81 protein-coding genes and 6 pseudogenes (1 of these 87 only partly in view) are annotated in these 111,609 nt (G+C 70.1%); 54 read left to right on the forward strand and 33 right to left on the reverse strand.

The features are described from left to right. From ACYVLQ_RS30270 to ACYVLQ_RS30290, 5 genes are all read left to right on the forward strand, one after another. Positions 1-622, forward strand: partial view of a UvrD-helicase domain-containing protein gene (locus tag ACYVLQ_RS30270; RefSeq protein ID WP_460700947.1) — the final stretch only. Its footprint begins 3,173 nt before the window's first position; the window shows 622 of its 3,795 coding nt (coding positions 3,174-3,795); its start codon lies off the left edge, out of view; its stop codon occupies positions 620-622. Then, positions 619-2,502 carry an exodeoxyribonuclease V subunit alpha gene (gene recD, locus ACYVLQ_RS30275; RefSeq protein WP_460700948.1) on the forward strand — a complete coding sequence of 628 codons (1,884 nt, stop codon included), beginning with the start codon at positions 619-621 and terminating at the stop codon, positions 2,500-2,502. The genes ACYVLQ_RS30270 and recD overlap by 4 nt, the downstream gene beginning before the upstream one ends. Before the next feature lie 121 nt (positions 2,503-2,623). Further along, a complete protein-coding gene (locus ACYVLQ_RS30280; protein WP_460700949.1) occupies positions 2,624-4,126 on the forward strand; it encodes a flavin-containing monooxygenase in 1,503 nt (500 codons plus the stop codon). A gap of 195 nt (positions 4,127-4,321) precedes the next feature. Next, a complete protein-coding gene (locus ACYVLQ_RS30285; RefSeq protein ID WP_460700950.1) occupies positions 4,322-5,575 on the forward strand; it encodes a cytochrome P450 in 1,254 nt (417 codons plus the stop codon). A gap of 10 nt (positions 5,576-5,585) precedes the next feature. Then, positions 5,586-6,809 carry a cytochrome P450 family protein gene (locus ACYVLQ_RS30290; RefSeq protein ID WP_460700951.1) on the forward strand — a complete coding sequence of 408 codons (1,224 nt, stop codon included), beginning with the start codon at positions 5,586-5,588 and terminating at the stop codon, positions 6,807-6,809. A 9-nt stretch (positions 6,810-6,818) separates the two neighbouring features. On the opposite strand, the gene ACYVLQ_RS30295 is transcribed toward ACYVLQ_RS30290, so the two are convergent. Further along, on the reverse strand, positions 6,819-7,508 hold the full coding sequence (locus tag ACYVLQ_RS30295; RefSeq protein WP_460700952.1) for a TetR/AcrR family transcriptional regulator: 690 nt from the start codon (positions 7,506-7,508) through the stop codon (positions 6,819-6,821). 129 nt (positions 7,509-7,637) lie between these two features. Between ACYVLQ_RS30295 and ACYVLQ_RS30300 the strand changes: the two genes are divergently transcribed. Then, positions 7,638-8,471, forward strand: a complete 834-nt coding sequence (locus tag ACYVLQ_RS30300; protein WP_460701029.1) for an SDR family NAD(P)-dependent oxidoreductase — start codon at positions 7,638-7,640, stop codon at positions 8,469-8,471. Between the two features lie 79 nt (positions 8,472-8,550). Here ACYVLQ_RS30300 and ACYVLQ_RS30305 read toward each other — a convergent pair whose 3' ends face one another. From ACYVLQ_RS30305 to mptB, 3 genes are read right to left on the reverse strand one after another with little or no spacing between them, the layout of a single operon-like run. Then, entirely contained in the window at positions 8,551-9,381 is an 831-nt protein-coding gene (locus ACYVLQ_RS30305; RefSeq protein ID WP_460700953.1) for an ABC transporter permease, read from the reverse strand. After that, positions 9,378-10,307 carry an ABC transporter ATP-binding protein gene (locus tag ACYVLQ_RS30310; protein ID WP_460701030.1) on the reverse strand — a complete coding sequence of 310 codons (930 nt, stop codon included), beginning with the start codon at positions 10,305-10,307 and terminating at the stop codon, positions 9,378-9,380. The genes ACYVLQ_RS30305 and ACYVLQ_RS30310 overlap by 4 nt, the downstream gene beginning before the upstream one ends. Continuing rightward, positions 10,301-12,040 (reverse strand): polyprenol phosphomannose-dependent alpha 1,6 mannosyltransferase MptB, encoded by a 1,740-nt coding sequence (gene mptB / locus ACYVLQ_RS30315; RefSeq protein WP_460700954.1) that lies wholly within the window; start codon positions 12,038-12,040, stop codon positions 10,301-10,303. Before mptB ends, ACYVLQ_RS30310 begins: the two co-directional genes overlap by 7 nt. 375 nt (positions 12,041-12,415) lie before the next feature. Between mptB and ACYVLQ_RS30320 the strand changes: the two genes are divergently transcribed. From ACYVLQ_RS30320 to ACYVLQ_RS30375, 12 genes and pseudogenes are all read left to right on the forward strand, one after another. Then, positions 12,416-13,282, forward strand: coding sequence for a helix-turn-helix transcriptional regulator (locus tag ACYVLQ_RS30320; RefSeq protein WP_460700955.1), 867 nt, complete (start codon positions 12,416-12,418; stop codon positions 13,280-13,282). Next, complete coding sequence (gene sufB, locus ACYVLQ_RS30325) at positions 13,279-14,715, forward strand: Fe-S cluster assembly protein SufB (RefSeq protein WP_460700956.1); 1,437 nt, start codon at positions 13,279-13,281, stop codon at positions 14,713-14,715. Before ACYVLQ_RS30320 ends, sufB begins: the two co-directional genes overlap by 4 nt. After that, a complete protein-coding gene (gene sufD / locus ACYVLQ_RS30330) occupies positions 14,715-15,917 on the forward strand; it encodes a Fe-S cluster assembly protein SufD (RefSeq protein ID WP_460700957.1) in 1,203 nt (400 codons plus the stop codon). Before sufB ends, sufD begins: the two co-directional genes overlap by 1 nt. Before the next feature lie 73 nt (positions 15,918-15,990). Continuing rightward, positions 15,991-16,800 (forward strand): Fe-S cluster assembly ATPase SufC, encoded by an 810-nt coding sequence (sufC, locus tag ACYVLQ_RS30335; RefSeq protein WP_460700958.1) that lies wholly within the window; start codon positions 15,991-15,993, stop codon positions 16,798-16,800. Position 16,801: 1 nt separating this feature from the next. Further along, positions 16,802-18,064, forward strand: coding sequence for a cysteine desulfurase (locus tag ACYVLQ_RS30340; RefSeq protein ID WP_460700959.1), 1,263 nt, complete (start codon positions 16,802-16,804; stop codon positions 18,062-18,064). 3 nt (positions 18,065-18,067) lie between these two features. Beyond that, positions 18,068-18,550, forward strand: coding sequence for a Fe-S cluster assembly sulfur transfer protein SufU (gene sufU, locus ACYVLQ_RS30345; protein WP_460700960.1), 483 nt, complete (start codon positions 18,068-18,070; stop codon positions 18,548-18,550). Further along, entirely contained in the window at positions 18,543-18,899 is a 357-nt protein-coding gene (locus ACYVLQ_RS30350) for a metal-sulfur cluster assembly factor (RefSeq protein ID WP_460700961.1), read from the forward strand. The genes sufU and ACYVLQ_RS30350 overlap by 8 nt, the downstream gene beginning before the upstream one ends. A gap of 59 nt (positions 18,900-18,958) precedes the next feature. Further along, positions 18,959-19,321: a hypothetical protein gene (locus ACYVLQ_RS30355; RefSeq protein ID WP_460700962.1), complete on the forward strand. Its 363-nt coding sequence runs from the start codon at positions 18,959-18,961 to the stop codon at positions 19,319-19,321. A gap of 188 nt (positions 19,322-19,509) precedes the next feature. Next, a complete protein-coding gene (warA, locus tag ACYVLQ_RS30360) occupies positions 19,510-20,103 on the forward strand; it encodes a 16S rRNA (adenine(1408)-N(1))-methyltransferase WarA (RefSeq protein WP_460701031.1) in 594 nt (197 codons plus the stop codon). 220 nt (positions 20,104-20,323) lie between these two features. Beyond that, on the forward strand, positions 20,324-20,605 hold the full coding sequence (locus ACYVLQ_RS30365) for a hypothetical protein (RefSeq protein ID WP_460700963.1): 282 nt from the start codon (positions 20,324-20,326) through the stop codon (positions 20,603-20,605). Positions 20,606-20,664: 59 nt separating this feature from the next. Next, positions 20,665-21,600 (forward strand): phosphotransferase family protein, encoded by a 936-nt coding sequence (locus tag ACYVLQ_RS30370; protein WP_460701032.1) that lies wholly within the window; start codon positions 20,665-20,667, stop codon positions 21,598-21,600. A 22-nt stretch (positions 21,601-21,622) separates the two neighbouring features. Next, positions 21,623-22,546: pseudogene (locus ACYVLQ_RS30375) on the forward strand (acyl-CoA dehydrogenase); the annotation flags it as partial. 1 nt (position 22,547) lies between these two features. On the opposite strand, the pseudogene ACYVLQ_RS30380 reads toward ACYVLQ_RS30375, so the two are convergent. From ACYVLQ_RS30380 to ku, 6 genes and pseudogenes are all read right to left on the reverse strand, one after another. Then, positions 22,548-22,810, reverse strand: a pseudogene (locus ACYVLQ_RS30380) (ABC transporter permease); the annotation flags it as partial. Between the two features lie 99 nt (positions 22,811-22,909). Next, on the reverse strand, positions 22,910-23,098 hold the full coding sequence (locus ACYVLQ_RS30385; protein WP_460701036.1) for a hypothetical protein: 189 nt from the start codon (positions 23,096-23,098) through the stop codon (positions 22,910-22,912). 133 nt (positions 23,099-23,231) lie between these two features. Next, a pseudogene (locus ACYVLQ_RS30390) lies at positions 23,232-23,753 on the reverse strand (MetQ/NlpA family ABC transporter substrate-binding protein); the annotation flags it as partial. An 89-nt stretch (positions 23,754-23,842) separates the two neighbouring features. After that, positions 23,843-24,324, reverse strand: a pseudogene (locus ACYVLQ_RS30395) (hypothetical protein). A gap of 57 nt (positions 24,325-24,381) precedes the next feature. Beyond that, positions 24,382-24,912, reverse strand: a complete 531-nt coding sequence (locus tag ACYVLQ_RS30400; RefSeq protein ID WP_460700964.1) for a GNAT family N-acetyltransferase — start codon at positions 24,910-24,912, stop codon at positions 24,382-24,384. 43 nt (positions 24,913-24,955) lie between these two features. Further along, a complete protein-coding gene (gene ku, locus ACYVLQ_RS30405) occupies positions 24,956-25,873 on the reverse strand; it encodes a non-homologous end joining protein Ku (RefSeq protein WP_460700965.1) in 918 nt (305 codons plus the stop codon). Between the two features lie 215 nt (positions 25,874-26,088). On the opposite strand from ku, the gene ACYVLQ_RS30410 reads away from it, so the two are divergent. Next, entirely contained in the window at positions 26,089-49,032 is a 22,944-nt protein-coding gene (locus ACYVLQ_RS30410; RefSeq protein WP_460700966.1) for a non-ribosomal peptide synthetase, read from the forward strand. Then, positions 49,029-49,250 (forward strand): zf-HC2 domain-containing protein, encoded by a 222-nt coding sequence (locus tag ACYVLQ_RS30415; protein WP_460700967.1) that lies wholly within the window; start codon positions 49,029-49,031, stop codon positions 49,248-49,250. The genes ACYVLQ_RS30410 and ACYVLQ_RS30415 overlap by 4 nt, the downstream gene beginning before the upstream one ends. 26 nt (positions 49,251-49,276) lie before the next feature. Here the strand turns inward: ACYVLQ_RS30415 and ACYVLQ_RS30420 are convergent, their stop codons facing one another. Then, positions 49,277-49,663 (reverse strand): zf-HC2 domain-containing protein, encoded by a 387-nt coding sequence (locus tag ACYVLQ_RS30420; RefSeq protein WP_460700968.1) that lies wholly within the window; start codon positions 49,661-49,663, stop codon positions 49,277-49,279. Continuing rightward, positions 49,660-50,265 carry an ECF RNA polymerase sigma factor SigK gene (gene sigK / locus ACYVLQ_RS30425; protein ID WP_460700969.1) on the reverse strand — a complete coding sequence of 202 codons (606 nt, stop codon included), beginning with the start codon at positions 50,263-50,265 and terminating at the stop codon, positions 49,660-49,662. The genes ACYVLQ_RS30420 and sigK overlap by 4 nt, the downstream gene beginning before the upstream one ends. 408 nt (positions 50,266-50,673) lie before the next feature. Here sigK and ACYVLQ_RS30430 point away from each other — a divergent pair, with 408 nt between their 5' ends. Further along, the gene (locus tag ACYVLQ_RS30430) at positions 50,674-51,411 is read left to right on the forward strand and encodes a PP2C family protein-serine/threonine phosphatase (RefSeq protein WP_460700970.1); all 738 of its coding nucleotides are present in this window, start codon (positions 50,674-50,676) and stop codon (positions 51,409-51,411) included. A gap of 365 nt (positions 51,412-51,776) precedes the next feature. Here the strand turns inward: ACYVLQ_RS30430 and ACYVLQ_RS30435 are convergent, their stop codons facing one another. Next, the gene (locus tag ACYVLQ_RS30435) at positions 51,777-52,868 is read right to left on the reverse strand and encodes a lycopene cyclase family protein (protein WP_460700971.1); all 1,092 of its coding nucleotides are present in this window, start codon (positions 52,866-52,868) and stop codon (positions 51,777-51,779) included. A 16-nt stretch (positions 52,869-52,884) separates the two neighbouring features. Then, the gene (locus tag ACYVLQ_RS30440) at positions 52,885-53,649 is read right to left on the reverse strand and encodes an SDR family oxidoreductase (protein ID WP_460700972.1); all 765 of its coding nucleotides are present in this window, start codon (positions 53,647-53,649) and stop codon (positions 52,885-52,887) included. Positions 53,650-53,806: 157 nt separating this feature from the next. On the opposite strand from ACYVLQ_RS30440, the gene ACYVLQ_RS30445 reads away from it, so the two are divergent. Both ACYVLQ_RS30445 and ACYVLQ_RS30450 read left to right on the forward strand, forming a co-directional pair. Then, on the forward strand, positions 53,807-55,438 hold the full coding sequence (locus tag ACYVLQ_RS30445; protein ID WP_460700973.1) for an ABC-F family ATP-binding cassette domain-containing protein: 1,632 nt from the start codon (positions 53,807-53,809) through the stop codon (positions 55,436-55,438). A 161-nt stretch (positions 55,439-55,599) separates the two neighbouring features. Continuing rightward, positions 55,600-55,839, forward strand: coding sequence for a helix-turn-helix domain-containing protein (locus ACYVLQ_RS30450; RefSeq protein ID WP_460700974.1), 240 nt, complete (start codon positions 55,600-55,602; stop codon positions 55,837-55,839). A 284-nt stretch (positions 55,840-56,123) separates the two neighbouring features. Here ACYVLQ_RS30450 and ACYVLQ_RS30455 read toward each other — a convergent pair whose 3' ends face one another. The 5 genes from ACYVLQ_RS30455 to ACYVLQ_RS30475 form a co-directional block, all read right to left on the reverse strand. After that, positions 56,124-57,089: a hypothetical protein gene (locus ACYVLQ_RS30455; RefSeq protein ID WP_460700975.1), complete on the reverse strand. Its 966-nt coding sequence runs from the start codon at positions 57,087-57,089 to the stop codon at positions 56,124-56,126. A gap of 12 nt (positions 57,090-57,101) precedes the next feature. Then, positions 57,102-57,569 carry a hypothetical protein gene (locus ACYVLQ_RS30460; RefSeq protein WP_460700976.1) on the reverse strand — a complete coding sequence of 156 codons (468 nt, stop codon included), beginning with the start codon at positions 57,567-57,569 and terminating at the stop codon, positions 57,102-57,104. A gap of 198 nt (positions 57,570-57,767) precedes the next feature. Continuing rightward, on the reverse strand, positions 57,768-58,172 hold the full coding sequence (locus ACYVLQ_RS30465; protein ID WP_460700977.1) for an acyl-CoA thioesterase: 405 nt from the start codon (positions 58,170-58,172) through the stop codon (positions 57,768-57,770). A gap of 274 nt (positions 58,173-58,446) precedes the next feature. After that, positions 58,447-59,013 carry a TetR/AcrR family transcriptional regulator gene (locus ACYVLQ_RS30470; RefSeq protein WP_460700978.1) on the reverse strand — a complete coding sequence of 189 codons (567 nt, stop codon included), beginning with the start codon at positions 59,011-59,013 and terminating at the stop codon, positions 58,447-58,449. Positions 59,014-59,116: 103 nt separating this feature from the next. Next, positions 59,117-61,930: an aconitate hydratase gene (locus ACYVLQ_RS30475; protein WP_460700979.1), complete on the reverse strand. Its 2,814-nt coding sequence runs from the start codon at positions 61,928-61,930 to the stop codon at positions 59,117-59,119. Between the two features lie 300 nt (positions 61,931-62,230). Here ACYVLQ_RS30475 and ACYVLQ_RS30480 point away from each other — a divergent pair, with 300 nt between their 5' ends. The 8 genes from ACYVLQ_RS30480 (at position 62,231) to ACYVLQ_RS30515 (ending at position 70,635) form a co-directional block, all read left to right on the forward strand. Then, on the forward strand, positions 62,231-62,755 hold the full coding sequence (locus ACYVLQ_RS30480; protein ID WP_460700980.1) for an Rv1476 family membrane protein: 525 nt from the start codon (positions 62,231-62,233) through the stop codon (positions 62,753-62,755). A 305-nt stretch (positions 62,756-63,060) separates the two neighbouring features. Next, positions 63,061-64,497: an NlpC/P60 family protein gene (locus tag ACYVLQ_RS30485; RefSeq protein WP_460700981.1), complete on the forward strand. Its 1,437-nt coding sequence runs from the start codon at positions 63,061-63,063 to the stop codon at positions 64,495-64,497. A gap of 213 nt (positions 64,498-64,710) precedes the next feature. Beyond that, a complete protein-coding gene (locus ACYVLQ_RS30490; protein WP_460700982.1) occupies positions 64,711-65,880 on the forward strand; it encodes an AAA family ATPase in 1,170 nt (389 codons plus the stop codon). A 32-nt stretch (positions 65,881-65,912) separates the two neighbouring features. Next, entirely contained in the window at positions 65,913-66,887 is a 975-nt protein-coding gene (locus tag ACYVLQ_RS30495) for a DUF58 domain-containing protein (RefSeq protein ID WP_460700983.1), read from the forward strand. Continuing rightward, a complete protein-coding gene (locus tag ACYVLQ_RS30500) occupies positions 66,884-67,888 on the forward strand; it encodes a VWA domain-containing protein (protein ID WP_460700984.1) in 1,005 nt (334 codons plus the stop codon). Before ACYVLQ_RS30495 ends, ACYVLQ_RS30500 begins: the two co-directional genes overlap by 4 nt. Positions 67,889-67,945: 57 nt before the next feature. Further along, positions 67,946-68,665 (forward strand): 3-oxoacyl-ACP reductase FabG1, encoded by a 720-nt coding sequence (gene fabG1 / locus ACYVLQ_RS30505; protein ID WP_460700985.1) that lies wholly within the window; start codon positions 67,946-67,948, stop codon positions 68,663-68,665. 49 nt (positions 68,666-68,714) lie between these two features. Beyond that, positions 68,715-69,581 carry an NADH-dependent enoyl-ACP reductase InhA gene (inhA, locus tag ACYVLQ_RS30510; RefSeq protein WP_460700986.1) on the forward strand — a complete coding sequence of 289 codons (867 nt, stop codon included), beginning with the start codon at positions 68,715-68,717 and terminating at the stop codon, positions 69,579-69,581. 7 nt (positions 69,582-69,588) lie between these two features. After that, the gene (locus ACYVLQ_RS30515) at positions 69,589-70,635 is read left to right on the forward strand and encodes a ferrochelatase (RefSeq protein ID WP_460700987.1); all 1,047 of its coding nucleotides are present in this window, start codon (positions 69,589-69,591) and stop codon (positions 70,633-70,635) included. Between the two features lie 41 nt (positions 70,636-70,676). Here the strand turns inward: ACYVLQ_RS30515 and ACYVLQ_RS30520 are convergent, their stop codons facing one another. Then, positions 70,677-71,528, reverse strand: coding sequence for an alpha/beta fold hydrolase (locus ACYVLQ_RS30520; protein ID WP_460700988.1), 852 nt, complete (start codon positions 71,526-71,528; stop codon positions 70,677-70,679). A 278-nt stretch (positions 71,529-71,806) separates the two neighbouring features. On the opposite strand from ACYVLQ_RS30520, the pseudogene ACYVLQ_RS30525 reads away from it, so the two are divergent. The 3 genes and pseudogenes from ACYVLQ_RS30525 to ACYVLQ_RS30535 all read left to right on the forward strand — a co-directional run bounded on the left by ACYVLQ_RS30525 (position 71,807) and on the right by ACYVLQ_RS30535 (position 77,260). Further along, positions 71,807-72,302, forward strand: a pseudogene (locus ACYVLQ_RS30525) (pyridoxamine 5'-phosphate oxidase family protein). Positions 72,303-72,421: 119 nt separating this feature from the next. Beyond that, complete coding sequence (locus ACYVLQ_RS30530) at positions 72,422-72,841, forward strand: response regulator (protein ID WP_460700989.1); 420 nt, start codon at positions 72,422-72,424, stop codon at positions 72,839-72,841. Positions 72,842-72,886: 45 nt separating this feature from the next. Then, a complete protein-coding gene (locus ACYVLQ_RS30535) occupies positions 72,887-77,260 on the forward strand; it encodes a HAMP domain-containing protein (protein WP_460700990.1) in 4,374 nt (1,457 codons plus the stop codon). Positions 77,261-77,269: 9 nt separating this feature from the next. On the opposite strand, the gene ACYVLQ_RS30540 is transcribed toward ACYVLQ_RS30535, so the two are convergent. Beyond that, complete coding sequence (locus ACYVLQ_RS30540; RefSeq protein WP_460700991.1) at positions 77,270-78,082, reverse strand: hypothetical protein; 813 nt, start codon at positions 78,080-78,082, stop codon at positions 77,270-77,272. Positions 78,083-78,167: 85 nt separating this feature from the next. Between ACYVLQ_RS30540 and ACYVLQ_RS30545 the strand changes: the two genes are divergently transcribed. Both ACYVLQ_RS30545 and ACYVLQ_RS30550 read left to right on the forward strand, forming a co-directional pair. After that, positions 78,168-78,893: a helix-turn-helix transcriptional regulator gene (locus ACYVLQ_RS30545; RefSeq protein ID WP_460700992.1), complete on the forward strand. Its 726-nt coding sequence runs from the start codon at positions 78,168-78,170 to the stop codon at positions 78,891-78,893. 74 nt (positions 78,894-78,967) lie between these two features. Further along, the gene (locus tag ACYVLQ_RS30550; RefSeq protein WP_460700993.1) at positions 78,968-79,330 is read left to right on the forward strand and encodes a VOC family protein; all 363 of its coding nucleotides are present in this window, start codon (positions 78,968-78,970) and stop codon (positions 79,328-79,330) included. Positions 79,331-79,339: 9 nt separating this feature from the next. On the opposite strand, the gene ACYVLQ_RS30555 is transcribed toward ACYVLQ_RS30550, so the two are convergent. Next, positions 79,340-80,167: a DUF3097 domain-containing protein gene (locus ACYVLQ_RS30555; protein ID WP_460700994.1), complete on the reverse strand. Its 828-nt coding sequence runs from the start codon at positions 80,165-80,167 to the stop codon at positions 79,340-79,342. A gap of 234 nt (positions 80,168-80,401) precedes the next feature. On the opposite strand from ACYVLQ_RS30555, the gene ACYVLQ_RS30560 reads away from it, so the two are divergent. The 7 genes from ACYVLQ_RS30560 (at position 80,402) to crcB (ACYVLQ_RS30590) (ending at position 88,514) form a co-directional block, all read left to right on the forward strand. Next, positions 80,402-80,833, forward strand: coding sequence for an NfeD family protein (locus tag ACYVLQ_RS30560; RefSeq protein WP_460700995.1), 432 nt, complete (start codon positions 80,402-80,404; stop codon positions 80,831-80,833). Continuing rightward, positions 80,833-82,086 (forward strand): SPFH domain-containing protein, encoded by a 1,254-nt coding sequence (locus tag ACYVLQ_RS30565; protein ID WP_460700996.1) that lies wholly within the window; start codon positions 80,833-80,835, stop codon positions 82,084-82,086. Before ACYVLQ_RS30560 ends, ACYVLQ_RS30565 begins: the two co-directional genes overlap by 1 nt. Before the next feature lie 96 nt (positions 82,087-82,182). Then, complete coding sequence (locus ACYVLQ_RS30570; RefSeq protein WP_460700997.1) at positions 82,183-83,535, forward strand: ABC transporter substrate-binding protein; 1,353 nt, start codon at positions 82,183-82,185, stop codon at positions 83,533-83,535. Beyond that, on the forward strand, positions 83,532-85,691 hold the full coding sequence (locus ACYVLQ_RS30575) for an ABC transporter permease family protein (RefSeq protein WP_460700998.1): 2,160 nt from the start codon (positions 83,532-83,534) through the stop codon (positions 85,689-85,691). Before ACYVLQ_RS30570 ends, ACYVLQ_RS30575 begins: the two co-directional genes overlap by 4 nt. Beyond that, positions 85,688-87,466 (forward strand): tetratricopeptide repeat protein, encoded by a 1,779-nt coding sequence (locus tag ACYVLQ_RS30580; protein WP_460700999.1) that lies wholly within the window; start codon positions 85,688-85,690, stop codon positions 87,464-87,466. The genes ACYVLQ_RS30575 and ACYVLQ_RS30580 overlap by 4 nt, the downstream gene beginning before the upstream one ends. Positions 87,467-87,654: 188 nt before the next feature. Next, a complete protein-coding gene (crcB, locus tag ACYVLQ_RS30585) occupies positions 87,655-88,155 on the forward strand; it encodes a fluoride efflux transporter CrcB (RefSeq protein WP_460701000.1) in 501 nt (166 codons plus the stop codon). Continuing rightward, the gene (gene crcB, locus ACYVLQ_RS30590) at positions 88,152-88,514 is read left to right on the forward strand and encodes a fluoride efflux transporter CrcB (RefSeq protein WP_460701001.1); all 363 of its coding nucleotides are present in this window, start codon (positions 88,152-88,154) and stop codon (positions 88,512-88,514) included. Before crcB (ACYVLQ_RS30585) ends, crcB (ACYVLQ_RS30590) begins: the two co-directional genes overlap by 4 nt. On the opposite strand, the gene ACYVLQ_RS30595 is transcribed toward crcB (ACYVLQ_RS30590), so the two are convergent. Next, the gene (locus ACYVLQ_RS30595; RefSeq protein WP_460701002.1) at positions 88,496-88,798 is read right to left on the reverse strand and encodes a hypothetical protein; all 303 of its coding nucleotides are present in this window, start codon (positions 88,796-88,798) and stop codon (positions 88,496-88,498) included. The two genes, crcB (ACYVLQ_RS30590) and ACYVLQ_RS30595, sit on opposite strands and share 19 nt — an antisense overlap. 1,236 nt (positions 88,799-90,034) lie before the next feature. Here ACYVLQ_RS30595 and ACYVLQ_RS30600 point away from each other — a divergent pair. Then, on the forward strand, positions 90,035-90,370 hold the full coding sequence (locus ACYVLQ_RS30600; protein WP_460701003.1) for a transglycosylase family protein: 336 nt from the start codon (positions 90,035-90,037) through the stop codon (positions 90,368-90,370). A gap of 152 nt (positions 90,371-90,522) precedes the next feature. On the opposite strand, the gene ACYVLQ_RS30605 is transcribed toward ACYVLQ_RS30600, so the two are convergent. Beyond that, complete coding sequence (locus ACYVLQ_RS30605) at positions 90,523-91,251, reverse strand: SDR family NAD(P)-dependent oxidoreductase (protein WP_460701004.1); 729 nt, start codon at positions 91,249-91,251, stop codon at positions 90,523-90,525. 76 nt (positions 91,252-91,327) lie between these two features. On the opposite strand from ACYVLQ_RS30605, the gene ACYVLQ_RS30610 reads away from it, so the two are divergent. Beyond that, positions 91,328-91,870: a MarR family winged helix-turn-helix transcriptional regulator gene (locus tag ACYVLQ_RS30610; protein ID WP_460701005.1), complete on the forward strand. Its 543-nt coding sequence runs from the start codon at positions 91,328-91,330 to the stop codon at positions 91,868-91,870. Between the two features lie 112 nt (positions 91,871-91,982). Here the strand turns inward: ACYVLQ_RS30610 and ACYVLQ_RS30615 are convergent, their stop codons facing one another. Together ACYVLQ_RS30615 and ACYVLQ_RS30620 are read right to left on the reverse strand one after the other, a co-directional pair. Continuing rightward, positions 91,983-92,834, reverse strand: a complete 852-nt coding sequence (locus tag ACYVLQ_RS30615) for an SDR family oxidoreductase (RefSeq protein ID WP_460701006.1) — start codon at positions 92,832-92,834, stop codon at positions 91,983-91,985. Positions 92,835-92,913: 79 nt separating this feature from the next. Then, positions 92,914-93,594 (reverse strand): TVP38/TMEM64 family protein, encoded by a 681-nt coding sequence (locus ACYVLQ_RS30620; RefSeq protein ID WP_460701033.1) that lies wholly within the window; start codon positions 93,592-93,594, stop codon positions 92,914-92,916. A 328-nt stretch (positions 93,595-93,922) separates the two neighbouring features. Here ACYVLQ_RS30620 and ACYVLQ_RS30625 point away from each other — a divergent pair, with 328 nt between their 5' ends. The 4 genes from ACYVLQ_RS30625 to ACYVLQ_RS30640 all read left to right on the forward strand — a co-directional run bounded on the left by ACYVLQ_RS30625 (position 93,923) and on the right by ACYVLQ_RS30640 (position 101,078). Next, the gene (locus ACYVLQ_RS30625) at positions 93,923-95,794 is read left to right on the forward strand and encodes a methylmalonyl-CoA mutase family protein (RefSeq protein ID WP_460701007.1); all 1,872 of its coding nucleotides are present in this window, start codon (positions 93,923-93,925) and stop codon (positions 95,792-95,794) included. Continuing rightward, on the forward strand, positions 95,795-98,056 hold the full coding sequence (scpA, locus tag ACYVLQ_RS30630; protein WP_460701008.1) for a methylmalonyl-CoA mutase: 2,262 nt from the start codon (positions 95,795-95,797) through the stop codon (positions 98,054-98,056). Continuing rightward, positions 98,053-99,132 (forward strand): methylmalonyl Co-A mutase-associated GTPase MeaB, encoded by a 1,080-nt coding sequence (meaB, locus tag ACYVLQ_RS30635; protein WP_460701009.1) that lies wholly within the window; start codon positions 98,053-98,055, stop codon positions 99,130-99,132. Before scpA ends, meaB begins: the two co-directional genes overlap by 4 nt. Before the next feature lie 374 nt (positions 99,133-99,506). Further along, positions 99,507-101,078 carry an adenylate/guanylate cyclase domain-containing protein gene (locus ACYVLQ_RS30640; RefSeq protein WP_460701010.1) on the forward strand — a complete coding sequence of 524 codons (1,572 nt, stop codon included), beginning with the start codon at positions 99,507-99,509 and terminating at the stop codon, positions 101,076-101,078. On the opposite strand, the gene ACYVLQ_RS30645 is transcribed toward ACYVLQ_RS30640, so the two are convergent. Continuing rightward, positions 101,075-101,209: a hypothetical protein gene (locus ACYVLQ_RS30645; protein WP_460701011.1), complete on the reverse strand. Its 135-nt coding sequence runs from the start codon at positions 101,207-101,209 to the stop codon at positions 101,075-101,077. The genes ACYVLQ_RS30640 and ACYVLQ_RS30645 overlap by 4 nt on opposite strands. Before the next feature lie 38 nt (positions 101,210-101,247). Continuing rightward, positions 101,248-101,427, reverse strand: coding sequence for a hypothetical protein (locus ACYVLQ_RS30650; RefSeq protein WP_460701012.1), 180 nt, complete (start codon positions 101,425-101,427; stop codon positions 101,248-101,250). Positions 101,428-102,061: 634 nt separating this feature from the next. Here ACYVLQ_RS30650 and ACYVLQ_RS30655 point away from each other — a divergent pair. Then, entirely contained in the window at positions 102,062-102,544 is a 483-nt protein-coding gene (locus ACYVLQ_RS30655) for an ADP-ribosyltransferase (RefSeq protein ID WP_460701034.1), read from the forward strand. Between the two features lie 92 nt (positions 102,545-102,636). On the opposite strand, the pseudogene ACYVLQ_RS30660 reads toward ACYVLQ_RS30655, so the two are convergent. The 3 genes and pseudogenes from ACYVLQ_RS30660 to ACYVLQ_RS30670 form a co-directional block, all read right to left on the reverse strand. Further along, positions 102,637-103,326 (reverse strand): annotated as a pseudogene (locus ACYVLQ_RS30660) (amidohydrolase family protein); the annotation flags it as partial. A gap of 65 nt (positions 103,327-103,391) precedes the next feature. Continuing rightward, positions 103,392-104,459: a nucleoside hydrolase gene (locus tag ACYVLQ_RS30665; protein ID WP_460701013.1), complete on the reverse strand. Its 1,068-nt coding sequence runs from the start codon at positions 104,457-104,459 to the stop codon at positions 103,392-103,394. 53 nt (positions 104,460-104,512) lie between these two features. Continuing rightward, positions 104,513-105,727, reverse strand: coding sequence for an FAD-dependent monooxygenase (locus ACYVLQ_RS30670; RefSeq protein ID WP_460701014.1), 1,215 nt, complete (start codon positions 105,725-105,727; stop codon positions 104,513-104,515). 102 nt (positions 105,728-105,829) lie between these two features. Between ACYVLQ_RS30670 and ACYVLQ_RS30675 the strand changes: the two genes are divergently transcribed. Then, positions 105,830-106,402: a TetR/AcrR family transcriptional regulator gene (locus tag ACYVLQ_RS30675; protein ID WP_460701015.1), complete on the forward strand. Its 573-nt coding sequence runs from the start codon at positions 105,830-105,832 to the stop codon at positions 106,400-106,402. A gap of 68 nt (positions 106,403-106,470) precedes the next feature. Then, positions 106,471-107,226 carry a thioesterase II family protein gene (locus ACYVLQ_RS30680; RefSeq protein WP_460701016.1) on the forward strand — a complete coding sequence of 252 codons (756 nt, stop codon included), beginning with the start codon at positions 106,471-106,473 and terminating at the stop codon, positions 107,224-107,226. Positions 107,227-107,229: 3 nt separating this feature from the next. Here the strand turns inward: ACYVLQ_RS30680 and ACYVLQ_RS30685 are convergent, their stop codons facing one another. Beyond that, positions 107,230-107,613 (reverse strand): DUF2784 domain-containing protein, encoded by a 384-nt coding sequence (locus tag ACYVLQ_RS30685; protein ID WP_460701017.1) that lies wholly within the window; start codon positions 107,611-107,613, stop codon positions 107,230-107,232. Positions 107,614-108,015: 402 nt separating this feature from the next. Further along, the gene (locus tag ACYVLQ_RS30690) at positions 108,016-109,479 is read right to left on the reverse strand and encodes an SDR family NAD(P)-dependent oxidoreductase (RefSeq protein WP_460701018.1); all 1,464 of its coding nucleotides are present in this window, start codon (positions 109,477-109,479) and stop codon (positions 108,016-108,018) included. 281 nt (positions 109,480-109,760) lie between these two features. Between ACYVLQ_RS30690 and ACYVLQ_RS30695 the strand changes: the two genes are divergently transcribed. Both ACYVLQ_RS30695 and ACYVLQ_RS30700 read left to right on the forward strand, forming a co-directional pair. Next, positions 109,761-110,906: an acyl-CoA dehydrogenase family protein gene (locus ACYVLQ_RS30695; protein ID WP_460701035.1), complete on the forward strand. Its 1,146-nt coding sequence runs from the start codon at positions 109,761-109,763 to the stop codon at positions 110,904-110,906. 16 nt (positions 110,907-110,922) lie between these two features. Beyond that, on the forward strand, positions 110,923-111,549 hold the full coding sequence (locus ACYVLQ_RS30700) for a TetR/AcrR family transcriptional regulator (protein WP_460701019.1): 627 nt from the start codon (positions 110,923-110,925) through the stop codon (positions 111,547-111,549). The last annotated feature ends 60 nt before the right edge of the window (positions 111,550-111,609 follow it).

Below are 111,609 nucleotides of genomic sequence, written 5' to 3' on the forward strand. Positions count from 1 at the left end.
GGTAATGCACACACCGCTCAGAGGGGGCAGCCTCGCCGCGATACCCAGCCGCGACCGGCTCAACGAGATGGACTTCGAACTGCCCCTGGCCGGAGGCGACACGCCACGGGCCGGGCGGGTCACGCTGCGGGCCGTCGCGGCGCTGCTGCGCAGGCACCTGGCGGCCGACGACCCGTTCGCCGCCTACCCCGACCAGCTCGACACCATCGACGACAGCGTGTTGCGGGGCTACCTCACCGGCAGTATCGACGCCGTGCTGCGGGTGCCCGGCCCGCGATTCGTCGTGGTCGACTACAAGACCAATCGCCTGGGCACCGAGGACCTCACCGTCGCCCATTACACCCGAGACCGCATGGCCGCCGAGATGATGCGCTCGCACTACCCGCTGCAGGCCATCCTGTATTCGGCCGCCCTGCACCGATTCCTGCGCTGGCGCCTGCCCGATTACGCGCCCGACCGGCACCTCGGCGGCATCAGCTACCTGTTCGTGCGCGGCATGATCGGCCCCGAAACCCCGCCCGGCTGCGGCGTATTCGACTGGGATCCGCCCGTCGCGCTGGTGGCGGAGCTGTCGGACCTGCTCGCCGGTCGCCTGCCGGCAGCCGCGGGGGAGGGCCGGTGACCGCTATCCAACGGGCACAGCGGGCCACCGGACTGCTGCGGACGTTCAACGCCGCGGGCGTGCTGTCCGCCGCCGACGTACACGTCGCGCTGCGCCTGGGCAGGCTGGGACGGGAGGAGTCCGAGCCGGTGCTGCTGGCCGCCGCGCTGGCGGTGCGGGCGGTGCGGTCCGGATCGGTCTGCCTCGAGCTGCGGCGCATGCACGAAATCGGCGTGGACGGTGAGGGATTCGACGCCGACGGCGATCCCGACGCGATCGATCCGGCGACGCTGCCGTGGCCGGACGGGGACGCGGTCCTCGCGGCGCTACGGGCCAGCCCGCTGGTGACCGGGAGCCCGGCCGGTCCGCTGCGGCCGCTGCGGCTGATCGAACCCGAGGGCGCCGGGCCGCTGCTGTACCTGGACCGGTACTACCGGCAGGAGCAGACGATCCGTCACGCGCTCACCGAGCGCGCCGCATCGCACCCGCTCGTCGACCCGGAAACCGTTCGGCGGCAACTGGATCGGCTGTTCCCGAAGACCGCGGGCTCCGGTGATCCGCTGGACCGCCAGCGGGTGGCGGCGGCGCTGGCCGCCACCCACTGGACCACCGTGGTGGCCGGTGGCCCGGGCACCGGCAAGACCCACACCATCGCCCGCATCCTGGCGCTGCTGGTAGCGCATCAACGAGTGGTGCCGAATGCGCCCGCGCTGCGGATCGCGCTCGCGGCGCCCACCGGCAAGGCGGCCGCGCGCCTGCAGGAATCGGTGCGCGAGCAGGCGGGCGAGCTGGCGCTGCCGGAGCTGACGGCCGCCACCCTGCACCGGCTGCTGGGCTGGCAGCGCGGCGGCGTCACCCGCTTCCGCCACCACGAATTCAACCGCCTCCCGTACGACATCATCGTCGTCGACGAGACATCCATGGTGTCGCTGACGATGATGAGCCGCCTGCTGCCCGCGGTCCGGCCCGACGCGCGGCTGGTCCTGGTCGGGGATCCGGACCAGCTCGCCTCGGTGGACGCGGGCGCCGTCCTGGCCGACCTCGTCGCGGGGCCCGTCGCGGCACAGCCCAATCCGGTCCTCGACGAAGTGCTGGGCACCGGTGGCGGCCCGGCTCGCGCGGACGCGCTGAGCGCCCGCGAACAGGACAGGTTGCGCGGCGGCATCATTCGCCTCACGCGCGGCCGTCGCTTCGGCGGCCGGATCGCCGAACTGGCGCTCGCGGTGCGCGCGGGTGATGCCGATACCGCCCTCGCGCTGCTGGCCGACGGGGGTGACGAGCTGTCGCTGCGACCGACCGAGGAGACGACGGCGGTCCGCGGCGACGTCGTGCGGGCCGCCCGGGAAACGACGGCGGCCGCGGAGCGGGGCGCGGCCGGTGCGGCACTGGCCGCGATGGAATCGCACCGGCTGCTGTGCGCGCACCGGCAGGGCCAGTTCGGCGTCGAGCGCTGGGATCGGCTGGCCGCGGGCTGGGTCGCCGCCGCGGGCATCGGCGCCGAACCCGGTGCGGGCCACTGGTTCCCGGGGCAGCCGCTGCTGGTCACCGCCAACGATCACGAGGCCCGCATCTACAACGGCGACACGGGCGTGATCGTCCGCGACACCGACGGTTCGCTGCGCGCGGCGCTGCAGCGCGGAACCGAGCCGTACCTGGTGCACCCGACGCAGTTCCCGGGCGTCACCACCGTTTACGCCATGACCATTCACCGCAGCCAGGGTAGCCAGTACGGCACCGTCTCGGTGGTGCTGCCGGGCCCCGAATCCACGCTGCTCACCCGGGAACTGCTCTACACGGCCATCACCCGCGCCCGCCACCACGTCCGCGTCATCGGGACGGAGGAGGCCATTCGCGCTGGCATCGACCGCCGCGTGCTGCGGGCGAGCGGGCTGCGCGCGTGAGCGCCGATGCGGAGAACATGCTCCGCATTCTCCGGCCCCGGGCCGATTCGGAAACGTATCCTTCGTGGATACGCTGGAGTAGATGCAGGTGCGGGATCCGTCCATCGAAGGATGCGTGGCCATGACCAGTACGTCCGAGCACGTCGACGTGCTCATCGTCGGCGCCGGACTGTCCGGGATCGGCGCCGCTCACCATCTGCAGCGGGCGTTTCCGCGGCGGACCTACACGATCCTGGAGGCGCGCGACGCCATCGGCGGCACCTGGGATCTGTTCCGGTATCCGGGCATCCGCTCGGATTCGGACATGTTCACCCTCGGATACCGGTTCCGTCCCTGGCTGGGCGACAAGGCGATCGCCGACGGCGAGTCGATCCTGACCTACGTCCGGGAGACGGCGGCCGAGGGCGGCATCGACCGGCACATCCGGTTCGGGCACCGCGTGCGGCGCGCCGACTGGTCGTCCGCGGAACAGCGGTGGACGGTCACCGCGCAGCGGTCGGACACCGGCGACACGGTCACGCTCACGGCGAACTTCCTGTTCTGCTGCTCCGGCTACTACCGCTACGACCAGGGCTATACACCGCGGTTCCCGGGCCTCGACCGGTTCGGCGGCACGGTCGTGCACCCGCAACAGTGGCCCGAGGATCTCGACGTGGACGGCAAGCGGGTCGTCCTCATCGGGTCGGGCGCCACCGCGGTGACGCTCGGCCCTGCCCTGACCAAGCTGGGTGCGCAGGTCAGCATGCTGCAGCGCTCGCCCAGCTATATCCTCTCCGCCCCGGCGCGCGACGACTTCGCCGAGCGCATGCGCAAGCTGCTGCCCGCCAAGGCCGCCTACTCGCTGGCCCGCGCCAAGAACATCGCCTTCAGCACCGCGATCTACCAACTGTCGCAACGCTATCCGGAACGCATGCGGAACTGGATCCGGGGCCTGCAGCAGCGCTGGCTGCCCGAGGGCTACGACATCGACACCCACTTCACTCCGAGCTACGACCCGTGGGACCAGCGCCTGTGCCTGGTGCCCAACGGCGATCTGTTCCGGGCCATCCGCAAGGGCCGTCTGGACATGGTGACCGATCGGATCGACACGTTCACCGAGACCGGCCTGCGCCTGGCGTCCGGCGCCGAGCTGGACGCCGACATCGTGGTCACCGCGACGGGTCTGGACCTGCTGATCTTCGGCGGCGTGCGGATGACGGTGGACGGGGCGGCGGTGGAGCTGCCGAAGACCATGGCCTACAAGGCGATGATGCTGTCTGACGTGCCGAACTTCGCCTATATCATCGGCTACACCAACGCCTCGTGGACACTGAAGGCGGACCTGGTGTGCGAGTACGTCGTTCGCCTGCTGCGGTACCTGGACGCGCACGGCTACGCCAGCGCCACCCCGGTCCGGGACCCGTCGATCGGCACGGCGGCGTTCATGGCCGGGTTCACCCCCGGCTATGTACTGCGCGCGGCCGACCGGCTCCCGGCGGCGGGGGACCGCAGGCCGTGGCGGCTGTATATGAACTACCTGCGCGACATCCCCACATTCCGGTTCGGCCGGATCGCGGACGGCACACTGAAATTCGCTCGGGCACCCCGGGCCGATCGGGTGCTCACCTCCTCCCGCAATCCATAGCAGCTCAACATATTTCGTGGTTAGCGGCCCTGTCGGATGCGAGTTCCGCAGGGCCGCTGGGCATTCCGCAGAGAATTCAGAACCCTGCTGCTAATCTGGGACGGCCGCCCGGTTCTTTCGGTGGCTAAGGATCTACTTCCCGGTCGACGATCGGCGAAGCCTGTTGTGCTGCAATGGTTGTGAGGTGAATTTCCTGTGTCGTCCGGCCCGCAGATAGTCACGACCGGATTCTGTCCGGTCCAGGGGTCTCCCATCGATTCCGACGGTCCCCGCACCCTGCTGGACACACCGGAATTCGCCGCCGACCCGCACGGCTTCTACCGATCCATGCGCAAGCAGTTCGGCTCGATGGCGCCCATCGAGCTGGCGCCGGGCGTCCCGGCCACACTGGTGGTCGGCTACCGCACCGCGCTGCGCATCCTCAACGATCCGGAGCACTTCCCCGCCGATCCGCGCAGCTGGCAGGACACGGTCCCGGAGGACTGCCCGGTGCGGCCGATGATGCAGTGGTACCCCAACGCCCTGCGCAACTCCGGGTCCACGCACGCGCGCTACCGGCAGGCCTACGTGTCGGCGATCGACGGCATCGACCTGCACGCGCTGCACGCGACGGTGGAGTCGATCGCGGTCCCGCTGATCAACACCTTCTGCGAGTCCGGTTCGGCGGATCTGTTGACGCAGTACGCGTTTCCGCTGGTGTTCGAGTCGCTGAACCGGATGGTCGGCTGCTCGGCCGATATAGGGCAGCGGGTCGCCAATGGCATGGCCGCGCTGTTCGACACGGTGAACGCGGCCTGGGGCATGCAGCACCTGTCCGAGGCGCTGATGGAGCTGATCGCGATGCGGCGCGCCGAACCCGGCGACGACGTCACCTCGCGCCTGGCCCACCACTCCGCCGAGCTCACCGACGAGGAGATGCTCTACCAGCTGATCAGCTTCTACGGCGCGGGCATCGAGCCGATGCAGAACCTGATCAGCAACACCCTGCTGCTGATGCTGACCGACGACCGGTTCGGCGGCGGCATGCTCGGCGGCAGCATGTCCACCCGCGACGCGCTGGACGAGGTGCTGTATACCGACCCGCCGATGGCCAACTTCTCCATCACCTATCCGCGCCAGCCCATCCTGATCGACAACGTCTGGCTACCCGCGCACCAGCCCGTCGTGATCAGCCTGGCCGGGTGCAACAACGATCCCGCGATCGCGGGCGGCGACCGCACGGGCAACCGTTCCCACCTGGCGTGGAGCGCCGGTCCGCACGCGTGCCCGGCCCGGTCGGTGGCGTACCTGGTCGCCCAGGACGCGATCGATCAGCTGCTCGACGCCCTGCCCGAACTGCGGTTGGCCGGATCCAAGAGCGATATCACCTGGCGGCCCGGCCCGTTCCACCGGGCGATGGCCGCGCTGCCGGTGACCTTCCCGGCCTCCCCTCCGTTGCATCTGGCGTAAGGAGCATCCGATGGCGCATGATCCGATTGTTCTGGACCTGACGGGAGCCGACATCCAGGGCGAGTCGGCCCGGATCCGCGAGCAGGGGCCGGTGGCCCAGGTGATCCTGCCCGGCGGCGTGCCCGCCTGGTCGGCCACCGATCAGGCGGTGCTGCGGAGCCTGCTGACCGATCCCCGGGTCTCCAAGGATCCGCGTCAACACTGGGCGGCGTTCATCAACGGCGAGATCACCGAGGCGTGGCCGCTGCTGCCGTGGGTGGCGGTGGACAACATGTTCACGGCCTACGGTCCCGAGCACCGGCGGCTGCGAAAGCTGGTGTCCCCGGCCTTCACCCACCGCCGGACCACGGCGCTGCGTCCCCGGATCGAGGAGATCACCGCGAGCCTGCTCGACGACCTGGCGGCCGCGCCGGCCGGTGCGCCGGTGGACCTGCGCGCCGGATACGCGTACCCGGTGCCGATCCGCACGATCACCGAATTGATGGGCGTGCCGGAGCACCTCGGCCCGCCGATGCACAAGTGCGTGGACGGATTCTTCGACACCTCGTTCACGCCCGAGCAGGCGCAGGCCAACTACGTCGAGATGTTCGGTCTGGTCAGCGAATTGGTGGCCTACCGCCGCGAACGGCCCGGCGACGACATCACCAGCGTCCTGATCACCACCAAGGACGACGACGGGTCGAGGCTGACCGAGAAGGAGATGGTCGACACCCTGATGCTGGTGATCAACGCCGGGCACGAGACCACGGTCAACCTGCTCGACCAGGCGATATTCGCGCTGCTGACGCATCCGGAACAGCGCGCCGACGTGGTGTCCGGCAAGGCGCCGTGGTCGGATCTGGTGGAGGAGACGCTGCGCTACCAGGCGCCGGTCGCGCATCTGCCGCTGCGCTACGCGGTCGAGGACATCGACGTCGGGGGCGGCCACCGCATTCCGAAGGGCGACGCCATCCTCGCGTCCTACGCCGGCGCCAGCCGGGACCCGAAGGTGCACGGCGACACCACCGATCGCTTCGACGTGCATCGCGCGACCAAGGACCAGCACGTGGCCTTCGGCTACGGCGCGCACCACTGCCTCGGCGCGCCGCTCGCGCGACTGGAGGCGACTGTCGCGCTCCCGGCGCTGTTCGAGCGGTTCCCGAACGTCCGATTCGCCACGGAGCCTTCGGAACTGGCGCCGGTGGCCAGCTTCATCTCCAACGGCCACGCGTCGCTTCCGGTGTATCTGGACTAGCGGGGAGTTCTACTCGAAGATTCCCGGCAGTTCCAGGGCCTGCCGGACGTCGTCGCGGCGGCCCAGGGTGACCACGACGCTGCGGATCATGGTCAGCCGCGCCGCGGCCACCTCCCCGGGCGCCGGTTCCCCGCCGGGACCGGCCGCGGCCGAGACCCGGTACACGACGAACTCGCACACCTGCAGGGCCGTGTCGAGGTCCAGCGGGCTGGGCAGCGGGCGCTCGAGCGCGCCGAACTTCGCGCGGACCAGGGCGCGAATATCGTCGAAGGCCTTCTCCCGGTAGGTCGACACGGGCGAGGTCGGATCGTGCAGCTCGGCGAAAACCGGCCGCAGCATCGGGCCGTGCCCGCGCGCCCAGTCCAGATACGCGTCGATGATCCCGATGCCGAGCTGGACCGGCTCGTCGGAGCGTTCCAGCGCGGCGCGGATACCGCCGACCAGACCCTCGTTGGAGGCGGTCAGCACCACGTGCAGCGGCGCCTCGGCATTGGCGAAATAGCGGTAGAAGGTGGGCCGGGAGATGCCCGCCCGCTCCAGGATGCGCGCGACGCTCAGGCCGCGCGAGCCGTGCTCGGTGAACACCGCGGCGGTCGCTACCACGATGCGCGCCCGCGCCTCGTCGGCCTGTTCCCGGGTCTGCGGCGGCCGCCCGCGGCGGGCGCCGCTGTGAGATGCGGCCACGGTGTCACGCGGCACTTGTGACTCCTCCCTGCTCGACGGTGCCGGTCTCGACAGCACGCGCGTGGATCATATTAATCTAACATCAGTGTTAAGCTAACACTGATGTTCAAATAATTCATGGGACGCGTCATGACAGGGGTAGTGATGGGTATGGACACGGTAGCCGGGAAGCAGGTGCTGATCACCGGCGCCGCGATGGGGCTGGGCAAGTCCTTCGCCGAACGGGCGGTGCGGGAGCGGGCCGCCGATGTGGTGCTGTGGGACGTCAACGAGACGGCGCTGAAGGAAACCGCCGAGGAACTCGCGGCACTGGGCGGCAGCCGGGTGCACCGCCATGTGGTGGACGTGTCGGACTCGGCGGCCATCGCCGAAACCGCGGCGACGGTGCGCGAGGAGATCGGCGATATCGACGTGCTCGTCAACAACGCGGGGATCGTCCGCGGCAACGGCTACTTCTGGGAGACCGGAAACCGTTCCGACATCGACAAGACGGTGGCGATCAATTCCCTCGCGCCCATGTACATCACGCTGGAGTTCCTGCCCGCGATGGTGTCGCGGAAGACGCCGGCCCGGGTGCTGACCATCGCCTCCTCGGCCGCGCTGGTGGCCAATCCGCGCATGAGCGTCTACGCCGGATCCAAGTGGGCGACGCTGGGCTGGTCGGATTCGGTGCGCCTGGAACTCGAGCAGTCCGGCAACGACCACGTCAAGGTCACGACCTTCTGCCCGACCTACATCAACACCGGAATGTTCGACGGCGCCAAGGGTTTCTGGTTCACCCCGATCATCGAACAGGATGCCGCCGTCGATACCGCGTGGACGGAGATGAAGAGGGGTTCGCCGCTGGTCGTCATGCCCTGGACCTCCCGGTTCAACCGCGCCATCTCCGGCCTGCTGCCGCTGAAGGTGCGCGACTTCTACCTGAACGCGGTCGGTGTGTACCACTCCATGGACGAATTCACCGGGCGCAAGGGGTAGTTCGCGGCACGCGAGGCCGGGGCCCAGGACGCCGCCACCCGCCCGGGCACGTTCATCGGCCCGCTGCGGGCGTCCTGACCTACTCGAAGCGGAACCAGCGCACGGCCAGCGCGCCGGTGACGACGCCCCACACCGCCAGGACGATCAGCCCGTACCAGTCGACGCTGAGGTGCATGGCCTGTTCGAGGGCCTCGGCGAGGGCGCCGGAGGGGATGAGCCGAGCGAGGATGCTCAGCCAGCCCGGGATGTCGTCGGCGGCGAACACCAAGCTGGAGGTGCCCAGCATGACGAACCACAGGATATTGCCGAGGGCGAGCACGATCTCGGCCTTCAGCGTGCCGCCGAGCAGCAGGCCCATGGCGGCGAAAGTGGCTGTGCCCAGGGCGATCACGAGCGCGCCGAAGGCCAGCCCGCCGAGTGAGGGCCGCCAGCCCAGCGCAAATCCGATGGCGCCCAGCAGGATCGACTGCATGACGACCACGATCAGCACCGCGGCGCACTTCCCGCCCACGATGCCCCAGCGCGGTAACGCGGTGGCGCCCAGGCGTTTCAACGCGCCGTAGCGCCGATCGAACCCGACCGCGATGGCCTGCCCGGTGAACGCGGTGGACATGATCGCCACCATCATCACCGCCGGAACGACCCGGTTCACCCGATCGTCGCCGAGGCTGCCCAGCGGCAGCAGCGTCAATCCGATCAGCAGCGTGAGCGGGATGAACATGGTCAGCAACAGCTGTTCCCCGTTGCGCAGCAGCAGGACCAGCTCCATCCGCGTCTGCGCGGCCAGCATCGGGGCGCGGGGCGCGGGGCGCGGGGCCGGGGAAAACGTGCCCGCCGGAAACCGGTCAGCGGCCTCGGTCGTCACTACGGTCCTCCGATCGTGCGGTGGGCGCCTGCGCGAGTGGCTCATCCGCGTAGCTCGCGGCCGGTGAGTTCGAGGAAGACGTCCTCGAGGCGGCGCTGATCGATGCGGATGTCGGTGGGGAGCACGTCGATCCGTGCGCACCAGGCCGTGACGGTGGCCAGCACCTGCGGGGTGATGTCGCCGCGCAGCAGGTAGGAGCCGGGGGAGGTCTCGCAGGGGGAGAAGCCTTCCGGCAGTGCGTCCCGCAGCAGGCCGAGCCGGAGTTTCGGCGGGGCCGTGAAACGCAGCTGCCCCTCGGCGCCGGTGGAGGTGACCTCGGCGGGCGTTCCGGCGGCCACGATACGCCCGTGGTCGATGATGATCAGGCGGTCGGCGAGCTGCTCGGCCTCGTCCATCATATGCGTGGTCAGCAGTACGCCGACGCCGTCGCGGCGCAGCGCGTCGATCAGCTCCCACACCAGATGCCGTGCCTGGGCGTCCATGCCGGCGGTCGGCTCATCGAGGAACACCATCTCCGGGCGCCCCACGAGCGCGCATGCCAGCGCGAGGCGCTGCTGCTGCCCGCCGGACAGCCGCCGGTACGGGGTGCGGCGCGCGTCCTGCAGGCCGAGGGTGTTCAGCAGCCAGTCGGGATCGAGCGGCTCGGCCGAGTACGAGGCGACCAGATCGAGCATCTCGCCCGCCCGCGACCCCGGATAGGCGCCGCCGCCCTGCAGCATGACGCCGATGCGCGGCCGCAGCCGATCCGACTCGGCGATCGGATCGAGGCCCAGTACCCGCACCGAACCCGCATCGGGGACGATGAAGCCCTCGCACATCTCGACGGTGGTGGTCTTCCCCGCGCCGTTGGGGCCGAGCAGGGCCAGCACCTCCGCCCGCCGCACCTCGAACCCGATCCCGTCCACGGCGGTGGTGTCGCCGAAGCGTTTCACGACGCCGTCCAGCTGAACGGCAGTTTGCGACGTCACGATGAGACACCGTAAGCGGCGGGCGGCTGTGACCGAGCAGACACCCCCGCCGGGTTCCGCCAGGGCAGCACGTTCCGGGTGAGCACGATGAATCCCACGGCCACGATCACGACCGCGACCGCGGCCTCGATGATCTGGAAGACGCCGAAGTCCGCGCCGCGCGGCATCAGCATCACGCTCACCACCGCCGAGAACACCACGGCCGGAACGCGGAAGGCCGAGGTGGTCGCCCAGGCGGCCAGCGGCACGATCGCCCACAGCAGATACCACGGCTGCACCACCGGGAACAGCAGCACGATCGCCGCCAGCGAAACACCCAGGGCCCCAACGGAATGCAGCCGCCCGATCCAGGTCGCCACCAGCATGCGCAGGGTGATGAACCCCGCCACCGCCGCCGCGATCGGCCGGGTGATGCTGAGCAGGGCGGTGGTGTGATCGCCCAGGCCGAGCAGCACGCCGCCGAATCCGGTGACGATGCCCAGCGCCGTCGGCAGCGACATCCAGCTGCGGACCGCGTTGGCGGTGCCGAGGGTGTGGGTCCAGCCGAACCCGAGCCCGCTGGCGTAGGCCACGAAGACGGTTGTCACGACGGCGATGACGCCCAGCACGAGCGCGGCGCCGATGATCGGCCGCAGCCCGCGCCCCCAGCGCCGGGCCAGCGCCATGCCCACGAATCCGAGCGCGATGATCGAGGTGAACTTGACCGTCGACGACAGCGCGATCACGACGGCGCCGAAGATCAGCAGCGTCCATGCCCGCCGGTCGAACCGCGTCGTGATGCCCAGCCATCGCAGGAGCCGGGTGGGCCCGATGTCGATCGAGGCCCGGCTCCCGCGCGAGATCGCCCGCAGGCAGAATTCCATGCCCGCGAGCATCAGGCCGAGCATCAGGCCGTCGTTGTGCACGCCGCCCACGAGATGGAACAGCACCAGCGGATTGGCGGCTCCGAGCCACAGCGCGCTCACCGGCGCCACGCCGCACCGCCGCGACAGCCGCGGCAGCGCCCACACGATGAGCGCGACGCCCGCCAGCGCCAGCAGGCGGTGCGCCCAGACGCCGACGATGATGTTGTCGCCGGTCAGATGCGCTATGCCGCGCCCGATCCACAGGAACAGGGGGCCGTACGGGGCCGGGGTATCGCGCCAGATGTTGGGGACGTTGTAGGTGAGGACGTTGTGCAGCCCGAGCCCGGTCGCCGGGCCCACCTCGTACGGGTCGAGCCCGCGCGCGGCGATCTCGCTCTGCGCCAGATACGAGTACACGTCGTTGGAGAACAGCGGCGGCGCCACCGACAGCGGGAGGATCCACAGCAGCAGCGTCCGGTCCAGCTGCGAGCGGCTGAGCCGGTGCCGCGGCGAGCGGCCCAGCCCGCCGACCGCGAACCGCCCGAGCAGCAGCCAGGCCAGCACCACCAGCACCGTGCCGATCATGCACAGCGCCAGCGACGAGGTCTGCCAGCGGGCGAACACCCCGATCACCCGCACGCCCGACACCGGGTTCTGCACCACCGGCTGCGCGGCCACCCCGAGCGCGCTGATCGCCATCAGCACCGATCCGGTGGCGCCCAGCAGCCGAATCCGCTTGAACTGCACCGTTTCCCGCGGATCGAGTCCGGGCACCTCGGTCTCGACGGTGTGCAGCACCGCGATGGTGTGGTCGGCGGCCGGGACGTCCAGGCCCAGGGCCCGGCGCCCCAGCTCGATGATCCTGCGCCGCGCGTCCTCCAATGCCACCACGAGCACTGAGCCTAGTTCGCGGGCGCGCCGACGCGGGACGCCTCCCCGGTGGTGGCGCCGATTGCTTGCCGGCGGCCGTTTCGTTATCAAACCTCGTTATGCGCCGTGAACTGTGGGGTTTGTCGCAGTCGGCGCGATCGCGGCGGAGGGCCGGGGCCCGGCGAATACCGGGGCAAACATCGATCGCGGCGGCTCGGGGCCGGAATGTCCTGCGGCGGAGGGTCGTTCACGGCGTCGGCCGCCCTGCTCGGGGGCCGGGCGATCGGCCCGCCGCACACCGGCAATCGCCAGGTGACGGCGCGATCGGCATTCGCGGCAGGTCAACTCAGGTGACCCTTACTAGAATGCGGGAAGGAATTCCGTCACACTGATGTTGTGAAAACCGTGGGTTTGCGGACGGAAGCAGGCACCGGGCGCCGCAAGGGCGCCCGGAACACTGCCGTGCCCGCGGCGCCCGCGGGTGACGGGCACACCCGGGAGGCCGTCGTCCAGCTGCTGTTGGAGGAGGGTCCGATCACCGCGACCGCCATCGGCAAGCGGCTGGGACTGAGCCCGGCCGGAGTGCGGCGGCACCTGGACGCGCTGATCGAATCCGGGGAGGCCCGCGCGACCCGCTCGGCGCCGTGGCAGCAGCAGGGCCGCGGCCGTCCCGCCAAGCAGTATCAGCTCACCGCCGCGGGCCGGGGCCGCCTGGGTCACGCCTACGACGATCTCGCCGGTGCGGCCATGCGCCAGCTGCGCGAGCTCGGCGGGGATTCCGCGATCGCCGCCTTCGCCCGCCAGCGGGTCGGCACGATCGTCGCGGGAATCGACAGACTGGCCCGGCACACGCCGGAATCCACCGCCGCGAAGGCCGAGGAGATCGCCGAGGCGTTCACCGAGGCGGGCTTCGCGGCATCCACCCGGAAGGTCGGTGCGGGCGTGCAGATCTGCCAGCACCACTGCCCGGTGGCCCACGTGGCCGAGGAGTTCCCGGAACTGTGCGCCGCCGAGCTGGAGGCGTTCCGCGAGCTGCTGGGCACCCATGTGCAGCGGCTGGCGACCATCGCCAACGGCGACTGCGCCTGCACCACGCACGTGCCGCTGTTCGTCCTGCCCAATGATCCCGGCGAAAAGCATGCCGGGAATGTGGCCGGGCATGCCGGGAATGTGGCCGGGAAGACAAATTCAACGAACGCCCCTCGAACCGTTGCACAGCCCGCAACGGCGAATACGAACGACTCCGGAAGGAGTGCCGAATGACGACCACCGCCGACCAGGTGCAGCCGCTGACCCAGGAGGAGACCATCGCGTCCCTGGGCAAGTACGGTTACGGCTGGGCCGACTCGGATGTCGCGGGCGCCAGCGCCCGGCGCGGCCTGTCCGAGGACGTCGTGCGCGACATCTCGGCCAAGAAGAACGAGCCCGACTGGATGCTCGACACCCGCCTGAAGGCGCTGCGCATCTTCGACCGCAAGCCGATGCCGGGCTGGGGTTCCAACCTCGACGGTATCGACTTCGACAACATCAAGTACTTCGTGCGCTCGACCGAGAAGCAGGCCGCCACCTGGGACGACCTGCCGGAGGACATCAAGAGCACCTACGACAAGCTGGGCATCCCGGAGGCGGAGAAGCAGCGGCTGGTCTCGGGCGTCGCCGCGCAGTACGAGAGCGAGGTCGTCTACCACCAGATCCGCGAGGATCTGGAGGCCCAGGGCGTCATCTTCCTCGACACCGATACGGCGCTGCGTGAGCACCCGGAGATCTTCCAGCAGTACTTCGGCACGGTGATCCCGGCGGGCGACAACAAGTTCTCCGCGCTGAACACCGCGGTGTGGTCGGGCGGTTCGTTCATCTACGTCCCGCCGGGCGTGCACGTCGACATCCCGCTGCAGGCCTACTTCCGGATCAACACCGAGAACATGGGCCAGTTCGAGCGCACGCTGATCATCGTCGACGAGGGCGCCTATGTGCACTACGTCGAGGGGTGCACCGCGCCGATCTACAAGTCCGACTCGCTGCACTCCGCGGTCGTGGAGATCATCGTGAAGAAGGGCGGCCGCTGCCGCTACACCACCATCCAGAACTGGTCGAACAACGTCTACAACCTGGTCACCAAGCGGGCCAAGGCGGAGGCGGGCGCGACCATGGAGTGGGTCGACGGCAATATCGGCTCCAAGGTCACCATGAAGTACCCGGCGGTCTGGATGACCGGCGAGCACGCCAAGGGCGAGGTGCTGTCGGTGGCGTTCGCCGGGGTCGGCCAGCACCAGGACACCGGTGCGAAGATGCTGCACCTGGCGCCGCACACCTCCTCGACCATCATCAGCAAGTCGGTGGCGCGCGGCGGCGGCCGGGCCTCCTACCGCGGCCTGGTCCAGGTCAACAAGGGCGCGCACGGCTCCCGATCGACCGTGAAATGCGATGCGCTGCTGGTGGATACGATCAGCCGCTCCGACACCTACCCGTACGTCGACATCCGCGAGGACGACGTGACCATGGGCCACGAGGCCACGGTCTCCAAGGTGTCGGAGGATCAGCTGTTCTACCTGATGAGCCGCGGCCTGACCGAGGACGAGGCGATGGCGATGGTGGTGCGCGGCTTCGTCGAGCCGATCGCTAAGGAACTCCCGATGGAGTACGCGCTGGAGCTGAACCGCCTGATCGAACTGCAGATGGAAGGAGCCGTCGGCTGATGCCGGTCGAGAATGTCGCCCCCTCGGCGGAGCCGAATGTCGTGGCAGCCGGGGAAGCGAAATCCCCGGCGCTCAACAAGGGCGAGGTGTTCACGTCGTTCGACGTGAACGCCTTCGAGGTGCCCTCGGCCAAGGACGAGGCCTGGCGGTTCACCCCGCTGCGCCGGTTGCGCGGGCTGCACGACGGCGGCGCGGTGCGCGACGGCGAGACGACCGTCGAGGTCACGCCCGCCGCCGGGGTGACCGTGGAGACGGTGGACCGCGCCGACTCCCGGCTCGGTGCGGGCGGTGTGCCCGCCGATCGCGTTGCCGCCCAGGCCTATTCCGGTTTCGAGCGGGCGACCGTCGTGACGGTCGGCGCGGAGGCCGAGGTGGCCGAGCCGATCACGGTCACCGTCACCGGCCCGGGTGCGGGCAAGACGGCCTACGGTCACCTTCAGGTGCGCCTCGGCAACTTCGCCGTCGCCACCGTCGTCATCGACCAGCGCGGCAGCGGAACCTACGCGGAGAACGTGGAATTCGTGCTCGGCGACAGCGCCAAGCTGACGGTCGTCGCGGTGCAGGACTGGGCCGACGACGTGGTGCACGCCACCGCCCACCACGCCAAGCTCGGCCGCGATGCCACGCTGCGGCACACCAACGTCACCCTGGGCGGCGATCTGGTGCGCCTGACCGCGACCGTGCGCTACGACGGCCCGGGCGGCGACGCCGAACTGCTCGGCCTGTATTTCGCCGACGACGGCCAGCACTTCGAGCAGCGGCTGCTGGTCGACCACGCCGTGCCGAACTGCAAGTCGAACGTGCTGTACAAGGGTGCGCTGCAGGGCGATCCGCGGTCGTCGAAGGGTGACGCCCGCACGGTGTGGGTGGGCGACGTGCTGATCCGCGCGGCGGCCGAGGGCACCGACACCTTCGAGGTGAACCGCAACCTGGTGCTCACCGACGGCGCCCGCGCCGACTCGGTGCCGAACCTGGAGATCGAGACCGGCGAGATCGTGGGCGCCGGACACGCCTCGGCCACCGGGCGCTTCGACGACGAGCAGCTGTTCTACCTGCGTGCCCGCGGTATCCCGGAGGAGGCCGCGCGGCGCTTGGTCGTGCGCGGATTCTTCCACGAGATCATCCAGAAGATCGCGGTTCCCGAGGTCCGGGAGCGGCTCGAGGCGGCCGTCGAGGCCGAACTCGCCGCCGTCGGCGCCTAGCCCTGTTCGTCGTCCCGGGTCGCCGCCCCGCCATCCCGGCGAACGCCGGGACCAGACTCAGACAAGGAATTACATGACCACCCTCGAAATCAAGGATCTGCACGTCGAGATCACCACGCCCGAAGAGGAGACCAAGGAGATCCTCAAGGGCGTGAACCTGACCGTGAAATCCGGTGAGACGCACGCCATCATGGGCCCCAACGGCTCCGGCAAGTCGACGCTGTCCTACGCCATCGCCGGGCATCCGAAGTACACGGTGACCCAGGGCTCGATCACCCTGGACGGCGAGGACGTGCTGGAGATGTCGGTCGACGAGCGCGCCCGCGCGGGCTTGTTCCTGGCCATGCAGTACCCGGTCGAGGTCCCGGGCGTCTCGATGTCGAACTTCCTGCGCACCGCCGCCACCGCGGTCCGGGGTGAGGCCCCGAAGCTGCGGCACTGGGTCAAGGAGGTCAAGCAGTCGATGTCCGAGCTGGAGATCGACCCGGCCTTCGCCGACCGCTCGGTCAACGAGGGCTTCTCCGGCGGTGAGAAGAAGCGCCACGAGATCCTGCAGCTGGGTCTGCTCAAGCCGAAGATCGCCATCCTCGACGAGACCGACTCGGGTCTGGACGTGGACGCGCTGCGCATCGTCTCCGAAGGCGTCAACGCCTACTCCGAGCGCGAGAACGGCGGCGTCCTGCTGATCACCCACTACACCCGCATCCTGCGTTACATCCAGCCGCAGTTCGTGCACGTGTTCGTGGGCGGCCGCATCGTCGCCGAGGGCGGGCCCGAACTCGCCGAGGAACTCGACGCGAACGGCTACGTGCGCTTCACTCAGGGCTCACCCACCCCGTCGGCTCCGCCGACCGTCCCCCATGCCGCTACCGCTGGAGCCTGATATGACCGCTACGGTGTCCACATCGCACACCCTCGACGTGGCCCGCGTGCGGGCCGATTTCCCGATCCTGAACCGCACGGTCCGGGACGGAAAACCGTTGGTGTATCTGGACTCCGGCGCGACCTCGCAGCGCCCCCTGTCGGTGCTCGACGCGGAACGCGACTTCCTGACGACCCACAACTCGGCGGTGCACCGCGGTGCGCACCAGCTGTCGGAGGAGGCGACCGACGCCTACGAGGCGGCGCGCGCCGATGTCGGCCGCTTCGTCGGCGTGGACGCGGACGAGATCGTGTTCACCAAGAACGCGACCGAATCGCTGAACCTGGTGACCTTCTCCTTCGCCGACGACCGGTTCCCCTACCACGTCGGCCCGGGCGACGAGATCGTGATCACCGAGCTGGAGCATCACGCGAATCTCGTTCCGTGGCAGGAACTCGCGCGCCGCACCGGTGCGACGCTGAAGTGGTACGGCATCACCGACGACGGCCGCATCGACCTCGATTCGCTCGAACTGTCGCGCGCCACTAAGGTCGTCGCGTTCACCCACCAGTCCAACGTGACCGGTGCGATCACCGATGTCGCCGGAATGGTCCGCCGCGCAAAGGAAGTCGGCGCGCTCACGGTGCTCGACGCCTGCCAGTCGGTGCCGCACATGCCGGTGGACTTCCGCGAACTCGGCGTCGATTTCGCCGCGTTCTCCGGGCACAAGATGTTCGGCCCCTCGGGCGTCGGCGTGCTCTACGGCCGCCGCGCGCTGCTGGCGGAGACCCCGCCGTTTATCACCGGCGGGTCCATGATCGAGACGGTCACCATGGAGGGCACCACCTACGCTCCGCCGCCGCAGCGGTTCGAGGCCGGTGTGCCGATGACCTCGCAGGTGATCGGGCTGGCCGCGGCGGTGCGGTACCTGGAGGGGCTGGGCATGGAAGCCGTTGCGGCGCACGAGCACGCGCTCGTGGGCGCGGCGCTGGCGGGTCTGGGCGCCATCGACGGCGTACGGATCGTCGGCCCGGTCGAGAACGTCGGCCGCGGCGGCGCGGTGTCGTTCGTGGTCGACGGCATCCACGCGCACGACGTCGGCCAGATCCTGGACGACGAGGGCGTCGCGATCCGCGTCGGCCACCACTGCGCGTGGCCGCTGATGCGCCGCCTCGGCATTCCGGCCACCGCGCGGGCCACGTTCGCGGCCTACAACACCCTCGACGAGGTGGCCGCGCTGGTCGCCGCCGTGCGGAAGGCTCAGCAGTTCTTTGGAGTTGCATAAGACATGCGCATGGAGCAGATGTACCAGGAAGTGATCCTGGACCACTACAAACACCCGCACCGCCGCGGGCTGCGGGAGCCGTTCGGTGCCGAGGTGCACCACGTCAACCCGACCTGCGGCGACGAGGTCACCCTGCGCGTCCACATCGACGACAACGGTGACGTCGCCGACGTGTCCTACGACGGCCAGGGCTGCTCGATCAGCCAGGCCGCCACCTCGATCCTGACCGACCAGGTCATCGGCATGCCGGTGCAGCAGGCGCTGAAGGTCGTGGACGCCTACAACGAGATGATCTCCAGCCGTGGCACCGTCGAGGGCGACGAGGACGTGCTCGGCGACGGGATCGCGCTGGCGGGTGTGTCGAAGTATCCGGCGCGCGTGAAATGCGCGCTGCTGGGCTGGATGGCGTTCAAGGACGCCGTGGTCCGGATAACCTCAGCAGAGGAGGCCAAGCGCGTGATGGGAAACGGTGAACGTCATGAGTGAGACACCCGCAGACGAGCGGCAGCTCTCCGCCGAGGAGATGGAGCAGCTCGAGAATCTCGAAGAGGCGATGCGCGACGTCGTCGACCCGGAGCTGGGGATCAACGTCGTCGATCTCGGCCTGGTCTACGGCATGCGGCTGGAGGAGGACACCGCGATCCTCGACATGACGCTGACGTCGGCGGCCTGCCCGCTCACCGATGTGATCGAGGACCAGTCCCGCAATGCCCTGGTGCGCAGCGGCTTGGTCGAGGATATGAAGATCAACTGGGTCTGGATGCCGCCGTGGGGCCCGGACAAGATCACCGAGGACGGGCGGGAACAGCTGCGCGCCCTCGGGTTCACGGTCTGATACGTCCGGTGTGATCGCTCGCCGCGGGCTGCGCCGGGTCGTACCGTAGGCTCGCGGCGATGAGCGCTCCGGGACGTATCAGTTGGATAGGGCCGTTGGTCGGCGGGATCGCCGCCGTGGTGACCGCGCCGCTGGCCGCGGCGGTGGTGGCGAGCCTCTACCGGTTCCCCGTCCCGTTCGGCGATTATGCGCGCGGGTTGTCGGAGGCCGGTAACGCGGCGCTGGCCAGTGTCTTCTATCTGATAGTCGGCGGGGTGATGGTGCTGGCGATCGGGGGCGCGGTCGCCGGATGGCTGGTACAGCGCGCCGCCGGGACCGATTCGGCGCGGGTGGGCTGGGCCTGCGCGGGCGCCGGATTCGCCGTCGCCCTGCTGGGCGCGCTGCTGCTGGCGACACTCGAATTCTTCGTCGGGCCTTGGTGATCGGCGCCCGAGAGTTCACTCGTGGGCGTCTGCGGCCGCCGGTGGCGGACCGGGCTGAGCCGCCGCGCGGCCGGTCGATCCTGCGGAAAATGGCGTGCGCCTATCGGCGGCGGGCGGATAGCCTCCGGGGTATGCGAATCGTGTGTGGAAAGAAGATCCGGGACGTGGACATCGGCTAAGCCGGGTGTCTGGTCGCTCGATACCGGTCCGTGCGAGTCGATCTGGGCACCGGTGACGGACGTGCGGTGCTCTCCGCCGCGGCCGTCGATGCGCAGCGCCTCGTGATCGGCGTGGATGCGAACGCGGCCGGAATGGCGGAGGCGGCGCGCCGGGCGCTGCGGACGCGCGGTGGAATCCCCAACGTCCTGTTCGTCGCGGCGGCCGTGGAGAGTCTGCCGCCGGAACTCGACGGTATCGCCGACGAGGTGACGGTGAACTTTCCGTGGGGCACCCTGCTGCGGGGCCTGCTGACCGGCGATGCGGCGGTTCTCGGCGGGCTGTCGCGAATCATGAAACCCGGTGCGGCACTGGACATCCTGCTGTCGGTCACCGCCCGCGACGGCCTGCCCGGCCTGCCCGCGATCGAGGACGCCGCCACCGTGGCGGATCTGCTCGCTCCGTACACGGCCCACGGACTGGTCGTCACCGGGGTCCGCCCCCTCGAGCCTGCCGACGTCGCCGCCGCCGGTTCCAGCTGGGGCAAGCGTCTCGGCGCGGGTGGTCGCCGTCCCGCCTGGCGAATCGCGGTTCGCCGGGCCGACTACCCCGCCCGGGCGGGGTAGTCGGCGGTGCGCGTGGCCGGACGGAGTCAGAACGGTCGGTGCGGTCGTCCTGCCCGTTCAGGGTTCACGGGTACGGGTGGGTCGTTCCGGCACGCTTGGCCGGAATCCACTCCCCGCGATAGGGGTGCGGCCGCGGGAATGTCGTTCCGGGGGTGCGAAACCCGACGGACGATGTTGCAATTCGTGCCATGCTGAAGTTCTGGTGCGAGGAGGGCCGCTGATGCAGTACCGACCGTCGTCGACCGAACTGTTGGAGGCGCTGGCCGAGCTGCTGCAGGATGTGCTGCTACCGGAGCTGCCGGAGAATCTGCAGCATCGGGCGCGGGTGGGCGCGAATCTGGCGCGGATGCTGGGCCGGGAACTCGAGCTGGCGACGCCGTCCGCCGCTCCGGCGGCGGAGCCGTCGGCCGCTGACGAATCGGAACTGGCGCGATGGGTGGCGGTCGTGCGGGCGGATCTGGCCGTCGCCAAACCTGGATACGATGCGTGGGAGGGGGAGTGAACGGCAATATCGGACCCGGACTGAGCCGCTTCCTGGCGACGGAACTCGGTGGGGCCGTGATGGTTTCGAATGTACGGCAGGTGTCGGCGGGCGCGCGGCGGCGCACCGTGGTCTTCGACGCGCAGCGTCAGGGCCGGTCGGTGCGGCTGGTCGCCACCATCGTCCCCGCCGCCATCGAGCAGATTCCGGTGGAGGTCGAGGCGGCGGTGCGCGAACTGGCTCGCAAGCACGGCGTTCCGGCGCCGCCCGTGGTCGCCACCTGCACCGAGGACGGCTACCTGGGCGCGCCGTTCCTGATCTCCGAACATGTCGACGGCGAGACCGCACCGCGCAAGGTGCTGCGGCTGGTGCACGCTGCGGGCATCGGGGAGCGGGTCGCCTACCAGCTGGGTCTGGCCATGGCACACCTGCACATCGTGGATCCCGGCGCGGCGCCGGACCGGCTGCCGGGCGATGCCGAAAGCGACCCGGCGGCAACGGAATTGGCCGAGGCCGAGCGGGGCGTGCGGGCGCTGCTGGCCGACCGGCCGGTGTTCGCCGCCGCCCTGCGCTGGCTGGAGCGCCGCACGCCGCCGCCACCGGAGCGAAAGGCGCTGCTGCACACCGATATGCGCAACGGCAACCTGATCGTCGACGGCGACGGCCTGCGCGCGGTGCTGGACTGGGAAGGCGCGCGGCGCTTCGGCGACCCGATGCGCGATGCGGCCTGGGCGGCGCTGCGCATGTGGCGGTTCCGCGCCGACGCCGCCGAATTCGGCGGATTCGGCGGGCGCGAACCGTTCGTGCGCGGCTACGAGCTGGGCGGCGGCCGGTTCGATCCGGACCGGTTCCGGTGGTGGAAGGTGCTGTGCACGCTGGGCTGGGGCGTGGGCCTGGCCCAGCAGGCCGCCGCCTATCTGGACGGGACGGTCCGCGATATCGTCATGGCGGCCAGCGGGCGCCGCATCCCGGCGATCGAGTGGGATCTGCTCATGCAGATCAAGCCGGAACGCTAGGGCGGCAATGGATTTCGAGCGCGAGATCGCGATCGTCGCCAACACCGTGGGGCTGCTGCTGATGCTGGACTACGGCTCCGCGGCCCAGCGGGCGGACTGGGTCGACGGCCTGGCGTCGGGGACGCGGTTCTTCGCCTTCGGCATCACCGAACCCGAGCACGGCTCGGACGCCACCCACATGGCGACCGCGGCCGTCCGCGACGGCGACGACTGGATCATCAACGGGGAGAAGACCTGGAACAGCGGCATCCACGCCGCCGACGCGGATCTGATCTTCGCGCGCACGGCGGGCGAGCCGGGGGACGCCGCGGGTATCACCGCGTTCCTGGTTCCCACCACCACACCGGGATTCCGGGTCGAGGAATATCTGTGGACCTTCAACATGCCGACCGACCACGGCCGGGTCTCTCTGCGCGATGTCCGAGTGCCCGGCGCGGCGATACTCGGCGAGGAGGGCCGCGGCCTCGCGGTGGTCCAGCACTTCTTCAACGAGAACCGCATCCGTCAGGCCGCGTCCAGTCTCGGTGCGGCGCAGTACTGCATCGATCGGTCCGTCGCGTACGCGAAGCAGCGCAAGCCCTTCGGCAAGACCCTCGCCGAGAATCAGGCCGTTCAGTTCCCGCTGGTGGAGCTGCACACCCAGTGCGAGATGCTGCGCGCGCTGATCCACAAGACGGCCTGGACGATGGACCGCCACGGCACTTTCGCCGCCTCCGAACAGGTCTCGATGTGTAACTACTGGGCGAACCGGCTCTGCTGCGAGGCCGCCGACCGCGCCATGCAGGTGCACGGCGGCCTCGGCTACTCCCGCCACCTGCCCTTCGAGCACATCTATCGCCACCATCGCCGCTACCGGATCACCGAGGGCGCCGAGGAGATTCAGATGCGGCGCGTGGCCGGTTACCTGTTCGGGTTCCTGGCCGCGCGGGCACCGAAGGGCGTATAGCTCAGCGGCGCAACACCTTCCGGGCCAGCAGGTTCCCTGCGAACTGCCACCCTGCACGCCCGCGATGATGACGAGCGTCGCAACGAGGGTGACCCGCCAGTCGAAGCGCTGGTAGCCGTAGACCGAGGCGAAGTCGCCGAGTTCGCCGTCCACCGTTCCCGCCATCGCGGACATGTCGACGATCGCGATCACTACAAAGGTGTAGCCGAGGACCAGGGGGCCCAAGGCTTCCGGGATGAGCAGCGTGACGATGATCCGCAGCGGCGATGGTGAGCTCGATGTCGTCGAGGGCGGTGTCGCTCCGCCTTCCGGTCTCGAAAACCTCGGTGACCGAACGGAATTCGACGGCCGGTGCTGTCTCGCTCACCGCTGCGCTCGGATGCCGTCCTGCACGCGCCGCAGGATCTGTTGGACCTCGGAACCGTCGCGCCGCACCTCGACCGCGGTGCCCTCGGGGACCTCGGCGTGCGCCTGCCGCACCTCCGTGTCGTGCCACAGGTCGACCACGGTCTGGTACGCCTGTTTGTCCTTGTCCCCGGCGCGCGATACCACCACGTTGATGTAGGGCTCGGCGACGGCGTCTTTCGGATCGTCCTCGAACAGAACCGAATTGGGGTCGACGCCGGAAGGTATTGTTGATGATCGAACCGTCCACCGAATCGAGGGACAGTGCCGTCTGGGCGGCGTCGACGGTAGTGACCTGCACCTTCGAGGTGTTCTTGTCCACGTCGGCCGGAGTCGGCTGTGGCACGCCGGGGGACAGATTGATCAGTCCGGCCTTCTGCAGCACGTTCAGCGCCCGCGTCTGATCGGTCGGGTCGTTGGGAATGGCGATCTCGCCGCCCTGCGGGATTTCGGAAACCTGCTTGTGCTTCTTCGAATACAGGCCCAGCGGCACGATGTATGTGGCGCCGACTGGGGTGAGGTCGTCGTTGTTGACGACGTTGTACTGGCCCAGGAATTGCAGATGCTGGAAGAGGTTCACATCCCAGGACGAATCCCGGTCGGTGGTGCCGATCCGGACCACATTGTTGGAGGACGAATTCGTCGCGATATGCCCGGCAATCCAAGCGGTGCCGGGCGGACGACGGCAACGGTTGCGATGAGCGGAACTCTCGCTGCGCGCCGGCCCCGCGGATACGTTGCCGACAATGCGACTTCTGCGCCGTTTTCTGGCGATTCCCGTGCTGTTCACCGTGGCCGCCACCGCGGTGTCCTTCGGCGCGGAACAGCGTCCGGACGTGGTGCGGATAGGGTCTCATTGTTTTCCGGCACACTTGTGGTCGGATTCGAACGTCAGTGCGTAGGCAGGCGTTCGGTGGACCCCTCCGCAAGAGCGTTGCGCACGTTGGCGATTCCGGTTCGTACCCCCGCGCCGTAGGCGTCGTCGGCCAGCGCGTTCGCGCTCCGTCCGGCGGCCTCGAGATGGCGGCGCGCGGTGTCGAAGGCGCCCAGGCGACGGTAGTTGTCGGCCAGGTTGAGGTGGGCGACGGGTAGAAGCCCTGGACGCTCAGCGAGGCGTGCTCGCGGCGGGTGCGCTCGTCGGTGAGTGCGTCGGCGGCGTCCAAGGCGCGGACGTCCCAGGTCAGCGAGTCTGCGGCGTGGTCGAACAGGTCGGCCAGGTAGTGCGCGAGGGTGCAGCGATGCAGCGGGTCGCCATCGGCGCCGATGTGCTCCCACAGGGCTGTCAGCTGGTCTCGGGCGGTGGCTGAATCTCCTTGCCGCCCAAGGACTACCGCCTCGGTGATCGCCGCCATAGTCGCGTCCGCTGATGTCATGGCGCCCACCCTATGCGGCGGCACCGACAACTTCGGCCCACCTCACGCTTCCGGCCGTCAGCGCCGCAGCCGCCCCGTGCGGGCCAGGGTGCGCTTGGTGGCGGGGGACAGGCCGGGCGCCGCGGCGTCCGGCTCGGGTTCGTCCGGATTGGGTCGGACGAACAGCGTGACGACGGTGGTGTCGGTGAAGCCGTGCCGGGTCATCATCGTCGCGGAGGCGGTATTGCCGGATTCGACGTCGGTGACGATGCGGCGCGCGCCCCGTTCGAACAGCGTCCGGCAGCAGATGTCGACCAGTCGCCCGGCGATGCCGCGGCCCTGCATATCCGGCGCGACCGCGATCCACTCCAGATACCCCCAGTCGTCGCGCAGCTCGAACTCCATCGAGCCGAGCACGAAACCGACCACGCGGTCGGAGTCGAGGGCGACCCAGCACGAGCCGTCGGGGCTGTCGAGGTGCTCGGCCACCGAGGTGAGCGACCAGGAGGTGTACGGCTTGGCCTCGGTGTCGAACACCTCCGCGCCGAGGTCGAGCACCTCGCGCAGATGGCCCAGGCCCATGGGGACGATGGCTGTGTCGGCTACCATGCCGACAGTTTGCCAGCCCCGGGCGACGAACGTCCGAGCAGCGTCAGGCGCCTTTGCGCGTGGTCTGCTTGGTGGATTTCTTCGCGGTCTTGCTCGCGGCCTTGGCGGGGGCCTTCTTCGCCGCCTTCTTGGCCGGTTTCTGCTCCTCGGACTTGCCGCCGGAATCGGAGCCCCGGCGGCCGGTGGCCTCCAGGCTGCGCTGCAGCGCGGCCACCAGGTCGACCACCTCGGCATCCATTTCGGCGGGCGCCGCCTCCTCCTCGTGGCGGATCACCTTGTTGGAACCCGAGGCGATCGCCTCGTCGAGCATCTTCTTCAGCTCGATCTGGTATTCGTCGGTGTACAGGCCCGGGTCGAAATCATCGGACATGCTCTCGACCAGGGTTTCCGCCATCGAGATCTCTTGTTTGCGCGGTGCGGCGGCGCCGTCGAGGGATTCGAAATCGACCGCGCGCACCTCGTCGGGCCACAGCAGCGTCTGCAGCATCAGGACGCCCTCACGCACCCGCAGCGCGGCCAGCCTGGTCTTCTGGCGCAGCGTGAAATGCACCAGGGCCACCCGGTCGACTTCCTCCAGCGTCGTGGCCAGCAGCACGTAGGCCTTCGGGGTGTTCGAATCCGGCTCCAGGTAGTAGCTCTTGTCGAAATAGATCGGATCGATCTGCTCCGACGGCACGAACTGCAGCACCGGAATCTCGTGCTTCTCCGCGACGGGCAGCTTGGAGAAATCCTCGTCGGTCAGGATGACCTTGTCGCCTTCCGGCGACTCGTACGCCTTATCGATATCGGCGTACTGCACCGACTGCCCGCACACTGTGCACACGCGGTCGTATTTGATCCGCCCGCCGTCCTTGGCGTGCACCTGGTGGAACCGGATGTCGTGGTCCTCGGTCGCCGTATAGACCTTTACCGGGACATTCACCAGTCCGAAGGCGATCGAGCCCTTCCAAATGGAGCGCATACCCCGAGCGTACTTGGCGCAGGTGACCATTTCCCGGGTTCGGGAGAGCCGCCCGGTGGCGCCGGGTGCCGCGGGGCCGTCCGGCAAACCGACCAATCCGTTTGACCCCTGGGCAACGACTGCCCCATGGAGCCCGCCGATGCGATTCCGGCCCCGGGCCCATCACCTGCGTCACCGCTGTCTCGCACCACCCCACCCCCGAATGGAGCGACTGCATGACCTCGTTGGCCCCCGAGTCCGCTGGCCGTACCGAGCCCGCGGCCCCGAGGCGCTTCCCCCTTTCGGCCGCACAGTCCGGAATTTGGAACGCTCAGTACATCGCTCCGGACGTGCCGCTGACGGTCGCCCAGTACGTCGACGTTCCCGGTGGGTTCGATATCGAGTCCTTCGACGAGGCGATTCGCGGGTGCGCGGACGATCTGCAGAGCTTCCGGCTGCGGATCGTCGAGGTCGACGGTACGCCGTACCAGCTGGTGGATCCCGAGGCCCCGCTCGCGTCCGAGGTGGTCGACCTGCGGTCACAGGCCGATCCCATGGCCGCCGCGCGACGCTGGATGGAGCGCGACGCGAGTACACCCATGCCGGTGCTGGGCCCGCTGTTCCGCTCCGCGGTGTTGCGGATCGCCGACACCCACTACCTGTGGTACGCGAAGATGCACCACATCGCGATCGACGGCTACGGCTCGATGCTGCTGGTCGCCCGAATCGTGGAGCGGTACAACGCGATCGTCGGCGGCGGCGAGCTGAGTGGTTCCGCCGCCGCGGACCTGTGCGCGGTGTACACGGCGGAACTGGAGTACCGCGAGTCGGAGGCCTTCACCGAGGATCGGCAGTACTGGTCGGAGCGGCTGCGCGGCCTGCCCGAATGGTTCGGCCTGAGCGACAATCCCGCACCGGCGAGCGGGCGCCGCCGGACCGAGGCCGGGACCATCGACGCCGCGGCCACCGCGCTGTTCGGTTCGGCGCGAGAGCGTTTCGGGGTCTCGCGTCCCGCCCTGTTCCTCGCGGCGCTGGCCGGATATTTCGCCGCGGTCACCGGAACCCGCGATGTGGTGCTGAGCCTGCCGGTGACGGCGCGGACCACCCCGCTGCTGCGCGCGTCGGCGGGGTACGTGTCGAATGTGGTGCCGCTGCACGTCGCGGTGGAATCCGGCGCCACCGTGGACCGGCTCGTGGGCGCGGTCGCGGAACGCCTGGAGGAGGCGCTGCGGCACCAGTGCTACCGCCACGAGGATATGCGCAGGGATCTCGGCATCGCCGACAACCGCCGCGGATTCTTCGGACCTGTCGTCAATATGATGCTGTTCCACAACCGAATTCGGCTCGGAGCGGCCGACGCGACGATCCACATGGTGTCCACCGGTCCGGTCGAGGACCTGTCGATCACCCTCTACAACGGCGCGGGCGACGACGGGCTGCACATCGACTTCATCGCCAACCCCGATCGCTACGACGCCGCGGAACTGGGGACCCACCACCGCCGTTTCCTGAACTACCTCAGCGGATTCCTGGCGGCCGGGCCGCGGGCGGTGGTCGCCGACCTGCCCCTGGTGAGCGCGGACGAGCGGCGGCTCCTCGTCGCGGAGGACGCGCCCGCCGTCTCGGCCGAGACCACCCTGGCCGAGGTGTTCGACGCCGTGGCCGAGGCGCACACCGACGCGGTGGCGGTGCGGTGCGGCGCCGACAGCCTGACCTACGGCGAACTGCGGCGGCGGGCGAATCGGCTGGCGCACAGCCTGATCGAGGCGGGCGCCGGAGCCGAGACGCTGGTGGCCGTGGCGCTGCCGCGGTCGGTGGACCTGGTCGTCGCGATCGTGGCGGTGGTGCGGTCGGGCGCCGGATACCTTCCGGTCGACCCGTCGTATCCCGCGGAGCGGATCGAGTACCTGTTCGCCGACGCGCGCCCGGTGTGCGCGGTGGCGACCGACGAGGTGCGCGATGTCGTGCCCGCGGGCCTACCCGTGATCGATCCGAATCCCGCCGACGCCGCCGACCGATCGCCGGTCACCGACGCGGACCGCCGAGTCCCGCTGCGCCCGGACCACACCGCCTACGTCATCTACACCTCGGGCTCGACGGGACGGCCGAAGGGCGTGCAGGTCCCGCACCGCAATGTGACGACGCTGTTCGCGAGCACGCAGGCGCGGTTCGGATTCGGCGCCTCGGACGTGTGGACGATGTTCCACTCGCACGCCTTCGACTTCTCGGTGTGGGAGCTGTGGGGCGCGCTGCTGTACGGCGGCACGCTGGTGGTGGTGGACCGCGACACGGCGCGGTCGCCGGAACACCTGCTGGAGCTGCTGCGCCGGGAGCGCGTGACGGTCCTCAACCAGACGCCGTCGGCCTTCTATCAGCTCGACGCGGCGGAAGCCGCCGCACGGCAGCGGAATGCGCGGGACGAACAGCCGTTGTCCTTGCGCTACATCGTATTCGGCGGCGAGGCACTCGAATTGCGCCGACTGGCAGGCTGGTTCGAACGCCACGGCGACCGCGCGCCGCAGTTGGTGAACATGTACGGCATCACCGAGACCACGGTGCACGTGACCCATCGGGGCCTGGATCTGCCGGATGCGGCGCGGCGCCACGCCGGTGGCATCGGTCGGGCGCTGCCCAGCCTGCGTACGCTGCTGCTCGACAGTCGGCTGCGGCCGGTGCCGGTGGAGGTTCCGGGTGAGATGTACGTGGCGGGCGAGCAGTTGGCCCGCGGCTACCTGGGGCGGCCGGGCCTGACGGCCACCCGGTTCGTCGCGAACCCGTTCGGCGCGCCCGGATCCCGGATGTACCGCTCCGGCGATCGCGCGCGGTGGAACGCCGAGCGGCGGCTGGACTACCTCGGCCGTGGCGACGATCAGGTGAAGATGCGCGGATTCCGCATCGAACTCGGCGAGATCGAGGCGGCGCTGCTGACCCAGGGCGGGGTGCGGTCGGCCGCGGCTGTCGTGCGCGAGGATGTGCCCGGCGACCGGCGGATCGTCGCCTATCTGGTCGGCGACCCGGGGGCGGCGCCCGATACGGCCTCGGTCGGCGCGGGTGTCGCCGCCGTGCTGCCCGAGTACATGGTGCCCTCGGCGTACGTGGTGCTCGACGCGATCCCGTTGACCGCCAACGGAAAACTGGACCAGCGGGCGCTGCCCGCACCCGCGGCGCCGGTGCGGGCCTATCGCGCGCCCGGAACGCCCATCGAGCACGCGACCGCGCAGACCGTGGCCGAGGTGCTGGGGTTGGATCGGGTGGGCCTGGATGACGGCTTCTTCGCGCTCGGCGGCAATTCGCTGTCGGCGGCCCGCGCCGCCGCCCGGCTCGGCGCGGTGGTGGGGGCGCGGCTGCCCGTGCGCCTGTTCCTCGAGGACGCCACCGTCGCCGAACTCGCGGCCCAGGTGCGGCGGCACATGGGCGGCGAGGCGGAGCCGGTGCGGCTCGCGGCGCGGCCGCGCCCGGCGCGGATACCGCTGTCGCCCGCGCAGCAGCGCCTGTGGTTCATCAACCGGTTCGATCCCGAATCGAGCACCTACAACATCCCGTTCGCGATGCACCTGCGCGGCGAGCTGGACACCGACGCGCTGCGCGCGGCCGTGCAGGATCTCGTCGAGCGGCACGAGACGCTGCGCACGGTCTACCCGGACGGCGACGAGGGGCCGAGCCAGGTGATCGTGCCCGCCGCCGAGTCGGAGGTGTCGCTGCCGGTCGTCGACGTCGACGCGGACGAACTGCGAGACCGGTTGCGGGAGTTCGCGAGCGCGGGCTTCGATCTGACCGTCGACACGCCGCTGCGGGTGCGGTTGCTGCGCACGGGACCCGGGCAGCACGTGCTCGCCATCGTCGTGCACCATATCGCGGCCGACGGCTGGTCGCTGACGCCGCTGGCCGACGATCTGGCCGCGGCCTACCGCTCCCGCCGCGCCGGACGGGCGCCGGACTGGGCGCCCCTGCCCGTGCAGTACGCGGATTACAGTGTCTGGCAGCGGGATTCGCTCGGCGACGAATCGGTGCCCGGCACCCGTGCCGCCGTGCAGCTGGCCTATTGGACCCAGCGGCTGGCGAATCTGCCGGACGAGCTGACCCTGCCCTGTGACCGGCCGCGCCCGGCCGCGCAGTCCTTCCGCGGCGGGCGCGTGCCGGTGTCGATCGACGCCGACCTGCACGCGGGACTGGTGGAGCTGGCGCATACGGGCGGCGCGACGCTGTTCATGGCGGTGCACACCGCGTACGCCATGCTGCTGGCGCGGCTGTCGGGGATGTCGGATATCGCGGTGGGAACGCCGATCGCGGGCCGCGGCGAACGCGAACTCGACGGCGTGATCGGCATGTTCGTGAACACCCTGGTGTTCCGGACCGGTGTCGACGGCGCCGACTCGTTCGCCGCCCTGCTCGACCGCCAGCGCGAGGCCGACCTCGGGGCGTTCGCCCATGCGGAGGTGCCGTTCGAGCGGCTGGTGGAGGCGCTCAATCCGGTGCGGTCGACGGCGCGCCACCCGCTGGTCCAGGTCGGATTCTCGTTCCAGAACCTGGCTCCGGTGGAGATCGACCTGCCCGGGCTCACCGTGTCCTCGGCCGAAATCGACCTGCGAATAGCGCAATTCGACCTGCAGTTGGTCGTCGCGGACCGCTATGACGAGACGGGTGCGCCCGCCGGTATCACCGGCCACCTGGCGTACGCGGCCGATCTGTTCGACGAGTCGACCGCGGCCGCGATCGCCGACCGCTTCCAGCGCCTGGTGCGCGCCGTCGTCCGGGCGCCGCACCGCCCGGCGGGGGATTTCGAGGTGCTCGCCGCCCACGAGCGGCACACCATGCTGCACGAATGGAACGCAACCCGCCACGGGGTGCCGGAAACCACCCTGGCGGCCCTGTTCGCCGAGCAGGCGGCCCGCACGCCGGAGGCCGTGGCCGTATCGGCCGACGGCGAGGAACCGGCGCGCTCGCTCACCTTCGCGGAGTTCTCGGGCCGCGTGAATCGCCTGGCGCGCCACCTGATTTCGCTCGGCGTGCGACCGGAGACCCGGGTCGCGCTCGGGATGCGGCGCTCGGTGGACCTGGTCGTCGCGATGTACGCCGTCTCGGTGGCGGGCGGTGCGTACGTGCCGCTGGATCCGGATCAGCCCGCGGATCGCCGGGACTACATTCTCGACGTTGCCGCGCCGCTGTGCGTGCTGACCACCGCCCGCGATCGGACCTCGCTGTCCGCGTCCGTCCCGATGATCGATGTCGACGAGCTGGAGCTGACGGGAGTCTCGGCGGCGCCCGTGACCGATCGCGATCGGCCCTCGGCGCTGCTGCCGCAGCACACCGCGTACCTCATCTTCACCTCCGGATCGACCGGGCGGCCCAAGGGTGTGGCCGTGCCGCACGGGGCGATCGTGAACCAATTGCTGTGGAAGCGAGCCGCATTCGCGCTCGGCACCGGCGACACGGTGCTGGTGAAGACCCCGGCCACCTTCGATCTGTCGGTGTGGGAGTTCTGGTCGGCGCCGCTGAGCGGCGGCAGCATCGTGGTGACCGCGCCGGACGCCCATCGCGATCCGGTCTATCTGGCGAAGGCCATCGAGACCCATCGGGTTTCGGTGCTGCACCTGGTGCCGTCGACCCTGGACGCCCTGCTGTCCACCGGTGCGTCTCTGCCCTCCTCGCTGCGCGCGGTGCTGGTGATCGGCGAGGCGCTGCCGGGACCGGCGGCCCGTCGTTTCCGCGAATCCAATCCCGGCGTGGAGCTGTGGAACCTGTACGGCCCCACCGAGACCGCGGTGTCCATCACCGCGCGTCGCGTCGTCGACGACTGCGCGGGCACGGTGCCGTTGGGCGTGCCGGAGTGGAACAGCCAGGTGTACGTGCTGGACGCGCGCCTGCGCCCGGTGCCGCCGGGGACCGCGGGCGAGCTGTATCTGGCGGGCGCTCAAGTGGCCCGCGGTTATCACGGGCGGCCCGGGCTGACCGCGGAACGCTTCGTGGCCCAGCCCTTTTCGGAGCGGGCGGGCGAACGCCTGTATCGCACCGGCGATCTGGTGCGCTGGACCACCGCGGGCGAGCTGGAGTATCTGGGCCGCACCGACTGCCAGGTGAAGATCCGCGGCTTCCGGATCGAGCTGGGGGAGATCGAGGCGGCGCTGCTGGCGCTCGACGAGATCGCCGCGGCGGCCGTGGTCGCGCACGGCGACGAGCAGGCCGGTGACCGGCTGATCGCCTATCTGGTGGCCGCCGCGGGGGAGACGATCGATACCGCGAACGTGCCCGCGCAACTGGCCGCCGCACTGCCGTCGTATATGGTTCCGGCGGCGTTCGTGGTGCTGGAGACACTGCCGCTGACCGCCAACGGCAAACTGGACCGCGCCGCGCTGCCGGTCCCGGCGGTCGAGCTCGCGGAGTTCCGGGCGCCGGTGACGCCGCACGAACAGCTGGTCGCCGGGGCCTACGCGGAGGTGCTCGGCCTGGCGTTGGTCGGGCTCGACGACGACTTCTTCGCCCTCGGCGGTACCTCGCTCACCGCCACCCGGGTGGCCGCGCGGCTGAGCGCGGCGGCGCGTGCCCCGATCGGTGTGCGGTCGCTGTTCGAGGCGCCGACCGTGTCGGCACTGGCCGCGCTCGTGGGTCGGCAGACGGGGACGCGCGAGCGGCCTTCGCTGTCCAGTGGTGCACGGCCGCAGCGGATTCCGCTGTCCCCGGCCCAGCAGCGGCTGTGGTTCCTGAACCGGTTCGACCCGTATTCGGGCGCCTACAACATCGCGATCGCGCTGCGACTGCACGGCGAGCCGGACGTGCCCGCGCTGACGGCGGCGCTCGGTGACGTGGTGGCGCGGCACGAATCGCTGCGGACCGTCTATCCCGACGGCGCCGAGGGGCCGTCGCAGGTGGTCCTCGCGGCGGCCGCGCCGGAGCTGCCGGTGGAGGAGGTGTCGCCCTCGGAGGCCGAGGACCGGCTGCGCCGGATCGCCGGTCGAGGATTCGACGTGACGACCGAGACGCCGCTGCGAGCACACCTGCTGCGCACGGGGACTCACGACTACGTGCTCGGCCTGATCGTGCACCACATCGCCGCCGACGGGGCGTCGCTGCCGCCGCTGGCCCGCGATCTGGCCGCGGCGTACGCGTCCCGGTGCGCGGGCGCGGCCCCGGACTGGGAGCCGCTGCCGATCCAGTACGCCGATTACAGCCTGTGGCAGCGCGCAGTGCTGGGCGACGAGGACGATCCGGCGAGCGTGTCCGCGCTGCAGCTGGGCTACTGGCTGAACCGGCTCGCCGACCTGCCCGAACGCCTGGAGCTGCCGACCGATCGGCCGCGGCCCGCCGTGGCGTCGCAGCGCGGGGCCACGGTCACCGCACGGGTGGGCGCGGCGGCGCACGCGGCGGTGGCCGGGGTGGCGCGCCGGGGCGGGGCGAGTGTGTTCATGGTGGCTCACGCCGCGCTGGCGGCGCTGCTGTCGCGGCTGGGCGCGACCGGCGACGTATGTATCGGGACCCCGATCGCCGGACGCACCGACGGCCGACTGGACGCGCTGGTCGGGATGTTCGCCGGAACGCTGGCCCTGCGCACGCACGTGGACGGCGCCGACCGGTTCACCGACCTGCTGGCCGCGGTGCGCGAGAACGACCTGGACGCCTTCGCACATGCGGACATCCCGTTCGAGCGGCTGGTGGAGGTCCTCAACCCGGTGCGGTCCACCGCGCACCATCCGCTGTTCCAGGTGATGCTGTCGGTGCACGACTCGGCACCGCAGCCGGTGCGGCTGCCGGGCCTCGCGGTGGCGGCCGACGAGATCGAATCCGCCGTCGCGACCTGGGATCTGCAGTTCACACTCGTCGAGCGCTATCGCGGCGATCGCACGCCGGACGGCCTCGAGCTGCGCCTGACCTACGCCACGGACCTGTTCGAGCCGGCCTCCGCGGAGGCGATCGCGCGTCGCTTCACCGGGCTGCTGTCCGCCGTCGGCGCGGATCCGTCGCTCACCGTCGGCGATATCGACCTGCTGGACCGGCGCGAACGCGCCGCGCTGGTACCCGCGCGGGGCGGCGCCCCGGCCCCGGCGGCCACGCTGGGCGACGCGTTCGGCCGCGTCGCGGGCGGGCACGGGGATCGGGAAGCGATCCGGTCGGGCTCGGCGACGCTGACCTATCGCGAACTCGACGAACGCTCGAACCGGTTGGCGCGCATGCTGATCGCGCAGGGGATCGGTCCCGACGACGTGGTCGCGGTGGCCTTCCCGCGCTCGGTGGAGTCGGTCGTCGGCGTGCTCGCGATCGCCAAGACCGGGGCGGCGTTCCTGCCGATCGACCAGCGACACCCGGTCGATCGGATCCGCTATATGCTGTCCGATGCGCGGGTCCGGGTCGGATTGGCGGCGCAGGGCGACGCTGCCCGCCTGCCGGCGGAGGTGCGCTGGTTGACTCCCGAGGACGCGGAGGCGACAGCCGCCGCTGTCACCGACGCCGAGCGCGTCCGGCCGCCGCACGTCGACGACGTCGCGTACGTGATCTACACTTCGGGTTCCACCGGCACGCCGAAGGGCGTCGCGGTCACCCACCGCGGGCTGTCCAGCCTCGCCGCCGAGCAACGCGAGCGCTACGGTGTCGAACCCTGTTCTCGGGTACTGCATTTCGCCTCGCCGAGCTTCGACGCGTCCATACTGGAACTGCTGCTGGCCTTCGAGGCGGGGGCGGCGCTGGTGCTGGCCTCGCCCGAGATCTACGGCGGCGACGAGCTGGCCGGGCTGCTGGCACGGGAGCAGATCACCCACGCGTTCGTCACGCCCGCCGCGCTGGCCACCGTCGAGGCCGTGCCGCTGCCGCGGCTGGGCTGCGTGATCGTCGGCGGCGACGCCTGCGATGCCGAGCTGGTGCGGCGCTGGGCGCCGGGCCGCGAGATGTTCAATGCCTACGGACCGACCGAATCGACAGTCGCGGTGACGATTTCCGCGCTGCGCCCCGATGCGCCGATCGAACTGGGCCGCCCGATCCGCGGCGCGAGCGTTGCGGTGCTGGACGCCAGGCTGCGTCCCGTGCCGCCGGGCGTGGTGGGTGAGCTGTATCTCGCCGGGCCGGGACTGGCGCGCGGCTACCACCGGAAGGCGGGCGCGACGGCGGGCAGGTTCGTGGCGAATCCGTTCGGCGCCGTGGGCGAAAGGATGTATCGCACCGGGGATCTGGTGCGGTGGACGGCCGCCGGAACGCTCGCCCTGGTGGGCCGCGCCGACGACCAGGTGCAGGTGCGCGGCTTCCGGATCGAGCCGGGTGAGGTCACCGCGGCGGTGGCGGCCTGCCCGGGTGTGCGGTTCGCGCACACGGAGGTGCCGCGCGACGGCCTCGGTGAATCGCGCATCGTGACCTACGTGGTCGGCGCGGACGGGACACGTCCGGATCCGGACGCGCTCCGGGGCCGGGTGGCCGATCGGCTTCCGGCACACATGATTCCGGCGGCCATCGTCGTGCTGGAGTCGATTCCGCTCACCGCGGCGGGCAAGCTGGACCGCCGGGCGCTGCCCGAACCCGACTTCGGCGTGACGGCGCGGCCGGGCCGGAACCCGGTGACCGCCAACGAGATTCTGGTCGCCGCGGCCATGGCCGAGGTGATCGGGGTGGATAGCGTGTGCGCCGACCACACCTTCTTCGAGCTGGGCGGCAATTCGCTGTCGGCGACGCGCCTGGTGGCGCGGATCGCCACCCGGTCGGGACACCGCCTCGGCGTGCGCAGCGTCTTCGAGCATCCGACCGCGGCGGGACTGGCGGCGCTGCTGGACGATGCCGACGGGGACGGCGGCCGCGCGTGGCCCGCGCTGACCGGCGGCGAACGGCCGCAGCGGATCCCGCTGTCGACCGCACAGCAGCGGCTGTGGCTGCTCAACCGCTTCGACGTCGCCGCGGGCACCTACAACATCGCCATCGGCCTGTGGCTGCGCGGCGCACTGGACATCGACGCGCTGACGCTGGCCCTGCGCGACGTCGTCACGCGGCACGAGAGCCTGCGTACGCGCTTCCCCGACACCGACGCGGGCCCCGTCCAGGTCATCGTCGCGGAGCACGAAGCGGCCCTGGCGGTTCCGGTCATCGGGGGCACGCCCGAACAGGCCCGGGACCGGGCGCGGACCCTGGCCGCGCGCGGCTTCGACCTCACCACCGAACTCCCGCTGCGCGCCGAACTGGTCCGCACCGGGGACCGAGAGCACCTGCTGGCGCTGGTCATTCATCACATCGCCGCGGACGGGTGGTCGCTGGAACCGCTGGCCGCCGACGTGATGACCGCTTACACGGCACGCAGGTCCGGTGCGGCTCCGGCGTGGGAGCCGCTCGCGGTGCAGTACGCGGACTTCAGCGTGTGGCAGCGCGCGGTACTGGGCGAGGAGCACGATCCCGGCAGCGCACTGTCGCGCCAGGCGGCCTACTGGACCGAGCGGCTGGCGGGCCTGCCCGACTGCCTGGAACTGCCGGTCGACCACCCCCGGCCGCCGGTGGCCTCGCAGCGCAGCGCCGCCGTGACCGCGCGGCTCGGCGCGGCCGTACACGGGCGGCTGGCGAACGTGGGCCGCGACCGCGACGCGAGCCTGTTCATGGTCCTGCACGCGGCGCTGGCGGTGCTGCTGGCCCGGCTGTCCGGCACACGCGATATCGCGATCGGCACGCCGATCGCCGGACGTACCGAGGAGCAGCTGGACCGCCTCGTCGGCATGTTCGTCGGAACTCTGGTGCTGCGCACCGATATCGACGGCGGGCGCTCGTTCGACGACGTGCTGGAATCGGTGCGCGCCGCCGACCTGGACGCGTTCGCGCACGCGGACCTGCCCTTCGAGCGGGTGGTCGACCTGCTGAACCCCGTGCGGTCCACGGCATTTCACCCGCTGTTCCAGGTGATGCTGTCGGTGCAGAACTCCGAGCCGGTGCGGATCACGCTGCCGGAACTCGAGATCAGCGGCGAGCGCGTCGACTCCGGCGCGGCCGGGTTCGACCTGCAGTTCACGCTGACCGAGTCGCACTCCTCGGACGGCCGTCCCCAGGGCGTCGAGCTGCGCCTGGACTATGCCACCGACCTGTTCGCGGCCGGGACGGCCGAGCGCCTCGTGGACCGGTACACCGCGATCCTCGAGGCCGTGGCACGCGACCCGATGGCCGCCGTCGGCGACATCGAGCTGCTGGAGGCGGCGGAGCACGCGGCGCTGGTGCCTGCCCGCGGCGGCGCCGCCCTCCCCGCGGCCACCCTGCCGGAGCTGTTCGCGGCGGCCGCCGCCGTGCCGGATCGCCCTGCGCTGCGGTGTGATTCGGCGGCGTTGACCTACGGGGAGCTGGACGAGCGGTCGAACCGCCTGGCGCGGGCGCTGATTTCGCGCGGCGTCGGTCCGGGCGACGTCGTGGCGCTGGCACTGGCGCGCTCGGTGGAATCGGTTGTCGCGGTACTCGCGGTGAGCAAGGCGGGCGCGGCGTACCTGCCGGTGGACCTGCGCTATCCGGTCGAGCGGATCCGGCACATGCTCGCCGACTCCGGCGCCGAGATCGGCGTCACCGCGGCGGATCCCGCGGGGCTGCCGGGCGCGGTGGACTGGCTGCCGGTTTCCGAGGGCGCGGACGGCCGTGCGGTCACCGACGCGGACCGGGTGCGGCCGCTGTCGGTGGACGACATCGCCTACGTGATCTACACGTCGGGTTCGACGGGCGTGCCCAAGGGTGTCGCGGTGACACATCGTGGCCTGGCGAATTTCGCTGCGGAACAACGTGATCGGTACCGCGTGGAACCGGACTCGCGAACGCTGCACTTCGCCTCGCCGAGCTTCGACGCGTCGGTGCTGGAGTTGCTGCTGGCCTGGTGCGCGGGCGCGACGATGGTGATCGCGCCGCAGCATGTGTACGGCGGCGACGAGCTGGCGGAACTGCTGGAGCGCGAGCAGGTGTCGCACGCCTTCCTGACCCCGGCCGCGCTGGCGAGCGTCGATGCGCGATGGCGACTGCCCCGGCTGCGTGCCCTGGTGGTGGGCGGCGAGGCCGTCGCCGCGGAACTCGTGCAGCGCTGGGCGCCGGGCCGCGCGATGTTCAATGCCTACGGGCCGTCGGAAGCGACTGTCGCGCCGGTGCTCTCGGACGCGCTGCGTCCGGAGCGGCGGGTCGAACTGGGCCGTCCGATTCGCGGCGCGGGCGTGGTCGTGCTGGACGCGCGGCTGCGCCCGGTGCCGGTCGGCGTCGTGGGAGAGCTGTACGTGCTGGGATGCGGTGTGGCCCAAGGGTATGTGGGCCGTACCGGCTTGACGGCGTCGCGATTCGCGGCCTGTCCGTTCGGTGCGCCGGGCGAGCGCATGTATCGCACCGGAGATCTGGTGCGGTGGTCGGCGGGCGCGCTGGTCTTCGTCGGGCGCTCCGACGACCAGGTGCAGGTGCGCGGCTTCCGGATCGAGCCCGGTGAGATCACCTCGGTGGTCGGGGCGCTCCCGGGAGTGCGGCTGGCGCACACCGAGGTGCGGACGGATCCGCGGGGCGAACGCCGGATCGTGTCCTACGTGGTGCCCGGCGACGGGGCGGCCGTGGATCCGGAATCCGTGCGACGCCACGCGGCGGGCCGTCTGCCCGCGCACATGGTGCCCGCGGCGGTGGTCGTGCTGGCCGAGATTCCGCGCGGCCCCTCGGGCAAGCTGGATCGCTCCGCACTGCCGGAGCCGACGTTCGGCAGCGGCGGCCGCGCACCCGAGACGCCGCACGAGGTGCTGGTGGCCACGGCGATGGCCGAGGTGATCGGCCTCGACACGGTGGGCGCCGAGCACAGCTTCTTCGATGTCGGCGGCAACTCGCTGCTGGCCACCCGCCTGGTCGCCCGGGTCGCGGACGCGACCGGGCAGCGGCCGACGGTGCGTTCGGTCTTCGAATACCCGACCCCGGCGGCGCTCGGCGCGGCCCTGGAATCGGGCGAATTCGTGTGCGGCACAGCGCGTCCCGCGCTGACGCCGCGGCCGCGCCCGGAGCGCGTCCCGCTGTCGGCCGCGCAGCGGCGGCTGTGGTTCCTCGACCGCTTCGACACCGGATCCGGCCTGTACGGCATCCCGATGGCGCTGCGCATGCGGGGCGAACTCGACGCCGGGGCGCTGGCCGCGGCGCTCGCCGATGTCATCGAGCGGCACGAGGTGTTACGCACGGTGTTCCCGGACACCGGTGACGGGCCCTGCCAGGTCGTGTGCGCGACCGAGGCTCCGCGGCTGGATCCGATCGATGCCCCGGGCGGCGGGCTCGATGCCGCATCGATCATCGAATTCGCCACCGCCGCTTTCGATCTGACGGCGGAACCGCCGCTGCGGGCGCGTCTGTTCCGGATCGAGGCGGACGAGCACCTGCTGGTGCTGGTCCTGCACCACATCGCCGCTGACGGCTGGTCGCTGGGCCCGCTCGCGGACGACGTGATGACCGCCTACGAGGCCCGCCGACAGGGCGCGGCGCCGGGCTGGGAGCGACTGGCCGTGCAGTACGCGGACTTCAGCCTGTGGCAGGACGAACTGCTCGGCGACGAGGACGATCCGGAGAGCCTCGCGGCGACGCAGCTCGATTACTGGCGGACCGCGCTCGACGGGCTGCCCGAATCCCTGGAGCTGCCGGGTGACCGGCCCCGCCCGTCGGTGGCGTCGCATCGCGGCGCCTCGGTGGCCACGCGGGTGGACGCGGAATTGCACGGTGCGCTGGTGGAATTGGCCCGCGCCCACGACGCGAGCGTGTTCATGGTGCTGCACGCCGCCCTGGCGGTCCTGCTCGGCAGGCTCGGCGGCACCGACGATGTCGCGGTCGGCACCGCGCTGGCGGGCCGCTCCGAGGTCGGGCTGGACCGCCTGATCGGCATGTTCGTGGCCACCGTGGTGCTGCGGGCGCGAGTGCGTGCCGACGAGCCGTTCGCCGAACTGCTGTCCGCGGTGCGCGACGGCGACCTGGACGCGTTCGCGCACGCCGATATCCCGTTCGAACGACTCGTGGAGGAGCTGAACCCGGCGCGCTCGGCCGCCCGCCATCCGCTGTTCCAGGTGATGCTGTCGGTCCACGACAACGCCCCGGAGACCCTGCGGCTGCCCGGACTCGAGGTAGTCACCGAGGAGATCGACTGCGGCACCGCCAAATTCGACGCCCAGTTCACGGTGACGCAGACCTGGACCGATGAGCGCGAACCGGCCGGGCTCGACCTGTGCCTGACCTACGCCACCGACCTGTTCGACGCCGCGACGGCGGAATCGCTGGCCGAACGGCTCATCCGGGTGCTGGCCGCGGTGGTCGCGCGGCCGCGAGTCGCGGTGGGCGACATCGAGCTGCTGAACGACCGGGAACGCGCGGCACTGGTGCCCGCCCACGGCGGCGCCGCGGTCACCCCGGCGCCGCTGGCGGACTGCTTCACCGCCACGGCGGCACGGTTCGCGGACCAGACCGCGGTGCGGTGCGGTTCGGTCGAGCTGACCTATCGCGAGCTGGACGAGCGGTCGAACCGCCTGGCGCGGGCGCTGATCGGCCGCGGTATCGGCCCGGGCGACGTGGTGGCGGTGGCCCTGGCGCGGTCGGCGGAGTCGGTGCTCGCCGCGCTGGCGGTGACGAAGACGGGGGCGGCCTTCCTGCCGATCGACACCGGGTACCCGGCCGAGCGGATCCGGCACATGCTGTCGGATTCCGCGGTCCGCATCGGACTGACCGACACGGCCGACGCGGCCACGCCGCCGGGACACGCGGTGTGGCTGGCGATCTCGGAGCTGGACGGCGGCGATCCGTCGCCCGTCGGCGACGGCGACCGGGTGCGGCCGCTGTCGGTGGACGAGGTGGCCTATGTCATCTACACGTCCGGTTCCACGGGTGTGCCCAAGGGCGTCGCCGTGACCCATCGTGGCCTGGCGAACTTCGCCGAGGTGCAACGCGACCGCTACGGCGTCGAACCCGGTTCGCGGACCCTGCATTTCGCGCTGCCCATCTTCGACGCCGCGGTCCTGGAGGCGCTGCTGGCGTGGTGCGCGGGCGCGACGATGGTGGTTGCGCCGTCCGATGTCTACGGCGGGGACGACCTGGGCCGGTTGCTCGAACGCGAGCGCGTGTCGCACGCGTTCATCACGCCCGCGGCGCTGGCGAGCGTCGACTCGGACCGGTGGCCGCTGCCGCGGCTGCGGAGCCTGGTCGTCGGCGGCGAGGCCTACGGCGCGGAACTGGTGGATCGGTGGGCGCCCGGGCGGAGATTCCTCAACGCCTACGGTCCGACCGAGACCACCATCATCATGCTGCTGTCGCGGCCGCTGTCGCCCGGCGACCGGCTCGGGCTGGGCGGGCCGATTCGCGGTGCGGGCGTGGTGCTGCTGGACGACCGGCTGCGTCCGGTCCCGCCAGGGGCGGCGGGTGAGCTGTACGTCATGGGCTGCGGACTGGCGCGCGGATACGTGCGCCGCGCGGGCCTGACGTCCGGGCGGTTCGTGGCCTGCCCGTTCGGCGAGCCCGGCGCGCGCATGTATCGGACCGGCGACGTGATGCGCTGGTCCGGCGGCGAACTGGTGTTCGTGGGCCGCTCCGACGACCAGGTGAAGCTGCGGGGCATGCGGATCGAGATGGGCGAGATCACCGCGGTGGTCGCGGCGCTCACGGGAGTGCAGCTGGCGCACACCGAGATTCGCGAGGACGAGTCCGGGGAGGGCCGCATCGTGACCTATGTGGTCCCGGCCGAATCGGCCGAGCTGGAACCCCGGGCGCTGCGCCGCGGCGCCGCGGAACGCCTTCCGGCACATATGGTTCCGTCGGCGATCGTGGTGCTCACCGAGGTGCCGCTGACCCCGACCGGCAAGCTCGACCGCAGGGTCCTGCCCGCGCCGGTGTTCGACGCCGCGACGGCGCCGGGACGCGCACCCGCCACCCCCACCGAGCGGCTGGTGGCCGCCGCGATGGCGGAGGTGGTCGGCCGCGAGACGGTCTGCGCCGACCACAGCTTCTTCGACCTGGGCGGCAACTCGCTGTCGGCCACCCGGGTGGTGGCGCGGATCGGGTCGGCCACCGGCCACGCGATCACGGTGCGCGCGGTGTTCGAGCATCCGACTCCCGCCGGGCTGGCCGAGCTGATCGATGCGGCCGCTCCGGGCGGCGGGGCGCCGCGTCCGGTGCTGGCCGCGGGGGCGCGGCCGGAGCGGATCCCGCTGTCCCCGGCGCAGCAGCGACTGTGGTTCCTGCACCGCTTCGACCCGGCCTCGGGCGCCTACAACATCCCGCTCGTGCTCCGGCTGCGCGGCGAACTCGACGCGGGCGTGCTGGAGACGGCCATCGCGGACGTGATCGACCGGCACGAGGTGCTGCGCACGATCTATCCCTCGGATGTCGACGGGCCGGTGCAGGTCGTGCTGCCCGCGCGGTCGCCGCGGCTGCCGGTGGCCGAATGCGCGGCGGATGAGGTGGAGGCCGTCCTCGCCGAATTCGCCACCGCCGGTTTCGATCTCGCGGTGGACCCGCCCGTGCGGGCCAGGCTGTTCCGGATCCGGCCCGACGAGCACCTGCTGGTGCTGGTCCTGCACCACATCGCCGCCGACGGCTGGTCGCTGGCGCCGCTGGCGACCGATGTCGCGGCGGCGTACGAGGCGCGCCGCGCGGGTGCGGCGCCGGCGTGGGAACCGCTGGGCGTGCAGTACGCCGACTTCAGCCTGTGGCAGCGCGCGGCGCTCGGCGACGAGCACGACCCGGACAGTGTGCAGGCGCGGCAGGTGCGGTACTGGACCGAGCGCCTGGCCGGGCTGCCCGAATGCCTGGAACTGCCCGGCGACCGGCCGCGCCCGGCGGTGTCGTCGCATCGCGGCGCCTCGGTGCTGTCGCGGGTGGACGCCGAGGTGCACGGTGCGCTGGAGGACCTGGCGCGGGCGCGGGACGCCAGCATCTTCATGGTGCTGCACGCGGCGCTGGCGGTGCTGCTGGCCCGCATCGGCGGCAGCCGCGACATCGCCATCGGCACCGTCGTCGCGGGCCGCACCGAGCCGCAGTTGGATCCGCTGATCGGCATGTTCGTCGGAACGCTGGTGCTGCGGACCGCCGTGGACGACGGCAGGCCGTTCACCGAACTGCTGGACGCGGTGCGCGACGGCGACCTGGACGCGTTCGCGCACGCCGACATCCCGTTCGAGCGGCTCGTAGAGGTGCTCGAACCGCGCCGGTCGACCGCGCACCATCCGCTGTTCCAGGTCGGGCTGTCGCTGCACAACCTCACCCCGGCGCGGCTGCGGCTGCCCGGTCTGGAGGTGGTCAGCGAGGATGTCGACCCGGGCATCGCGAAGCTGGACCTGCAGTTCACGGTGACGCCGTCGTGGGTCGACGATCGGCCGGGCGGACTCGAGGTCTGCCTGACCTACGCCACCGATCTGTTCGACGCAGAGACCGCGCAGGCCCTGTCGGAGCGGTTCGTCCGGGTGCTCGGGTCCGTGGTCGACCGGCCGGACGCCGCCGTCGGCGATATCGATCTGCTGGGTGCGCCGGAGCGGGCGGCGCTGGTCCCCGCGCGCGGCGGTGCGGCGGCCCACCCGCTGCCGCTCCCGGCGCTGTTCGCCACGGCCGCGTCCGATCCGAACCAGGTCGCACTCCAATACGATTCGGTGCGGATGAGCTACGGCGAACTGGACCGCCGGGCGACGCTGCTGGCCGCGTCGCTGGCCGAGCGCGGTGTCGGTTCCGGCGACGTGATCGCCCTGGGCATGGCCCGATCGGTGGAATCGGTGGTCGGCTCGCTCGCCGTCGCCAAGACCGGCGCGGCGTTCCTGCCCGTCGACGTGCGGTATCCCGCCGATCGCATCCGATACATGCTGTCGGATTCGGGCGTCCGGATCGGCATCACGCGGCCCGCGGACCGCGCCTCGTTACCCGGCGAGATCGACTGGCTGACAGCGGAAGACGTCGGCACGCCCGGCGCGGAGGCGCTCGACGCGGTGCGCGACCGGCGCGTGCGCGACGACGACCTCGCCTACCTCATCTACACCTCCGGATCGACCGGGCGGCCCAAGGGCGTCGCGATCACGCACCGCGGCCTGCACAACTGCGCGGCCGCGGCGCGCACCCGGTTCGGCATCGAATCGAGTTCGCGCACACTGCATCTGGCCTCGCCCAGCTTCGACGTGGCCATGCTCGAACTGCTGATGGCGTGGAGCGCGGGAGCCACCATGGTGATCGCGCCCGCCGACGTCTTCGGCGGCGACGAACTGGGCGCGTTGCTCGACCGCGCCGAGGTGACGCACGCCGTGGTCACCCCCGCGGTGCTGGCGACCATCGATCCGGACCGCTGGCCGCTGCCGCGGCTGCACCGGCTCATCGTCGGCGGTGAGGGTTTCGACGCGGATCTGGTCGCACCCTGGCTGGCGGGCCGCGAAGTGGTCAACGGGTACGGCCCGTCCGAGTCGACGATCGCGACCACGCTGTCGGAGCCCCTGCGGCCCGGCGCGTCGATCGTGCTCGGCCGCCCGATGTGCGGCGTGACGACCGTGGTGCTGGATCCGCGGCTGCGGCCGGTCACTCCGGGCGCGGTCGGCGAACTGTACGTCGGCGGTATCGGGCTCGGCCGCGGCTACCACCACCGGCCGGAGCTGACCGCGGCGCGGTTCGTCGCGAACCCGTTCGGGCACAGCGGGGAACGGCTGTATCGGACGGGAGACCTGGTGCGGTGGACGCGGGCCGGGGACCTCGTATTCGTGGGTCGCGCCGACGACCAGGTGAAGGTGCGCGGATTCCGCGTCGAACTCGGCGAGATCACCACGGTGGTATCCACCTGTCCGGGAGTGCGGTTCGCGCACACCGAGATTCGCGCGGATGCCGCCGGACGCTCCCGCATCGCCACCTATGTGGTGTGCGATGACCGGGCGGTGCGCGCCGTCCGGGAATTCGCCGCGCGGCGCCTGCCGCCGCACATGGTGCCGGAGGCCGTCGTGGCGATTGCGTCGGTGCCGATGACGCCGACCGGGAAGATTGATCGGAAAGCGTTGCCGGAACCGGTATTCGACGCGATCGGCACCGGGCGCGCCCCCGAGACCGACGGCGAGAAGCTGGTCGCGGCGGCGATGGCGGAGACGGTCGGCCGGGGCGAGGTCGGGGCCGATCAGAACTTCTTCGAGCTGGGCGGCAATTCGCTGTCCGCGACGCAGCTGGTGGCCCGGATCGCCGCCGCGGGCGGGCCGCGACTGGGTGTGCGCGCGGTCTTCGACCACCCGACGCCCGCCGGGCTGGCGGTACTGCTCGCGGCCGCCCCCGCCGCCGACCGCCCGGTCCTGCGGCGGCGCGAGCGGCCGGAGCGGATCCCGCTGTCCGCGGCGCAGCAGCGCCTGTGGTTCCTGAACCGGGCCGACACCGCCTCCGGCGCCTACAACATCCCCGTGGTGCTGCGCCTGCGCGGCGAACTCGACACCGCGGCGCTGTCGCGGGCGCTCGCCGACGTCGTGTGGCGACACGAGACGCTGCGCACCGTCTTCCCGGATTCGGTGCACGGCCCCGGCCAGGTGGTCACGGCCGCCGCGGTGCCGCTGGAGACCGTCGATCTCGACGGCGCCGCGGTGGCCGAGTACGTGCGGCGTTCGGCCGCACGGGGATTCGACCTGACCATCGAGCTCCCGGTGCGGATGGCGCTGGTGCGGATGTCGGCAGGGGAGCATGTCCTCGTCGTCGTGCTGCACCACATCGCGGCCGACGGTGGCTCGGTGCTGCCGCTGGCCACGGATCTGGCGACGGCGTACGAGGCACGGCTGCGGGGCGCGCCGCCGCGGTGGGCGCCGCTGCCGGTGCAGTACGCCGATTTCACCCTGTGGCAGCGCGAATTGCTCGGCAGCGACGACGATCCGGACAGCGCCGCGGCCGCGCAGCTGGCCCACTGGCGGCGCACGCTGGACGGTCTGCCGCAGTGCCTGCCACTGCCGACCGACCGGCCGCGCCCGCCGATTCCCAGCCATCGGGGCGCCACCGCGACCACGACCATCGACGCCGCGGCGCACCGCGCGATCCACGAGCTGGCCCGCAGGCACGACGCGTCGGCCTTCATGGTGCTGCACGCCGCGCTGGCGGCACTGCTGTCGCGGCTCGGCGACAGCGGCGACATCGCGATCGGCACGCCGCTGGCGGGGCGCGACGACGTCCAGCTCGACCGCCTGATCGGCATGTTCGTCGGAACCCTGGTGCTGCGCACCGAGATCGACCGGGCCCGCGGATTCGAGGAACTGCTCGCCACCGCGCGCGAGACCGATCTGAACGCGTTCGCCAATGCCGACATCCCGTTCGAGCGCCTGGTCGAGGTGCTGGATCCGGTGCGCTCCACCGCGCACCATCCGCTGTTCCAGGTAATGCTGTCGGTGCACAGCGCGGCGCCGGTCGGCCTGCGCCTGCCCGGTGTCGCCGTCGAGGCCGAGCAGGTGGAGGTCGACACCGCGAAGTTCGACCTGCAGTTCACCTTCGTGGAGTCGTTCGCCGGTGCGGACGAGCCGGACGGCATCGAGCTCAGCGTGACCTACGCGACCGACCTGTTCGACGGGCGGACCGCGGAGCAGCTCGCCGAGCGGTTCGTGCGGCTGCTCGCGGCGGCGGTCGCCGAGCCCCGCCGCGCCGTCGGCGATCTCGACCTGCTGGCCCCGTCGGAGCGGCGCGAGCTGTCCCCGGTTCGCGGTCGAGAGTCCTGCGGCACAACGAGTTTCCCGGACCTCTTCGCCGCGGCCGTCGCAGTGGACCCGGGCGCGGTCGCGCTGCGCTGCGGCACGCGCGAGCTGACCTACGACCAGCTCGACCGGGCGACGAACCGGCTGGCCCGCGCCCTGCTCGCGGCGGGCGCGGGCCCGGAGCGGGCGGTCGCCGTCGCGCTGCCGCGATCCATGGAATGGGTCTCGGCGGTGCTCGCGGTGGCGAAGACCGGCGCGGCCTTCCTGTCCATCGACCCGGCCTATCCGCGGGACCGCAAGGACTACATGGTCGCCGACTCGGGCGCTCGGATCGGCGTGACCGCTTCGACCTGCCGGCCCGACCTGCCCGACGGCCCGCAGTGGCTCGTGCTGGACGAGGCCGACCTCACGGCGTTGTCCGAGGAGCCGATCACGGCGGGCGAACGCGGCACCGTGGCGCGGATCGAGCACCCCGCCTACGTGATCTACACCTCCGGCTCGACGGGAACCCCCAAGGGCGTCACCGTGACGCATGCGGGCCTGGCCGACTTCGCCGGGGAACTGACTGGCCGGGCGTCGGTGCGTCCGGGCGCGCGGGTGCTGCATTTCGCCTCGCCCGGATTCGACGCCGCGGTGCTCGAACTGCTGTTCTCGGTGGGTGGCGCGGCGACGCTCGTGATCGCACCCCCCGACATCTACGGCGGCGCCGAGCTGCGGGATCTGCTTGCCACGCAACGGATCACTCACGCGTTCGTGACACCCGCGGCCCTGGCGACCGTCGATCCGGAGGGCCTCGACGACCTCGAGGTGGTCATGGTCGGCGGCGACCGGACGGGACCCGAACTCGTCGAACGGTGGGTAGCGCCGCGGGGCTCGAACGCGACGCCGCGTCGCATGTACAACGCCTACGGCCCCTCCGAGGCCACGGTCGCCGCGACCCTCAGCCACCCGCTGCGCCCGCGTATGCCGGTGACGCTCGGGGGCCCGATCCGCGGATTCGGCCTGCTGGTCCTCGATGCCAGACTGCGGCCGGTACCGGCCGGGGTGCCCGGCGAGCTGTACCTGATGGGCCCCGGCCTGGCGCGCGGATATCACGGCAGGTCCGGGCTGACGGGCGCGCGGTTCGTCGCGAACCCGTTCGGCGCGCCGGGCGATCGGATGTACCGCACCGGGGACCTGGTGCGCTGGGCGCCGCACGCCGCCGAGCACGAGTTGGACTACCTCGGCCGCACCGACGACCAGGTGAAGATCCGCGGCTTCCGCATCGAACTCGGCGAGATCGACGCCGCCCTGGTGCGGCACCCCGCAGTGGATCACGCGGTGACCGTGCCGCGTCGCCTGCCCACCGGGGCGCAGGCCCTGGCCGCCTACGTCCAGCCGGTGCCCGGTGCCCGGTGCACCGCCGCCGACCTGCGGGCCTACCTGACGGATCTGGTGCCGAATTACCTGGTGCCACAGGCGATCACGGTGCTCGACGCGCTGCCGGTGACGGTCTCGGGCAAGGTGGATCGTGCCGCGCTGCCGGATCCGGAGTTCAGCGCGGGCGCGCCGTACCGGGCGCCGGCCGGTGCGGCGGAAGCGGCGCTGTGCGCGGCGTTCGAGGAGGTGCTCGGCGTGCGCGCGGTCGGCGCCGACGACAGCTTCTTCGACCTGGGCGGCACGTCGCTGCTGGCGACCCGGATGGCGGCGGTGCTGCGTGAGCGGCACGGGCTCGAGGTGCCGGTGCAGGCGGTCTTCCTGGCCCCGACCCCGGCGGGTATCGCGGCGCGGATCGGAGCATCCGGCCCCGGTGACGCGGCCCTGGCCGATACCGCCTTCCAGACGATGCTGCCGATTCGCGCGCAGGGCGCACAGGCGCCGCTGTTCTGCGTGCACTCCGTGAGCGGCGTGTCGTGGAGCTACGCGGGGCTGGTCACCCATCTGGAACCCGAGCGGCCGGTGTACGGGCTGCAGATGCCGCACCTGACCGACGCGACCGGTCCGGACACGGTGCCGGAACTGGCCGCCCGCTACATCGAGGAGTTGCGCCGGGTGCAGCCGGAGGGTCCGTACCATCTGCTCGGCTGGTCGCTCGGCGGCCTGATCGCCTACGAGATGGCCGTGCAGCTCACCGCGGCGGGCGATACGGTCGCGCTGCTGGCGCTGCTGGACAGCCGGGTCCTGGCGGACGAGCCGGAGGCCCCGGAGCCGAGTACCGGCGAACTGCTGGGCGCCCTGCTCGACGACGACGAACTGCGTGAGTCCGAGGTGACGGCCGAGGAGGCCGCGCGCCTGCTGCGGGAGCGGCCCGGTCCGTTCGCCGCGCTGACGCCCGGCCACATCGAGCGGCTGTACGCCGCCTACCTGGCGGGCAGCCGGATGGGATCACGGTATCGGCCGCCCCGGTACGAGGGTTCGCTGCTGTACTTCACCGCGGCCGCGGACTCCGGGCCGAATCTCGGTGCGGCACAGTGGGATCCGCTGGTCGGCGGCGATTTGCGCGAACATTCGGTCCCCTGCACCCACGGGGCGATGACCGGGCCGGAGGCGCTCGCCGACATCGGGGCGGTACTGCGGGATCAACTCGGCGTCGCCGATGCGCGCACGGATGCCGAATCGTGACGGCGGGTTCGGAGTGGCACGGTCTGAGCGGAGCGTACGTCCTGGACGCGCTCACCGATGCCGAACGGGAGGTCTTCGAGCGTCACCTGACCTGGTGCTCGCGCTGCGCGCAGGAGGTCGGGGAACTGCGGGAGGTGGTGGTGCGCCTGGCGGAACGCCTGGCGTGCCAGCCCGATCCCGGGCTGCGGGCGCGCATTCTCGCGGATCTCGCGGAGTGATCGGGAACGATGCGGCCGGATCTCGGCTACGCGTGCGAATGCCCCGGCGGCCGGTTGGCCGCCGGGGGCGCGTCCGGCGGCGCGGGGGCCGTGGTCGCCACGGCAATCTCGGTCTCGAGCTTCTTGGGCCAGCGGCGGCCCGGGCGCGGCGCCGCGGGCGGCGGCTCCGGTTCCTCGGGGGGACGCTGCGGTGTTGCCCGAATGCTGTCGAGGACCCGTTCGCGCATGCCGGGCGCCGGGGTCCGCGCGCACGCGACCGCAATCTGGACCACGGCCGCGCGCAATTCGGCCACATCCCTTCCGCAGGACGGGCAGTCGCCGAGATGGTGTTCGAAGGCATGGCGTTCGTCTTCGGGGAGCGAGTCCAGAACGTATGGTGCGGTGAGATCGCGGATCGGGGCCGAACAAGTCACTGATGTGCTCCCAAATATTCACGCAGACGAATCAGACCGTCACGCATTCGGGTCTTGACCGTTCCGACCGGGGTGCCCAATACCTGGGAGACCTCTCGGTATGTATAGCCGCCATAGTAAGCCAGCACAATCGATTGACGCTGGAGCTCGGTGAGCTTGTCGAGCGCCTGCCGCACCTCGCGGGTCTCCATTCGGGCCAGGGTCGCCTCGACCACCTCGTCGACCGGACGTCTGACGTCCAGCTGCTCGATCCGGTCCTCGCGGTCGGAGCAGGCCTGCTCGTGCCGCACCCGGTCGATCGCGCGGCGGTGCGCCATCGTGACGGCCCACGCCATCACGTTGCCCGGCTGCTCGCAGAACTTCGGAGCCTTCAGCCAGATCTCCAAGAGCACCTCCTGGGTGACCTCTTCGGATCTCGGGCGATCGCGCAGAATCCTTGCGACGACCCCCAGCACGGGACCCGCGACGATGTCGTACAGATCGGCGAAAGCCTGTTCGTCACCCGCGGCGACACGTTCGATCAGCGAATGCAGCGTCGCATCCGTGTCGATGATGTCGCCGGCAGGGACGCCACCCGACGATCCTCGGGCGCGGATGACCATTCAGTGTCCTTCCAAACCGGCGTCCAATGCGTTCGACCTCACAGAAGCGAGTCGTCGCCAACGCGGCCCCGGATTGGTTCCGGACAGAAAAAATCTTCTACGCCCCGCGAAATGCCGGCCGGGACGCACTGGTCCTGGACGCGGTCGCCGGTGGCGGAGTTGCCGGTCAAGGGTATCGACTTATGGAGGCCCGATCCTTTCGCGGTTGGTTGACACAGGGAAGTCGAAGCGATCGCGCGGGTGGATTGGTCGTGCGGGCGTGATTCCGGCCCGTTCCACCTGCTATCGAATCGTGATCATCTCGTGCCCCCTTTCACAGGGAGCGCACGGTTGACTCTTGGATTGCCGGCGTTTACTCGAATTGTGCTGATCGGCAGCACGCGCAGGCCACTCCGAGGAGGCCAGGCTGTGGACACCGCACCCACCACCGCCATCACCCGCCGCGAGCTGATCCGGCTCACCGGAATCACAGGACAGTCGGTGAGCAGGCGCGGGGCGCGTTCGATCAATGCCGACGCGGTGGCCGGTCACACGGATGCGGAGACGGGGTGCACCGCGTTCGTCGTGGCCGACGGGATCGGTGATCATCTGCTGGCCGCGCGCGCCGCCCGCACCGCGGCGGTCGTCGCGGCGACCGAGGCGGCCCGGCACGGTCCGCAGTCGGGCATCCTGGCGGCCCAGCGGGAGCTGCTACGCGAATTCCCGGAGCCGAGCGCCGACGCCGTGCTCGTCGTCGCCGTGCTGCCCGACGACCGGACCGGCGGCAGCTGCGAGATCGCCTGGGTGGGCGACTGCCGCGCCTACCGGTGGAACGGTCGGGTGCTGCACCAGATCACCACGGACCACACCGTTTCGGAGTATCTGCGCGCCCGCGGGCTGGATCCGGCGCCCCGGATGAGCCACATGGTGTACACGACCACGCGCACGGTGCGGGCGGCCGATATCGGATACGCCGTCACGGGCACCAGCTCCGGCCGCCTGCTGCTGAGCACCGACGGCGTTCACAAGCGCCTCACCATCTCCGAGATCAAGGACATCCTCAACGCCCAGCCGACCCCGGACCTCGCGGCGGAAGCCCTGGTGGACAACGCCTTACAAACCGGCGGCACCGACAACACCACCGCCCTCGTGGTAGACAGCCGCTGACCCGCCGAGGAATTCCGCAACGCCCCGCCAGCCATTCCCGGCACGGTATGGATCCCGGCCAAAAGCATGCCGGGAAATGAGGGTGGCCGTGCACGCCGGATGTCGATGGCCGTGCACGCCGGGTCTGGGTGGTGGTGGTGCACGTCGGGTGTGGGTGGTGGTGCACGTCGGGTGGTGGTGGTTGCACCTCGGGTTTGGGTGGTGCACGTCGGGTTTGGGTGGTGCGCGTTGGGTGTCGGTGGTGTGTGTTGGGTGTGGGTGGTGTGTGTTGGGTGTGGGTGGTGTGCGTCGGGTGTGGGTGGTGGTGCACGTCGGGTGTGGGTGGTGGTGCACGCTGGGGCTGTGGTGAATGGGTGGCGTTGCGGTTACTTCGGTGGGCTGAGGGTGGCGGTGAGGAGGGTTCGGCGTAGGGGCCATGGGAGGGTTCGGAACAGGGTGCTCATGGCGAGGGCCGTGGCGGGGAGGTCGTCGCGGGCGGAGAGGTAGGCGCGTTGCAGGGCGGGGGGTAGGGAGAAGAACGCGTCGAAGAAGTGGGGGATGTCGGCCGGGGGGAGTGCGAGCAGGGCGCGCAGGCCTGCGCAACGCAACCCGTGGACCGTCCGCGCCGAGACCGGCCAGATCGAGGAGCCGCAGGCGAGGGCGTCGGCCGCAGCGAGGGATGCGGCGACGCTGAAGCCGGTCGCCGGATGCAACAGCCCGCCCGCGGCGCCGAAGCGGCGCGCGCCGGGACGCCCGCCCTGCACCGGGAACCGCACCCGCTCCACCGGCTCGTCGCCGCCGAGTTCGATACCGCGGCACCGCAATCGGGCCCGCAGGCGCTCCCGCAGTTGTGCTCCGCCGAGAGCGGGACGGCCCGCCAGGCAGGTCTCCTCCAGTAGGTACCGGTCGGCATCGAGCGGGATCGCATAGAGGAACGAGGGCGGTTCGTCCGGCGCCGCCCCGTTGTCCGGCCGCCAGTCCATGAACAGCGGCTCGGACCATCGGTCGCGCGGCACCACCACGCCGTATGCGGTCTGCTCGGCGCGAGCAGGAGAGCGGGCGAGGCCGCGGGCGTCGATCACCCGGTGCGCGGTGAGCACACCGCCGGACGAAAGCCGCACCCACTCCGGGCCTTTCGCGCCGCGCCGGGGGCGGCCGATCTCGACGACACGATCCGCGACCACCCGGGCCCCGCCCAGGTCCATCGAATCCCGCAGCGCCGCAACATCGAACACCGCATAGCGACGATCCAGCTCGAACCGTCGTGTGCCCCAGACGGCCGGACGTGCGACCGTCGCGGCGATCGTGGACGTGGCGATCCACTCCGGCAGCTCGTCCTCCCACGCCGCGTACGTGGCGGTCCAGCGCCGTTCGGGATTCGGGTCGACCGCCGTCACCGACAACCCGCGCATCAGCGCCCGATGCGCGAGCGTCCGCCCGGCGGGCCCGAGCCCGCACACGAGGAGGTCGGGAGTCACACGGACGGCGGAAACGTCAGAGTCCGCCGGTCGCCAGCAGTCCGCCGTCCACACGGACGACTTCGCCGGTGATCCAGGCCGCCTGATCCGAGACGAGGAAACCGATGAGCGCGGCGACGTCCTCCGGCGTGCCCAGCCGCTTCATCGGGTAGGGCGCGGCGGCGGCCTCCTCACCGGCCGAGTAGAGCGCGTCGGCGAACCTGGTCTTCACCACGCCCGGGGCGACCGCGTTCACCCGGATACCGGGGCCGAGCTGCCAGGCCAGCTCCTCGGTGAGCCGGATCAGCGCCGCCTTCGAGGCGCCGTAGGCGGCGATCACGCCGGTCGAGCGCAGCCCGGCGACACTGGCGACATTGACCACCGCGCCGCCGTGCTCGCCCATCCACGCCCGGTGCGCCTCCTGCACATACCCCAGCGCCGCGACGACATTGACGTCGAAGATCTTGCGCACCGCGTCTAGGTCGGCGTCCATCAGCGAGCCGTAGACCGGGTTGATCCCGGTGTTGTTGATCAGGATGTCGAGCGCGCCGAACTCCGCGACCGCGGTGGCCACGGCCTGGTGGCGGGCCGCCGCGTCGCCGGAGTTCCCCGGCATCGCCACCACCTTCCCGGGGTGGCTTAGGGTCCCCAGCTCCGCCGCGGTCTCCTCCAGCGCCTCCGGCTTGCGCGCGGTGATCAACACATTGGCCCCGCGCGACAGCAGCTCGGCCGCCACGGCCTTACCGATGCCCCGGCTGGCCCCGGTGACCAGTGCCCCCTTGCCCTTCAGCTCGTCGCTCATGGGTCGGCACGTTACCTGCCGACCGGTATGGCGGAAAGCACCCGCAACCGGGGGAGCCGGGTGATAGTTCGCTTGGGTAAAATCGGTGGTTCTCGTGTGTCGAGAGAATGCACACTCGAGTAATCACCCTTGAACCGCCGACGCCGAGGAGATATCTGTGATCACCGCGACCGACCTGGAGGTCCGGGCCGGAATCCGCACCCTGCTGACGGCGCCGGGCGCGGCGCTGCGGGTGCAGTCCGGCGACCGGATCGGGCTGGTCGGGCGCAACGGCGCCGGGAAGACCACCACGCTGCGCATCCTCGCCGGGGAGGGCGAGCCGTACGCGGGCGAGGTGATTCGCTCGGGTGAGATCGGCTACCTCCCGCAGGACCCGCGCGAGGGCAACCTGGACGTGCTGGCCCGCGACCGCGTGCTGTCGGCCCGTGGGCTGGACGCGCTGATCCGGGACATGGAGAAGCAGCAGGCGCTGATGGCCGAGGTCGCCGACGACGCCGAGCGCGAGAAGGCGGTGCGCAAGTACGGCCGCCTCGAGGAGCGGTTCTCCGCGCTGGGCGGCTATGTCGCCGAGAGTGAGGCGGCCCGCATCTGCAACAGCCTGGGCCTGCCCGACCGGGTGCTCGGGCAGTCGCTGCGCACGCTGTCGGGCGGACAGCGCCGCCGCATCGAGCTGGCGCGCATTCTGTTCTCCGCCTCCGACGGCAGCGGCGGTAAATCCGACCGCACGCTGCTGCTGGACGAGCCGACCAACCACCTCGACGCCGACTCCATCACCTGGCTGCGCGGCTTCCTGCAGAACCACGAGGGCGGCCTGATCGTGATCAGCCACGATGTGGAACTGCTCGAGGCGGTGGTCAACAAGGTGTGGTTCCTGGACGCGGTGCGCGGCGAGGCCGACATCTACAACATGGGCTGGAAGAAGTACCTCGACGCCCGCGCCACCGACGAGCAGCGCCGCCGCCGCGAGCGCGCCAACGCCGAAAAGAAGGCGTCCGCGCTCAAGGCCCAGGCCGCGAAGCTGGGCGCCAAGGCCACCAAAGCCGTTGCGGCGCAGAACATGGTCAAGCGCGCCGAGCGCATGCTGGCCGCCGCCGACGAGATCCGCGTGGCCGACAAGGTCGCCCGCATCAAGTTCCCGGAGCCCGCCGCCTGCGGCAAGACCCCGCTGATGGCGGAGAACCTGACCAAGATGTACGGCTCGCTGGAGATCTTCACCGGTGTCGACCTGGCCGTCGACCGCGGCAGCCGGGTGGTGGTGCTGGGCCTCAACGGCGCGGGCAAGACCACCCTGCTGCGGCTGCTGGCGGGGGTGGAGCAGCCGACCGCGGGCGGTCTGGTGCCGGGCCACGGTCTGAAGGTCGGCTACTTCGCGCAGGAGCACGACACCCTCGACGACACCGCGTCGGTGTGGGAGAACATCCGCCACGCCGTGCCCGACGCGGGTGAACAGGACCTGCGCGGCCTGCTGGGCGCGTTCATGTTCTCCGGCCCGCAGCTCGAGCAGCCCGCCGGGACGCTGTCGGGCGGCGAGAAGACCCGGCTGGCGCTGGCCGGGCTGGTGTCCTCGGCGGCGAATGTGCTGCTGCTCGACGAGCCCACCAACAACCTGGACCCGATCTCGCGCGAGCAGGTGCTCGACGCGCTGCGCAGCTACGCCGGCGCGGTGGTGCTGGTGACCCACGATCCGGGCGCCGCCGAGGCGCTGAACCCGGAGCGGGTCATCATGCTGCCCGACGGCGCCGAGGACCATTGGTCGCAGGAGTACCTGGAGCTCATCCAACTGGCGTGAGCCGCGGTCAGTTCTCCTGTGCCAGGGGCGGTCCCGGGGCCGCGATTCGCCGCTCGCCCGGACTATCTCGAAAATCGGTGAGCTAAATCACAGCGAGGCGTTGATCACCGCCGGTCGAATGTTTAGCCTGGAATAAGGCTGCAGGGCGACCGGAGGAAGCCATGAGTGACAGGCCCGCACAAGGGAAGTCCACGTTGGGTAAAGGCACGCGCGTCACCGGAAAGTCGCGAGACCGCCTGCAATCCCAGCTCAAGAAGCAGTACGAGGCGGGGGCAAGTATCCGCTCGCTGGCCCGGGAAACCGGCCGCTCGTACGGGTTCATCCACAACGTGCTGGTGGAGTCGCACGTGCAACTCCGCAGCCGGGGCGGGGCGAACCGGCGTAAAGCCGCCAGCAAGTAATCGGCGGTCCGGAACCCGTTGGGCGCGTAGTGGTCTGCGGGGTCTCGAAATCGAGGCGGTACTCGTGTGGTGCGGCGCAGTCGGCGCCGGCCATCATTGTCACCTCCAGCGTGCTGACGCTGCCGCGGGCGTCCGCAGAATCGATGAGCAACCGCGTGGTGACCGCGTCACCGCGGCGCACCTCGGCGTCCTCCGGGTGGCGGATGGCGGCGGGAACGTAGGGCGTGGTCGTGCCGGCGTGAGCTGGACCGGATCCTGCGGGTGCTGCTCGGCAGCTTCGAGGATCAGTAACTCTCGACCACGGCGTCGCCGATGGCCAGATAGTTGGCGAGGCTCTCGAAGATCGGCAGGCCGGTTTTGATCTCCAGGTAGGCGAACTGGCCCTGCGGGTTCACCTCCAGGAAGTAATACTCGCCGTCGGCGCCGAGCCGCAGGTCGAGCACGCCGAACGCCAGGCCCAGCGCACCCATGAGCGTCGCGAGCGACTTGCTGACCGAGGCGGGCAGCCGGGCCGGGGTGAAATCCACGGAGGTGTCCAGGCGCGAATCCACCTGTCCCGCACCGGATTGCGAGTCGATGCGCACCGCCCATTCGATGCCGTCGATCCACACCACGCGCAGATCGCAGTCGGCGTCGATGTAGTCCTGGAAGGTGGTCGGCGCCGAGCGGATGGTGCCCAGGCGGTCCAGATCGGCGGGCGCGACGATCCGGGTCTCGGAGAATTCGGCGCGGCCGGTGCCGGTGCGCTTGTAGACCACCCGGCCCGGCCGGGAATCGACGAAGCTGCGCGCCTCGTCGGGATCGTTGGTGATCAGCGTCTCCGGGATCGGGAATCCGCTGCGGCGGGCGGTTTCCAGCTGCACGATCTTGCGGGTGGCGGTGCGATCGGCGCCCGGATCGTTGACCCACACCGCGGGAATCGACCACAGCAGGCCCTGCAGGAAGCCGTCGCATTCGGCCTGCCGATAATCGTCGTCGGCGTGCCGCACGCCACCGGGCACGACGCACTGGTGCGGCCTGCGCCACCAGACCGCGGTGACGTCGTCGAGCCCGACGGCATGGGACACCGAGCGCGCGGTGCCCGCGCGGTCCAGGCGGAAACTTCCGGTCGCGCGGGGGAACTCGCGCATATCGAGGCGAATCGGGTTGAGCTGGTGGTGCTTTCGCAGCGTGGCCGCCATCGCGTCGGCGTGCAGGTCATCGGCCTCGGTGACGATCAGCACCGAACCTGCCGGGCGGGCGGCGGACATCGCGGCCCCGCCTCAGTCGAGACTGTCGCAGGCGGTGCCGTCGTCGCTGCGCGCGGAGGTCATGGTCTGGCAGAAGGTGGAGGTGGCGCCGCCGACGCCGGGCGCGTCGGGCAGGCGCAGCGCGCGCGCCCACGCGTCGGTCAGGCGCCGCAGTTCGTCGTCGCCCGGGGCGGGGGAGTGCCGGCGCGGCAGCGTCATCGGGCGGTCGGTGAGGTCGATGCGGCGGCGCTGCGTGAAATCCGCTGTGGCACCGGGGCGGATCCGGACCCGCACGGGACGGCCTTCCCCCGTCTCGTCGTCGCGGCGGTCGTCGACGCTCAGCACATCCGCCCGATCGAAGGTCCACGTGCCCTCGCCGACGCGCACGCTGATCGTCCGGTCCGACTCCGCCGCCAGGTAGCCGGGTAGTGGCGGCACCAGGTCCGCGATATCCGGGATGGGCACGGGGGCAGGGGTGAACGGGCGAATGGTTTCGGTCATAGGGGCTGGTCTCCGATCTGCTCGCGGTTTGCCACGGAAGCCGAGCGTGATCTGGATCATATCCCCACGGCCCCGCCCGTCGGTTCACATCGGAAGATTTCAGGTGCCCGGACGAATCGCCCGTTCCGGTGCGTAATGCGCTATCGCCGAAAGATTTTCAGTTTGAGAGGTCAACGCTCGCCGATCGACTCCCCGCCCCTACAGGCCGAGCGCCTCGCCGGACTCGGCCAGCTCCAAGAATCGCTCGATCGGGTTCGATACGAGTTTGCGCGCGGTGAGGTCCATCAATCCCAGCACGACCGCGAATTCGGCCGATACGGTGCCGTCGAGCTTGATGATCTGCTGCCGCATCCGGAAGACCTTGCCCTCGCCCCACTCGAATTCGCTCGTGACCGTCACCTCGTCGCCCAAGTGCAGCTCGCGCAGATATTTCACCGTCGATTCCAGGACCACCGGCCCCACGCCCGCCAGCCGCATCTTGTCCGGAACCAGACCGGCCGCGCGCAGCACCTCCCACCGCGCGTGTTCGGCGTACTGGTGGTAGACGGCCTGATTCAGATGGCCGTTCACATCGAGTTCGTAGCCGCGGACGGTGACAGGCACGGAAAAGGTCATACCCCGGCAAACCCCCGGTGTATGCCGCGATATTTCCGGATCCGGCGTGGCCTCGGTCACGGATGCCCGGGGACACCAAGCCCGCATTCGGTGCGTATCGGCACGCGATGCGATCATGCACGCAATGCGAGCTTGCATCGAGTGCCATTCCGACGGTCCCGCGAGGAGACGGCAGATCGGATGCCTTGGTGGTCGTGTACCGACGCGGTCGAAGCGGCGGCTGCCGCCGACACGAGCGGACCGTCCGTCGGTGGGTTCCACCTCACTGTTTGCGGCGTACTGACGCCTCCACCAGATCCAGGACGGCGGACAGATTGTCGTTGGCGTGCCCGGAGGCGATTCGGGCGATCAAGCCGTCCAGGACGAGATCCAGATAGCCCAGGAGCACGTCGGTCGGCACGTCGTCGCGCAGGGCGCCCGCGGCCTTGCGGCGCTCCAAGCGCGCGATCGTCGCGGCTGTGAGTTCCTCCGACCGCTGTTCCCAATTCCGGCGGAACTCCGGGTCGGTGCGCAGGCGCCGGGCGATCTCGAGCCGCGTGCCGAGCCAGTCGAAATCCTCGGGGCGCGCGAGCATATCGCGCATCACCTGCACCAGGCCCTGGGTCGCCGCGACCTCCGCCATCCGGGCCGCGTCCTCGTGGGCCAGCGCCAGAAACAGCGCGTCCTTGTCGCGGAAGTGATGGAAGATCGCACCCCGGGACAGGCCGATGGCGTCCTCGAGTCGGCGCACCGTCGCGCCCTCGTAACCGAATTCGGCGAAGCACTGCCGCGCCCCGTCCAGGATCTGGCTGCGCCGGGCGGCGAGATGGTCGTCACTGACCTTGGGCATGGGCTCCTCCAAGCGGGGTGTTCGCCGGAACGACGGAACCGGATCCGAGCGAAGTGCTCGGGCCCCGAAGCGAATCGGGGCCCGAGCCTGGCAACCTATCGAATCACTTGCTGATCATGTTGCGCAGCACGAACTGCAGGATGCCACCGTTACGGTAGTAATCGGCTTCTCCGGGGGTGTCGATGCGCACCACCGCGTCGAACGACACCTGCTCGCCGTTTTCCTTGGTGGCGGTCACCTTCAGGGTCTTCGGAGTCACACCCTCGTTCAGCTTGGTGATGCCCTCGATATCGAAGGTCTCGGTGCCGTCCAACTTCAGCGACGCCGCCGACTCACCCTGCGGGAACTGCAGCGGGATCACGCCCATGCCGATCAGGTTGGAGCGGTGGATGCGCTCGAACGACTCGGTGATGACCGCCTTGACGCCCAGCAGGCTGGTGCCCTTGGCCGCCCAGTCGCGCGAGGACCCCGAGCCGTACTCCTTGCCGCCCAGCACGACCAGCGGGATGCCCGCGGCCTGGTAGTTCTGCGAGGCGTCGTAGATGAACGCCTGCGGGCCGCCGTCCTGGGTGAAGTCGCGGGTGTAGCCGCCCGAGACGTCGTCCAGCAGCTGGTTGCGCAGCCGGATGTTGGCGAAGGTGCCGCGGATCATGACCTCGTGGTTGCCCCGCCGCGAGCCGTAGGAGTTGTAGTCCTTGCGCTCGACGCCGTTGGCCTCGAGGTACTGCGCGGCCGGGGTGCCCGCCTTGATGTTGCCCGCGGGGGAGATGTGGTCGGTGGTGACCGAATCACCCAGCAGCGCGAGCACGCGCGCACCCTTGATGTCCTGTACCGGCTCCGGGGTCTGCGGCATGCCCTCGAAGTACGGAGGCTTCCGGACATAGGTGGAATCCTCGGCCCACTCGAAGGTCTTGCCCTCCGGGGTGGGCAGCGAACGCCAGCGCTCGTCGCCCTTGAACACGTCCGCGTAGTCCTCGATGAACATATCGCGGGAGATGACCCGGTCGATGGTGTCCTGGATCTCCTGCGGCGACGGCCAGATGTCCTTCAAGAACACGTCGTTGCCGTCGGTGTCCTTGCCCAGCGCCTCGTTCTCGAAGTCGAAGTCCATCGTGCCCGCGAGCGCGTAGGCGATGACCAGCGGTGGCGAGGCCAGGTAGTTCATCTTCACGTCGGGGGAGATGCGGCCCTCGAAGTTGCGGTTGCCCGACAGCACTGCGGTGACGGTGAGGTCGTTGTCGTTGACCGCCTGGGAGATCTCCTCCGGCAGCGGGCCGGTGTTGCCGATGCAGGTGGCGCAGCCGAACGCGACCAGGTTGAAGCCCAGCTTGTCCAGGTACGGCCACAGCCCGGCCTTCTCGTAGTAGCCGTTGACGACCTGCGAGCCCGGCGCCATCGAGGTCTTCACCCAGGGCTTGCGGGACAGGCCCTTCTCCACGGCGTTGCGCGCCAGCAGCGCCGCGCCGATCATGACCGACGGGTTGGAGGTATTGGTGCAGGAGGTGATCGAGGCGACCACCACCGCGCCGTGGTCGAGAATGAAGTCCCCGTACTCCTCCGACTGCACCTTGACCGGCTTGGACGGGCGGCCCACCGCGCCGTTGGCGGCGGTCGGCAGCACGGCGTCGTCCTCGGCGAACGCCAGCTGCGCGGGATCGCTGGCCGGGAACGACTCCTCGATGGCCTCGTCCAGGTGCGTGTGCGGGGTGGTGGCGGCGGGGCCGCTCTCCGCATCGCTGGTGTAGTTGTGGATGTCCTTGCGGAACGCGGTCTTGCTCTCCGACAGCAGGATTCGGTCCTGCGGGCGCTTCGGCCCGGCGATGGACGGCACCACGGTGCTCAGGTCCAGCTCCAAGTACTCCGAGTAGGCGGGCTCGTGGTCGGCGTCGTGCCACAGGCCCTGCTCCTTGGCGTAGGCCTCGACCAGGGCGACCTGCTCGTCGGAGCGGCCGGTCAGCCTCAGGTAGTCGACGGTCACCGAGTCGACCGGGAAAATCGCTGCGGTGGAACCGAATTCGGGGCTCATATTGCCCAGCGTGGCGCGGTTGGCGAGCGGCACCTCGGCCACGCCCTTGCCGTAGAACTCCACGAACTTGCCGACCACACCGTGCTTGCGCAGCATGTCGGTCACGGTCAGCACGACATCGGTGGCGGTGACGCCCGGCTTGATCTCGCCGGTCAGCTTGAAGCCGACCACGCGCGGGATCAGCATCGAGACGGGCTGGCCCAGCATGGCCGCCTCGGCCTCGATACCGCCGACGCCCCAACCCAATACGCCCAGGCCGTTGACCATGGTGGTGTGCGAGTCGGTACCGACGAGGGTGTCGGGGTAGGCCTGCCCGTTGCGCTCCATGACCACGCGCGCGAGGTGCTCGATGTTGACCTGGTGCACGATGCCGGTGCTCGGCGGCACCACCTTGAAGTCGTCGAAAGCCGTTTGGCCCCAGCGCAGGAACTGGTAGCGCTCGCCGTTGCGCTGGTACTCGATGTCGACGTTGCGCTCGAAGGCGTCCGCGCGGCCGAAGACGTCGATGATGACGGAGTGGTCGATGACCATCTCGGCGGGGGCGAGCGGGTTCACCTTGTCCGGGTCGCCGCCCAGGGCGGCGACGGCTTCGCGCATGGTGGCCAGGTCGACGATGCAGGGCACGCCGGTGAAGTCCTGCATGATGACACGCGCGGGGGTGAACTGGATCTCGGTGTTCGGGTCGGCCGAGGGATCCCAATCGGCAATGGCCCGAATGTGATCGGCGGTGATGTTGGCGCCGTCCTCGGTGCGGAGCAGGTTCTCCGCCAGGACCTTCAGGGCGTAGGGCAGCTTCTCGGTGCCGGGCACGGCGGAGAGGCGGAAGATCTCATACGAGCGATCTTCGACCTCGAGGGTGCCTTTGGCGCCGAATGTATCGATGCTCGTCATACGTTCAGCTCCACTCGTCGGTGAGTCTCTCGGCCACCGGCGGGGCTGTGCCGGCGGCCCGGTCGAGGGCGCAGTCTCGGGCTGTGCGCCTCGTGTCTCCAACCCTAACAGTACGCTTGTCCTGTGAAACACGCGGGGCGCGTCACGCGCACCGTGCCAGCAACCATCATCCTCCCGTCGCGTACTGTGCTCTCGAGCCCGTCGGAGTAGTCGGATCCGGCGTGCGTCGTCAGCATGCTGATCGCCTGAAGAGTGTTGGATGCCGTCGCCCCCTGGGCGGCTCGACAGACCGGATGGAAGATGACCGTCTTTTACACCTCGGTTCTCACGCCCAAAGTCGGGGCGTTGCCGCCCGATACCGATCTGCACGCGATCCTGACGGATCTGGCCGACAACCACGTCGCCGCGCCGAAGAACAAGAAGCAGGCGGAGCTGGCGGAGATCGCCGGGGACGCTCGCGAGCACGGCATTCCGCTGAGCATCGTGGTGATTCAGGGCCAGCCCGGCCGCGATTCGGATCTGCGCGACCTGGCCACCGAGGTCGGCAAGTCCGAGCACGGCACCGTCGCGGTGTTCAGCGACGAATGGGTCGGCACGTACAGCGACTCCATCCCGCGCGCCCGGCTGGAGAAGGCGGAGGACGGCGCCAAGTACCACGGCCCCGAGCACACCTCGACGGCGGCCCGCGTCTTCGTCGACCGCCTCGAGGCCCCGGAGCAGGTGTCGTTCACGACGGCCACCCTCGCCCTGCTGGCCGGAATCGTGCTGATCGTCGGCGGACTGTACTGGATCAAGGCCCGAAGGGCCGCCCGCGTCCCGGCCTGACCTTCCCGCCTGCCCTTCCCGGCCGACCTGACATGCGTCCGGTCTGTTTTCGTCGTCGAAACTCGACGCACGTCAAGCTATTGTGCAGCTACCCGTAAATTACACTGCTGGCATTCCGTTTCCTGTGTTTCCTCAGTGAGAGAAGTGCCGTACGGTTTCGAATGACACGCATGGGGAAGAAGTGTCGGAAGAGCCTTAGAGCGGCCGGTGGGATGAAGGGGTCGGCTGAGGTTCATGAGGCGATGCAGGTGACCGGTCGCCCGGCGCAGTCCCGGTGAACCTCGGTTTCCCGGGAGCGGAGCGGGATGCAGGGAGGTGCGCGAGTGGCTGGGTCGAACCGGCAGGGGAACTCGATCAAGGTCGCTCTGGGGTTGCTGTTGTGCGCGGTCGCGGTATCGATGTCGGTTCCGCTGGCCGGTGCGGCGCCCCCGCCCCCGCCCAATCCGAGCGACGGTGACATCGCCGGTGCCAACGGGCAGGTGGACGCGGGCGTCACCGAGGTGAGCGGCCTGATCAACGAGGTCGCCGTGGCGGAGCAGCAGCTGCAGGAGCTCGACACCGAGGTCGCCCGGAAGCGCGAGGCCGTGAACAAGGCGCTGGTCGACCTGCAGGCCGCCCGCGCGGAGGCGGACGCCGCCGCGGCGGCCGTCGAGGCGAGCCGCCGCGACCTCGCCGACGCGGGCGCCAAGGTGGACCAGGCGCGCACCGAGTTCGATAGGTTCGCCGTCGAGGCCTACACCCAGCCCGGCACCGGGTCGCTGGTGAACGTGCTCTCCGGGGCCGATCCGGCGACCGCGCTCGACCGTGCGCAGCTGCTCGGCATCGCGTCGAAGTCCCGGCAGGACGCGCTGCAGCGATTACGCCGGGCGCAGGTCGAACAGGCCAACCGCGATTCGATCGCGCGGCAGGCCAAACAGACCGCCGATGCCGCCGCGGCGGCGGCGGAGCAGAAGAAGGTCGAGGCGCAACAGGCGGTCAGCGCTGCCAAGGCCGCACAGGAACAGCAGTCCGCACGGCGCAATGCGGTGTCGCGGCAACGGGATTCGGCCCAGCAGCGGCTGGACGCGGCGCGGCAGCGGGTGGCCGGGCTGCAGGGTCAGCGCGAGGCGTTTCTCGCCTGGGACCAGCAGCGTCTGGCGGAGGAGGCCGCCGCCCAGGCCGCGGCGGCCGCCGCTGCGGCGCGGGCGGGCGCCGATCAGGCGGCGCACGACGCCGCCACGCGGGCGGGGGCGGGTAAACGCCCGCACGCCCAGCTCCACAACGCACCCCCGCCGCGCGCCGCCATGCCGAATCGGCCGAGCCGCCCGTCCGGCAGCCGCACCCAGCTCATCGAGACGGTGGTGGACCGCGCGATGTCGCAGCTGGGTGTCACCTACTCGTGGGGCGGCGGCGACGAGAACGGGCCGACGCTGGGCATCCGCGACGGCGGCGTCGCCGACAGCTACGGCGATTTCGACAAGGTCGGCTTCGACTGCTCGGGGCTGATGATCTACGCCTTCGCCGGTGTCGGCATCTCGATGCCGCACTACAGCGGCTATCAGTACACCATGGGCACGCGGGTGCCCGTGGCCGAGCGCGAACGCGGCGACATGCTGTTCTGGGGGGCCAACGGCAGCGAGCACGTGGCGCTCTACCTGGGCGACGGCAAAATGGTCGAGGCGCCCGAATCCGGCGACGTGGTCAAGGTTTCGCCGGTGCGCGAAGGGGGCATCATGCCGTACGCGGTGCGCCTGCTGACATAACGACTCCCAGCCTCCTCTCAGGCGGGGAGCCGGGCGTTTGCGTTAGGGTTCACCGTGTTGCGCGTGTCGCGTGACGCGCCGCGGCGACGCGGACGGGCCGTAATCCCCTGCCTGCGTTGGGGGACGATGGCAAACCTGGAATAGTGGTGGGGAACACGGGTGAACCACATGTGCAGCGCGAGCCTCACGGGGCCGGACTAGGCGAAAGCGGGGATGTTTGTGACTTCGACTGATGGTGTGAGCACGGTGAATCCGGCGAAGGACGCGCCGGCACCCGACACCCTCGAGCGCGATGTCCAGACCCTGGAGAAGGCGATCTACGAAGTCAAACGAGTGATCGTCGGGCAGGATCGCCTGGTGGAACGGTTGCTCGTCGGCGTGCTGGCGCGCGGGCACGTGCTGCTCGAGGGCGTGCCCGGCATCGCCAAGACACTCGCGGTGGAGACCTTCGCCCGGGTCGTCGGCGGCACCTTCTCCCGCGTGCAGTTCACCCCCGACCTGGTGCCCACCGACCTCGTCGGTACCCGCATCTACCGGCAGGGCCGCGAGGAGTTCGACACCGAGCTGGGCCCGGTGGTCGCCAACTTCGTGCTCGCCGACGAGATCAACCGCGCGCCCGCCAAGGTGCAGTCGGCGCTGCTCGAGGTGATGGCCGAGCGGCACGTGTCGATCGGCGGCAAGACCTTCCCGATGCCCGATCCCTTCCTGGTGATGGCCACCCAGAACCCGATCGAGAGCGAGGGCGTGTACCCGCTGCCCGAGGCGCAGCGCGACCGCTTCCTGTTCAAGGTGGTCGTCGACTACCCCTCGGTCGAGGAGGAGCGCGAGATCATCTACCGGATGGGCGTCACCCCGCCGGAGCCCAAGCAGATTCTCGAGCCCGCCGAGCTGATCCGGCTGCAGAAGCTGGCCTCGAACACCTTCGTGCACCACGCGCTGGTCGACTACGTGGTGCGCGTGATCTCCGCGACCCGCAAGCCCGCCGAGTTCGGGCTGGAGGATGTCGCCGGGTGGATCGCCTACGGCGCGTCGCCGCGCGCCAGCCTGGGCATCATTGCCGCCGCCCGCGCGGTGGCGCTGATCCGCGGCCGCGACTACGTCGTCCCGCAGGACGTGGTGGAGGTGGTGCCGGATGTGCTGCGCCATCGCCTGGTGCTGTCCTACGACGCACTGGCCGACGAGGTCAGCCCCGACGACGTGATCCGCCGGGTGCTGCAGACGGTCGGCCTGCCGCAGGTGGCGCCGCAGGCCAACGCGCCCGCACCGGGCCAGCCGCCCGCCCCGATGCCCCCGGTGCCCCCGCAGGGCGCGCCGCAGCCCCAGGGCGCCCCGCAGCCGCCCGCGCCGAACGGCCAGCAGGCCGGTCAGCCGCAGCATCCGTGAACGGAGCATCGGATTCGGTTGCCCCAGTGACGATGTCAGCGAATGTACCGTCCAGCAAGGGAAATCCGGCCCCGCCGTCTTTTCGTTCCGGTCAGATCGACGACCCGCGGCTGAAGGCGGCGCTGAAGACCCTGGAGCTGACCGTGCGCCGCCGCCTCGACGGCGTTCTGCACGGCGATCACCAGGGCCTCATACCGGGCCCGGGGTCCGAGCCCGGCGACGCGCGGCTGTATCAGCCGGGTGACGATGTGCGCCAGATGGACTGGTCGGTCACCGCCCGCACCACGCACCCGCACGTGCGGCAGATGATCGCCGACCGGGAACTGGAGACCTGGCTCGTGGTCGATCTGTCGGCCAGCCTGGACTTCGGCACCGCGCTGTGCCAGAAGCGGGATCTCGTGGTGGCCGCCGCGGCGGCGGTCACGTATCTGACCAGCGGCGGCGGCAACCGGATCGGCGCCGTCGTGGCCAATGGCGAACGGCTGGTACGGATTCCGGCCCGCACGGGGCGAGTACACGCCCAGGCGATGCTGCGCAGCATCGCCACCACACCGCACGCGGCCGACGGCGTGCGCGGCGACCTGCGCGGGGCGATCGAATCGCTGCGCCGCCCGCAGCGCAAACGCGGTATGGCCGTGGTGATTTCGGACTTCCTCGGCGATATCGACTGGCAGCGCTCGCTGCGCGCCATCTCCGGCCGCCACGATCTGCTCGGGGTGGAGGTGCTGGATCCGCTGGATCTGGACCTGCCCGACGTGGGCGACGTGGTACTGCACGATCCCGAGACCGGCCGGACTCGCGAATTCTCCGTAACCCCCGCGCTGCGAAGCGATTTCGCACGCGCCGCGGAGCTGCATCGGGGTCAGGTCGAGCAGGCGCTGCGCAGCTCCGGTGCGCCGGTGCTGACGCTGCGCACCGATCGGGATTGGATCGCCGACGTCGTCCGGTTCGTGTCCACCCGGCGCCACACCTTCGGCGCCCCGACCGGACAGGTCCCTCGACAGTGAGCATTTCGCATTTCAACGCCGCCGGGTGGCTGGCGTTCCTGCTCGTCGTCGCCGCCGTGGCGCTGCTGTACGTGGTCGTGCAGCAGCGCCGCAAGCGGCATCTGCTCCGCTTCGCCAACATGGAGACGCTGGAGCGGGTCGCGCCCAAGCGGCCCAGCGGCTGGCGGCATGTGCCGGTGGCGCTGATGTTGGTCGGCCTGGTGCTGCTGACGATCGCCGCGGCCGGGCCGCAGGCGGCCAAGAAGGTGCCCCGCAACCGCGCCACGGTGATGATGGTGATCGACGTATCGCTGTCGATGGAGGCGACCGACGTGACGCCCTCGCGCGTCCAGGTGGCCAAGAAGTCGGCCAGCGATTTCGCCGAAGGTCTCACTCCCGGAATCAATCTCGGACTGGTGACCTACGCGGGCACGGCCTCCGTGCAGGTATCGCCGACCACCAACCGCGAGGCCGTGAAGGCCGCCATCCAGAACATGAAGCTGGCCGAGCGCACCGCCACCGGCGAGGGCATCTACAGCGCCATGCAGGCCATCGACACGCTCGCCTCGGTGCTCGGCGGCGCGGAGACCCCGCCGCCCGCCCGCATCGTGCTGATGTCCGACGGCAAGCAGACCGTCCCGGACGACAAGGACATCGACAATCCCCGGCACGCCTTCGTCGCGGCGCGGATGGCCAAGCAGAAGGGCATCCCGGTGTCGACGATCTCCTTCGGCACGTCTTGGGGTTCGGTGGAGATCCCGGACAAGGACGGCAAGGGGGCCCAACGGGTTCCGGTGCCGGTCGACGACGAGTCGCTGCGCGAGATCGCCAACATCTCCGGCGGCGACTTCTATACCGCGTCCTCCCTGGAAGAACTCAACGCCGTCTACGACACGCTGGACAAGCAGATCGGCTTCGAGATGCAGATGGGCGACGCCAGCCGCCCCTGGCTGCTGCTCGGTCTGCTCATCACCACCGCGGGCGTCGTGGGCGGGCTGGTCTATCGTCAACGTCTGCCATAAGCGGGTACCGCGCAGCCCGAGCACGACAGCTGAACTCGAACAGATAGGTTTACACCCATGTCGAACTTCACATCCCGGTCGGTTCTGGTGACGGGCGGCAACCGCGGCATCGGCCTCGCGGTCGCCCAGCGACTCGCCGCCGACGGGCACAAGGTGGCGGTCACGCATCGCGGGTCGGGGGTGCCGGACGGGTTGTTCGGCGTGAAATGCGATGTGACGGATACCGATTCGATCGATGAGGCATTCAGCGAGGTGGAGGCGCACCAAGGGCCCGTCGAGGTGCTGGTGGCGAACGCCGGGATCGTGGACAACACGTTGCTGATGCGGATGAGCGAGGAGCAGTTCACCCGCGTCATCGACGCCAACCTCACCGGCGCGTGGCGGTGTGCCAAGCGGGCCAACCGAGCCATGCTGCGGGCGCGGTTCGGGCGGATCATCTTCCTGGGGTCGGTCGTCGGGCAGATGGGTGCGCCGGGCCAGGTGAACTACGCGGCCGCGAAGGCGGGGCTGGTCGGCATGGCCCGCGCGATCACCCGCGAAATCGGGTCGCGCAATATCACGGCGAATGTCATCGCGCCGGGGCTGATCGACACCGATATGACCCGGGAAGATATGACCGAGGAAATGCGCGAGCAGGCGCTCAAGCTGATCCCGGCCGGCCGGATGGGCCACACGGATGATGTCGCTGCCGCCGTCAGCTTCGTCGCCTCCGACGGAGCCCAGTACATCAGCGGCGCGATCATCCCGGTCGACGGCGGTTTGGGCCTGGGGCACTGAGCTTCTCCCGCACGAACCCCCAACCCATCACGAGGAGACCTCACACGTTATGAGCGAGCGCAGCGAGCGAACAATCAACACAGCCGGATTGCTCGAAGGCAAGACCGTCCTCATCACCGGCATCATCACCGATTCGTCCATCGCCTTCCACGCCGCCAAGGTGGCGCAGGAGCAGGGCGCGAAGGTGATCATCACCGGTATCCCGGAGCGGCTGCGGCTGATCGACCGCATCGCCAAGCGGCTCCCGCAGGAGATCGCTCCGGCCATCGGCCTCGATGTCACCAGCGAGGACGACCTGGCCGCCCTGCCGGACAAGGTGCGCGAACTCGCCCCGGAGGGCGTCGACGGCGTACTGCACTCGATCGCGTTCGCTCCGCGCACGCTGATGGGCCCGGAGGCCAAGCCGTTCCTGGACGGACCGGGTCCCGACGCGGCCAAGTCGTTCGAGATCTCGGCGTGGAGTTACGCGTCGCTGGCGCGGGCCGTGCTGCCGGTGATGAACGAGGGCGGTTCGCTCGTCGGCATGGACTTCGACCCGCGCACCGCGCTGCCGTACTACAACTGGATGGGCGTGGCCAAGGCCGCGCTGGAATCGGTGAACCGGTACGTGGCGCGAGAAGTGGGCGAGGCCAAGCGGATTCGCTCGAACCTGATCGCCGCCGGTCCGATCAAGACCCTGGCCGCCAAGGCGATCGCCGGCACCGCCACCGACGATGCCAAGCAGCTGACGATGCTCAACACCTACTGGGACGGCGCGTCGCCGATCGGCTGGGATGTCGACGACCCGACCGTGGTGGCGAAGTCGATCGTCACCCTGCTGTCGGACTGGCTGCCCGGCACCACGGGTTCGATCATCTACGTCGACGGCGGGGCCAGCCACAACACCTGGTTCCCGGAGAACTTCCCCTCGAACTGAGGTGGGCATGACCTACGACGCACTGCTGGTGCTGTCCTTCGGGGGCCCGGAGCGCCCGGAGGACGTCATGCCGTTCCTGGAGAACGTCACTCGCGGTCGCGGCGTGCCCCGGGAGCGGCTGGAAGAGGTCGCGCAGCACTATCTCCACTTCGGCGGCGTCTCGCCGATCAACGCCCTCAACCGCGACATCATCGCCGAGGCGGAGGCCGAGTTCGCCCGGCGCGGAATCGAATTGCCGGTCTACTTCGGCAACCGCAACTGGCATCCGATGGTGGAGGACACGGTGGCGCGGATGCGGGCCGACGGCATCGGTTCGGCGCTGGTGTTCCCCACCTCGGCGTGGGGCGGGTACTCGGGCTGCCGCCAGTACGACGAGGACATCGCGCGGGCGCGGTCGGCGGCGGGTGAGCGGGCGCCGGAGCTGGTGAAGCTGCGGCAGTACTTCGACCATCCGCTGCTGGTCGAGGCGTTCGGCGCGGCGATTCACACCGCGGTGCGGCAGATTCCGCAGGACCGGCGGGACCGGGTGCGGCTGGTGTTCACCGCGCATTCGATCCCCAGTTCCGCCGACGTGGCCGCGGGACCGCCGGGCGACGGTGGTCACCTGTACAGCCGTCAGGTCGTAGACGCCGCCCGACTGTGCGCCGCCGCAACGGGATTCGACGATTTCGACGTCGTGTGGCAGTCGCGCTCGGGACCGCCGCAGGTGCCGTGGCTGGAGCCGGATATCGTCGACCATCTGGAAGCGCTGTCGGCCGAGGGAGTCGACGCCGTGGTGGTGTGCCCGGTCGGATTCGTCTCCGATCACCTGGAGGTGATCTGGGATCTCGACAACGAGGCGCGGGAGAAGGCCGCCGAGCTGGGCATGGCCTTCGCCCGGGCGGGTACCCCCGGCTCGGATCCGCGTTTCGCCCGGCTGATCGCCGAACTGGTGCAGGAGCACGTGGCGGGCGGTGCTGCTCGGCGTCTCGGCGCCGTGCCGGGTTACGGCTGCACCGTCAACGGGGCCTACTGCGCGGAGGGCTGCTGCGAACCACCCCGCCGCACAGCCTGATTCGCGGTCCGCCCGCGCAGGAGTGATGACCGGGCGGGCGGCTATTCGGAGAAGAAGGTGGCGATGACGCCTGCCACCCGCTCGGGGTCCCGCTTGTCGAGCCCGAAGTGGTCCAGGTCGGGGAACAGGTGGCCGGTGCAGCGCGGGATGACGTATTCGAGTGTGGCGCGGTCGATATCGGACTGCGCGGCGTGGTCCTTGCCGCCCTGCAGGAACAGCACCTCCGCCTCGATCGCCCGGTAGTGCGGGTAGGTGTTGTTCAGGCGGGCGATCTCGCGGTGCTCGGCCAGATTCTCCTCGAGCAGGCCGATCACCACCTGCCGCTCCGGGGCCTGCATGAACAGCGGCAGCATCCGGCGCATGAGCCAGCGCGGCGCCCGGCGGGCCGACTCGGGTCCCGTCGCCTGGACGAATTCGACGAACGCGTCGAACGGCTTGTGCTGCATGAGTTTTCGCTCGTACGCGGGCATCCAGCCGATGGGCAGCGACCCGTCGATGGACAGGCCGGGCTCGTAGACGGCGATCTTGCGGATCTCCGGGCAGTTGCGGGCGGTCTCGAGCACGATCAGCCCGCCGTAGCTGTGCCCGACCAGTAGGTGCGCGCCGGTCTTGTCGGCGACGGCGAGCAGGTCCTCGCGTTCCTTATCGATGCTGTAGTCGGCGCCCTGCGGCCCGCTGCCGCCGCGCCCGCGCCGCTCCAGCACATGCACGGTGAAGTGCCCGCCCAGCGCGCGGGCGAAGTCCAGATATCCGTCGGCAACCGACAGCGCGCCGGGTACGACGACGACCGCGGGCCCCGCCCCGACGGTCAGATAGGCGATGGTCGTGCCGTCCGCGGATACGACGGTCGAAGGCGGCAGGTTCGGATCCGGCGCGGTCATCAGGTCCCTCATCACTGATCATGGCTCCCTCGGCCGCGCGCGAGCCCCACGTCGTCGCGACCGGTCGGATGCGGTCAGCCTACGTCGGTCCGCCCGTTGTCCGAGCCGGAATGACGACAGTAAGGATATCCGATTTGTCCGATTCACCGTCGACCGGGGGATCGCCGGGCGGAGATCCGATGGCGGTGGGCGAACGCTGACCCGGGGGTTGGGCATACCGTCGGCAACCCGAATGTCGCGAGCGGTGTGATCGGGCCCGGATTGTCGGTGCGGCGGCCTACCGTGAGGAGATGACCAGCTGGGACGAGTTCACCAACGCGGGCGCCGCGGATCGCCTCGATCTTCGCGCGCCGCCACGCGGCGACCGGGAACCTGTGCATGCTGGCCACCACCCGCTCGGACGGATATCCCCGGATCAGCCCGATGGAGCCGCGGATGTTCGAGGGCGAGCTGCTGGTGGTGGGCATGCCGGAAACGACGAAATTCAAGGACCTGCACCGGGATCCGCGCTTCTGCCTGCACACGGCGACGGTCGACACGCACGTCGGCGACGGAGACGCGAAACTGTTCGGCGTCGTGCGCAACCTGCAGGACGAGGCGTTGCACCAGCGCTTCGCCGAGGCGCTGTTCGAGGACATCGGGTTCGATCTGCGCGGCCGCAAGTTCGATCCGTTCTACGTCGCGGATATCACCGGCGCCTCGGCGGTCGAGATCGGCGACGGCTGCATGGAGGTCGTGATCTGGAAGGCGGGCGACAGCGAGCGGATCGTGGAGAAACGCCCGTAGGCGTACTGGACGGTCCGACCCGTCCGGGGTGGGGGAAGAAACCGTCCGGTGGGCAGGTGACCTGGGACTTCTTCGTCAAACGCCGGGGCAACCGCCCGGCACCGCCTTAGACTTCGTGCATGCCATCCGATATGGGGGACGGGGCGCTGCGGCTGCTGGTGGCCGAAGACCACCCGATGGTGGCCGTGGCATTGGACTCCGCGTTCGAACTCGTCGACGATATCGAGATCGTCGAGCGGACCGGATCGGTCGCGGACACGATCACCGCGGCGCAACGCACCCGCCCGCACGTGATCCTGCTGGACCGCCGGCTACGGGATGGAGATGGCATCGAGGCCATCGCGCGGCTGCGCGAGGTGGCCCCGGACGTCCGGGTGCTGGTGTTCACCGGATACGCGGACCGGTCCATGCTGGAGCGCGTGATCGCGGCGGGCGGCGCCGGGCTGATGCTCAAGACGGGGCTGTTCGAGGACCTGCTGGCCGTCATCCGCCGGGTCGCCGCGGGTCACGACTGCTTCGATGTCGATCTCAGGCAGTGATCGGCAGCTGATGAACGACGAACTCCGGGTGAAGGCAGGCCGACCATGGTCCAGGACACCGCCGAACGGGTGAGCGGCAACGACGAACGCCTGCAACCGTTGCTGAACGGGCTCAAGGCGGTGCGCGACGGCGACTTCCGCCATTCGCTGCCGCAGGTGGGCGATCCGGTGCTGGACGAGATAGCGATCGTGTTCAACGGCATGATCGATCAGCTGGCGCTGTTCACCACCGAGGTCACCCGGGTGGCGCGCGAGGTGGGCACCGACGGCAAGCTCGGCGGCCAGGCCTCGGTGCCGGGCCTGTCGGGCACCTGGAAGGACCTCACCGACTCGGTGAACGCCATGGCCGACAATCTCACCGCCCAGGTGCGCGATATCGCGGGGGTCGCCACGGCGGTGGCGCAGGGCGATCTGTCGCAGCAGATCACGGTGGACGTGAAGGGTGAGCTGCTGGAGCTGAAGAACACCATCAACACGATGGTGGACCAGCTGTCGGCCTTCGCCGACGAGGTGACCCGCGTCGCGCGCGAGGTGGGCAGCGAGGGGCGGCTGGGCGGCCAGGCGCGGGTGCCGGGCGTCTCGGGCACCTGGCGTGACCTCACCGAATCGGTGAACATCATGGCCGGGAATCTCACCGCGCAGGTGCGCTCCATCGCCGAGGTGACCACCGCGGTCGCCAAAGGCGATCTGTCGCAGAAGATCACGGTCGACGCGCGCGGTGAGATCCTGGAGCTGAAGAACACCATCAACACGATGGTGGACCAGCTGTCGGCCTTCGCCGACGAGGTGACCCGGGTGGCCCGGGAGGTCGGCACCGACGGGCGGCTGGGCGGCCAGGCCCAGGTGCTCGGCGCCTCCGGCACCTGGAAGGGCCTGACCGAATCGGTGAACTTCATGGCGGCGAATCTGACCGATCAGGTCCGTTCCATCGCGCAGGTCGCCACGGCGGTGGCGAAAGGCGATCTGTCGCAGAAGATCACGGTCGACGCGCGCGGTGAGATCCTGGAGTTGAAGAACACCATCAACACGATGGTGGATCAGCTGTCGTCGTTCGCCGACGAGGTGACCCGGGTGGCCCGGGAGGTCGGCACCGACGGGCGGCTGGGCGGCCAGGCCGATGTGCAGGGGGTGTCGGGGACGTGGAAGGGCCTGACCGAGTCGGTGAACGTGATGGCGGCGAATCTGACCGATCAGGTCCGTTCCATCGCGGAGGTGACCACCGCGGTGGCGAAAGGCGATCTGTCGCAGAAGATCCGGGTGGACGCGCGCGGTGAGATTCTGGAGCTGAAGGAGACCATCAACACGATGGTCGACACGCTCTCGTCGTTCGCCGACGAGGTCACCCGGGTGGCGCGCGAGGTCGGCACCAAGGGGCGGCTGGGCGGGCAGGCCGATGTGAAGGGCGTGTCGGGAACGTGGAAGGGCCTGACCGAGTCGGTGAACGTGATGGCCGACAACCTCACCGATCAGGTCCGGTCGATCGCGCAGGTCGCCACGGCGGTGGCGAAAGGCGATCTGTCGCAGAAGATCACGGTCGAGGCCAAGGGCGAGGTGGCCGCGCTCGCGCAGACCATCAACACCATGGTCGACACCCTGTCGGCCTTCGCCGACGAGGTCACCCGGGTGGCGCGCGAGGTCGGCACCGAGGGCAGGCTCGGCGGCCAGGCCCGGGTGCCGAACGTCGCGGGCACCTGGAAGAGCCTGACCGACAACGTGAACTCGATGGCGGGCAACCTGACCGGCCAGGTGCGCTCCATCGCCCAGGTCACCACCGCGGTGGCGCGGGGCGATCTGTCGCAGAAGATCGACGTCGACGCCCGCGGCGAGATCCTGGAGCTCAAGACCACCATCAACACGATGGTCGACACCCTCTCGTCGTTCGCGGCGGAGGTCACCCGCGTGGCGCGCGAGGTGGGCAAGGAGGGCCAGCTGGGCGGGCAGGCCGAGGTGGAGGGCGTCTCGGGCACCTGGAAGCGGTTGACCGAGAACGTCAACGAGCTGGCGGGCAACCTGACCCGGCAGGTCCGCGCCATCGCCGAGGTCACCAGCGCCGTCGCCACCGGCGACCTCACCCGCTCGATCGCGGTCGAGGCGAACGGCGAGGTGGCGGAGTTGAAGAACAACATCAACGCCATGGTGCGCTCGCTGCGCGAGACCACCCGCACCAACGAGGAACAGGCGTGGCTCAACACCAACCTGGCCCGGATCTCCGGGCGGCTGCAGGGCCACCGGGATCTCAACGCCGTCGCGCAGCTGATCATGGACCAGGTCACCCCGCTGGTCGGCGCGCAGTACGGCGCGTTCTTCTTCATGGACAGCGGCGAGCGGGGGCGGCTGCGGCTGATCGCCGGATACGGGCGCAACGAGGACGGGACCGAATTCGAGCTCGGGCAGTCGCTGGTGGGTCAGGTGGCGCGGACCAAGCAGGCGATCGTGGTCGAGCAGACCCCGCTGGACTACGTGCGGGTGTCCTCCGGACTCGGCTCGGCGGCCGCGACCAGCCTGATCGTGCTGCCCATCGTCTTCGAGGACCAGGTGCTCGGCGTGATCGAGCTGGCCTCCTTCGGCCGGTTCACCGCCGTGCAGCGCGACTTCCTGGAACAGCTGATGGAGAGCATCGGCGTCAACGTCAACACGATCATGGCCAACGCCCGCACCGACGCGCTGCTGGATGAGTCGCAGCGGCTCGCCGGGCAACTGCAGCAGTCCAATGCCGCGCTCGAGGAGAAGGCCGAACTGCTGGTCCGGCAGAACCGCGATATCGAGATGAAGAATTTCGAGATCGAGCAGGCGCGCCAGGAGATCGAGGAACGCGCCCAACAGCTGGCGCTGGCCTCGAAGTACAAGTCGGAATTCCTCGCCAATATGTCGCACGAGCTGCGCACGCCGCTGACCAGCCTGCTCATGTTGGCCGGTGTGCTCGAGCAGAACGCCTCCCGGAACCTGACCGAGAAACAGGTGGAGTTCGCGCGGGTGATCCAGTCCGCGGGCAAGGACCTGCAGCAGCTGATCGACGACATCCTGGACCTGTCCAAGGTCGAGGCCGGAAAGATGGACATCCGCACCGAACCGGTCCCGATGCGGCAGCTGCTGGGATATGTGCAGACCACGTTCCGGCCACTGACCAACCAGAAGGGCCTGGCCTTCGATATCGACGTCGCCCCCGGCGTGCCGACCCACGTCACCACCGACGAGCAGCGGCTGCGCCAGGTGCTGCGCAATCTGCTGTCGAACGCGGTGAAGTTCACCGAGCGGGGGCAGGTCCGGCTCAGCGTGACGCACGAGGACGGCCAGGTGGCATTCTCGGTGGCGGACACGGGAATCGGGATCGCCGAGCAGAACCTGGAGACCATCTTCGGCGCGTTCCAGCAGGCCGACGGCACCACCAGCCGCCGCTACGGCGGCACCGGGCTGGGCCTGTCCATCAGCCGCCAGGTGGCCAACCTGCTGGGCGGCGAGATCCGCGCCGAGAGCCGCCTCGGCCAGGGCAGCACCTTCACGCTGTACCTGCCGGTCCGGCCGCATCCGGAGACCCCGGAGCCGCGGGCGCGGGTCCGGTCGACGGCGCGGTCGGTGCTGGTGGTGGAGGCTCAGGACGAGCGTCCCCTGACCGGGCTGGTATCCACGGTGGTCGCCGAACTCGCCGAGACGACGGGGCCGATCCACATCGAATCCGTCGGAACTCCCGACGAGGCGCTCGAGGTGCTGGCCTGCGGCGCGTATTCATGCGTGCTGATGGACGCCAGCCGACTGGGGGTGTTCACGCCGGAGTTCCTGGGCGGGGTGCGGGCCGGTGCGGAGCCGGAAAGGGTTGCGCTGCTGGCGCATCCGGTGCGCGCGCTGAATCCGGACCAGCGCCGGGTGACCGAGGCGACCGCGCGCAATCACGGCGTCGAGCTGCTGGCCGAGCCCGAGGAGTTCCAGGAACGGTTCCTGCTGCTGCTCACCCAGTCGCACCGCACCGGGACGAGCGCGCCCGCGCGGCGCACCGGCTATCCCCGGCTGCGGGGGCGGCGGGTGCTCCTCGTCGACGACGACGCGCGCAATGTCCTGGCCATCGCCGAGATCCTCGAGCTGAACGGCATGTCGGTGGTGCATGTGCCGAACGGGCGCAAAGGAATCGAGGAGTTGCGTGACCGCCCGGACGTGGACGTGATCCTGATGGATGTGATGATGCCGGAGATGGACGGCTACACCACGACCGCGAAGATCCGCACGATGGCGCATTTCGACCGGCTGCCGATCATCATGGTCACCGCCAAGGCGATGTCCGGCGACCGCGAGAAGAGCCTGGCCTCCGGCGCCAGCGACTACATCACCAAGCCCGTGGACCCGGGGGAGCTGCTCGACTGCATCGACCGCTGGCTGCGCAACGAGAATTCGGCCCCGGGCGCGGGAGCCGCCCCGCGGACGACGTGATCCGGCCGCTCAGCGCGCCCCGGCGGCGGCGTGCACGGCGGTGAGCCGGGCGGCGCGAATGACGTCCCACAGCGGCCGCAGCAGCTTCTCCTGCGCGTGCATCGCGCTGGCCGAGGCGGGGGAGGAGGCCGGGGCCTGCTGGGCCACGGCGAGGATCGCGGCCACGTGGTCGGCGGTGTCGAGGATGCGCCGGGCGCGCAGCGGGGCCGAATCCGGGTAGATGTGGCGCGAGTAGTCGGCCAGCTCGGCCTCGACCATTTCCCGCGGATCCATATCCTCGGCGCCGATACCGGTGGTCTGCAGCTGCATCAGCGCGTCGGCGGCGTCGCGGACCGCTTGGCGCATCGCGTATTCCGCCTCGCCGAGCGCCATATCCGGCACCGGATGCGGGACCGGCGCGTGGTAGACGGTCCACTGCAGGGTGTCGTCGTCGGTCCACCGCGGCACCAGTCCGACGCCCTCGTCGCCGGGTACGCCGACGAGGATGCCCTCTTCCGCTTCCATTGCGGCCGTGCCGAATTCGGTACCCGGCGGGAGACCGCGCGCATCTCCGGCGACGGGCAGCAGCAGCCGCAGGTGCGCGCGCGGATCGTCGAGAGCCTCGCGGATCACCTTGAGCAGCATCATGATTCCCGTGCCGTGGGCGAGCGGCTCGGCGCTCGGCCACGGCAGGCCGGTGCGGCCTCCGGTGACCGGATCGCCCGCCGCGACACCGTGCTGCGGCGCCCAGGCGCGCAGTGCGTCCAGAACGTCATCGGGCGCGCTGTGCCCGGCGAGCCAGGAACCGGCCCACACCGTCAGCGTCGCACTGGGAGAACACATGTTTCGAGCATAACTGGGTAATTGCCTGCCCACCGTGTCGGTGGTGGCCGATATCCTGCTCGCATCCGAGGCACAGGGAGCACAGGTGAATCGCACCGATCGGCTGTACGCACTGGTGGAGGACCTGCGCGCGGTGGCGCCGCGGCGGCGCACGGCGCGGGAGCTGGCCGCGCGCCACGAGGTCAGCGTGCGCACCATCGAACGCGATATCGCCGCGCTGCAGCAATCCGGGGTGCCGATCCACGCCGATGTCGGACGGTCCGGCGGCTACGCCATCGATAAGCGAATGTCGTTGCCGCCGTTGAACTTCTCACCCGCCGAGGTGGTCGCCATCGGGGTGGCGCTGCAGCGGATGCGCGGCACGCCGTTCGATGCCGCCGGCGCCGGCGCCCTGGCGAAGATCCTGGCCGCCCTGCCCGCCGAGTCGGCGGGGGCGGCGCGGGCGCTGGCGGACCGGGTGCGGCTGCTGGAGCGGGACGAGGAGCCGGTGGTCGCCCCGTTCGCGGGGGTGGTCCGGCAGGCGGTGCAGCGCGGGCGCGCGATCGTCATGAGCTACGTGGACCGGTCCGGCGTCGTGACGGCCCGGGTCGTCGAGCCGGACCGGCTGGTCTGCGGCATCGAGGGCTGGTACCTGGCCGGCTGGTGCCGCCTGCGTGAGGAGACCCGGGTGTTCCGGCTGGATCGGATCATGTCGGCGGAGACCGCCGACTTCGTCACCGCGGTCCGACCGCGGCGAGAACTCGACGATCTGCCCCGTGGGTGCGTCGCGCGCGCACTGCGGCTGGAGGAGATCGAGAAAACACCGACATAGGGCTGTCGCGTGGGGCCTCGAAGCTGGAGGTGCGCGGCGATCCGGCCGCGCAGGAGGCAGAGGAGAGAGATCGAATGGCATCCGAATTCGACCGCGTGGCGTGGTTCCAGGTCGGTAGTTCCGATCCCGGTGCGGCCCAGCGCTTCTACGGCGAGCTGTTCGGCTGGACATTCCGCACCGACCCGGGCAGCGGCGACCGGTACCACCTGGCCAGTTATGCGGGCGAGCAGGTCCCCAGCGGCGGCATCGCGCAGACCGACGACGGACACGCCGTCTTCGGCGTCGTGGTCCGCGATGTCGCGGCGACCTGCGACCGCGCCGTGGCGCTGGGCGGCAAGGTGCTGGTCCCGGCGGTCCGCACCCCCGACGGCCTGGTCTTCGCGCACGTCCTCGACGCCGACGGCAACCGCTTCATGGTCTACACACCGCCGTCCTGATCGCCGGGGTCAGTCCTGCCCCGGCTCGGTGACGAAATCGATCAGGCGCTCGACGGCGCCGATCAGCGGGGCCTCGAGGTCGCGGAAGGAGTCGACGGCGTTGTACACCCGGCGCCATCCCTCCTTCGGCGTGCCCCAGCCGAGTCGGCGGCAGACGCCGGTCTTCCAGTCCTCCCCGCGCGGGACCTGTGGCCAGGCCCGGATGCCGACCGCATCCGGGCGCACCGCCTGCCAGACGTCGACATAGGGGTGGCCGGTCACCAGCACGTGCGCGCCGAGGCCGGTGGTCAGGCCCGACTCCTTGGAACCGGTGACCAGGTGATCGACCAGCACGCCGACGCGCCGTCCCGGCCCCGGTTCGAACTCGGTGAGCCGCTCGGCGAGATTGTCCAGGCCCTCCAGATGTTCGACGACCACACCCTCCACCCTCAGATCGTGCCCCCACACCCGCTCGACCAGCGCCGCGTCGTGCACGCCCTCGACCCAGATCCGGCTGGTGCGCGCCACCCGCGCCCGCAACCCCGCCACCCGCGTGGACCCGGACGCGGAGCGAGTCGGCTGCTTCGGCGCGGCGACCGCGGGGCGGACGAGGGTGACCGGCTGCCCGTCGATGAGGAACGCCGCCTCCCGCATCGCGAACAGCCGCACCTTGCCGTGGCGGTCCTCCAGCTTCACGAACTCGCCGTCGTAGCTGCGATCGAAACCGACCACGGCGCCGCAGAATCCGGTCGCGGCATCCTCGACGACGAGTTCCGGCTCGGCGGGTACCCGTGGCACCGGCCGCTTCCGGGCGCGGTCGTGTCCGGCGAAGATATCCCCATAGTTCTGCGCACTCACCCGCTCGAAAATACTGGGTGGGTTCCGGCGCCGCCTCCGGTGTTCCGGCCGTCGCCCTCGCGCTCGCCGGTCGAGGGGCGATAACGGTTGAACGCCAAGCGAGTTGGTCACCGGTCCTGGTTCAGTACCCGCTCGCGTGGCGGAGGTGCTCATCGGGTTGCCCAGGGACTCGCGGGGATCACATGTTGCGTGTGTATCCCTTCATCGCACGGCGGTGACCATTAGAGTGAAGGCGTGGCCGCAATAGTGTGGCTGGTCGCGGGGATCCTGCTCGCGGCCGCCGAGATGCTGACCGGTGATTTCACGCTGCTCATGTTGGGTACGGCCGCGCTCGCGACGGCCGGTGTGTCGGGGCTGGCGGGCACGTCCGTGCTGGTCGACGCGATCGTCTTCGGCGTCAGCTCGCTCGTGCTGATGCTCGTGGTGCGGCCGGTGCTGTTGCGGCGCTTCGGAACTCCGCCGCCCACGCCGACGAACGCCGACGCCCTGCCGGGCAAATCCGCGCACGTGCTCGAGCGGGTGAACGAGCACACCGGGCGGGTCAAGATCGGCGGCGAGGTGTGGAGCGCGCGCCCGCTCAATGCCGGTGAAGAGTATGCCGAGGGTGAGACCGTCCAAGTGATGAAGATCGACGGTGCGCACGCCGTCGTGTGGAAGGGACCGTAATGGCCGTACTGATCGTCGCCGCCGTCCTCGTCTTGTTGGTCGTGGTGGTGGTGTTCAAATCGATCGCGCTGGTGCCGCAGGCCGAGGCCGCGGTCATCGAGCGCCTGGGCCGGTACTCGCGTACCGTGTCCGGCCAGCTGACGTTCCTGGTGCCCTTCGCCGATCGCATCCGGGCGAAGGTGGACCTGCGCGAACGGGTGGTGTCGTTCCCGCCGCAGCCGGTGATCACCCAGGACAACCTGACCGTGCAGATCGACTCGGTGGTGTACTTCCAGGTCACCAGCCCGCAGGCCGCGGTGTACGAGATCAGCAACTACATCGCCGCGGTGGAGCAGCTGACCATCACCACGCTGCGCAACGTGGTCGGCGGCATGACCCTGGAGGACACCCTGACCTCCCGCGACCAGATCAACTCGCAGTTGCGCGGCGTCCTCGACGAGGCGACCGGCCGCTGGGGCCTGCGGGTGGCGCGCGTGGAGCTGAAGGCCATCGATCCGCCTCCGTCGATTCAGGAGTCGATGGAGAAGCAGATGAAGGCCGACCGCGAGAAGCGGGCGATGATCCTGACCGCGGAAGGTAACCGGGAGGCCCAGATCAAGTCCGCCGAGGGCGCCAAGCAGGCGCAGATTCTCGCGGCGGAGGGCTCCAAGCAGTCGGCGATCCTCGGCGCCGAGGGCGATCGGCAGAGCCGCATCCTGCGCGCCCAGGGTGAGCGCGCCGGCGCCTACCTGCAGGCACAGGGTCAGGCCAAGGCGATCGAAAAGGTCTTCGCCGCAATCAAGTCCGGCAAGCCGACGCCGGAACTGCTTGCGTACCAGTACATGCAGACGCTGCCGCTGGTGGCCAAGGGCGACGCCAACAAGGTGTGGATGGTGCCGAGCGATTTCGGCAAGGCGCTCGAGGGCTTCGCGCGCAATTTCGGCACCCAGGGCGAGGACGGCATCTTCCGCTACGAGCCGACCCCCGACGGGGAGGCCGGGCCGCGCCCGGAGGACGACTCCGAAGATGTGGCCGACTGGTTCGACATGAAGACCGACCCGGCGGCCGAGCGGGCGGTGCGCGCGGCGGAGGCCGCGGCGGCAACCCCGGTGGAATCTCCTGTGCCGCCGGTTCCTTCGCGTAACCTGCCGCCGCAGGGCTCGGGCGGTCGGCCCCCGTTCCCGCCCGTCCAGCCGGAGGCGTCCCAGCCCTATCAGCCCGGAACCGGCGAGCACCGGCCGTGGCAGCCGCCGGAGTTCCCGCAGGGGCGGTAACGCCGACGCGGTCGAGACGATGTTCCGGGTGACCGGTCCGTAGGGGCCGGTCTAGGGGTTCACACACCGACTGCACCGACGCGGTTTCGGGGGACGATGGCGACGCGACGAGCGGTACTGCGGGCGGGGGCACTCGCTCCTTTGCTGGCGGCCTGCGCGCCGGGAGTGTTTCGCGACCGGCCCGACGTGGTGCGGATCGCGGTGCCGTGGAGCGGAACCGAGCTGGCCGCGTTCCGGGCGGTGCTGGAGGGGATCCGCGAGCCGAGGCCGAACGTTTCGGCATACCCCTACCGGGTCGATGTCGTCCCGCTCGGCGATGATGTCGACACCGCGCTCCATGCGGGCGGACGCGACGCCCCGGACGTCGTGATGCTCCCGGAGGCCGGGCAGGTGCGCGAACTCGCCGGTACCCGGCTGCGGGCGGTCGGTCAATCGCTGTGGCTGACACCGGACGGGAAGCCACGCTATCGCCCGCAATGGTGGGATTTGCTGCGGTACCGGATTCCCGGCACCGACGCCACCGGCCAGTACGGGGTCCCGTTCAAAGCCTCGAACAAATCGCTGGTCTGGTACGACCGGGATGCGTTCGGGGCCAACGACTCCCCGCGCACCTGGATGCTGTCGGACTGGCCGGATCGGATCGGCTCGTTCGCGCGCGGCGAGCGTCGGCTGTTCGCACTCGGCGCCGCCGACGGGTGGGTGCTCACCGACATGTTCGCGAACGTGCTGCGCACCATGGCGCCCCTGGACTACGAGGATCTGGTGAAACCACCGGTCGCCACGGGTCCGACGCCTACGAGGGAGTGGGACAGGCCGGGCGTGCGCGCGACCTTCGGCATGCTCGGGCTGGTGTGGGGCCACCCGGACGCGTTCGCGGGCCGGGTGGCGGAGACGCTGCGGCGGCAGTTCGCGGATTCGGTGCGCGACGTGTTCCTGCACCGGCGTGCCGCGATGGTGGTCGCTCCGGACTTCGCCGAACCCGTTGTGCGGCACAGTCTTCGCCGCACCGGCCGGTCGGACGCCTGCGTCGGGGTGATGGGCTTCCCGGCGTTCGGCCGCGAGTATCCGGCGCCACGGATCGGCGGCGGGGATGTCATGGTGGTCACCACGAACGCCAAGGCGCGCGCCGAGGACCTGGTCGCCGCCCTGGCCGCGCCGAGTGCGCCGCTGCCGTGGATCACCCGATACGGCGGATTCGTGGCACCGACCGGGGAGACCGAGGCCCCGGCCTCATACGCGGGGATCTTCGAAGACGTTGCCGGGCAGATGAACACATGGGACGTCTTCGGATTCGCGGACTGGCTGGGCCCGCTCGGACGTCGCAACGGCCTCTGGCGGGTCCTGACGAACTTCCTGGTAGACGTGGGATATCGCGCACCGGGGCGGATCGAGGAGGCGACCCGGACGGCGCTCGCGGGCCTGAGCGCCTTCGAGCGGAGCCTGCGATGACCGGGCCGAAAGGCGGTGCGCCGCAACCCGAGACGGCGATATACACGATCCGGGCGCACGGGCTGGAATTGGAACTGGCCACCCGCCGGATGGCGGGACCCGTCATCGGCGGCCGGAATCTGAGCGGCCTGACGGCGGCCGCGGTCCAGCTGCCCGCGCTGGCGTTGCTGGCGACGATGCTGGTGGCCCCGGCCGTGGCCACCGTCGTGCTGGCGTGCGGCAGCGAGAGCGGTCGCGTGGTCGCGGCGTGGTGCGCGGAGTTCCTGGTGGCGGGGTTGCTGCTCGCCCGGATCCGGCGGGCGCGGCCGCGCCCGATCGAGGGGGCGGGGCGCGCATCGCGAGAACCGGCCGGGCCCAGCGTCATCGGCGACGAGGCCGTCGCGTCGGGGTCGCCGCGAGGTCGGCGCGGAGAACTCTCCCTGTGGATCGTCGCGATGGCCGCACCGAGCGCGACGATCGGTGTGCTCGATCCGCGCCACGACGGGTTCGCGCTGTACAGTGCGCTGTTCGCGGCCGCCGCACTGGCGTTCGTGTGGTTCCCGGGCCGCGACCGGCGGACGCGATGGCCCGGGCCGGTGGTGATTCCGGTAGCGGGGATCGTGGCCGCGGTCGTGGCCCTGGCGGACGCGCTCGGCGCGGACGGCGCCCGCGCGTACGCGTGGACGCTGGGCTGGGTGGTGGTCGCCGCGGGGATACTGGTCGTCGCACTCGGGTTCGCGTGGGCGTGGCGCCGGACATGGTGGCCGTGGTGGCCGCTGATCGTGCCGTTCGCGGTGTCGGCGTTCGTGGCCGGGCTGGCGTTTCGGCTGGCCTCCGAGCCGCTGGTGAACTCGACGGAAAGCGTTGTGCTGCAGCAGGTCCTGTACTTCCTGATGCTGGTCGTCACGTTCGTCTGGTCGTGGTTCGGCGCGGTGTTCGTGCTGTTGCGCACCGCCGCCGACGCCGTGGAGACCGATCCGGTCCGGCGGGGCTTCCTCGGCGAGCCTCCGGCATGGCGACCGCCGCGGGTGGACTGGCGCGGCTGGGGGCGGTGGGTGAAACGCCTGGCACACCTGGTGAATCCGGTGCTGCTGATCCTCGGTCTGGTGATGGCGGTGGCCGCGGCCCGGGTGTTCGATGTCGTGCTCGTCGCCGTTCCGGCGTCACAGCAGTACGCCCTGGACAGCTCCACCGTGTACTGGTGGCGCCTCACCGTCGACGATCCGACGAATCGCGCTGCCGCGGCGGCCTATTCGCTGCCGCTGGCGGTGGTCGTGGGATTGGGGGCATGGGTCCTGCAGGCCGGGGTGCGCAGACATCGGACCCGCTGGGCGGTTCCGGCGGCGCGCGCGGTGCCCGTGCGCCTGCCGTTGCTCCCGGCGCGGGGCCGCCCCGGCCCGCGGATGCTGTGGCTGTTCACCCGGGTCGGGCTGGTGTCGCTGCTGATGCTGTCGCCGGTGATGGTCCTGATCGTCGCGAGTTGGACCGGAATGGACGGACCGGCGTTCACCGGCCCCCGCGCGGTGTGGCACGACGGCGAGTTGTGGCGCGCACTGTGGACGACCGCCACCGTGACGATCGTGGCGACACTGCTGACCGTGACCGCCGCGCTGCCACCGGCCTTCTATGCGGCATCGTTGCCGCCGAAGGAGCCGAGATCGCGTGTCGCAGTGGCGATTCTGGTGGTACTGGCGGCGTTGCCCGCGCAGGTCTACGCCGGGCCGATCCGGGCGTTCATCGAGGACAACAGCCTGGCCGGAACCTCGATGCCGCTGATCTTGGCGCATGCCTCCATCGGTCTGCCGATCGCGATCCTGATCCTGCGCGGAGCGCTGCTGGCGCCGGAGGACAGCCCCATCGCCGATGCGCGGCGCGGGCTGGTGCCGATGCCGTTCGCGGCCCGCCGCGCGCTCACGACCGCGGGCCCCGCCGTGGGCGCGGTCGGGGTGCTGGAGATGGTACAGATCTGGAACGACTTCTTCATCGGGCAGCTCGTCGGCGGCGCGGGCGCGAGCCCGTGGTCGCTGCTGCTGTGGAGCGAGGCGCGGCAATTCCATGAGAGCGTGGCGCATTTGGCGGCCGGGGCCCTGCTGGCCGCGCTGCCGCCGGTCGTGCTCGTCCTGCTCACCTGGCGCCGCTTGCTGGTGCCCGGCCTGACCGGGGGAGTGCTGCGATGACGACCTTCTCGGGACCGGACGGCGCCGCGGATCGGCGCGCGGGCGCCGAGTCGTCGCTGGACGTGATCGCGAAATCGTCCGCGTGGCAGGGATTTCTGGGCGGCGCCTCGGTGATCGCCACGTCCATTCTGCTGGAGGTGCTGAGCAAGCTGCTGGAGAGCTGGGTGGATGAGAGCCGGATGCTGGCCTCGGTGTCGTCGTGGCTGAGCCGGGTGGCGGCACTGATCGTCGCGCTGGCCGTGGGATATCTGGCGTGGCGCTGGCTGGCGGAGAAACGCAGGCGCTGGCGCGTGGACCGGGAGATCCAGCTCACGGCCGACCTCGTGCCCCCGGGGCCGGATGTCGCGCCGGGACGTTCCGAGCCCGTCGATTCGCCGCACGAGGTCCGTCTGGGCCCGGTGGATGCCGTGGTGTGGGCGGTGCTGCGGCAGCTGCCCTTCGACGAGTACGAGGCGGCGGCGCTCTACGAGATGGTGTCGGCCATGGTGACGGTGGCGGTGCGGCTCCCGATGCGGGTGCAGCCCGACGGCAGCTCCGCACAGGGCGTCCTCGAGCAGTTGACGGCGGCGGGCGTGCTGCGCCGGGCCGAACGGGACCGGGTCGTGGTGCTGCGCGATCCGCCGCCCGAGGCGCCGGACGCGGATCTCGTCGAGGGGAACGAATGGCGGGCCGCGGTGCCCGCGCTCGTCCGCCACCATGCCGATCGCGCCCGCCGGTGGGCCGTCGCACTCGACAGCGTCCGGCTCGGCGGGGGCGCGCGCCGCTGGTTCGAACAGGAAGAGCACCAACTGCGCGGGGTGCTGTCGGGGTGCCGGGCGCTGGCGGCCGGGGGTTCGCTACCAGGCGGGATACCCGAGCTGGTCGAGATCGCCGACGCCCTGGACGTGTGGTACGCCCGCAACGGGTGGAGTGCGGCGAGAAACGGTGTGGCCGAGGACATCGCGACGATCATCGAGTCCTCGCGGTCGGCCCGGTCCGGCGAATTCGCGGTCGAACACGAACTCGCCGAGATCCGCGCCGCACGGCACGATTCCGGTCCGTCGGTGACCCGGCTGCACCGGTATCACGCCGGACTTTCGGCGCGCCGCGCCCAGCGCGACGCGCTGCGGGCACTGGGGTGGGCGCTGGCCGACAGCCGTCGGCGACCGGGCGGGCCGTCGGCGGAGCCGGACCGCGACCGGTTCGCGGGCGCGGAGAAGCTGCTGGAACGCGCGTGGAAGCTGTTGCCGCGCAAAGATGTCGCCGGAGAGGTGGGCATCCTGATCGATCTGTCGGTGGTGCATCTGCATCAGGGCCGGGTCGACGTGGCGCGAAACCGGCTGGCGGTCGCCGAATCTCTCGCGCGCGACGGCCGTGACCCCGCGGGTTTGGCGCAGGTGCACGAGACGCTGGGGGTGCTGTGGTGGATCCGGGGCGAGCCGCGCCGGGCGCTGCGGTACTGGCAGCGGGCCCTGACCCGGTACCGGGAACTCGATCACGCCCTCGGGATCGCGCGGTGCCTGCAGCATCTGGGGTCGGCGATGCGCATCGCCCCGGAATACGGCGGCCTGCTGCTGCGCGGTGAACCGAACCGCCGGACCGTATGGTGCGAGGCCTCGGGCTGGCTCGCCGAATCCGAGGCGATGCGACCGGAGCCGGAGCGTGCCGAGGCCGACCGGCCCGCCCCGCCGCCACCGGCGCGCGCGGAGCTCGAGAAGATCCGCGCGCGACTGGGCGATACCGGAGCGCGGCGGGGGATACGGCGTTGGCCGGAGACCGGAGCCGACGACGGGTAGCGCCCGGACGCGTCGTCGACGCGGCCCGATCCCTGGCGCGCGATAGCGGCACGGGCGTCTGGTTAACTGGACTGCGGATGCGGCGGTGGGGCTCGCCGCTCCGGCCCGGTCCGGAACAACCGCGGCGTATCCGCCGCCGACAGTCCCTACCGATGTGAACCCGTGGGTCGTTTCGTGTAGGAGCAGCTGTGACCGGTAGAAAAACCGACCGTCCGGATCTCTCGGTGGTGCTGGTCATCGCCCTCGGCGGTGGTCTCGGCGCACTGGCGCGGTACGGCCTGGCGCAGTGGTGGCCGACGCATCCGGGCGAGTATCCGTGGGCCACGTTCGTCACCAATGTCACCGGCTGCTTCCTGATCGGCGTGCTGATGGTGGCCGTCGCGGAGATCTGGCCCGCGCACCCGCTGGTCCGGCCGTTCCTGGGCGTGGGCATTCTCGGCGGGTTCACCACCTTCTCCACGTACGCCAACGAGATTCGGGAGCTGCTGCGGCCCGGCGACCTGTTGGTCGCATCCGGGTATCTCGCGGGGACGCTGGTCGGCGCCCTGCTGGCTACCGCCGTGGCGATGCGCCTCACCCGCGCCTGCTACGTGGGCCTGCGGCGCGGGAGTCGCAGTGCGTCGCACCGGAGCCGGGCTGCCGACATAGGCTCGGTCGAGGGTCACGCCGGATCCGGGAGGCCGATGTGACGCCGCTGCTCGTCTTCGCCGGTGCGATGGTCGGCGCACCCTTGCGCTACCTCGTCGACCGCGCCGTGCAGCGACGCCACGACGGCGTCTTCCCCTGGGGCACCTTCCTGGTCAACGTCACCGGCTGCCTGATTCTCGGCGGCCTCACCGGTGCGGCGGTGTCGACGCCGGTTCTCGCCCTGCTGGGCACCGGGTTCTGCGGCGCGCTCACCACTTACAGCACCGTCAGCTACGAGACCGTCCGGCTCGCCGAGGAGCGCAGCTACCTCTACGCGGTGCTGAACATCGTTGTGAGCGTCCTCGCGGGACTGGGCGCGGCAGTGACGGGGTACGGCATCCTTCATTCGTGGGCGTCGTAGATCGCCTGCGCGAGTTCGGACTTCACGGCCTGGAATTCCGGCGTCGCGATCACCGTAAGGTCCCGGATGCCGTCGCCGTCCCCGGGCAGCTCGATACGGCGATCGACGATGACGCGGCCGGGGCGCGCGCTCATCACCAGCACCCGCGTCGACAGGAAGACCGCCTCCTCCACCGAATGCGTCACGAACACAATGGTCTTGCCCTCCCGGTGCCACAGCCGCAGCAGTTCGACCTGCAGCCGCTCCCGGGTGAGTTGGTCCAGCGCGCCGAACGGTTCGTCCATCAGGCGAAGCCGACCGCGACCCGGATACCCGAGAGGACTTCCGGCAGCGTGGCGGGCAGCAGTTCAGGTACGGCTCCACCACGGCCGCGAGGATTTTCGACGTGCCGAGCGCGAATCCCAGCACGGGACCCAGGAGCACGGCGCCGCCCGCCCCGGCGGCGATGCGCTGCAGGCTGGCGACCAGGTGCTCCCACAGGAAGTAGTTCTGCTCGCCGCGCACCTCGCGCGGTACCCCCGGCGCGATCTGGTGCCAGCTGTCGGCCCGCGCGAACGCGTCCCAGACCGCGCCGGGACTCGGCAGGAACCGCGGATCGATCAGCTCGGCGGCCGCGACGAGCCACCACAGCGCGACGAACGCGGCGAGCGAAAGTGCGCGTACCGCAACGCGTGTGACGCGCGGGCTCGGCCGTCGGCCGCGCGTGACCGGCGAAGCAGCCTGTGGCGCTGGGGAATCGGGCGGACCACCCGATTCGGGCGCGGGCGGACGCGCCGGGCCGCCCGGACGCGGCTCGACGGCCGTCGGTGGTCGGGGCACGCGATTCACCTTCCTGCTGAACTGATCTCGGCCGATCGGTGATTCCGGGAATCATGGCCACGACCGTCCGGCTCGATCCTGTCGCGCCTCGGGCTCGCCGCCCAGCGTCACAATCATCGTGATCGGAATGGGACAACTCCTCGGGCCATTCCGTGCCGCAATGAATTTCGCGGCACCGCGCGGCGCGGAATGTAATCGCGCGCGGCGCGGTCGACCGAAATGGCAGTCGACTACTTGGACGCCACTGCATCGACCATGAAACGAGAGCACGGATCAAGACGCCCAGGTTGTCCAGTTCGTAACCAAGATCGAATATCACGCCCGATCAATACCCCTGTTAGGGACGTTGCGCGATGCCGGACGGTAGCCCTAAACGTGACCTGGATCACAATATCGTAGTGATCTCGATCACATAACGATAGGATAACTACGCGTATGTAATACGTGTTGCGACTTTTTCAGCTGCGTAAACGCCGAGTTCCTCACGTGGTGGTCGAGACTATTTGGTTGTTACCGCAACGTGATCTATCGAGATTTGTTCGTTACCGTCGTCGGCGGCCCGGTAGTCCGGGCTGAAACTCGAATCGCCGAACACCGGCAACCCTGTCCCGCGGTTCGAGTTCGACCCCGACGTTCACTGGGGACAGGGACCCGGTTCGCTACATCGACCGGGCCGGCTGGGCGCAGGCAGGAATTACTACATGTCTCGGAACCGTAAGTTCAGTACCCGCGCCTTCGGTCTCGCCGGCGTCGCCGCCGCGCTCGTCGCCGTGCCGTTCGGCCTGTCCGCCACCGCCTCCGCGGACAGCGGCCACAACTGGGACGCCGTCGCCGAGTGCGAGGCCAGCGGCAACTGGGGCGCCAACACCGGCAACGGCTTCTACGGCGGCCTGCAGTTCACCCAGAGCACCTGGAACGCCTACGGCGGCGAGGGCAACGCGGCGAACGCCAGCCGCGAGGAGCAGATCGCGGTCGCGGAGAACGTGCTCGCCGGTCAGGGCCCGGGTGCGTGGCCCACCTGCGGCGCCTACCTGTAAGGCTTCGCGGGTAGTCCAGACTTCGACGGCCCCGCCGCCCCGGGCATCGGGTGGCGGGGCCGTTTCGCGGGCAGCGGCCGCAGGGCCGTCGAGGATCGCCTGTAGCCGAGTGCGCAGTTCGGCGGCGGTCATGCGCCGGTGCGGCATGTGGATCAGCGGCTGGTGCGCTCGCCGCCGTTGACCGCGAGCACCTGTCCCGTGATCTGACGGGCGGCGGGGGAGGCGAGGAATCGCACGGTCGCGGCGATGTCGTCGGGCGATCCGGCCCGGCCGGTGAACGTGGCGTCGATCAGGGCGGTGCGGCGCTCATCGGTGAGCTTGTCCCGGAAGAACTCGGTGTCGGCGATGTATCCGGGGGAGACCACATTGGCGGTCAGGCCCAGCGGCCCGACCGTCCGGGCGAGATCGACGTTCCAGGAGGCGACGGCGGCCTTCGCCGCGCCGTAGGAACCGGAACCCTTGTCGGCCGCGATCGAGCCGATCGTGATGATCGATCCGCCCCGCCGCATGGCGTCCAGGCAGGCGACGGTCGGCAGCACCGCCGACATCAGGTTCGCGTCGAGGTTCGCCCGCCAGCCGTCGGCCACCGACCGCAGCGAGTCGGGGGCGTCGCGGTCGAAGTCGGTCTGGCCGCCCGCGTTGTTGATCAGGACGTCGACGGGTCCGATCGCGGCGGCGAACGCCTCGACCTGCTCCGGATCCGTGGCATCGAAGCAGGCGCCGCGTACGGTGTCGCCGATTTCGGCCGCGGCGTCATCGAGGACCTGCTGGCGTCGGCCCGTGATCACCACCGTGTCGCCGTCCTGGGTGAAGGCCCGCGCGATCGCCTTGCCGATGCCGGTTCCGCCGCCGGTCACCACTACGGTTCTGCCCACGTTCATTACCTCCGTCGTACTTGCGGTACTTTGTATAGGTCTAAACGTAGCAGATGTTTAGACCTAAACAAGGAGCTGCGGTGTGGATCTCGACGTGAACGATCCGGTCGATGCGATCGCCCTGGCGTGGGCGCGCGAACGTCCGGGCACGGAGGTGGAATCCATCGGCATCGTGACGCGCATCTGGCATGCGGCCAAGCTGCTGGGCGAGGAGCGTCGTCGCACGCTGGCGCGGGCCGGGGCCGACGCCGCGACCCTCGATCTGCTGTCGGTGCTGCGCCGCAGCGGCCCGCCGTATCGGCTGACGACGCGGGAGCTGGCGGAGGCGACCCTGCTGACCGCGGGCGCGATCTCACAGCGGGTGAACCGCGCGGCGCGTGACGGGCTGGTCACCCGGGCCACCCGCGGCGACGGTTCCCGGCGGGTCGATGTCGAATTGACCCCCGCGGGACACGAACTCGTCGAACAGTTGGTGGACGGCGTGCTGGGCCGCGAGGCGGAACTGGTGTCCCGCCTCGACGCGCGGCAGCAGCGCGAACTCACCGAGTTGCTCCGGGCGCTCCTGGCGGGCCTGCACGCCGAACTCGGCGAACAACGCCCGACCCAGGTCGGCGGGCCGGACTGATACCGCGCCTACAACCTGCAGGCCGAGCTGGACGAACTCGGCATCCCCGCCAACCTACGATCGAGCCCAACGGCACCCGTTCGTGGGTTGCCGGGAGGACGAACCGACCGCGTCAGCCCAGGCCCTCCGGGGGCCAGCGGCGGAACCCGCCCTCGGAGTCGATCACGTTGCCGGTGATCCACTCGGCCTCGTCGGTCGCCAGCCAGGCGATGAGGCGGGCCGGATCGTCGGGCATGCCCCATCGCCCCGCCGGGAACAGGGACGCGACGTACTCGTAGTCGGTGCCGGTCATGTAGTCGGTGTCGACCGGGCCGGGATTGACGGTGTTCACCGTGATCCGGCGGTCCGCCAAAGTCGTTGCGAGAGTGCGGGTTATCGACGCGAGCGCGCCCTTCTGCAACGCGTACGCGAACTCGCCCGGCATGCCGTCGGCGATGTCCTGCCCGGAGGTCATCATGACGACCCGGCCACCCGGCGCGACCGCCCGCGTCCTGGCGAACGCCTGGATCAGCAGAACCGTCGAGCGCGTATCGATGGCCCAGTGCGCGTCGAGCATGTCGGCGTCGATGGTGTCGAGGGCGCCGTCTCCGCCGCTGAGCGCGTGATTGGCGACGAGAATGTCGATGTCGCCCAATGCCTCTGCCGCCTCGGTCAGCAGCCGGGCGGGAGCCCGCGGGTCGGACAGGTCGCCGGGGCCGTGCGCGACACGCGCGTTCGGATCGGTCAGCGCCGCACGGACTCCCGCCGCGACCTCCTCGGGACGGTCGGCGCCCCAGGGCTGTTCCGCATCGTGGGGAACGTGGTGATGCAGGTAGATACTCGCACCGTAGGCGGCCAGCCGTCGCGCCACCGCATATCCGATACCACCGCGCCTGCTGGCGCCGGTGACCAGTGCGGTGCGCCCGCGCAGCGGCAGCGGATCGCGGCGAAGTTCCTCGAGGGTGGGGTCGGGATGTAGGGGCATGACCGGCATGGTGTCATCGCCCTCGCCGCGCAGTCACTCGAGTTTCCGGGCGAGTCGCCGCACAGCCCGTCGAAGGGTTTCAGTGCGTGGTGTTGTGGACCGGCGTTGCGTCAGGAGCTGCCGCGGCCCGTGGTTCGACGGGTGCGTCGGTCACCGCGAATTGGTCCGCGCCCCAGCGCGCATCGACGACCAGGCCCAGGACGCCGATGGTGATGCACACACCCGACAAGACCAGCAACCCGGGCTCGGTGCGGCCGGTCAGCGCGTCGCCCAGCACCACCACGCCGATGGTGCCGGGGAGGATGCCGACCACGGTAGCGAGCAGGTACGGCAGCATGCGCACCGACGACAGGCCCGCGCAGTAGTTGATCACCGAGAACGGTACCGGTGCGATCAGGCGCAGCGAGCCCACCGCCAGCCAGCCGCGGCGTTCGAGCCGACGGTCCACGGCCCGTACCGCGGGGTGGGTGAGCCGGGCCGCGACCTGGTCCCGATCGAGCGCACGCACAAGCAGCAGTGCGAGTACGGCGCTGAGGGTCGTCGCGGCGACGGCTACGGTGATACCGAGGATCGGGCCGAACAGCAGCCCGGCACTGAGCGTGAACACCGTGCGCGGGAACGGCGCGACCGTCACGATCGCGTGCACCGCGAAGAACACCAAGGGGAACAGCGGGCCGACCGAATCGGCCCAGTCTCGGATCTGCTGCGGGGCGGGGTGCGGCGCCAGCAGGGCGACGGCGACCAGGGCGCCGCCGAGCATCAGCAGCGCCAGCGCGCGCCGATCGCGGACCCTCGACAGCACCGCACCTGCTCTCCTCAGCACCGAGCCAGGCTACCGGAGCACCGCGCGAGGTTACCGGTTGGTAGCGGGAGGCTGCGCGGAACGGGACCGGCCGGGCGGTTAGCATCAAGGTGAGACGGAGGAATGCTCGTTAACTGAAATGCCCTCTGACCTGCTTGTACCGTACTGGAAGCGCAATGTGAACGATACACACAACGCGCTGCGAAGACGGTGCGAAGGGTTGGGTTTACGCCCAGATATCCGGTACAGCTGAAGTATCGGATCGAGTGGAAGAGGAACAGCAGCGATGCCGACTGGTTCGGATCCGGGCACTGACGTCGTGCCCGGATATGCCGCATGGCGCAAGGGCGTGGCCGGGGTGCTGGCCAAGGCCCGCAAGGTGGACGCGTCCGAGCTCGGTGACGAGCCGGAGCAGCTGCTCGAGGCCTCGACCTACGACGGGCTGACCGTGGCCCCGCTCTACACCCGGCGCGACGAACTGCCCGAGCAGCCGCTGCCGGGCGAGTTCCCGTTCGTGCGTGGCTCGGACGGCACCCGTGACGTGCGGCGCGGCTGGTACGTCGGCGCCCGGTTCGGCGACGGCGCCGAGGTGAACCGCGAGATCATGGCGGCCCTGGAGAGCGGCGTGAGCGCGGTGTGGCTGGGCGCGGGGGAGCACGGGGTCGCCGTGGCGGACCTGCCGACCGCGCTGCGCGGGCTGCTGTTCGAACTGGCGCCGCTGGTGCTGGACGCGGGAGCGGACCTGAACGGTGCGGCGGCGCAGCTGTTCTCGATCCTGGACGGCTATGACCTCCCGCAGGGCGCCGCGGCGTCGAATCGGGCCGATATCCAGGTCGCGCTCGGGGCGACACCCCTGACCAGCCGGTTCAACGGCACGTCCCACATCGAGATGGATGCCGCGGTGGCGCTGGCGCGGCAGGCGATCGCGCGGCCGGAGACGGTGCGCGCCGTCACCGTGTGCGGCGTCGCCTTCCACAACGACGGCGCCGCCGCCGCGCAGGAGTTGGGCGCGGCGGTCGCCGCGGGCCTGGAGTACCTGCGGGCGCTCACCGATGCCGGGGTCGATGCCGCGGATGCGCTGGGCCAGTTGATGTTCCGGTTCGCCGCCACCGACGACCAGTTCGAGACCATCGCGAAATTCCGGGCGGGACGGCGGTTGTGGGCGCGGGTGGCGCACGAGCTGGGCGCCCCGGCGTTCGGCAACGCGCCGCAGTACGCGGTGACCTCGGCGGCGATGATGACCCAGCGCGACCCGTGGGTGAACATGCTGCGCACCACGCTGGCCGCCTTCGGCGCGGGCGTGGGCGGCGCCGATTACGTGACCGTGCTGCCCTTCGACTCGGCGCTGCCGCCCGGCGAACTCGAGGTGTCGCAGGCGTTCTCGGACCGGATGGCCCGCAACACCCAGCTGCTGCTGCTCGAAGAGTCGCACCTAGGGCACGTGCGCGACCCCGGCGCCGGATCCTGGTACGTGGAGAGCCTGACCGACGAACTGGCGCATCGGGCGTGGGAGTTCATGCAGGAGATCGAGCGCGCCGGAGGCTACCTGGCCGCGCTCGAATCGGGACTGCTGGTCGAGCGCATCGCGGCCGTGCGGGAGCGGCGCGAAGCCGATGTGGCGCACCGGAAGACGGCCGTCACCGGCGTGAACGAATTCCCGAACCTGGCCGAGGAACCGCTGTCGGAGGCGGCGCGGCTGCCCGGAGCGGTGGCCCGCTACGGCGCGGCGTTCGAGGCTTTGCGCAACCGGTCCGACGCCTACCTGGCCGCGCGCGGCGCCCGCCCGCGGGCGGTGCTGATTCCGCTGGGTCCGGTGGCCGAGCACAATGTGCGGGTCACGTTCACCGCGAACCTGCTCGCCTCCGGCGGTATCGAGGCGGTCAATCCGGGCGCCCTGGAGATCGCCGGAATCGGCGCGGCGGCAAGCGAATCCGCGAGCACCATCGCGGTGCTGTGCGGCACCGACGCGCGCTACGCGGCGGAGGCGGGCGCGGCGGTGGAGCAGCTGCGCAGCGCGGGCGTGGCCACGGTGCTGCTGGCCGGACCGGAGAAGGCGGTCGCCGAGCTGTCGGGCACGCAGCGGCCGGACGGATTCCTCACGGCCCGCATGGACGCGGTGGCAGCCCTGTCCGGCCTGCTCGAGAAGGTGGGAGCGTAGATGACCACACGGGAGATCAAGCACCAGATCGGCAGCTTCGCCGAGGTTCCACTGGACAGCCCCGGCGCGGCGGAGGTCGGTGGCGAGCAGGTCGAGGCGTTCGTGAAGGCCGCCGCGGCAGCGAATCACTATGCGCCCGAACAGCTGGTGTGGCCGACGCCCGAAGGCATCGACGTGCCACCGGTATTCACGAAGGCCGACCGCGACCGCATTGCGGCACAAGGGTATCCGCTGGACTCGGTCCCGGGTGTCGCGCCGTTCCTGCGCGGGCCCTACCCGACGATGTACGTCAACCAGCCGTGGACGATCCGCCAGTACGCGGGCTTCTCCACCGCGGCCGATTCCAACGCCTTCTATCGGCGCAATCTGGCCGCCGGGCAGAAGGGCCTGTCGGTCGCGTTCGACCTCGCGACGCACCGCGGCTACGACTCCGACCATCCGCGCGTGACCGGTGACGTCGGCATGGCCGGTGTGGCGATCGATTCGATCCTGGACATGCGGGAGCTGTTCGACCACATCCCGCTGGACCAGGTGTCGGTGTCGATGACCATGAACGGGGCGGTGCTGCCGATCCTGGCGCTGTACGTGGTCGCGGCGGAGGAGCAGGGCGTCAAGCCCGAACAGCTGGCCGGAACGATTCAGAACGACATTCTGAAGGAGTTCATGGTCCGCAACACCTATATCTATCCGCCGAAGCCGTCGATGCGGATCATCTCCGACATCTTCGCCTACACTTCGGCGAAGATGCCGAAGTTCAACTCGATCTCGATCTCCGGCTATCACATCCAGGAGGCCGGTGCCACAGCGGATCTGGAGCTGGCCTACACCCTCGCCGACGGCGTCGAGTACATTCGCGCCGGGCTGGACGCGGGGATGGAGATCGACCAGTTCGCGCCGCGGCTGTCGTTCTTCTGGGCGATCGGCATGAACTTCTTCATGGAGGTCGCGAAACTGCGTGCGGGGCGGCTGCTCTGGAGCGAGCTGGTGTCGAAGTTCGAGCCCAAGAGTCAGAAATCACTGTCGCTGCGCACCCATTCGCAGACCTCGGGCTGGTCGCTGACCGCGCAGGACGTATTCAACAATGTCGCCCGCACCTGCGTGGAGGCGATGGCCGCGACCCAGGGGCACACCCAGTCGCTGCACACCAACGCGCTCGACGAGGCGCTGGCGCTGCCGACGGACTTCTCCGCCCGCATCGCCCGCAACACCCAGCTGCTGATCCAGCAGGAGTCCAATACGACCCGGCCGATCGACCCGTGGGGCGGCTCGTACTACCTCGAGTGGCTGACCCACCAGCTCGCCGAGCGGGCCCGCGCGCATATCGCCGAGGTGGAGGCGCACGGCGGTATGGCGCAGGCGATTTCGGAGGGTATCCCGAAGCTGCGCATCGAGGAGGCCGCCGCCCGCACCCAGGCCCGCATCGATACCGGGCAGCAGCCGGTCATCGGCGTGAACAAGTACCAGGTCGACGAGGATCAGCGGATCGAGGTGCTCAAGGTCGAGAACTCGCGGGTGCGCGCCGAGCAGGAGGCGAAGCTGCGGCGGCTGCGCGCCGAGCGCGATGCCACCGAGGTGGAGCGAGCGCTGGGCGAATTGAGCAGGGCCGCTGCGACTTCGGGCGGCGGGATGGAGAACAATCTGCTCGCCCTGGCCATCGACGCCGCCCGCGCCAAGGCCACCGTCGGCGAGATCTCCGACGCGCTGGAAAAGGTGTACGGGCGCCATCAGGCCGAAATCCGTACTCTCTCAGGTGTTTACCGCGAGGAGGCCGGGAAGGTGACCAACATCAGCAGGGCGATCGACCTGGTGGAGGAGTTCGCCGAGGCCGAGGGCCGCCGCCCCCGCATCCTGGTGGCCAAGATGGGCCAGGACGGCCACGACCGGGGTCAGAAGGTGATCGCCACGGCCTTCGCCGATCTCGGCTTCGACGTCGACGTGGGCCCGCTGTTCCAAACCCCGGACGAGGTGGCGCGGCAGGCAACCGACAACGACGTGCACGTGGTGGGCGTGTCGTCGCTCGCGGCCGGTCACCTCACGCTGGTGCCGGCCCTGCGGCAGGCGCTGGCCGACGTCGGACGGTCCGACATCATGGTGATCGTCGGCGGCGTCATCCCGCCCGGGGACTTCGAGGAGTTGTACGCGGCGGGCGCGGCGGCGATCTTCCCGCCCGGCACGGTGATCGCCGATGCGGCGGTGGACCTGCTGAAGAAGCTGGCGGGCGAGCTGGGCCACGAGATCGGCGCGTCCTCCGGAGCGGAATGAGCGAGCGCGCGCGAGCGAGCAACGCGGCCGGGCGCGCGGCGCCGGGCGGGGGCGACTCGCCGGGCTCCGGGGGCAGGGCGGCGCGGCGCCGTCAGGTCGATGTCGAGCAGCTGGCCGAGGCCGTGCGCGGCGGCGAACGGGCCGCACTGGCACGGGCTATCACGCTGGTCGAGTCGACCCGGGCCGACCACCGGGACGCCGCGCAGCGGCTGCTGCTGGCGGTCGGTACCGATACCGCGCGGGTCGAGTCGAACCGGGTGGGCATCACCGGCGTTCCGGGCGTGGGCAAGTCGACCTTCATCGACGCGCTCGGCATGTCGCTGATCCAGGCGGGACATCGGGTCGCGGTGCTGGCGGTGGATCCCTCCTCGACCCGGACGGGCGGGTCGATCCTCGGCGACAAGACCCGGATGGCGAAGCTCTCGCTGGAGCGCGACGCCTACATCCGGCCGTCGCCGACCGCCGGAACGCTCGGCGGGGTGGCGAAGGCGACGCGCGAGACTATCGTGCTGCTGGAGTCCGCGGGCTACGACGTGATCCTGGTGGAGACCGTCGGCGTCGGGCAGTCGGAGGTGACAGTCGCCAATATGGTCGACGTGTTCTGCTTCCTCACCCTGGCCCGCACCGGAGATCAGTTGCAGGGCATCAAGAAAGGCGTGCTGGAGCTGGCCGACCTGGTCGCGGTGAACAAGGCCGACGGCAGGCACGAGATCGAGGCGAAGGCGGCCGCGCGCGAGCTGCAGGGCGCCATGCGGCTCATCCACCCGCGCGAATCGCTGTGGCGGCCACCGGTACTCACCATGAGCGGGCTGAACGGCACGGGCCTGGACCGGTTCTGGGATACGGTGCTCGAGCATCGCCGGGTGCTCACCGAAGCGGGCGAGTTCGCCGAGAAGCGCCGACGCCAGCAGGTGGACTGGACCTGGACCATGGTGCATGACCAGCTGCTGCGGCGGCTCGCCGACAACCCGGGCGTGAAATCGATTCGGGGACAGGTGGAGAAGGCGGTCCGCGACGGTTCGCTCACCCCCGCCCTGGCCGCCGAGGAGATTCTGCGCGCCTTCGACGAGCGCTGAACCGGGTGGAGGCGCGTTCCGCCTTCTTTGCCGAACCGTTCGCGCGTATCGTGCGCTCGGTGCCCAGATCTGGGCGACCATCCTGGAACCGGACGCGGCGGCGCGCGGCCAGCACATCCGGGACCTGCATCGTGACGTCGGCGGCGTGGACCGGCTGGGCCGCAGATACCATGCGCTGCAACTGGATACGTTCTGGTGCTGCGGTACGTCGGTGCGTATACCCGCCCGGCCCGCTACCGGCCCGCGGCACAGCTCGCCACGCGGCATGGGTCGTCTCTCGCTGACCTGTCCGGACCGCCGTCGGTTGGTCACCGGGGAGGTCGCCGAGGTTGTGCCTCCGGCGGGTATGCCCTCTCCCCGCTTAAGCTGCACCCGTGGTCGATAGTGAAGTGACGCCCGCGGCGCTGGGCCCCGCACCGTGGGGTTCGAGGCTGCTCGGATCGGCCGACGAGACATCCGGTAGGCGCCGGGTGCGGGTGCAGCTGCTGCTGACGGTGCCGCTGCTGGCGGCGAATCTGACCGGGATCGCCGTGGTGATCGCCCTCGTGGGCTTCGTCCTGCCCGGGCCGTCGGTATTCAGCCGCACCCTGATACCGCAGAACTTCGTCGCGACACCGCTGTACTCGACCGCGGCCGTGCTGATCGGGACAGTCTGGGGCACGGCGTCGGGCCTGCGGGCGCTGCGCTGGGCGACGGCGGATCCGGACCGCGTGCCGACCGAGCCGGAACAGGCCGCGGCCGCGGCGGTGCCCCGCCGACTGGTGATGCTGCAGGCGGTGCTCTGGGCCGGGGGCGCGGCGGTGCTGACGCCGCTGTACGGCCTGGCGGATCCGGCGCTGATCCCCAAGATCCTGCTGGGCCTGGGATTCACGCTCGTTGTCGTGTGCGCCTTCAGCTACCTGGTCGCCGAGTTCGCCCTGCGGCCGGTCACGACTCGGGTGCTCGAGGCGGCGCCGTCGCGGCGGCGGCGCGGCAGCGGCGTTTTCGGGCGATCGATCGTGGTGTGGGTGGTCGGCACGGGCGTTCCCGTCGCCGTGATGATGGTCCTCGCGGTGCTCGCGCTCACGCCGATGGATATCAGCACCCAGCGGCTCGCGATCTGCGTGCTGTCGCTGGGCGGATCGACACTGGTGTTCGGGCTGCTGCTGATGATGCAGACTCTGGCCGCCAGCCTCGCGCCGATCCGCACCGTGCGCCGCGCCCTGCGCCGGGTCGAGGACGGCGACCTCGACGTCGCGGTCACCGTGTTCGACGGCACCGAATTGGGCGAACTGCAGAGCGGATTCAACCGCATGGTGGACGGCCTGCGGGAGCGGGAGCGGGTGCGGGATCTGTTCGGCCGCCACGTCGGCGACGATGTCGCGGCCGCCGCCCTCGCCCGCAACCCGGAACTGGGCGGCGAGGAGGTCGAGGCGGCCGCGCTGTTCATCGACATCATCGGATCCACCACCATGGCGGCGGCCCGGCCCGCGAACGAGATCGTCGCACTCCTGAACGACTTCTTCGGCATCGTGGTGGACGAGGTGGAACGGCACGGCGGCCTGATCAACAAGTTCGAAGGCGACGCCGCGCTCGCGATCTTCGGCACCCCGGCGCCGCTGTCGGACGCAGCGGGCGCGGCGCTGGCCGCCGCCCGGGCGATCCGCTCCCGACTGTCCGGCGCCGCAACGGAATTCGACGCCGGAATCGGGGTCGCCGCCGGGTCCGTGGTGGCGGGCAACGTCGGTGCGCATCGGCGCTACGAGTTCACCGTGATCGGCGACCCCGTCAACCAGGCCGCGCGGCTGTGCGAGCTGTCCAAGCAGGAGTCCGGCCGGGTGCTCGCGTCCGGCGCGACCCTCGCCGCGGCCGACGAATCCGAGCGGAAGCACTGGCGGCTGGGCGAATCGGTGACGCTGCGCGGCCGGAGCGAACCGACCCCGCTGGCGCGGCCGCTGCCGGCCTAGCCGATCCCGAAGAGCCGGGCGGCGTTGTGATAGCAGACGTTCCGCAGCCACTCCTCGCCCAGGTCGAGGCGTTCCAGCGCGTAAAGGATCTCCTCGGCTCGGGCGGCGGTGTCGTAGAGCATCTGCCACAAGACCCGTTCCCGCAGCGGATGCCGGGATCGGCCAGTAGCTACTGCACGCGGGCGCGCGGTACGGATCGGTCGCCGCTGTACGCGGGCTTGCGGCGGGTCAACCGCCGCGCGGGGTTGGCGGCGAGTAGTTTCTGTCGCTGCGTCCAGGTGGTGAAGGAGGTCAGCGCGGCCAGGTGCCGGTTCCAGGTGGCGGCCGCTGCCCGGTTCCACCGAGCCATCACTGCCGCGTAGTGGTCGGGTTCCAGTTCGGTGACCGGATGGGTGGACCCGGTCGCCGCGACCAGGTGGGCGAGGGTTTCGGCGTTAGCTGGCGCGGGTTGTCGCCGTGGGGATGCTGTCGATGAACGCCTCGACCGCGCCGCCGACAATGCCGGTCGTCCCCGCGTCGGGCGAACCCGCTGACGGCGTAGGCGGACCAGACCCGGTCGGCAGTGTATGTGACAGGTAATGTGAATTCTATGTCACGGAGCCGGCTTTTATGTATCGTGGCCGCACCAAGTTCGTTGATGTCATGGGTCGAGGGGACAAGTGCGGATCAGTAGAGTTCTTATCGATCTCTTTCGGAAACGGGTTGCCCCGCCGGTTGCTCGACTGAAAGAGGCCGGAAAGGCCGATGCGAAGGCCACCCATGAGGTCGCTGACAAGCTGCGAAAGGGTGTTGTACAGCAGTCACAAGAGGCCGACCTGGCGGGGCGTAAGCGGGTCCTCGGGGCGGGCGCCGGCGGTGGCGACACACAACCTCAGCGTTCAGAAGCCTTCAGGGAAATACGCAACGAGTTGACGGCAACATTCGAACGCTGGACTCGAGGGGCGCATCCTAATATCACGTCAGCAGGCGGCAAAGCTGGTGGTGTGCAGCCCCGCTCACGTCTCCTCTCGGCGGAGGAGGATGCGCTGAAAGGATACGCCGCATTCAACTTCGCAGGTCACAACCGCGCTCTTAGAGAAGGCGGCCCGCTGGGCGATTGGCGGGGTCAACAGATCGAACATATCAGAGCAGCCCTCGAAAAGCTGCCGGACCACAAAGGAGTTGTCTACAGAGGCACCTACTTATCAGACGATATGCTGGCGCTCTACCAGAAGGGGAACGTCGTCAGAGATCGAGCCTTTCTGAGCACCGCCGCCAACCCACATGCGAGGTTTCCCGGAAATGCGCAGTTCCGCATAGTGTCACGAACAGGTAAGGATATCTCCAAGTATACGATCAAAAAAGAGGAGCAAGAAGTCCTCTTCAAAGAGGAAACCCCATTCGAGGTCGTCAACCGGAAAGATACCGTCCAAGGCGGATACGAATTCTCATACATCGACTTGGTGGAGAGGGGTGACCTTGCATAGCTGCGACAGCCAGAGCCATAGCCATAGCGCATGCTCACGTTGATCGATCTTCCGGGAGGCGGGCGTGGGAGTATGATCGCTGAGTGCCTGGTGCGGGCGGCGTTGTGATAGCAGACGTTCCGCAGCCACTCCTCGCCCAGGTCGAGGCGTTCCAGGGCGTAGAGGGCATGTCCGTAGGGGTACGGGATATTGGGGAAGTCGCTGCCGAAGAGGATGCGATCGCCGAAATGGCGCAGGCGGCCGCGTTCGCCGACGAAGGGATCGTCGGCTTCGAAGAAGTCGGTGAAGTTCATGGTGGTGTCCAGGTGGACGCCGTTGAATCGCTCGGCGATATCCAGGAATTCGGAGTACTCGGGAGCGCCCATGTGTGCGATGATCAGGCGCAGTCGCGGATACCGCCGCAGCAGTTCGGCGATGGGCCCGGGACCGGTGAATTCGCCCGGCGCGGGGCCCGATCCACAATGGATGATCACCGGAATCCCGGCGTCGGCCAGCATGCCCCACACCTCGTCGAGCCGCGGATCGCGCGGATGGAAATCGCCGACCTGGATGTGCACCTTGAAGATTCGCGCACCGGCCTCGATCGCGGCCTCCACGAAGCTGTCGGCGTGCCGCTCCGGGAAAAACGTCGCGGTGTGCAGGCAGTCCGGCGTGCGGGCGGCGAAGTCGGCGGCCCACTCGTTGAGCCAGGCCGCCATATCCGGCTTGTGCGGGTAGACCAGTGACGTGAAGGCCCGAACACCGAAGCCGCGCAGCGTCTTCAGCCGCACCTGCTCGTCGTCACACATCGATGAGCCCGGACAGCCGGAGCCGCTGGCGGAACTCGGTGATGTGCGCCGTGTCGTGGTCACCGTCGACGCTCAACGAGCCTCCTGTCCCGCGCTGGCGGATAGGCGTTGCGTGCGAGGTCCCCGACTCGCTCGATGAGCCGATCGAAGAACGCGGGCGGATCGGTGCCGATCGCGATGTCCGCATTGGGTTCCCGGCCCCACATACCGGCCCAGTCCGCGATGGTGGCGCCCCGGGTGAGCGTCCCGCCCAGCTCGACGTCGACGGTGGCGGGCCGGGTCACCGCGAGGGTGGGATCGAGCGCGAGCGCGGCCGCGAACGGATCGTGCATATGCGCCAGGTACGGCTGCCCGTGGTCGCGATGAAACTCGAAATAGAATCGGACGGCATCGGTGACGAACCGGACGACGGGGTTACCGGCCTGCGAGCCGGCTCCCCGGGCATCGGATTCGGAAAGATGTTCCACCGGAACGCTTTCCGCCCGTTGGGCCAGACGAGCCACGTGTTCGGGATACATCTCGATGGTCTCGGTGATGTCGAGCCCGCAGACCAGCGGCCTGCGGTCGGCGGACGCCGCGGCGAAGGCGTCGAAGACCTCCTTCCACGCCTCGGGATCGACATGCACATTCCACTCGTTGGTCGGCGTGGTATTGCCGGGCCGGTGAAACGCTCCGCCCATCACGACCAACCGTCGAAGCAACTGCGGCAGTCGCGGTTCCAGGCGCAGGGCCAGCGCCAGATTGGTGAGCGGACCCGTGCACAGCCCGATGATCTCTCCGGGATGCGCACGCGCGAGATCCACCCACAGCCGCGCCGCGGACCGGTCGGACAGCGTCCGCGCCGACGGCGGGAACTGCGCGTATCCGATGCCCTGCGGCCCGTGGGTGTCCTCGGTGGTGCGCAACGGTATCGCCAGCGGGGATTCGGCGCCGAGGGCCACCTCGATATCCGGTGCCCGGCACAGGTCCAGGAGCGCGAGGTTGTTGGCCGCCACCTGATTCGCCGGGACATTGCCCGCGGTGGCGGCGATCCCGACGATCTCGGCCTCCGGGCTCGCCAGGAGATACAGCAGGGCCAGCGCGTCGTCGATCCCGGTATCGACATCGGTGATGATCTGCTGCCGCACGGTTCGAGCCTAATGAGCGCCCGCGACGCCGAAGTTCCCGGGTGACCGACCGTTCAGTACGTCGGCAGCTCATAGCCCTCGGTCTTGGTGAAGAAGATCTTCTTCGTCACCGGCCGCATGATGCGCGACATCATGACCCGATTCGCGGTGCGGCGCAGCGCGGTGCCGAAGTTCGTGGGCGACAGCATCATCTTGATGCCACCGCCCGGCAGCTCCTTCGCCTCGTCCAGGAACGGGGTGACCCGGTCCTCGTAACGGCGCAGCGCCGCGGGCAGATCGCCTGGGGTGGCGGCGATTTCGCCCGCGAGAATGTACCCGCCCACCATGGCCATCGCGGTGCCCATGCCGGTCATCGGCGACCCGCAGTACCCGGCGTCACCCGCCAGGGTCACCCGACCGGCGGCGAGGCTCGGCATGTCGATGCGCGCCAGCTCGTCGAAGTAGAAGTCGGGCGTGCTGGCCATGGCAGCGAGGATGGCGGGGGAGTGCCACCCGGCGTCGCCCAGCATCCGGTGAATGAGCCGCTGCTGAGCCGCGGTATCGCGGCGCAGCGCCGGATCGGGGTCGGTCAGCAGCGTAAGGATGGCCTTCGAGGTGTCGGGATCGCGGTCCGGCCGGATGCCGACGGCCGCGCTGGGCACCGCCTGCATGGCGAACCAGCCGGGTTTCACGCCCGGCGGGGTCGGGATCGTGAAGAACGAGGCGTAGCCGCCGAGGAAGGTGCTGAACCGTTCCTCGGGCCCGAAGGCGAGACGCCGTGTCGCCGAATGCACGCCGTCCGCGCCGATCACCAGGTCGAAACGCTCCGTGCGCCCGGTCGGGAAGGTCACGTCGACGCCGTCGGAATCCTGGGCGAGGTCCTCGATCCACTCGCCGTAGCGATAGTCGAGTTCGCCCCCGACCGCCGCGACCTCGTCCAGTAGCACCTGATTCAGGTCGCCGCGCGTGATCTCGATTTCCGCGACCGGGCCCTGACCGTCGAAGTCCTCCATCGACATGTTGGCGTAATTGCGGCCCCGGGAGTCGACGTAGGAGATGCCGAGCTCCTCGAGCTGGTACTTCCGAATGCCGGGCATCAGGCCCATGCGCTCGGCCACCTCGCGGCTGGGACCGCGCAGATCGACGGCCTGGCCGCTGGGCCGTGGGGCGTGCGCCCGCTCGACCACGGTGACCCGAATTCCGGACCGAAGCAGTTGCAGCGCAACGGCATTACCGGCGATGCCGCCGCCGGAGACCAGGATGTGCGGAGCGGGTGCGGAGCTGTTCACGATGTCGTCCTGTTCTTTGGTTCGAACGTCTTAGACAAATGTCTAACAGGGACTGGCACATATGTCTAGTACAAATGTCTAAGACGCTGGTAGGGTGGGGTGATGGGAAATCGGGAAGACCTTTTGGCCGGTGCTCGCAAGGCGATTCTCGAACGGGGGCTGGCAAAGGTGACCGCGCGCGATATCGCCGCCGCCGCGGGCGTCAGCCTGGCCGCCATCGGCTATCACTTCGGATCCAAGGACCGGCTGGTGTCGGAGGCAGTCACCGAAGGGGTCGGCAGCGAGATCGGCGACGGCGTCGAGGAGGCGATCCGGGACGCGGGGGAGGGGCGCTCGCTGTGGGACTCCATCGGGCCCACGTGGAACGGCATGCTCGACGTCGTCCAGAAGAATCACGAGCAGCTGCTGCTGAGCCTCGAGAACGGGGTTCGGATCGCCCGCTCCGAGGAATTGCAGGCCTATCTGTCCGAAGCGACCGCGGGTGCCTACGCGGATATGGCCGCGGCCCTGCGTGACGTGCATCCGGAGCTGTCGGCCCAGGAGGCGCGGGCCGTGGCGAAGGTCTACTTCGTGCTGTTCCAGGGTTTCGCGATGCTCCACCTGCTCGCGCCCGCGGGCGACCTGCTGCACGGCGAGGATGTGGAACTGGCGGTGAAGACCCTGCGCGGGAAGTAAGCTCGCGATCGGTCACCGATCCGGGTTCCCCGGCAGGTCGAGAGATGTGTACGGAAGGAGGCCCGAGCGTGGCGCGATCCATCGAGGGCGCCGAGTGGCTGCGCGAGCTGCGGAGCGCGGCACAGCCGCGGGCGGTGCTGGTGTGCTTCCCGCCGGGTGGCGGCTCGGCGAGCGCCTATCACGCACTGGCGCAGCACCTCGGCGACGATGTCACGGTGGTCGCGGTGCAATATCCGGGGCGCCAGGACCGGCTCGGCGAACCGATGGTCGCCGATATCGGGGAATTGGCCGACCGGGTGGTGTGTGATCTGCGGGCCTGGAGCCCCGGCGAGGATCTGGCGCTATTCGGGCACAGCATGGGCGCCACCGTGGCCTTCGAGACCGCCCGGCGCCTGGAAGCCCAGGGGCGCAACCCGATTCGGCTGTTCGCCTCCGGCCGGATCGCGCCGTCGGACCCCTATCCGGGACGGCTGCACGATGCGCCGGACGCGGACCTGATCGCCGAATTGGAGCGGCTGGCCAACGATCCCGCGACGGTGGCCGTGCTGCGCGGCGAGCCCGGCCTGGCCGAATTGGTGTTGCCCGCCGTCCGCAACGACTATCGCGCCGTCGAGACCTACACCTGCACACCGGGAGACCCGCTGCGCTGCGACATCTCCGCGCTGCTCGGCGACGCCGACCCCACCCTGACCCCGGAACAGGCCGACCGCTGGCGCGAACACACGGCGGGCGACTTCGAGCTGGCGATCTTCCCCGGTCGACACTTCTATCTGGACGAACGGGTGCCGGAGCTGGCGGAGTTCATCGCGGCTCGGCTGAACTGACGCTCACACCGGGGACCGAGGAACCCCGGCCGCCGTGAGCCGCGAGCGCCGATACAGCCCCGCCCACGACGCCAGCACGACGATCACCACCAGCAGCCGCACGAGATCCAGTGCGTCGCGGGGATAGAGCACGCCGGTGATGTAATGGTCGATGAAGCCGCTCGGCGGCAACCCCTCCTGACCGGCACGATGACGGGCCCAGTTCTCGAGGTGGGTGAGCGGGCAGTCGACCCCGACCAGGACCGTGCTGAAACCCCAGAGGACCGCCACCAGATGCGTCCAGATCGTCCAGCGCCACCGCCACGCCAGAAATCCGCCCGTCACCAGATAGACGACGAACAGGAAGTGCACTCCCGCGGTGGCGTCGGCCAGCAGCCGGTACATCACAGGTACCAGCGTAACCGCAGGTAGTCCTGGTGCGCACGCAGTCGGCCCTGCTGCTGAGCTCGTCCGTGAGCAATACCAGTACTCCTATATGCGCATCAATGCATGAAACTGCCGATCTGTCGGCAAGGCGCAGGGGAGCGATAGTGGCCTTTCAGGGACAGCTCCGGATAGGGGAGGGCGAGGCCGGGGCGAGGTGAACTCCTACGCGTCACTGAAGTGTGTGGGCCTGAACCTGCGGCGCACGCGGTTGTGCGGAGCGTGCCGATCCGAGAAAGCGTGTAATTTGATACCTTTATCGACCTATGCGCATCTAAACATGTAATCACCAGTCCGAGTCGCGAATGAGACTCACTCAAAACAAGCCAAGAGGAAGGGCCAGACCAGGTTTCGCGGAACCGCGGTTCACCAATTGGAGGGTTGGTAGTCCTTGAGGAAGCAGCCGAACAGGTCCTCGCCATGCTCGCCGCGGATGATCGGGTCGTAGACGCGGGCGGCGCCGTCGACGAGGTCGAGGGGCGCGTGGAAGCCCTCCTCGGCGAGGCGGAGCTTGGTGTAGTGCGGGCGCTCATCGGTGATCCAGCCGGTGTCGACGGCGGTCATCAGGATGCGGTCGGTTTCGAACATTTCCCGGGCGCTGGTGCGGGTGAGCATGTTCAGCGCCGCCTTGGCCATATTGGTGTGGGGGTGGCCGGGGCCCTTGTAGCCGCGGCTGAAGACGCCCTCCATGGCCGAGACGTTCACGACGTACTTGCGGCGCGCGGGGGCGGCCGCCATGGCGGGGCGCAATCGCGAGACGAGGAGGAACGGGGCCACCGAGTTGCAGAGCTGCACCTCGAGCAGTTCGGTGGCGTCGACCTCGGCGACGTTCTGCACCCAGCTGTTGGTGTGCGCGAGGTCGGGGACCAGGCCGCCCGCATCGATGGCGACGCCGCGGGAGATCCGTTCGGGCGTGGCCGATCCCGCGACGAGCGCGAGTTCGGTGACCTCGGTGGCCGACAGCGCCGAACCGAGGGAGGCGGTGAGCGCGGTCGGGTGGGCCTGCATGGTCTTGCCGAAGCTGATGGTGTCCGGGAGTGCGCCCGCGGGCAGCGGCCCGGCCTCCGCCTCCACGAGCGCGCTGTACGCGCCGGGGGAGCGGCGGACGGTCTGGGCGGCGTTGTTGATGAGGATGTCCAGTGGGCCCTGCGCCGCTACGTCGTCGGCGAGCGCTACCACCTGCGCCGGATCGCGGAGATCGATGCCGACGATGCGCAGGCGGTGCAGCCAGTCGGCGCTGTCGGGCTGCGCGGCGAATCGGCGGATGGCGTCGTTGGGGAATCGTGTGGTGACGGTGGTATGGGCGCCGTCGCGCAGCAGTCGCAGCGCGATGTACATGCCGATCTTGGCGCGGCCGCCGGTCAGCAGCGCGCGGCGGCCGTGCAGGTCGGTGCGGGCGTCGCGTTTGGCGTGGCCGGTGGCGGCGCAGTCGGGGCAGAGCTGGTGGTAGAAGGCGTCGACGTGGGTATAGCGCTGCTTGCAGATGTAGCAGGGTCGCGGCCGGATGAGTTCACCGGCGGTGCCTCCGGTGGTGTTGGAGGACAAGGGGATTCCGGCGGTCTCGTCGTCGATGCGGTTCGGGGAGCCGGTGGCGGTTCCGGCGACGACGGCGCGGTCGGCGGCGGCCTTGGCGTCGCGGGTCTCGATCCGTCGTCGGCGCTTGAGCTGCTTGAACAGGTACCCCACGGCGCGCTGCACGGCGAGCGAGTCGGGGTGGTCCTTGTCGAGTTGCCCGGCCTGGTCGAGCACGCGCAGGCAGACGGCGAGTTCGTCGGGGTCGATGGCGGTGTCCGGCGATACCGCGGCGGTCGTCGGGTGGTGGTCGGCCATCGTGCTGGGATTCGGTCCTTCGTACGCTGGTGGAGTGGCGTCCTATTGTCGCATCATCCGCGTGGTCGGCCGCGCGCCGGTCGGCCGGATCGGCGTCGGCCCCGGCTCGGTCCCGGTGATCGCGGGGGTTGTCAGCGGGGCGAGTACTCGATCGGGCGTTGTCGGCGCGGGGGTCGCGGCGCGGACTGAGCGGTGTTGTTGACATAGCGCCAATAGTGGTTCACGCTGGTCCCGGGAGGGCCGGTGGCTCCGGCCTGGGCACGAGACGAAGGACGATGACGATGGTGCGCGCCGCGTGGAGCGACGACGAGGTCGAGGCCGTACGGGAGCTGGCGAGGAACTTCTTCGACAAAGAGGTGATTCCGCACGAGGAGAAGTTCGTCGAGCAGGGCCATCCCGATCGAGAGCTGTACAACCGGGCGGGTGAGCTGGGGCTGCTGTGTGCCGCGATTCCGTCCGAATACGGCGGGGGCGGCGGCACTTTCGCGCACGAGGCGGCCATCATCGAGGAGCAGGCCTTCCTCGGTGACGGTGCGCTCGGGATGCCGGTGCATTCCACGATCATCGCCCCCTACCTGAACGAGTTCGGTTCCGAGGAGCTGAAGCGGCGGGTGCTGCCGAAGGCGGCGAGCGGAGAGATGGTGCTGTCGATCGGCATGACCGAGCCGGGCACCGGATCGGACCTGCAGAACATCAAGACCCGCGCGGTACGCGAGGGGGACGAGTACGTCGTCACCGGTTCGAAGATCTTCATCTCCAACGGGTGGCTGTGCGACGGCATCATCATCGCCGCCAAGACCGATCCCACGAAGGGCGCCGCGGGCGTCTCGCTGATCTTCGCCGAGGTCGGCGACGATACCCCGGGCTTCACCCGCGGCCGGATCCTGTCCAAGATCGGCGGCAAGGGCCAGGACACGGCCGAGCTGTTCTTCGACGGGCTGCGGGTACCGGCGGCGAATCTGCTGGGCGAGGCCGAGGGCCAGGGCTTCTATCAGATGATGCAGCTGTTGGCGCAGGAGCGGCTGGTGACCGCGGTGATGGCGGTGGCGATGATGGAGAAGGCCGTCGATCTGACCGTCGAGTACACCAAGGGGCGCGAGGCGTTCGGCAAGCCGCTGTTCGCGATGCAGAACACGAAGTTCGAGCTGGCCGAGTGCGCGACGATCGCCCGGGTGAGCCGCACCTTCCTGGACGACTCGATTGTCAGGCATCTGCGCGGTGAGCTGGACATTCCCACGGCTGCCATGTCCAAATATTGGCTGACCGACCAGTTGGGTATTGTGGTGGATCGCTGCCTGCAACTGTTCGGCGGCTACGGATACATGACGGAATACCCGATCTCCCAGCTGTACACGGGTGCCCGGGTGCTGCGCATCCTGGCCGGATCGAACGAGGTGATGAAGGATCTCATTGCCCGCTCACTCTGATATGTCGACTCCGCGCATGTCGACCGCCGACTCCCTGGCGCGGCGGCGTCGCCTCGAACCCGACGAGCGGCGCGCGCAGATCCTGGAGTGCGCGATCGCGATGTTCGGGGAGCGGCCGTACGCGGCCGTGTCCACGGCGGAGCTGGCGCAGCGGGCCGGTGTGGCCCGTGGCCTGATCAATCATTACTTCGGCAACAAGCGCGATCTGTATCTGGCGGTCGTGCGCCGGATGGTGACGCTGCCGCGGGCCGATCACATGGTGGCGCCGACCGGCACGGACCGGGAGCGGGTCGACGCGAGCGTGGCGTGGCTGCTCGACACCATCGGCGAGCATGGCAGCACCTGGGTGAAGGTGACCGGCCACGAGGGCATCGGTGACGATCCGGAGGTGCAGCGCATCCTCGACGAGGCCGACGATGCGGCCGCCGAGCGTCTGCTGCAGATGGTCGGGTTGTCGGGCTCGCGGCGCAGCGCCGAGTTGCGGGCGCTGGTGCGCGCCTACGGTGGTCTGGTGAAAGCGGCTGGGCGCGAATGGATCACGCGGGAGAGCCTGACCCGCGAGCAGGTGCACGAGCTGCTAGCGGACATGCTTCTCACATTGGTCACGCAGTCGTTCCCGAAGATCGACCAGGCCAACGACTAGTACTCCAGCATCACTTTGTAATGTTTTTGGGTAGCATGTGGTTTCGTGCTGGTTGATGAG

The organism is Nocardia thraciensis (assembly GCF_054782435.1).

Coding starts and splice junctions, on each gene's coding strand:
- ACYVLQ_RS30280 (WP_460700949.1), top strand. CDS start 2,624: ATGACCAGTACGTCCGAGCACGTCGACGTGCTCATCGTCGGCGCCGGA.
- ACYVLQ_RS30290 (WP_460700951.1), top strand. CDS start 5,586: ATGGCGCATGATCCGATTGTTCTGGACCTGACGGGAGCCGACATCCAG.
- ACYVLQ_RS30300 (WP_460701029.1), top strand. CDS start 7,638: ATGGGTATGGACACGGTAGCCGGGAAGCAGGTGCTGATCACCGGCGCC.
- ACYVLQ_RS30305 (WP_460700953.1), bottom strand. CDS start 9,381: ATGAGCCACTCGCGCAGGCGCCCACCGCACGATCGGAGGACCGTAGTG.
- sufB (WP_460700956.1), top strand. CDS start 13,279: ATGACGACCACCGCCGACCAGGTGCAGCCGCTGACCCAGGAGGAGACC.
- sufD (WP_460700957.1), top strand. CDS start 14,715: ATGCCGGTCGAGAATGTCGCCCCCTCGGCGGAGCCGAATGTCGTGGCA.
- sufC (WP_460700958.1), top strand. CDS start 15,991: ATGACCACCCTCGAAATCAAGGATCTGCACGTCGAGATCACCACGCCC.
- ACYVLQ_RS30340 (WP_460700959.1), top strand. CDS start 16,802: ATGACCGCTACGGTGTCCACATCGCACACCCTCGACGTGGCCCGCGTG.
- sufU (WP_460700960.1), top strand. CDS start 18,068: ATGCGCATGGAGCAGATGTACCAGGAAGTGATCCTGGACCACTACAAA.
- ACYVLQ_RS30350 (WP_460700961.1), top strand. CDS start 18,543: ATGAGTGAGACACCCGCAGACGAGCGGCAGCTCTCCGCCGAGGAGATG.
- ACYVLQ_RS30355 (WP_460700962.1), top strand. CDS start 18,959: ATGAGCGCTCCGGGACGTATCAGTTGGATAGGGCCGTTGGTCGGCGGG.
- ACYVLQ_RS30365 (WP_460700963.1), top strand. CDS start 20,324: ATGCAGTACCGACCGTCGTCGACCGAACTGTTGGAGGCGCTGGCCGAG.
- ACYVLQ_RS30370 (WP_460701032.1), top strand. CDS start 20,665: ATGGTTTCGAATGTACGGCAGGTGTCGGCGGGCGCGCGGCGGCGCACC.
- ACYVLQ_RS30400 (WP_460700964.1), bottom strand. CDS start 24,912: ATGGTAGCCGACACAGCCATCGTCCCCATGGGCCTGGGCCATCTGCGC.
- ku (WP_460700965.1), bottom strand. CDS start 25,873: ATGCGCTCCATTTGGAAGGGCTCGATCGCCTTCGGACTGGTGAATGTC.
- ACYVLQ_RS30410 (WP_460700966.1), top strand. CDS start 26,089: ATGACCTCGTTGGCCCCCGAGTCCGCTGGCCGTACCGAGCCCGCGGCC.
- sigK (WP_460700969.1), bottom strand. CDS start 50,265: ATGGTCATCCGCGCCCGAGGATCGTCGGGTGGCGTCCCTGCCGGCGAC.
- ACYVLQ_RS30440 (WP_460700972.1), bottom strand. CDS start 53,649: ATGAGCGACGAGCTGAAGGGCAAGGGGGCACTGGTCACCGGGGCCAGC.
- ACYVLQ_RS30450 (WP_460700974.1), top strand. CDS start 55,600: ATGAGTGACAGGCCCGCACAAGGGAAGTCCACGTTGGGTAAAGGCACG.
- ACYVLQ_RS30455 (WP_460700975.1), bottom strand. CDS start 57,089: ATGTCCGCCGCCCGCCCGGCAGGTTCGGTGCTGATCGTCACCGAGGCC.
- ACYVLQ_RS30460 (WP_460700976.1), bottom strand. CDS start 57,569: ATGACCGAAACCATTCGCCCGTTCACCCCTGCCCCCGTGCCCATCCCG.
- ACYVLQ_RS30470 (WP_460700978.1), bottom strand. CDS start 59,013: ATGCCCAAGGTCAGTGACGACCATCTCGCCGCCCGGCGCAGCCAGATC.
- ACYVLQ_RS30475 (WP_460700979.1), bottom strand. CDS start 61,930: ATGACGAGCATCGATACATTCGGCGCCAAAGGCACCCTCGAGGTCGAA.
- ACYVLQ_RS30480 (WP_460700980.1), top strand. CDS start 62,231: ATGACCGTCTTTTACACCTCGGTTCTCACGCCCAAAGTCGGGGCGTTG.
- ACYVLQ_RS30485 (WP_460700981.1), top strand. CDS start 63,061: ATGCAGGGAGGTGCGCGAGTGGCTGGGTCGAACCGGCAGGGGAACTCG.
- ACYVLQ_RS30490 (WP_460700982.1), top strand. CDS start 64,711: ATGTTTGTGACTTCGACTGATGGTGTGAGCACGGTGAATCCGGCGAAG.
- ACYVLQ_RS30495 (WP_460700983.1), top strand. CDS start 65,913: ATGTCAGCGAATGTACCGTCCAGCAAGGGAAATCCGGCCCCGCCGTCT.
- fabG1 (WP_460700985.1), top strand. CDS start 67,946: ATGTCGAACTTCACATCCCGGTCGGTTCTGGTGACGGGCGGCAACCGC.
- inhA (WP_460700986.1), top strand. CDS start 68,715: ATGAGCGAGCGCAGCGAGCGAACAATCAACACAGCCGGATTGCTCGAA.
- ACYVLQ_RS30515 (WP_460700987.1), top strand. CDS start 69,589: ATGACCTACGACGCACTGCTGGTGCTGTCCTTCGGGGGCCCGGAGCGC.
- ACYVLQ_RS30520 (WP_460700988.1), bottom strand. CDS start 71,528: ATGAGGGACCTGATGACCGCGCCGGATCCGAACCTGCCGCCTTCGACC.
- ACYVLQ_RS30530 (WP_460700989.1), top strand. CDS start 72,422: ATGCCATCCGATATGGGGGACGGGGCGCTGCGGCTGCTGGTGGCCGAA.
- ACYVLQ_RS30535 (WP_460700990.1), top strand. CDS start 72,887: ATGGTCCAGGACACCGCCGAACGGGTGAGCGGCAACGACGAACGCCTG.
- ACYVLQ_RS30540 (WP_460700991.1), bottom strand. CDS start 78,082: ATGTGTTCTCCCAGTGCGACGCTGACGGTGTGGGCCGGTTCCTGGCTC.
- ACYVLQ_RS30550 (WP_460700993.1), top strand. CDS start 78,968: ATGGCATCCGAATTCGACCGCGTGGCGTGGTTCCAGGTCGGTAGTTCC.
- ACYVLQ_RS30565 (WP_460700996.1), top strand. CDS start 80,833: ATGGCCGTACTGATCGTCGCCGCCGTCCTCGTCTTGTTGGTCGTGGTG.
- ACYVLQ_RS30570 (WP_460700997.1), top strand. CDS start 82,183: ATGGCGACGCGACGAGCGGTACTGCGGGCGGGGGCACTCGCTCCTTTG.
- ACYVLQ_RS30575 (WP_460700998.1), top strand. CDS start 83,532: ATGACCGGGCCGAAAGGCGGTGCGCCGCAACCCGAGACGGCGATATAC.
- ACYVLQ_RS30580 (WP_460700999.1), top strand. CDS start 85,688: ATGACGACCTTCTCGGGACCGGACGGCGCCGCGGATCGGCGCGCGGGC.
- ACYVLQ_RS30595 (WP_460701002.1), bottom strand. CDS start 88,798: ATGGACGAACCGTTCGGCGCGCTGGACCAACTCACCCGGGAGCGGCTG.
- ACYVLQ_RS30600 (WP_460701003.1), top strand. CDS start 90,035: ATGTCTCGGAACCGTAAGTTCAGTACCCGCGCCTTCGGTCTCGCCGGC.
- ACYVLQ_RS30605 (WP_460701004.1), bottom strand. CDS start 91,251: ATGAACGTGGGCAGAACCGTAGTGGTGACCGGCGGCGGAACCGGCATC.
- ACYVLQ_RS30615 (WP_460701006.1), bottom strand. CDS start 92,834: ATGCCCCTACATCCCGACCCCACCCTCGAGGAACTTCGCCGCGATCCG.
- ACYVLQ_RS30620 (WP_460701033.1), bottom strand. CDS start 93,594: ATGCTCGGCGGCGCCCTGGTCGCCGTCGCCCTGCTGGCGCCGCACCCC.
- ACYVLQ_RS30625 (WP_460701007.1), top strand. CDS start 93,923: ATGCCGACTGGTTCGGATCCGGGCACTGACGTCGTGCCCGGATATGCC.
- scpA (WP_460701008.1), top strand. CDS start 95,795: ATGACCACACGGGAGATCAAGCACCAGATCGGCAGCTTCGCCGAGGTT.
- meaB (WP_460701009.1), top strand. CDS start 98,053: ATGAGCGAGCGCGCGCGAGCGAGCAACGCGGCCGGGCGCGCGGCGCCG.
- ACYVLQ_RS30650 (WP_460701012.1), bottom strand. CDS start 101,427: ATGGCTCGGTGGAACCGGGCAGCGGCCGCCACCTGGAACCGGCACCTG.
- ACYVLQ_RS30675 (WP_460701015.1), top strand. CDS start 105,830: ATGGGAAATCGGGAAGACCTTTTGGCCGGTGCTCGCAAGGCGATTCTC.
- ACYVLQ_RS30690 (WP_460701018.1), bottom strand. CDS start 109,479: ATGGCCGACCACCACCCGACGACCGCCGCGGTATCGCCGGACACCGCC.
- ACYVLQ_RS30695 (WP_460701035.1), top strand. CDS start 109,761: ATGGTGCGCGCCGCGTGGAGCGACGACGAGGTCGAGGCCGTACGGGAG.
- ACYVLQ_RS30700 (WP_460701019.1), top strand. CDS start 110,923: ATGTCGACCGCCGACTCCCTGGCGCGGCGGCGTCGCCTCGAACCCGAC.